The 92,083-nt window shown below is 61.5% G+C and carries 85 protein-coding genes, 1 tRNA gene and 1 pseudogene (1 of these 87 cut by a window edge); 29 read left to right on the top strand and 58 right to left on the bottom strand.

Annotated elements, in window-relative coordinates:
* From THALAR_RS09075 to THALAR_RS09085, 3 genes are all read right to left on the bottom strand, one after another.
* Positions 1-892: the 5' portion of an ABC transporter permease gene (locus THALAR_RS09075; RefSeq protein WP_021101237.1), read on the bottom strand. 374 nt of this gene lie to the left of the window's left edge; only the first 892 of its 1,266 coding nucleotides appear in the window; the start codon lies at positions 890-892; its stop codon lies off the left edge, out of view.
* Complete coding sequence (locus THALAR_RS09080; RefSeq protein ID WP_021101238.1) at positions 889-1,695, bottom strand: taurine ABC transporter ATP-binding protein; 807 nt, start codon at positions 1,693-1,695, stop codon at positions 889-891. Before THALAR_RS09080 ends, THALAR_RS09075 begins: the two co-directional genes overlap by 4 nt.
* Before the next feature lie 79 nt (positions 1,696-1,774).
* Positions 1,775-2,779, bottom strand: a complete 1,005-nt coding sequence (locus THALAR_RS09085; RefSeq protein ID WP_040818249.1) for a taurine ABC transporter substrate-binding protein — start codon at positions 2,777-2,779, stop codon at positions 1,775-1,777.
* Positions 2,780-3,280: 501 nt separating this feature from the next.
* Here THALAR_RS09085 and THALAR_RS09090 point away from each other — a divergent pair.
* Positions 3,281-4,696, top strand: coding sequence for an aminotransferase family protein (locus tag THALAR_RS09090; RefSeq protein WP_021101241.1), 1,416 nt, complete (start codon positions 3,281-3,283; stop codon positions 4,694-4,696).
* 198 nt (positions 4,697-4,894) lie between these two features.
* Here THALAR_RS09090 and THALAR_RS09095 read toward each other — a convergent pair whose 3' ends face one another.
* Positions 4,895-5,458, bottom strand: a complete 564-nt coding sequence (locus tag THALAR_RS09095; protein WP_021101242.1) for a hypothetical protein — start codon at positions 5,456-5,458, stop codon at positions 4,895-4,897.
* Positions 5,459-5,677, bottom strand: coding sequence for a hypothetical protein (locus THALAR_RS09100; protein WP_211264794.1), 219 nt, complete (start codon positions 5,675-5,677; stop codon positions 5,459-5,461).
* 641 nt (positions 5,678-6,318) lie between these two features.
* Between THALAR_RS09100 and pdxR the strand changes: the two genes are divergently transcribed.
* The 6 genes from pdxR to THALAR_RS09130 all read left to right on the top strand — a co-directional run bounded on the left by pdxR (position 6,319) and on the right by THALAR_RS09130 (position 15,307).
* Entirely contained in the window at positions 6,319-7,782 is a 1,464-nt protein-coding gene (gene pdxR, locus THALAR_RS09105; protein WP_021101244.1) for a MocR-like pyridoxine biosynthesis transcription factor PdxR, read from the top strand.
* A 195-nt stretch (positions 7,783-7,977) separates the two neighbouring features.
* Complete coding sequence (gene xsc, locus THALAR_RS09110) at positions 7,978-9,747, top strand: sulfoacetaldehyde acetyltransferase (RefSeq protein ID WP_021101245.1); 1,770 nt, start codon at positions 7,978-7,980, stop codon at positions 9,745-9,747.
* An 87-nt stretch (positions 9,748-9,834) separates the two neighbouring features.
* Positions 9,835-10,782 carry a phosphate acyltransferase gene (locus THALAR_RS09115; protein WP_021101246.1) on the top strand — a complete coding sequence of 316 codons (948 nt, stop codon included), beginning with the start codon at positions 9,835-9,837 and terminating at the stop codon, positions 10,780-10,782.
* Positions 10,783-10,795: 13 nt separating this feature from the next.
* Positions 10,796-13,606 (top strand): molybdopterin oxidoreductase family protein, encoded by a 2,811-nt coding sequence (locus THALAR_RS09120; RefSeq protein ID WP_021101247.1) that lies wholly within the window; start codon positions 10,796-10,798, stop codon positions 13,604-13,606.
* Positions 13,607-13,688: 82 nt separating this feature from the next.
* Positions 13,689-14,432 carry a 4Fe-4S dicluster domain-containing protein gene (locus THALAR_RS09125; protein WP_021101248.1) on the top strand — a complete coding sequence of 248 codons (744 nt, stop codon included), beginning with the start codon at positions 13,689-13,691 and terminating at the stop codon, positions 14,430-14,432.
* Positions 14,432-15,307 carry a dimethyl sulfoxide reductase anchor subunit family protein gene (locus THALAR_RS09130; protein WP_021101249.1) on the top strand — a complete coding sequence of 292 codons (876 nt, stop codon included), beginning with the start codon at positions 14,432-14,434 and terminating at the stop codon, positions 15,305-15,307. Before THALAR_RS09125 ends, THALAR_RS09130 begins: the two co-directional genes overlap by 1 nt.
* Positions 15,308-15,364: 57 nt before the next feature.
* Here THALAR_RS09130 and THALAR_RS09135 read toward each other — a convergent pair whose 3' ends face one another.
* From THALAR_RS09135 to THALAR_RS09170, 8 genes are all read right to left on the bottom strand, one after another.
* Positions 15,365-16,078: a phosphatidylserine decarboxylase gene (locus tag THALAR_RS09135; RefSeq protein WP_281177789.1), complete on the bottom strand. Its 714-nt coding sequence runs from the start codon at positions 16,076-16,078 to the stop codon at positions 15,365-15,367.
* Positions 16,079-16,125: 47 nt separating this feature from the next.
* Complete coding sequence (locus tag THALAR_RS09140; RefSeq protein WP_169788528.1) at positions 16,126-16,908, bottom strand: CDP-alcohol phosphatidyltransferase family protein; 783 nt, start codon at positions 16,906-16,908, stop codon at positions 16,126-16,128.
* A gap of 86 nt (positions 16,909-16,994) precedes the next feature.
* Positions 16,995-18,302: a histidinol dehydrogenase gene (gene hisD, locus THALAR_RS09145; protein ID WP_021101252.1), complete on the bottom strand. Its 1,308-nt coding sequence runs from the start codon at positions 18,300-18,302 to the stop codon at positions 16,995-16,997.
* Positions 18,303-18,419: 117 nt separating this feature from the next.
* A complete protein-coding gene (locus THALAR_RS09150) occupies positions 18,420-19,013 on the bottom strand; it encodes a hypothetical protein (protein ID WP_021101253.1) in 594 nt (197 codons plus the stop codon).
* Complete coding sequence (locus THALAR_RS09155) at positions 19,010-20,653, bottom strand: hypothetical protein (RefSeq protein ID WP_021101254.1); 1,644 nt, start codon at positions 20,651-20,653, stop codon at positions 19,010-19,012. Before THALAR_RS09155 ends, THALAR_RS09150 begins: the two co-directional genes overlap by 4 nt.
* A complete protein-coding gene (locus THALAR_RS09160) occupies positions 20,650-21,633 on the bottom strand; it encodes a membrane dipeptidase (RefSeq protein WP_021101255.1) in 984 nt (327 codons plus the stop codon). The genes THALAR_RS09155 and THALAR_RS09160 overlap by 4 nt, the downstream gene beginning before the upstream one ends.
* 124 nt (positions 21,634-21,757) lie before the next feature.
* The gene (locus THALAR_RS09165; protein ID WP_021101256.1) at positions 21,758-23,200 is read right to left on the bottom strand and encodes an NAD-dependent succinate-semialdehyde dehydrogenase; all 1,443 of its coding nucleotides are present in this window, start codon (positions 23,198-23,200) and stop codon (positions 21,758-21,760) included.
* A 6-nt stretch (positions 23,201-23,206) separates the two neighbouring features.
* Positions 23,207-24,193 carry an aldose epimerase family protein gene (locus THALAR_RS09170; RefSeq protein WP_021101257.1) on the bottom strand — a complete coding sequence of 329 codons (987 nt, stop codon included), beginning with the start codon at positions 24,191-24,193 and terminating at the stop codon, positions 23,207-23,209.
* A 122-nt stretch (positions 24,194-24,315) separates the two neighbouring features.
* Between THALAR_RS09170 and THALAR_RS09175 the strand changes: the two genes are divergently transcribed.
* The gene (locus tag THALAR_RS09175; protein ID WP_021101258.1) at positions 24,316-25,230 is read left to right on the top strand and encodes a 2-dehydro-3-deoxygalactonokinase; all 915 of its coding nucleotides are present in this window, start codon (positions 24,316-24,318) and stop codon (positions 25,228-25,230) included.
* A 46-nt stretch (positions 25,231-25,276) separates the two neighbouring features.
* Here THALAR_RS09175 and THALAR_RS09180 read toward each other — a convergent pair.
* Positions 25,277-25,353: transfer RNA gene (locus tag THALAR_RS09180), tRNA-Met, on the bottom strand.
* Positions 25,354-25,464: 111 nt separating this feature from the next.
* On the opposite strand from THALAR_RS09180, the gene THALAR_RS09185 reads away from it, so the two are divergent.
* Positions 25,465-26,880: an FAD-binding oxidoreductase gene (locus THALAR_RS09185; RefSeq protein ID WP_021101259.1), complete on the top strand. Its 1,416-nt coding sequence runs from the start codon at positions 25,465-25,467 to the stop codon at positions 26,878-26,880.
* On the opposite strand, the gene THALAR_RS09190 is transcribed toward THALAR_RS09185, so the two are convergent.
* Positions 26,877-27,578: an HAD family hydrolase gene (locus THALAR_RS09190; RefSeq protein WP_021101260.1), complete on the bottom strand. Its 702-nt coding sequence runs from the start codon at positions 27,576-27,578 to the stop codon at positions 26,877-26,879. The two genes, THALAR_RS09185 and THALAR_RS09190, sit on opposite strands and share 4 nt — an antisense overlap.
* An 82-nt stretch (positions 27,579-27,660) precedes the next feature.
* Between THALAR_RS09190 and clpS the strand changes: the two genes are divergently transcribed.
* From clpS to THALAR_RS09205, 3 genes are read left to right on the top strand one after another with little or no spacing between them, the layout of a single operon-like run.
* Positions 27,661-28,011, top strand: coding sequence for an ATP-dependent Clp protease adapter ClpS (gene clpS, locus THALAR_RS09195; protein WP_169788529.1), 351 nt, complete (start codon positions 27,661-27,663; stop codon positions 28,009-28,011).
* 21 nt (positions 28,012-28,032) lie between these two features.
* Entirely contained in the window at positions 28,033-29,043 is a 1,011-nt protein-coding gene (locus THALAR_RS09200) for a class I SAM-dependent methyltransferase (protein WP_021101262.1), read from the top strand.
* A 19-nt stretch (positions 29,044-29,062) separates the two neighbouring features.
* The gene (locus tag THALAR_RS09205) at positions 29,063-29,869 is read left to right on the top strand and encodes an SDR family NAD(P)-dependent oxidoreductase (RefSeq protein ID WP_021101263.1); all 807 of its coding nucleotides are present in this window, start codon (positions 29,063-29,065) and stop codon (positions 29,867-29,869) included.
* Positions 29,870-29,992: 123 nt separating this feature from the next.
* Here the strand turns inward: THALAR_RS09205 and THALAR_RS09210 are convergent, their stop codons facing one another.
* Positions 29,993-31,951 (bottom strand): bifunctional 2',3'-cyclic-nucleotide 2'-phosphodiesterase/3'-nucleotidase, encoded by a 1,959-nt coding sequence (locus tag THALAR_RS09210; protein WP_021101264.1) that lies wholly within the window; start codon positions 31,949-31,951, stop codon positions 29,993-29,995.
* 152 nt (positions 31,952-32,103) lie between these two features.
* Positions 32,104-32,856 (bottom strand): DUF1013 domain-containing protein, encoded by a 753-nt coding sequence (locus THALAR_RS09215; protein WP_021101265.1) that lies wholly within the window; start codon positions 32,854-32,856, stop codon positions 32,104-32,106.
* 139 nt (positions 32,857-32,995) lie between these two features.
* On the opposite strand from THALAR_RS09215, the gene THALAR_RS09220 reads away from it, so the two are divergent.
* A complete protein-coding gene (locus tag THALAR_RS09220) occupies positions 32,996-33,628 on the top strand; it encodes a ribonuclease T2 family protein (protein WP_021101266.1) in 633 nt (210 codons plus the stop codon).
* Between the two features lie 299 nt (positions 33,629-33,927).
* Here THALAR_RS09220 and THALAR_RS09225 read toward each other — a convergent pair whose 3' ends face one another.
* Positions 33,928-34,911: an NAD(P)H-quinone oxidoreductase gene (locus tag THALAR_RS09225; RefSeq protein WP_040818256.1), complete on the bottom strand. Its 984-nt coding sequence runs from the start codon at positions 34,909-34,911 to the stop codon at positions 33,928-33,930.
* A gap of 15 nt (positions 34,912-34,926) precedes the next feature.
* Positions 34,927-35,610 (bottom strand): COQ9 family protein, encoded by a 684-nt coding sequence (locus THALAR_RS09230; RefSeq protein WP_021101268.1) that lies wholly within the window; start codon positions 35,608-35,610, stop codon positions 34,927-34,929.
* 111 nt (positions 35,611-35,721) lie between these two features.
* On the opposite strand from THALAR_RS09230, the gene rpsU reads away from it, so the two are divergent.
* Positions 35,722-35,928, top strand: a complete 207-nt coding sequence (gene rpsU, locus THALAR_RS09235) for a 30S ribosomal protein S21 (protein ID WP_021101269.1) — start codon at positions 35,722-35,724, stop codon at positions 35,926-35,928.
* A 275-nt stretch (positions 35,929-36,203) separates the two neighbouring features.
* Here the strand turns inward: rpsU and THALAR_RS09240 are convergent, their stop codons facing one another.
* The 6 genes from THALAR_RS09240 to THALAR_RS09265 all read right to left on the bottom strand — a co-directional run bounded on the left by THALAR_RS09240 (position 36,204) and on the right by THALAR_RS09265 (position 41,995).
* Positions 36,204-37,889: a DM9 repeat-containing protein gene (locus tag THALAR_RS09240; RefSeq protein ID WP_021101270.1), complete on the bottom strand. Its 1,686-nt coding sequence runs from the start codon at positions 37,887-37,889 to the stop codon at positions 36,204-36,206.
* A gap of 97 nt (positions 37,890-37,986) precedes the next feature.
* Positions 37,987-38,580, bottom strand: coding sequence for a lipoprotein (locus tag THALAR_RS09245; protein WP_021101271.1), 594 nt, complete (start codon positions 38,578-38,580; stop codon positions 37,987-37,989).
* A 9-nt stretch (positions 38,581-38,589) separates the two neighbouring features.
* Complete coding sequence (locus THALAR_RS09250) at positions 38,590-38,724, bottom strand: aa3-type cytochrome c oxidase subunit IV (RefSeq protein ID WP_021101272.1); 135 nt, start codon at positions 38,722-38,724, stop codon at positions 38,590-38,592.
* A 77-nt stretch (positions 38,725-38,801) separates the two neighbouring features.
* Entirely contained in the window at positions 38,802-39,260 is a 459-nt protein-coding gene (locus tag THALAR_RS09255) for a DUF6173 family protein (RefSeq protein ID WP_021101273.1), read from the bottom strand.
* Positions 39,261-39,263: 3 nt separating this feature from the next.
* A complete protein-coding gene (locus THALAR_RS09260) occupies positions 39,264-40,292 on the bottom strand; it encodes an MBL fold metallo-hydrolase (RefSeq protein WP_021101274.1) in 1,029 nt (342 codons plus the stop codon).
* The gene (locus THALAR_RS09265) at positions 40,289-41,995 is read right to left on the bottom strand and encodes an acyl-CoA dehydrogenase (RefSeq protein ID WP_021101275.1); all 1,707 of its coding nucleotides are present in this window, start codon (positions 41,993-41,995) and stop codon (positions 40,289-40,291) included. The genes THALAR_RS09260 and THALAR_RS09265 overlap by 4 nt, the downstream gene beginning before the upstream one ends.
* A 140-nt stretch (positions 41,996-42,135) precedes the next feature.
* On the opposite strand from THALAR_RS09265, the gene THALAR_RS09270 reads away from it, so the two are divergent.
* Positions 42,136-43,101: an L-threonylcarbamoyladenylate synthase gene (locus THALAR_RS09270; protein WP_021101276.1), complete on the top strand. Its 966-nt coding sequence runs from the start codon at positions 42,136-42,138 to the stop codon at positions 43,099-43,101.
* On the opposite strand, the gene THALAR_RS09275 is transcribed toward THALAR_RS09270, so the two are convergent.
* On the bottom strand, positions 43,061-43,630 hold the full coding sequence (locus tag THALAR_RS09275) for a YqgE/AlgH family protein (protein WP_021101277.1): 570 nt from the start codon (positions 43,628-43,630) through the stop codon (positions 43,061-43,063). The two genes, THALAR_RS09270 and THALAR_RS09275, sit on opposite strands and share 41 nt — an antisense overlap.
* On the opposite strand from THALAR_RS09275, the gene THALAR_RS09280 reads away from it, so the two are divergent.
* A complete protein-coding gene (locus THALAR_RS09280; RefSeq protein WP_021101278.1) occupies positions 43,629-44,570 on the top strand; it encodes a protein-disulfide reductase DsbD domain-containing protein in 942 nt (313 codons plus the stop codon). The genes THALAR_RS09275 and THALAR_RS09280 overlap by 2 nt on opposite strands.
* On the opposite strand, the gene THALAR_RS09285 is transcribed toward THALAR_RS09280, so the two are convergent.
* The 4 genes from THALAR_RS09285 to THALAR_RS09300 form a co-directional block, all read right to left on the bottom strand.
* On the bottom strand, positions 44,567-47,938 hold the full coding sequence (locus THALAR_RS09285; protein ID WP_021101279.1) for an efflux RND transporter permease subunit: 3,372 nt from the start codon (positions 47,936-47,938) through the stop codon (positions 44,567-44,569). The genes THALAR_RS09280 and THALAR_RS09285 overlap by 4 nt on opposite strands.
* 3 nt (positions 47,939-47,941) lie before the next feature.
* Positions 47,942-49,396 (bottom strand): efflux RND transporter periplasmic adaptor subunit, encoded by a 1,455-nt coding sequence (locus THALAR_RS09290; RefSeq protein ID WP_040818155.1) that lies wholly within the window; start codon positions 49,394-49,396, stop codon positions 47,942-47,944.
* Positions 49,397-49,485: 89 nt separating this feature from the next.
* Positions 49,486-50,028 (bottom strand): molybdenum cofactor biosynthesis protein B, encoded by a 543-nt coding sequence (gene moaB / locus THALAR_RS09295; protein ID WP_021101281.1) that lies wholly within the window; start codon positions 50,026-50,028, stop codon positions 49,486-49,488.
* Positions 50,029-50,052: 24 nt separating this feature from the next.
* Positions 50,053-50,829: a uracil-DNA glycosylase gene (locus THALAR_RS09300; RefSeq protein WP_021101282.1), complete on the bottom strand. Its 777-nt coding sequence runs from the start codon at positions 50,827-50,829 to the stop codon at positions 50,053-50,055.
* A 111-nt stretch (positions 50,830-50,940) separates the two neighbouring features.
* Between THALAR_RS09300 and THALAR_RS09305 the strand changes: the two genes are divergently transcribed.
* The 4 genes from THALAR_RS09305 to plsY all read left to right on the top strand — a co-directional run bounded on the left by THALAR_RS09305 (position 50,941) and on the right by plsY (position 54,426).
* Positions 50,941-51,891, top strand: coding sequence for an aspartate carbamoyltransferase catalytic subunit (locus tag THALAR_RS09305; RefSeq protein WP_021101283.1), 951 nt, complete (start codon positions 50,941-50,943; stop codon positions 51,889-51,891).
* A gap of 102 nt (positions 51,892-51,993) precedes the next feature.
* Positions 51,994-52,527 carry a hypothetical protein gene (locus tag THALAR_RS09310; RefSeq protein ID WP_021101284.1) on the top strand — a complete coding sequence of 178 codons (534 nt, stop codon included), beginning with the start codon at positions 51,994-51,996 and terminating at the stop codon, positions 52,525-52,527.
* Positions 52,527-53,822 (top strand): dihydroorotase, encoded by a 1,296-nt coding sequence (pyrC, locus tag THALAR_RS09315; RefSeq protein ID WP_021101285.1) that lies wholly within the window; start codon positions 52,527-52,529, stop codon positions 53,820-53,822. The genes THALAR_RS09310 and pyrC overlap by 1 nt, the downstream gene beginning before the upstream one ends.
* Positions 53,815-54,426: a glycerol-3-phosphate 1-O-acyltransferase PlsY gene (gene plsY, locus THALAR_RS09320; RefSeq protein WP_021101286.1), complete on the top strand. Its 612-nt coding sequence runs from the start codon at positions 53,815-53,817 to the stop codon at positions 54,424-54,426. Before pyrC ends, plsY begins: the two co-directional genes overlap by 8 nt.
* Positions 54,427-54,458: 32 nt before the next feature.
* Here the strand turns inward: plsY and THALAR_RS09325 are convergent, their stop codons facing one another.
* The 4 genes from THALAR_RS09325 to THALAR_RS09340 all read right to left on the bottom strand — a co-directional run bounded on the left by THALAR_RS09325 (position 54,459) and on the right by THALAR_RS09340 (position 58,489).
* Positions 54,459-55,751 (bottom strand): tetratricopeptide repeat protein, encoded by a 1,293-nt coding sequence (locus THALAR_RS09325; protein ID WP_245622400.1) that lies wholly within the window; start codon positions 55,749-55,751, stop codon positions 54,459-54,461.
* 62 nt (positions 55,752-55,813) lie between these two features.
* A complete protein-coding gene (locus THALAR_RS09330; RefSeq protein ID WP_021101289.1) occupies positions 55,814-57,184 on the bottom strand; it encodes a glutamate--cysteine ligase in 1,371 nt (456 codons plus the stop codon).
* A 58-nt stretch (positions 57,185-57,242) separates the two neighbouring features.
* Positions 57,243-57,767, bottom strand: a complete 525-nt coding sequence (locus THALAR_RS09335; RefSeq protein WP_021101290.1) for a hypothetical protein — start codon at positions 57,765-57,767, stop codon at positions 57,243-57,245.
* A complete protein-coding gene (locus THALAR_RS09340; RefSeq protein ID WP_021101291.1) occupies positions 57,764-58,489 on the bottom strand; it encodes a 16S rRNA (uracil(1498)-N(3))-methyltransferase in 726 nt (241 codons plus the stop codon). Before THALAR_RS09340 ends, THALAR_RS09335 begins: the two co-directional genes overlap by 4 nt.
* 12 nt (positions 58,490-58,501) lie before the next feature.
* Between THALAR_RS09340 and ubiA the strand changes: the two genes are divergently transcribed.
* The 3 genes from ubiA (at position 58,502) to THALAR_RS09355 (ending at position 61,739) form a co-directional block, all read left to right on the top strand.
* The gene (gene ubiA, locus THALAR_RS09345) at positions 58,502-59,467 is read left to right on the top strand and encodes a 4-hydroxybenzoate octaprenyltransferase (protein WP_021101292.1); all 966 of its coding nucleotides are present in this window, start codon (positions 58,502-58,504) and stop codon (positions 59,465-59,467) included.
* A gap of 72 nt (positions 59,468-59,539) precedes the next feature.
* Positions 59,540-61,417, top strand: coding sequence for an OmpA family protein (locus tag THALAR_RS09350; RefSeq protein WP_021101293.1), 1,878 nt, complete (start codon positions 59,540-59,542; stop codon positions 61,415-61,417).
* Positions 61,410-61,739 carry a hypothetical protein gene (locus tag THALAR_RS09355; RefSeq protein ID WP_021101294.1) on the top strand — a complete coding sequence of 110 codons (330 nt, stop codon included), beginning with the start codon at positions 61,410-61,412 and terminating at the stop codon, positions 61,737-61,739. Before THALAR_RS09350 ends, THALAR_RS09355 begins: the two co-directional genes overlap by 8 nt.
* A 48-nt stretch (positions 61,740-61,787) precedes the next feature.
* On the opposite strand, the gene THALAR_RS09360 is transcribed toward THALAR_RS09355, so the two are convergent.
* The 18 genes from THALAR_RS09360 to THALAR_RS09445 all read right to left on the bottom strand — a co-directional run bounded on the left by THALAR_RS09360 (position 61,788) and on the right by THALAR_RS09445 (position 78,971).
* Positions 61,788-62,231, bottom strand: a complete 444-nt coding sequence (locus tag THALAR_RS09360; protein WP_021101295.1) for a molybdenum cofactor biosynthesis protein MoaE — start codon at positions 62,229-62,231, stop codon at positions 61,788-61,790.
* A 3-nt stretch (positions 62,232-62,234) separates the two neighbouring features.
* Positions 62,235-62,483: a molybdopterin converting factor subunit 1 gene (gene moaD / locus THALAR_RS09365; RefSeq protein ID WP_021101296.1), complete on the bottom strand. Its 249-nt coding sequence runs from the start codon at positions 62,481-62,483 to the stop codon at positions 62,235-62,237.
* The gene (pgsA, locus tag THALAR_RS09370) at positions 62,480-63,151 is read right to left on the bottom strand and encodes a CDP-diacylglycerol--glycerol-3-phosphate 3-phosphatidyltransferase (protein WP_021101297.1); all 672 of its coding nucleotides are present in this window, start codon (positions 63,149-63,151) and stop codon (positions 62,480-62,482) included. The genes moaD and pgsA overlap by 4 nt, the downstream gene beginning before the upstream one ends.
* Positions 63,152-63,187: 36 nt before the next feature.
* The gene (locus THALAR_RS09375) at positions 63,188-63,685 is read right to left on the bottom strand and encodes a gluconokinase (RefSeq protein WP_021101298.1); all 498 of its coding nucleotides are present in this window, start codon (positions 63,683-63,685) and stop codon (positions 63,188-63,190) included.
* Positions 63,686-64,447 (bottom strand): SDR family oxidoreductase, encoded by a 762-nt coding sequence (locus THALAR_RS09380; protein WP_021101299.1) that lies wholly within the window; start codon positions 64,445-64,447, stop codon positions 63,686-63,688.
* 69 nt (positions 64,448-64,516) lie between these two features.
* The gene (locus THALAR_RS09385; protein ID WP_040818161.1) at positions 64,517-65,485 is read right to left on the bottom strand and encodes a P1 family peptidase; all 969 of its coding nucleotides are present in this window, start codon (positions 65,483-65,485) and stop codon (positions 64,517-64,519) included.
* Complete coding sequence (locus tag THALAR_RS09390) at positions 65,485-66,225, bottom strand: SDR family oxidoreductase (RefSeq protein ID WP_021101301.1); 741 nt, start codon at positions 66,223-66,225, stop codon at positions 65,485-65,487. The genes THALAR_RS09385 and THALAR_RS09390 overlap by 1 nt, the downstream gene beginning before the upstream one ends.
* Positions 66,226-66,248: 23 nt before the next feature.
* Entirely contained in the window at positions 66,249-67,703 is a 1,455-nt protein-coding gene (locus tag THALAR_RS09395) for an aldehyde dehydrogenase family protein (RefSeq protein ID WP_021101302.1), read from the bottom strand.
* Between the two features lie 13 nt (positions 67,704-67,716).
* Positions 67,717-69,270, bottom strand: coding sequence for an ABC transporter ATP-binding protein (locus THALAR_RS09400; protein WP_021101303.1), 1,554 nt, complete (start codon positions 69,268-69,270; stop codon positions 67,717-67,719).
* Positions 69,267-70,076 carry an ABC transporter permease gene (locus tag THALAR_RS09405; protein ID WP_021101304.1) on the bottom strand — a complete coding sequence of 270 codons (810 nt, stop codon included), beginning with the start codon at positions 70,074-70,076 and terminating at the stop codon, positions 69,267-69,269. Before THALAR_RS09405 ends, THALAR_RS09400 begins: the two co-directional genes overlap by 4 nt.
* Positions 70,073-71,017 (bottom strand): ABC transporter permease, encoded by a 945-nt coding sequence (locus THALAR_RS09410; RefSeq protein ID WP_021101305.1) that lies wholly within the window; start codon positions 71,015-71,017, stop codon positions 70,073-70,075. The genes THALAR_RS09405 and THALAR_RS09410 overlap by 4 nt, the downstream gene beginning before the upstream one ends.
* A gap of 22 nt (positions 71,018-71,039) precedes the next feature.
* Positions 71,040-72,512: an ABC transporter substrate-binding protein gene (locus THALAR_RS09415; protein WP_021101306.1), complete on the bottom strand. Its 1,473-nt coding sequence runs from the start codon at positions 72,510-72,512 to the stop codon at positions 71,040-71,042.
* A gap of 117 nt (positions 72,513-72,629) precedes the next feature.
* Positions 72,630-73,928, bottom strand: a complete 1,299-nt coding sequence (locus tag THALAR_RS09420) for an acetylornithine deacetylase/succinyl-diaminopimelate desuccinylase family protein (protein ID WP_021101307.1) — start codon at positions 73,926-73,928, stop codon at positions 72,630-72,632.
* A gap of 129 nt (positions 73,929-74,057) precedes the next feature.
* Positions 74,058-75,947: an excinuclease ABC subunit UvrC gene (gene uvrC / locus THALAR_RS09425; protein ID WP_040818165.1), complete on the bottom strand. Its 1,890-nt coding sequence runs from the start codon at positions 75,945-75,947 to the stop codon at positions 74,058-74,060.
* Between the two features lie 306 nt (positions 75,948-76,253).
* Entirely contained in the window at positions 76,254-77,039 is a 786-nt protein-coding gene (locus tag THALAR_RS09430) for an SDR family oxidoreductase (RefSeq protein WP_021101309.1), read from the bottom strand.
* Positions 77,040-77,987, bottom strand: coding sequence for a calcium/sodium antiporter (locus THALAR_RS09435; RefSeq protein ID WP_021101310.1), 948 nt, complete (start codon positions 77,985-77,987; stop codon positions 77,040-77,042).
* 2 nt (positions 77,988-77,989) lie between these two features.
* On the bottom strand, positions 77,990-78,166 hold the full coding sequence (locus tag THALAR_RS18565) for a hypothetical protein (protein ID WP_021101311.1): 177 nt from the start codon (positions 78,164-78,166) through the stop codon (positions 77,990-77,992).
* 4 nt (positions 78,167-78,170) lie between these two features.
* Complete coding sequence (locus tag THALAR_RS09445) at positions 78,171-78,971, bottom strand: S49 family peptidase (RefSeq protein WP_040818168.1); 801 nt, start codon at positions 78,969-78,971, stop codon at positions 78,171-78,173.
* A 153-nt stretch (positions 78,972-79,124) separates the two neighbouring features.
* Here THALAR_RS09445 and THALAR_RS18120 point away from each other — a divergent pair.
* Positions 79,125-80,060: pseudogene (locus tag THALAR_RS18120) on the top strand (aminotransferase class III-fold pyridoxal phosphate-dependent enzyme).
* 31 nt (positions 80,061-80,091) lie between these two features.
* Here THALAR_RS18120 and THALAR_RS09460 read toward each other — a convergent pair.
* From THALAR_RS09460 to THALAR_RS09480, 5 genes are all read right to left on the bottom strand, one after another.
* Positions 80,092-81,138 (bottom strand): L-idonate 5-dehydrogenase, encoded by a 1,047-nt coding sequence (locus THALAR_RS09460; RefSeq protein WP_021101317.1) that lies wholly within the window; start codon positions 81,136-81,138, stop codon positions 80,092-80,094.
* 9 nt (positions 81,139-81,147) lie between these two features.
* Complete coding sequence (locus THALAR_RS09465) at positions 81,148-82,425, bottom strand: TRAP transporter large permease (RefSeq protein WP_021101318.1); 1,278 nt, start codon at positions 82,423-82,425, stop codon at positions 81,148-81,150.
* Positions 82,425-82,922, bottom strand: coding sequence for a TRAP transporter small permease (locus tag THALAR_RS09470; RefSeq protein ID WP_021101319.1), 498 nt, complete (start codon positions 82,920-82,922; stop codon positions 82,425-82,427). Before THALAR_RS09470 ends, THALAR_RS09465 begins: the two co-directional genes overlap by 1 nt.
* A gap of 79 nt (positions 82,923-83,001) precedes the next feature.
* Complete coding sequence (locus THALAR_RS09475) at positions 83,002-83,979, bottom strand: TRAP transporter substrate-binding protein (protein ID WP_021101320.1); 978 nt, start codon at positions 83,977-83,979, stop codon at positions 83,002-83,004.
* Positions 83,976-84,722: a GntR family transcriptional regulator gene (locus tag THALAR_RS09480; protein WP_021101321.1), complete on the bottom strand. Its 747-nt coding sequence runs from the start codon at positions 84,720-84,722 to the stop codon at positions 83,976-83,978. Before THALAR_RS09480 ends, THALAR_RS09475 begins: the two co-directional genes overlap by 4 nt.
* A 126-nt stretch (positions 84,723-84,848) precedes the next feature.
* Here THALAR_RS09480 and uxuA point away from each other — a divergent pair, with 126 nt between their 5' ends.
* From uxuA to THALAR_RS09505, 5 genes are all read left to right on the top strand, one after another.
* Positions 84,849-86,060 carry a mannonate dehydratase gene (uxuA, locus tag THALAR_RS09485; protein WP_040818170.1) on the top strand — a complete coding sequence of 404 codons (1,212 nt, stop codon included), beginning with the start codon at positions 84,849-84,851 and terminating at the stop codon, positions 86,058-86,060.
* Positions 86,057-87,514, top strand: a complete 1,458-nt coding sequence (locus THALAR_RS09490; protein ID WP_021101323.1) for a mannitol dehydrogenase family protein — start codon at positions 86,057-86,059, stop codon at positions 87,512-87,514. Before uxuA ends, THALAR_RS09490 begins: the two co-directional genes overlap by 4 nt.
* 279 nt (positions 87,515-87,793) lie before the next feature.
* Positions 87,794-88,792: an HlyD family secretion protein gene (locus tag THALAR_RS09495; RefSeq protein ID WP_021101324.1), complete on the top strand. Its 999-nt coding sequence runs from the start codon at positions 87,794-87,796 to the stop codon at positions 88,790-88,792.
* 4 nt (positions 88,793-88,796) lie between these two features.
* Positions 88,797-89,984, top strand: a complete 1,188-nt coding sequence (locus THALAR_RS09500; RefSeq protein WP_040818173.1) for an ABC transporter permease — start codon at positions 88,797-88,799, stop codon at positions 89,982-89,984.
* Positions 89,981-91,117, top strand: coding sequence for an ABC transporter permease (locus tag THALAR_RS09505; RefSeq protein ID WP_021101326.1), 1,137 nt, complete (start codon positions 89,981-89,983; stop codon positions 91,115-91,117). The genes THALAR_RS09500 and THALAR_RS09505 overlap by 4 nt, the downstream gene beginning before the upstream one ends.
* A gap of 183 nt (positions 91,118-91,300) precedes the next feature.
* Here the strand turns inward: THALAR_RS09505 and THALAR_RS09510 are convergent.
* Positions 91,301-92,083, bottom strand: a 783-nt coding sequence (locus THALAR_RS09510; protein ID WP_154666785.1) for a catalase, incomplete at its 5' end; no start/stop codon positions are given.

The following is a 92,083-nucleotide window of genomic DNA, read 5'->3' on the forward strand; positions in this document are numbered from 1 at the left end:
GGAACAGCAGCACGATCTTGCCGACCTCACCGATGCCTGCCCAGATAATCACCAGCGGGATCAGCGCCAAGGGTGGCACGGGCCGCATGAACTCGACCACCGGATCGAACCAGCCGCGGAACCAGTTGGACAGACCCATGACATAGCCCAGCGGGATGCCCACGGCGGCCCCGATCAGGAAGCCCACGATCACGCGGAACAGCGAGTACCCAAGGTGTTCCCAAAGCGTCGAGTTGCGGAACCCCGTGCTGGAAATCTCCGCCAACCGGCTCGCGACCTTTTCAGGTGGCGGCAAATACAATGGCTGCATCTGCCAGCCGGTCTTCGGCTCGATGTTCAACGTGCCCTTGGGCGTCATGGCCACGCGGGCGAAGTCGGTCATGACCTCGCCACCCAGCGCAATCGGCTTGCCGTTCACGGCCACGATCTGCGCGCCGTCGTCGCGGCCCACCTCGTCATTCGCGTCCACCCGCAACAGCTTGGAGCGGTATTTCACAATCGACACAGAGTCGTTCTTCGCAAACCCGTCCCCCGGCGCAACTTCGGGTACAGTCGCGTCCCCGTCGGTCTCGTGCACGTTGACCGTGACGGTCGCGTCGTCGGTCTGCCCGTTCGCGTCAACCGTGTAGGTAAACACACCTGTGCCGGTGAACGGCGCAGGCGCATGCAGAAACGACGGGATCAGGCTGGAGCCGGTGAACGACGCCCACAGCAAAAATATCGTCACGATGGAAATGATCGACGCAGCCCTGTTCGGCCGCACGGCACTTTCGTCCCCGAAGGTCACGGTTTTCAGCGAGGTATAGTCATTCGGCCGCGCCGATGCGGTGATATATTTCACCGCGAAGAAGCTACCCACGAAGATGGCGACATAGATTGCAAGAATGGTCATGCGCTTTCCTCCGTGCGGCCCATAATCTCCTCTTCCATGTCCCAGATCATGGCGAGGATTTCCTCACGGGTCTTCGCATAGTCCGGGTGCTTCTTGACCTCGCGCAGGTCCTGGTCGACCCCAAGATCGGCAAACGGCAAGCGGTATTCCTTGTGGATGCGGCCGGGACGCGGGGCCATGACCAGCAGACGCTCGCCCAGCAACAGCGCCTCCTCGACCGAGTGGGTGATCAGGATGATCGTCTTGCCCGTCTCTTTCCACAGCTTCAGCACAAGGCTTTGCATCTTCTCACGGGTCAGCGCGTCCAGCGCGCCAAGTGGTTCGTCCATCAAGATCACGTCGGGGTCATTGGCAAGGCAGCGGGCCAAAGCCACGCGCTGCTGCATCCCGCCGGACAATTCGTAAATCGCTTTTTCCTTGAAGTCCCGAAGGCCCACAACATCCAGCAAATGGTCCACATTGGCCCCGTATTGCGATTCCTTCTCGCCTTTCATGCGCGGCCCGAAGGCGACATTCTGGCGAACGTTCATCCACTCGAACAACGCGCCCTGCTGGAAAACCATCCCGCGTTCCGCATCCGGCCCCTGCACGGTATGCCCGTTCATCGTGATGCGACCCTCGGTCGGGGCCAGAAAACCCGCAACAATGTTGAGCAACGTGGTCTTGCCACAGCCCGACGGCCCCAGAACGCTCATCAACTCGCCCGGTTTCAGCGCCAGCGTGACGTCTTTCAGCGCCTGCACCGAGCTGCCGTTCGGCAGGTCGAAGCGCATGGAGATATTTTCAATGGTCAAGCCCGACATAGCTGCCCCACTCCTTGTTTAAGGTATTTTGGAAGTGAAAAGGGTGGCGCGGAATTCCCGCGCCACCCCTCAGTCGGTGCTACATCTCGGACGCGGCCTTCAGCGGGCCTGTGTTCACAGTCGCCTCATAGCTGTCCAGCGCCGCGTCGATGGAGTTCGCGTTCACGAAGATGTCCGCGACACCCTTCATGAAGGACTGCGCGCCGCCGCCCAGCCACTTCTCGCCCAGTTGCTCGGACACGCTCGGGAATGCAAAGGTTGCCAGCGTCGAAGCGGTCGCTTCTTCGTCCATGCCCGCGTCCTTGGCGATCACCGGCAGCATTTCCGCGTGGTTGGCCTCGTCAGCCCACATCGCGTTGGCGTCTGCGGTCACTTTCAGGAACTTGGCAACGGTCTCGCCGTTCTCGGCCACGAAACCGGCAGGCGCGGAGGTCACGTCAAACACCAGAATGCCCAACTCTTCCTTCTCGGCGCCGGTCAACAGGATGTTGCCGGATTCCTTCATCGTGCGCAGCGCGCCACCCCAGCCGCAAGCCATGTCGACAGAGCCTTGCGCCAGCGCCGCAGCCCCCTCGGCAGGGGCCATGTCCACGACGCTCATGCTGGAGATATCAACGCCGAAATGGTTCATCTGGCTCAGAAAGCCGTAATGCGCGGCGGTACCCAGCGGAACGGCAACCTTCTTGCCAGCCAATTCGGAGGCGGAATTCTTGTCGATCTCCAGACCGCTCGAGACGACGCAGTTGTCGTTCTCCGAATAGGACACGGCCACGTCAAGGATCTGGATGTCCTGACCGGCAGAGGTCGCAACCACGAAAGGTGGCACACCTTGCGACACGGAAATGTCTACGTCGCCGGATGCCATGGCAGCCGACATTGCGGTGCCGGTGTCGAAGGACACCCAGGTGACCGGCGCGCCCAGCGCTTCGTCATAGGTGCCGTTGACCTTGGCATACTGGAACGGCATCGGCCATTCGAGGAAGTAGCCGACCGTCAGCCCGTGCCCGTCCGCCATGGCGGCTTGCGCCCCCGACAGCAGGGCCACGCCAGCGACGGCGCTCATCATTTTGGTGGATAGTTTCATGTGTTCATCTCCCATGTTGAACATATTGGCACCTTGTCGGCGCTTTTGGTTCCCTCAGGTCGGCCTGTCCGGTGGTCCGGATCTCTAGCCGCCTGAAGGCGTTTGCAAAACAAAACACACGGCAGTTTAAATGCCAATGCACTTCGCATTTGCAGATCAAGTTTCAGGTATTCGCATCAACCCTTTCGGCTTATGTGAACGGCAAGTAGGCGAAGCGGGGTGGGTTCCGTCAATGAATTTCATCAGCCTTTGCAAGCCTGACCTCACCCGCCACGCCCACGGAATCGGCACCATAAACGACTGAAAACAAAACAATTCGGCCACGGGGACAACCCTTCCACACCCCGAAAGGCCGCGAAACTGGCCCTACGCACAGCCGAAATCTGGCCCTATTGCGCATCTGAATTACGTGCAGCCTGATGTAAGGCGCTATACTGGGCGCATCGCGTCAAGATTCGCCGGACTAACGCTCCGGCCCCCTTTAATCACTGGAGAAGCCCCATGGACGGCAATCTGCAAAGCAATGATCTCTCCGGCGTTGTCGAAGCCGACCGCGCCCATGTCTGGCACCACCTCAGCCAGCACGCAGGCTACATGGCCGAGGGCGACGCCCGCACCGACCCCAAGATCATCGTCGAGGGCAAGGGCATCAACGTCTGGGACCAGCACGGCCGCAAGCATATCGACGCGGTCTCCGGCGGCGTCTGGACCGTCAACGTGGGCTATGGCCGCGAAAGCATCGCCGATGCCGTGCGCGACCAGTTGGTGAAGATGAACTTCTTCGGCGGCACCGTCGGCTCCATCCCCGCCGCGCAATTCTCCGAGCGGCTGATCGCCAAGATGCCCGGCATGACCCGCGTCTACTACGCCAACTCGGGCTCCGAGGCGAACGAGAAGGGCTTCAAGATGGTCCGCCAGATCGCCCACAAGCGCTATGGCGGCAAGAAGCACAAGATCCTCTACCGCGACCGCGACTACCACGGCACCACCATCGCCTGCCTCTCCGGCGGCGGTCAGGAGGAGCGGAACGCCCAATACGGCCCCTACACCCCCGGCTTCGTCAAAGTCCCCCACTGCCTTGAATACCGCGCCATGGATCAGGGCTTGGGCGATCTGTCCGGCGAGGCCTATGGCATCGCAGCCGCCAACGCGATTGAAGACGTCATCCTGCGCGAAGGCCCCGACACCGTCGGCGCGCTGTGTCTGGAGCCCGTCACCGCAGGCGGCGGCGTCATCGTCCCGCCCGAAGGCTACTGGCCCCGCGTGCAGGAAATCTGCAAAAAATACGACATCTTGCTGCATATCGACGAGGTCGTCTGCGGCATGGGCCGCACCGGCACATGGTTCGGCTACCAGCATTACGGCATCCAGCCCGATATCGTGACCATGGCCAAAGGCGTCGCCTCCGGCTACGCCGCCATTTCGTGCTGCGTGACGACCGAGGCCGTGTTCGACATGTTCAAGGACGACACCTCCGACCACCTCAACTACTTCCGCGACATCTCCACCTTCGGCGGCTGCACCGCAGGCCCCGCCGCAGCGCTGGAAAACATGCGCATCCTCGAAGACGAGAACCTGCTCGACAACACCACCGCCATGGGCACCTACATGCTGGAGCAGCTAGAAGAGCTGAAAGGCAAACACGCCTGCATCGGCGACGTGCGCGGCAAGGGCCTGTTCCTCGGCGCAGAGCTTGTCGCAGATCGCGAAACCCGCGCACCCCTGCCCGAAAAGCTGGTCGCCCAAGTCACCGGCCACTGCATGAGCAAAGACGCGGTCATCATCGGCATGACCAACCGGTCGGTGCCGGGCTTCAACAACACCCTCTGCTTCTCCCCCGCATTGATCGCCACCAAGGACGACATCGACGCGATCTTGGCGTCGGTAGATGGTGCGTTGACGGCAGTGATGGGGTAGAGGCTCAACCTAAAAGATACGGAAAAGCCCGCGATCTCGGCTAGGTCGCGGGCTTTTTTGTTTGCTCTTCACTGGCTGCTACGCGGGACAAAGTGAGCCTTCGCTGCGGCAGCACCAATGGCTGCTTTAGGAGGCCCGATCAGCTTAAAGTGAGCTTTTTGCAGATTGCGCATGGCTCGTGCCGCGAGCCTGCCGTTTTTAGAGCGAGACTACAGATGCATCCTCGTGCTTGGCTCTCGGTGTCCGCTCAATCGTCGCTGAATCGATCTCCATCATAGTTAGCTGAGCGTTGATCCGACGCGCAGCCTCACCTGCCCGAAACCACTTCATGGCGGCCATCAAGTTGTAGCGCGGACGGCGACGCCCAGCTTGCGGCTCTACCGCTGCGGCCAGAACCTCCAATAATTCATCAATACGGTAAAGGCCGCCCGCAGTGGGCAGAGGCATCTTACGCTGTTGGAGCGATTGGCGTCTGACCTCGAGCTTTTCTGCAACGTCAGCCAAGCTCACGAGGTCTGGGCGGATCTCACGCAGGGTCGTGCCGACAGGTAGGGTCTTGATTAGGGCGCGAGCCGCGTTCAGGATGACGCTCTCCGCATCATCACCTTCGGTTTCCAGTTCGACACCGAGGAGACCAGCCACGCCCGTGCCCACCAAAGCATCCTCGAAGCCAGCTTCGAACACCGCATCAGACAGTGCGAACGCGTCGTGTTCCCCTTCAGGAAGGGCAAAGACCAGTTCGAATTCATATTCCTCAGCCATCTACTTTTCCTTCCGCTTCTTGAGTTTCACACAAGCGAGAGCCTTCTGTTTTACTTTCTTTGCGAACTGTTGCGGATTTTTCGGCGTCGACCAGACAGACATCTGGCAGAACTCGCCACACCGGCATTCCTTGCTGTTGTTAGGACAGCGCAACATTCCCCACGCGTGCCCCTTGCCTTCTATAACGGCCCATCCCAGCTCCTCGAGTTCTTGGATCATCGCCTCAATTTCCTTCGACGTGTGCCGCTTACGAGCCATAAGATACATTCACTTTCTAAATTGTCAACCGACAAGTTAAATTGTCAGGCATTACCGACGGTAGAACACAAAAGACAAAGAGCGTCACGGTGCCGAACCACGGCAGATCAACAATCCCTTGGCGAAGATTCAATACCCCTCTTTCTTGGAACATTGGCAAACCTCTTCAATTAAGACCGTCAAAAACCCAGTACAAATCCAAGCGGATGTTGAGGATTGTTGTACCTCTTGTAAAAGCAGCCCTTTGCGGCAGGAAAACAAGTTTGTGATTATGGCCTCCAAACGGCCACTCCCACACCCCCGCCCAGCCTCAACCCCTAATCGCCGGGCGATCGTCGTCACGCCCCGCGTTCACCAAATCTCAACAAACCTCACCGCCCGCAGTGTTAACCACGGCAAATCCCGCCCCCATGCCCGACACAATGCCGACGCTTTGCAGACGGTTCGCAGACCGCCCAAAACCCAAGTTTTGCAGCCGTTAACCCTCGATTCGCACCCCGAGCGTTGCACACCGCCAGACCACCGCCCCAACTGTTAACCCTTCCGCTGCGTCTCACTTTCCGATATATCCAAATTGAACCCGCTTTAAGGCCAGCCAACCTATGCCTATCGCCGTCGAAACCTTCTTTCTGGACCCCGCCTATGAGGGCACCCTCCAGCAGCAAATCCAGCAGATGGTCGCGGGCGGCATCCTGTCGGGCCGCTTCCGCCCCGGCGAGAAACTCCCCTCCTCCCGCAAGCTGGCACAGCATCTGGGCGTCAGCCGGATCACCGTCACGCTGGCCTATAACGAGCTGATGGCCGACGACTACCTGTCGTCGGCAGGCCGCTCCGGCTACTTCGTCTCCGAGAACGCGCCGGAGCCGCCGCAGATCAGCCCGCGCTCCTCCTCCGACACCGTCGACTGGAGCCGCGCCATCGGTCACCGCTTCTCCGGCAACCTGCAAATCGAGAAGCCGCTGGACTGGCGAACCTACAAATATCCCTTTCTTTACGGGCAGGTAGACCCTGCCCTGTTTGACCGGCAAAACTGGCGCCTGTGTGCAATCCGCGCTCTGGGCCAGCGGGATTTCGACAGCCTGACCGCCGATCAGGTCGACCGCGACGACCCGCAACTGCTGGAATTCGTCGCCCGCAACACCCTGCCCCGACGGGGAATTCTGGCCAATCCCGATGAAATCCTGATCACCGTCGGCGCACAAAACGCGCTGTGGCTGGCCGCGCAGGTCCTCCTGACCCAGCGCCGCACCGCCGCCCATGAGGACCCCTGCTACCCCGGCCTGCGCACCATCCTGCACCAGTCCCGCTGCCACCGGATCGAGGTGCCCGTAGACGCCGACGGCCTCCCGCCGCACCTGATCCCGCCCGAGACCGACGTGGTATTCTGCACGCCCAGTCACCAATGCCCGACCGCCTCCACCATGCCGATTTCGCGCCGCAAGGAGCTGCTCCGCCGCGCGTCCGAGGATGATTTCCTGATTGTCGAAGATGATTACGAGTTCGAGATGTCCTTCCTCAAACCCCCGTCCCCCGCCCTGAAATCGCTCGATGACGACGGAAGGGTCATCTATGTCGGCTCATTCTCCAAGTCGCTCTTCCCGGGCCTGCGTTTGGGCTATCTTGTTGGTCCCAAACCATTTATCCGCGAGGCCCGCGCCCTGCGCTCCGCGGTTTTGCGCCACCCGCCCGGCCATATGCAGCGCACGGCGGCCTATTTCCTGTCGCTCGGCCACTACGATGCCCTCGTCCGCCGCCTGCGCAACGCTTTCCACGACCGTCGCCGCATCATGGATAACGCCATGGCAGAACACGGTTTAACCGTCGCAGGCGCAGGGGCGTTCGGCGGGTCCAGCTACTGGATGCGCGCGCCGGACGGGGTCGATACGACCGAACTCGCTGATCGCTTAAGGGCGAAATCCGTGCTGATCGAGCCCGGCGCGGCCTTCTGCAAAGGCGGCTTCCGCGAATACAAACACTACCGGCTGGCCTATTCTTCCATCGGGGCGGGGCAAATTTCGCCCGGCGTTGCGCTCATCGCCGCTGAAATTGCTGCGATGCAGAACTGAATTAGCGCTATTTGGCAAACGCCTCGGGCGCTGGAATGCTTCACAGCAATGCCATAGGGTAGCCCACCTTCAAATTTTGGATATATAGTCCGAACAAACTGGTCATAACACGACTCTGGCCTGCGACCTAAGTTCCGCCCAGATACCTGCTCGGGACAAAGCCCCCTGCCCTTCACCTAACCGGGAGACCGCACCATGAAAATGACGACCGAAGAAGCCTTCGTCAAAACCCTGCAAATGCACGGCATCCGCCACGCCTTCGGGATCATCGGCTCGGCCATGATGCCGATCTCCGACCTGTTTCCGACCGCCGGCATCAAGTTCTGGGACTGCGCCCACGAGATGACCGCAGGCATGATGGCCGACGGTTATACTCGCGCCACCGGCGAGATGTCGATGATGGTCGCGCAAAACGGCCCCGGCATCACCAACTTCGTGACCTCGGTCAAGACCGCCTACTGGAACCACACCCCGCTGCTGCTGGTCACCCCACAGGCTGCCAACAAGACCATCGGTCAGGGCGGCTTCCAGGAAATGGAGCAGATGAACCTGTTTGCCGACTGCGTCGCCTATCAGGAAGAGGTCCGCGACCCGTCCCGCATCGCAGAGACGCTGAACCGCGTCATCATGCAAGCCTACCGCGCCTCTGCCCCCGCGCAGATCAACATCCCGCGCGACTTCTGGACGCAAGTGATCGACATCGAGCTGCCCGTCGCCGTGGAATTCGAGCGCCCCGCTGGTGGTGAAGAAGCCGTGGCGAAAGCTGCCGACCTGCTGTCGTCCGCCAAGTTCCCGGTGATCCTGAACGGCGCTGGCGTTGTTCTGGCAGGCGGTATCGACGCCTCCATGAAGCTGGCCGAATCCCTCGACGCGCCTGTTTGCGTTGGCTATCAGCACAACGACGCCTTCCCCGGTAACCACCCGTTGTTCGCTGGTCCGCTGGGCTATAACGGCTCGAAAGCAGGGATGGAGTTGATCTCCAAGGCCGACGTCGTGCTGGCCCTTGGCTCCCGCCTCAACCCGTTCTCGACCCTGCCGGGCTACGGCATCGACTACTGGCCCACGGATGCAAAGATCATTCAGGTTGACCTGAACCCCGACCGCATCGGCCTGACCAAGAAAGTCACCGTCGGCATCGTCGGAGACGCCAGGAAGGTTGCCGAAGGCATCCTGTCGCAACTGAAAGACGGTGCAGGCGACGCAGGCCGCGAAGAGCGCAAGGCCCTGATCGCACAAACCAAATCGGCTTGGGCGCAGGAACTGACCTCGCTGGATCACGAGGACGACGATCCAGGCACCACCTGGAACGAGCGCGCCCGCACCCGCGAGCCGAACAAGATGTCGCCCCGTCAGGCATGGCGCGCGATCCAGTCCGCATTGCCCAAAGACGCGATCATCTCGTCGGACATCGGCAACAACTGCGCCATCGGCAACGCCTACCCGTCCTTCGAGCAAAGCCGCAAATATCTGGCGCCCGGCCTGTTCGGCCCCTGCGGCTATGGCTTCCCGGCCATCACTGGTGCGAAAATCGGCTGCCCTGACGTGCCGGTCGTGGGCTTCGCAGGTGACGGCGCGTTCGGCATTTCGATGAACGAAATGGTCTCCGTGGGCCGCGGCGACTGGCCCGCCATCACCATGGTCATTTTCCGCAACTACCAGTGGGGCGCCGAAAAGCGCAACACGACCCTGTGGTTTGACGACAACTTCGTCGGCACGGAACTGGACACCAACGTCTCCTACGCCAAGATCGCCGATGCTTGTGGCCTGAAAGGTGTGCAGGTCGACAGCATGGACTCTTTGACCGAAGCGTTGAACACTGCGGTGAAAGAGCAGATGGAAAACAACGTGACCACCTTCATCGAAATCCTGCTAAATCAGGAATTGGGCGAGCCCTTCCGCCGCGACGCCATGAAGAAGCCCGTCGCCGTGGCAGGTGTCAGCGCATCGGACATGGCCGCCGAATAGTTGCGGCCCCATAAAAAGACCCACACCCGCCCCGAGACATCGGGGCGGGTTTCGTGGTGAAAAGTAGAGTTTTGGGAGGGACCGCTTATGACCGCCGACAATCCGTTTCTGTCTCAGCAAGAGGCCGTGTGCCCCGACTGGCTGCTCGACATGGCGCAGAAGGCGGCAACGCCCCGCGTCGCCATCGCCCGCGCAGGCGCACCCCTGCCCATGGAAGCCGCCCGCGACGCGACCGAGGCCAACATCATGGAGCCGGTCTTCACCGGCGAGCGGCACCTGATCGAGGCCGAGGCAGACAAGCTCGGTTGGGACATCTCGCAATTCACCATCATCGAGGCCGAGGGCGAGCAGGACAGCGGCAACGCCGCCGCCATGGCTTGCGGCGAAGGCCGCGCGGACGTCATGATGAAGGGCCAGCTTCACTCCGACACCTTCATGCGCGCCGCCCTCGCCCGTGACGCGGGCCTGCGCACCGGCAACCGGCTGGTGCATATCTTCCACATCTCCCATCCAGACGGGACGCGCGCGATCACCATCTCCGACGCCGCCGTCAACGTCGACCCCAACATCGAGACCCGCAAGGACGCCACCCGCGAGGTGGTCAAGCTGCTGCACATGCTGGGCACCGGGCGCCCCAAAGTGGCGTTCCTCTCCGCCACCGAAAGCATCCTTCCCGCCGTGCCGTCCTCGGTCGAGGCGGACGAGCTTGCCACATGGGCGAAGGGGGAAATCAAAAACGCCGACTTCTCCGGCCCGCTGGCGCTGGACCTGATCCTGTCCCCCAAGGCAGTGGCCACCAAGAAGCTGACCGCCGACCCCGTCGCGGGCAAGGCGGACGCGATCATCGTGCCGGACATCGTGTCTGGCAACACCCTGTTCAAATCGCTGGTCTACCTCACAGGCGGGTGCGCCGCGGGCATCGTCATGGGGGCCAAGGTTCCCGTGCTGCTGACCTCGCGGGCCGATCCCCCTGCCGCGCGGATGGCGTCGTGCTGCCTCGCAGCCATCGTGAACGCCGCCAACCGCCAAAGCTGATCGGAGCCTCGCCATGAACCAACCCGTGATCAATCTGTCACCCAAGGTCAGCGACGAGGTCCGCAAAACCACCTGTTATATGTGCGCCTGCCGCTGCGGCATCAACGTGCACATGAAGGCGGGCAAGGTCGCCTATATCGAGGGCAACCGCGACCACCCCGTGAACCAAGGCGTGCTGTGTGCCAAGGGCAGCGCTGGCATCATGCAGCACAACGCGCCGTCGCGCCTGAAAGCTCCGCTGAAACGCACCGGCCCGCGCGGCTCCGGCAAGTTCGAGGAGATCACTTGGGACGAAGCCTACGACATCGCCGTCGGCATCCTGAAACCGATCCGCGAGACCGCGCCTGAAAAGCTGGCCTTCTTCACCGGTCGCGACCAGTCGCAGAGCTTCACCTCGCTCTGGGCGCAGGGCTTCGGAACGCCGAACTACGCGGCCCATGGCGGCTTCTGCTCCGTCAACATGGCCGCCGCCGGCATCTACACCATGGGCGGCGCGTTCTGGGAATTCGGCCAGCCCGACTGGGACCGCACCAAGATGCTGATGATCTTCGGTGTGGCCGAGGATCACGACAGCAACCCGATCAAGATGGGCCTGGGCAAGATGAAAGGCCGTGGCGCGAAGGTCGTCGGCGTCAACCCCGTGCGCTCCGGCTACAACGCGATTGCCGACGAATGGGTCGGCATCACACCGGGCACCGACGGGCTGTTCATCCTCGCCATGGTTCACGAGCTGTTCAAGGCGGGCAAGCTGGATCTGGACTATCTGGCCCAGTTCACCAACGCTCCCGTGCTGGTCAATGGCGACGAGAAATCCGAGGATTTCGGCCTGCTGATGCGTGACAAAGACAACAAGCTGATGGTGATTGACCGCGCCACCGGCAAGCCTGCCGCCTATGACGCAAAGGGCGTGAAGCCCGACCTCGCAGGCAGTCTGCGCGAGGCGGGCGTCTCCCACCGCTCCGTCTTCCAGCACATGGCCGAGAAATATCTCGACCCGCAATACGCCCCCGAGGCCGTGGCGGAGCGCACGGGGATCAGCGCCGACCGCATCAAACGCCTTGCCGCCGAGCTCGCGGATGTGGCGTTCAACCAAGCTATCGAGATCGAACAGGACTGGACCGACTTCCGCGGCAACAAGCACACCAAGTTTATCGGCCGCCCCGTGTCCTTCCACGCCATGCGCGGGATCTCCGCCCATGCCAACGGCTTCCAGACCTGCCGCGCGTTGCACCTGTTGCAAATCATCCTTGGCAGCGTGGAGACCCCCGGCGGCATGCGCTTCAAGCCGCCCTACCCCAAGCCGCCGGAAGCGCACCCAAAACCGCATTGCGGCGTGAAACCCGGCCAGCCCCTCGACGGCCCGCATCTGGGTTTCACCCACGGGCCGGATGATCTGGCGCTCAGGGAGGACGGCTCTCCCGCCCGCATCGACAAGGCGTTCACTTGGGAAAACCCCATGTCGAGCCACGGCATGATGCATATGGTGATCTCCAACGCCCATGCGGGCGACCCCTACAAGATCGACACGCTGTTCATGTATATGGCCAACATGTCGTGGAATTCGTCGATGAACACGCGCGGCGTGATCGAGATGCTGACCGACCAAGACACGGACGGCAATTATGTGATCCCCAACATCATCTATTCCGACGCCTACAGCTCGGAAATGGTGGCCTATGCAGACCTGATCCTGCCCGACACCACCTATCTGGAACGCCACGACTGCATCTCGCTTCTGGACCGCCCGATCTGCGAGGCCGACGCCGTGGCCGATGCAATCCGCTGGCCTGTGGTGGAGCCTGACCGCGACGTCAAAGGCTTCCAGTCCGCGCTGTGTGATCTGGGCGGACGTCTTGGCTTGCCGGGTTTCGTCAACGAAGACGGCAGCCAGAAATACAAAGACTACGCCGACTATATCACCAACCACATCCGCCGCCCCGGCGTCGGTCCGCTGGCGGGCTTCCGGGGCAATGGCGACGACCATGGTCGCGGGGAGCCGAACCCGAACCAGCTTGACCGCTACATCGAAAACGGCGGTTTCTGGATGGAACACGTCCCCGAGGACGCGGCCTTCTTCAAGCCGTGGAACATGAACTATCAGGACTGGGCCGTTAAGAAGTCCTTCTTCGACGCGCCGCAGCCCTACTTGTTCAACCTCTATGTAGAGCCGATGCGCAAATTCCAGCTTGCCGCCGAAGGCCACGGCACCCGCCAACCGCCGGAGTATCTACGCGAGCGGATCAAGCAGACCATGGACCCGCTGCCGATCTGGTACTCCAACGAGGACGACAACCGCGCCGCCGAATACCCCATCACCGCGCTCACCCAACGCCCGATGGCGATGTATCACTCATGGGGGTCGCAAAACGCATGGCTGCGGCAAATTCACGGACACAACCCGCTCTATGTGTCGCAGAAAATCTGGGACGACAACGGCTTTGCCGAGGGCGACTGGGCACGCGTCACCTCCCCCCATGGCGAGATCGTGGTTCCGGTGGCGCTGCAAAAAGCGCTGAACGCGAACACCATCTGGACATGGAACGCCATCGGCAAACGCAAAGGCGCATGGGCCCTGGAAGAGGACGCGCCGGAGGCCACCAAAGGCTTCCTGCTCAACCACCTGATCCACGAGTTGCTGCCCCCCAAAGGCGACGGCCTCCGCTGGGCCAACTCCGACCCGATCACCGGCCAAGCCGCGTGGTTCGACCTGAAGGTCCGCGTCGAGAAGACCAAGGCACCGGCGGAAAGCCAGCCGGGGATCCCCGCGCAGGCCTCCCCGGTCGGCAAGGGCCCGTCGGAACTGGAATGGAAGGTGGGGAAATGAAGATCACCGCATATGCCGAAACTTGCCATACACATGGCAGACACTTTGCCGACGCATTGCAGACAGCCGGAAAGGGCCTGAAATGACCCAACTCCCGACCCACACCGAAAAGAAGCTGGGCCTTGTGATCGACCTCGACACCTGCGTCGGATGCCATGCTTGCGTGGTGTCGTGCAAAGGCTGGAACACGGAGAATTACGGCGCGCCTTTGTCGGACCAGAACCCCTACGGCGCGGACCCGTCCGGCACCTTCCTCAACCGCGTCCACAGCTATGAGGTGACACCCGACGAGGGGGCCGCGATGACGGTCCACTTCCCCAAATCCTGCCTGCATTGCGAGGACGCCCCCTGCGTCACCGTCTGCCCCACAGGGGCAAGCTACAAGCGCGTGGAAGACGGTATCGTACTGGTCAACGAGTCCGACTGCATCGGCTGCGGCCTGTGCGCATGGGCCTGCCCCTACGGCGCGCGGGAGATGGATCAGGCCGAAGGCGTGATGAAGAAATGCACGCTCTGCGTCGACCGCATCTACAACGAGAACCTGCCCGAAGAGGACCGTGAACCCGCCTGCGTGCGCACCTGCCCCGCCGGCGCACGGCACTTCGGTGACTTGGGCGATGCGGAGTCCGACGTCTCCAAGCTGGTGGCTGAACGTGGCGGCATGGACCTGATGCCGGAGCAAGGCACCAAGCCCGTCAACAAATACCTGCCGCCCCGCCCCAAGGACGAGCAGGTCGACATCCTCGCCCCGTTCCTTGAGCCCGTGGCACAAGAGGCCAAAGGCTTCCTAGGCTGGCTCGACAAAACGCTAGAAAGGATCGGCTGATGCATCCGGCCCCTTCCATTATCTTCTTCACCGTGTTCTCCGGGATCGGCTTTGGCCTGCTGGCCTTTCTGGGCCTTGGCATGCCGGACTACACAGGTTTCACCGCATTCATTTTCTTCCTGATCGCCTATGTGTTTGCCGTGGGCGGCTTGATTTCCTCGACGTTCCACCTCGGCAATCCGCAAAGGGCGCTCAAGGCGTTTACCCAGTGGAAAACCAGCTGGCTTTCGCGGGAAGGCTGCCTGTCCGTCGCAGCGCTCTCCGTCATGGGGCTCTATGCGATAGGCGTCGTGTTTCTCGACACACATTGGAAGCTGCTGGGCCTGCTGGGCGCGGCGCTGAGCCTTGCCACGGTGTTCGGCACCTCGATGATCTACACCCAGATCAAAACCGTCCCACGGTGGAGCCATTGGACCACGCCGGTGCTGTTCCTCCTCTACGCCATCGCAGGCGGTGCCTTCGTGGCGGGGCAGACCTCCATCGCCGCTCCGCTTTTGCTGGCTCTGGGCGCATTTCAATGCGTCACATGGTTCATCGGCGACAAACAGTTCGCGGCCTCTGACTCAACAATCGAAACCGCTACGGGGCTGGGCCATATGGGCAAGGTCCGCATGTTCGAAGCGCCACATAGCTCCAAGAACTATCTGATGGAGGAAATGGTCTATGTGGTCGGCCGCAAACACGTCCGCACATTGCGCATCACTGGCATCTTGTGCCTGTCGCTGCTGCCCTATGTGCTGCTGGTCGTACCACCGTTTCACCACCTGATCTCGTTCGTTGCGTTACTACTGCATATCGCCGGAGCGCTCATGACCCGCTGGCTGTTCTTCGCAGAGGCGGAGCATACCGTAGGCCTCTACTACGACCAGCGCTGAAAGAAGAAAGCCCCACCGAAAGGCGGGGCTTTTTCTTTCTGAGCGGATCGACTGGCGTCAGATATCGGCGCTGCGCACAGGTTTCTGGTCACCGCGTAAGTCCGCTAGGATCGTTTCCCCCGCAACGGCGGTCGTACCGACCGAAATCGCTGGCTGGATGCCTTCGGGCAGGTAGATGTCCAGCCGGCTGCCAAAGCGGATCAAACCGAAACGCTCGCCCGCGCCCAGCATGTCGCCAACGCTGACGAAACACACGATGCGCCGCGCGACCAAACCGGCAATTTGCACCACACCGATGCGGTGGCCTTCCTCGGATTCAATGGTCAGCCCATTGCGCTCGTTATGCTCACTCGCCTTGTCCAGCGAGGCGTTCACGAACTTGCCCTTATGGTATGCGATCTCCGTGACTTTGCCTTCAATGGGCGAACGATTCACGTGACAGTTGAACACGTTCATGAAGACCGACACGCGGAACACGGTGGTGGTGCCAAGCCCCAACTCCGGCGGCGGGGCGACTTCGGAGATCAAGGAAACCACGCCATCGGCGGGCGATAGCACCAATCCGTCGCGTTGCGGCACCGTGCGCACCGGGTCGCGGAAGAAGTAGTAGCACCAAACCGTGGCACCGGCGCCCAGCCAGAAAAGCGGCTCCCAGATGAGGCCAAGCAGCACAGTGATGCCCGCAAAAATGGCCACAAACTTGCGGCCCTCGGGGTGCATCGGCACCGCCACGATTTTCAGCATATTCATTTTCGGCTTCCTGTTCGTCACAAGTTTGGTGCGGTCAGTGACACCAAACCCGCCTCAGGGCAAGGGCGCTAGCCTAAGCGTTCCTTGCGCTCTCGCAGATAGGGCAGCGGCAATGTCACGAGATATAGCAGGTTGGCGAAGATGAACGTGTGCCATGGATAGACCATCAGGCAGATCACCAGGATGGCGCAGCCGACCGCGATCATCGGCAACAGGCTGCGGCTGACCGAGGCGTGCTTGATCGAGAAGGTCGGAATGGTGCTGATCGCCAAAAGTGCAATCCCGATCTCGTAGATTGCGATGATATGCGAGTGGACGCCGATATCGGTCCAGCCGACGAGGCTCAGGAATACCGGCATCAGGGCAAGTGACGCCAGCGCGGGCGCGGGAACGCCGACGAAATAGTCGCGCTGTCCGGCTTTGTGCGGCTCGGACAGGCCCACGTTGAAGCGCGCCAGCCGCAAAGCGCAGCAGATCGCCAGCACAAGGCAGCTAAGCCATCCCAAATTCTGGTATTCCGAGGCATGGTAGAACGCGTTGTAGATCAGCAGCCCGGGCGCGATGCCGAAGTTGAAGAAGTCGGCCAGCGTGTCCAGTTCAGCCCCGAACGGGCTGGTGGTGTCGAGGTAGCGCGCGATCTTGCCGTCGGCGGCGTCCAGAAAAACCGCCAGCATAATCAGGTAGAGTGCGGCGGAAATATTGCCCTCAATGCTCATCCGCAGCGAGGTCAGGCCCGCGCAAAGCGCAAAAACCGTGACGAGACTCGGCACGATATGGCGCAGCTTTATCCGCCGCTCCGGCGCGATGGCCGTGCTGCCTTTTTCGTCCTGTTCCACCTTGGAGTCTGCCAAATCCACCATCCTCAACGACCGTTGCTTACCGCAAGCCACCATAGTGTTTAGCATTGCGGAGCAACTTCGCCCAGAGCGGTTTTAGCTTACTCGAACCGTTCCTGATGCGCGACCTCGAAGCCCCAATCGTCCTTTTTGCCAAACTTCTGCAAGCGCCAGTCACACGCGCGGGCGTGGGCGTCCATGCCTTCGGTTCGTGACAGGCGTGAGGCGACAGACGACATCATAGGGTCGGCGTCGGTCGCGATTTCCTGCCATGTCAGGATTTTCAGGAACTTCATCACATTCAACCCGCCCGTATAACGCGCCGCCTGACGGGTCGGCAGGATGTGGTTGGTGCCGGAACATTTGTCGCCATGGGTCACTGTGGAGCCTTCACCGAGAAACAGAGAGCCGTAGTTGCGCAGCCGGTTTTTCCACCATTCGAGGTCTTCGGCCTGCACCTGCAAATGCTCGCAGGCGTAGCGGTCGGACACTTCGGCCATCTGTTCGCGGTCGTCGCAGATCACGATCTCGCCGTGGTTGGCCCACGCCTCTATCGCCACGCCGCCCGTCGGCCAGCCCTCGGCGATTTGGGGCAGAATGCGGTTCACCGTCTCAGCCAGCTCGGACGAGGTGGTGAACAGCCAAACGGGCGAGGTCGTGCCGTGCTCGGCCTGAGACAGCAGGTCGATGGCGACGGTCATCGGGTCGGCGGTGTGGTCCGCGATCACCGCGCTTTCGGTGGGGCCTGCGAACAGGTCGATACCCACGCCGCCAAAGAGTTGCAGCTTGGCTTCCGCCACAAAGGCGTTGCCGGGGCCGACCAGAATATCGGCAGGCTTCGCCCCGAACAGCCCCATCGCCATGGAGGCAACCGCCTGCACGCCGCCCATTTCCAAGATGAGGTCCGCGCCCGCAAGGCCCATCGCATAGGCCACGGCAGGGTCAATCGCATCGCCACGCGGCGGCGACGCGGCGACTACGAACGGAACGCCCGCAGCACGCGCCGTTGCGACGCTCATCAGAGCCGAGGCCACGTGGGCATAGCGCCCGCCCGGCACATAGCAGCCCGCGCAATCGACGGGAACGCAGCGCTGGCCAAGGGTCACCCCCGGCTCGGTGTCGATCTGGAAATCCGTCAGGCTCTCGCGCTGCGCCTTGGCAAATCGCTTGATCTGGGTGTGGGCGAACTGAATGTCCTCCTTCGCCTGATCGGACACCTGGGCGATCAGCTTCGCCTTCTTCTCGTCCGATAGCGCGAAATCCTGCGTCCAGCCATCCAGATCCTTGGCATAGCCGCGCACGGCATCTTCGCCATTCTCGCGGATATTGGCGAGCATATCTTCCACAATCGCACGTGTCTTGCGATCTGCGTCCAGTTTGTCGACTTGCGGTGACTTGAGGTGTTTCATTGGTACGGCCCCCTTATGCTTGGCATTCGGACTAGCCATGTTGCACCAATGCGGGCGGCGCAAACCATATTCGGAGACTCCGCGTCACTTTCAGGAATCCCGAAAACACGGTTCCATCTAATCGTTGTCTTGCAGCCCCGCACCCGCGCCGGAGCGGCGCGAGGCCTCTGTGGAAGGCACAAAGGTCTTGGCCGCCAAGTCTTGCAGTCGCGCCAATGGCACCAACGGCACAGGCTGGGGATCGCCCAGAGGCTTGAGACCTCGCACGGCTTTGGACACCATGACCGTCTTCGCGTCTGGTCGGTGGAACTCCGTCGTTATCCCGTAGACCCGCTCCGCCCGCAGCAACACCGGCCAGAGCAATTGCGGCCAGTCCAGATCGTGCAAGACAACCCGCGCAGCCCCGCACACCAGAGCGTCCACAAGCGCAGGCGCAGCCATCGCGATGCGCGCCTTGTCGATGACCATGTGCTCCGCCGTGCCCTCTGACAGCACAGGGACATGATCGGCTTCCAGCGCCGCAGTTCCGACGGCGAACAGCGTCGGGTCGCTCATCAGCAGGTCTGCCATGCCCGCGAAATCCTGCGCGTGGCCCAGAGGCAGCTTTGCGCCCAAACCCGCTTTCAATAACAACGCCTGCATTTCCGCGACCGAGCGGCGCTCGGCTGCGTAGTCCGGCCCGTCGTCAAGGAAGTCTTCGATCCAGCTCACGCGTTGAAAACCGGCATCCACCAGTCATCCGCATTGTCCAGTTCGTCATGCAACGGCGCGCCTTGGGCCAGCGTGATGCGGGTCCAGCGGTCGGATTTGGGGTCAAACTTTGCGGCCCCGAAAAAGGACAGCTTGCAGCGCAGCATATCAATCGGCTTGCAGCGTTCGCAGATCAGGTTGCTCCTGATTTCCGCGTAAGGGTGGGTTGCCAGAAGCTGCACCCGCCTCACGGCGCTGCGATGCTTGGGGGTGGCGCGCAGAAATTCGCCAAGCGGCCCCGTGGCCCCCTCAAGGTCAGCCGCCAGCGCCTGAATCTGCCGCGCAATATCCAGCGGGCTTTCCAACTCTCCCCCCTGCTCCTCGTATCTCAGGCCCAAACGGGGCTCCTGCTTTTCCTCGCTGACATACCAGAATTGGGCATCCTCGCGCGGGTCGTCAAAATCATAGCGCAACGCCCATCCGCACTCGCGCTGCATGGCGTCGCGCAAGTCGGCGACATCCATGCGCGGGTCCAGCGGAGCCAGAGGTCCGGCGCCCATGCAGTCCGTCAGTCCGTCGATCAAATGGCCGAAGGGCTCCAACACCAGCGAGACGACCAATTCCTGACATTCCACCGATAGAACCTGCGACACGCGGACCAGCTGGTCCAGCGGCTTGGGCTGGTCGAGCAGGTCGTTCAGTTGCGACGTCAGGTCTGCCCAATCCTGCCGCAAGCAGTCGATCCGTGCCTGCTGACGCTCGTCCGGCACGTTCCACTGACTCAGGTGTTTCGCGGCGCGGTCGGCCAAAGCCACCAGCCGCGCACGTTGCATTTCGTCCAACACCGGAACCGCCCGCACCCGCGCCAACGCGGTTTCACGGACCATCATCCAGTTGTTGAGCAATTCCGGATGCGACACCAAGAACGGTGCCATGCCCAAGCCGGTGGAGTTACCGATGCCCAGATGTCGCTTCAAAGCCCGGTCCAGTTCGCCCCCGCCGACATGCTCCGCCAGATCATGCGTGAAGCCGCGGATTAGCCAGACCGTCAGCATTTCAGCGGCGAACGGGCCTTCCAGACCGGGGCGTTCTGCTATCACATTGCGGTCCGCGATGCCGAACTTGCCGTTGCCATATACCGCCGTCGTGCGCATCAGGTAGCCGATATCACCAACCATTTCAGCGTCCGGCTGCCGTCCTTCGCGCAAGGCTCTGGTCACCTCATCGAACAGCCGCACGGACTTGTTGGCACGGCTCAGGACCAGATCACGCTCGCAAAAACGACCCGCTTCCTGCTTGGGCGCGTTGTCGCGCAAACGGTCGATTTCAGCCGCGTCAGGCACTCCGTCATAGAGCACGAAGGCCGAGTCCCACGCTTGCGCGATGACGCGATCCGTTCGGTCTGCGGGGTCCAGGCGGTTGGAAAACGCCACCAGCGAATAGACATGCCCGCCCAAAGTGAGCGAATAGACGGCGTGGCCGAAGCCGTCTGCGTCCATCTGCCAAACGGGTCGGGTCACGACCGCCTTGTCGGCACTCAGGCGGCGGGTGAGCGAGCGCAGGAAGCTGAGCCGGGACGGGAACATGGAGCCCATCCGCTCCAGCCGCATCACCTCGTCGGGACTGCGCAGTGGCTCCTGAGGGGGCAAAGCGATTGTCATGTCTCACCTCCGAAAGAGCTGTCGTAGAACCGGAGCCAGTTGCCGCCCATGATGCCGTCAACCTCCGGCTGGGAAAAGCCCGCCTTCAACAACCCTGTGCCGATATTCGGCATGTCGCGGTTGTCGGTGAACCAGTCCGGCTGCGTCGGGAACCCCGCCTGCGCGGCGGAACCTTCCCCGTAGTCCATTTGCTTGGACCACCGCCCGTTGCGCATCCATGTGACCACGCTGTCGGGCTGGTCCTGACACAGGTCCGAGCCGATCCCGAGATTGTCCGCCCCGTAACGCGACGCAGCTTCCGCGATCATGTCGCAAAAGCTGTCCAAGGTGCAGTCCGAGCCGTCTTTCAGGTGATGCGGGTACATCGAAAATCCCAGCATGCCGCCCGCGTCGGTCAGCGCGCAGAGCACCTCGTCGCTCTTGTTGCGCAGTGCGCTGTGCCACCATTTGGGGTTGGCATGGGTGATTGCGATGGGCCGACTGGAATGCTCGATCGCCTCAAGGGTGGAGCGGTCGCCGGAATGGCTCATGTCCACCACCATGCCCACACGGTTCATCTCATCTACCGCCTGCCGACCGAAGCGGGTCAATCCGGTGTCGTCGTCTTCGTAGCAGCCCGTCGCAAGCAGCGACTGGTTGTTGTAGGTCAGTTGCATGAAGCGGACGCCAAGCTGGTGCCAGACCTCGATCAGCCCGATATCATCCTCAATGGGCGAGGGGTTTTGGAAGCCGAAAAACACCGCCGTGCGGTTCGTCTCGATGGCCTTGCGCACGCAATCGCCGGATACTCCGCGCATGATCAGATCAGGATATTGCTCGAACCAGCGGTTCCATTGCGACACGTTCAGCACGGCCCCGCGAAAGCTCTCGTGATAGGCGATGGTGACGTGGATGGCGTCGACCCCGCCCTGCCGAAGCTGGCGAAAGGCGATTTCCGACCAGTTGACGTATTGCAGGTTGTCAATGACAGGGGATCTCATGGAGTCACCCTGCCACAAACCGGCACAAACGCAAGAAAAAGGGGCGCATGTGCGCCCCTTCCTGTATCGCGCCAGAGTTTCATCGAAACTCTGGACCCAAATTTCCCTCGGAAATTTGCCCCGCCTAGAAATCCACAGCCGTGTATTTGACGTCCAGATAGTCGGCGAGCCCTTGGCTGCCGCCTTCCTTGCCGAGACCACTTTCCTTCACGCCACCGAACGGTGCCTCGACCGTCGTGATCAGGCCGGAGTTGATGCCGATCATGCCGTATTGCAGCTTTTCGTTGAGCTTGAAGATGCGCCCCACATCGCGCGTATAGGCATAGGAGGCCAGCCCGAAATCGGTGTCGTTGGCCCAGGCTATCGCGTCATCCTCGTCCTTGAACCGGAAGACAGGGGCCAGCGGGCCGAATATCTCTTCCTTGGCGAACTTCATGTCCTGCGTCGCCTCGGTCACGATGGTCGGCTCGAAGAAACTTTGACCATTACCGTGTCGTCCGCCGCCAGTGACTACGTTGCCGCCTTTGGACTTGGCGTCGGAGATGAACTCCTCGACCTTTTCCACGGCATCCATGTCGATCAGTGGGCCTTGCTCGACCCCGTCCTCGCGGCCGTCGCCTACTTTCAGGTTCTCGACCGCCGTTTTCAGTTTGGCCACGAAGTCGTCATAGACGCCGTCCTGCACGTATATGCGGTTGGCGCAGACGCAGGTTTGCCCCGAATTTCGGAATTTCGAAACCATGCAGCCCTGCACCGCCGCGTCGATATCGGCGTCGTCGAACACCAGAAACGGCGCGTTGCCGCCCAGCTCCATCGAGACCTTCTTGACCGTGTCCGCCGACTGCCGGATCAGCTCCTTGCCGACCTCGGTGGAGCCGGTGAAGGTCACCTTGCGCACCCTTGGATCGTCCATGATCGCACCGCCGATCTTGCGGGCGGAGCCGGTGACAATGTTGACCGCGCCTTTCGGGTAGCCGACCTCTTCGGCCAACGCGCCCCATGCGAGGCCACTATAGGGCGTCGCGGTGGCAGGTTTGGCGACGACTGTGCAGCCGACAGCCAATGCGGGCGCGATCTTGCGGGCCAGCATGGAGGACGGGAAGTTCCAGGGCGTGATCATCCCCACCACCCCGACCGGATGGTTGGTCACAAGGAACCGGCGGCCATTCGTCGGCGCAGGCACGATTTCGCCTTTGGCGCGGCGGACCTCCTCGGCGAACCAGCGCACATATTGCGCGCCAATGCCGATCTCCCCCATCGATTCCGCCATGGGCTTGCCCATCTCGACCGTCAAAAGCTCGGCCAGCGTTTTCTGGTTGTCCATCAGGGCGTCGTGCAGCTTCCACAGCAGGCCCACGCGCTCCATCAGGCCCATACCCGCCAGCCCGTCAAATGCGGCAGAAGCCGCGTCGATGGCCCGGCGGGTCTCCGCATCGCCGCAGGCGGGAACTGTGCCGATCACCTCGCCCGTGGCGGGGTTGGTGACGTCGATGGTGTCACCACTATCCGCGCCGACCCATTCGCCGCCGATGAAGTTGGCTTCTTTCAGGTATTTCGTATAGCTCATATCGGGTTATTCCTTGTTGAACGAGAATTGTGTTTGTTGTCGGTAGGTCTCTCCCGGGCGCAGGACCGCGCTTGGGAAGCTGTCGTTGTTGATGGCGTCGGGCCAGACCTGAGGCTCCAGCGCCACGCCCGCACTTGCGCCGTAGCTACGGCCGCCAAGCCCCCTTGGCCCGACAGCCAGTTTGTAGCCATCATAGACCTGAAGCCCCGGCTCGGTCGAGCGCATCTGCATCTCCACACCCGACTTCAGCGACCGCAAATGGCCGATGCGGCGCAAGGGCTGGCGGGTGTCGGACAGGCAGAGGTTGTGGTCGATGAACACCTCGTCGCGGATCGGGCGCTCCGTGCGGAAATCGTAGCGGGTGCCGGTGACGTCCCGAGCCTCTCCGGTCGGAATGAAATCGGCATCCACCACCGTCATACGGTCGGCATCTACCTGCATCACATGATCTTCCGTCGTCGCGCCGCCGTCCAGGTTCCAGTAGCTGTGATGGGCAAAGTTGCAGAGGGTCGGTGCGTCCGTTTCGGCCTCCAGCCGGATATCGAACACGCCGCCTTCCAGACAGCTATAGGTGCAGCGGGCCGTCGTGTTGCCGGGATAGCCCATTTCGCCGTCGGCAAGGTCAATGCGTAACGTAAGGCTGTTGGCGGCGACGCTTTCCACGATCCAGTTTCGCTTGCCGACACCCTTGGAGCCACCGTGTGAATGATGCCGACCATTCAGGTTGAGGTCGAGTTGATGGGCCACCCCGTCAAGCTCGAACCGCCCCCCGCCGATGCGGTTCGCACACCGTCCAACGACCGCGCCGAAATAGGGGCTGTCGGTGAGGTAGGGCGCGAACTCCTCGAACCCCAAGACCAACGGCCCATCATGGCCCTCCAGCCGCAAATCCTGAACCACCGCGCCGTAGGACAGCACATGGGCCACCAGCCCCCCGCCTTCGATGCGGTGGCGCTGAACAGGGGAGCCGTCAGGCATTTCGCCAAATCGCACAGGTGTCGTCCTCTCATGTCTTGGGCCGGATGCCTCGCCAACAAACCCCACCCCGCGCCGACCCGCAAGATGCGATCACTCGCCCCCTTGGACATCGCCAGCAATATGCTAGTAACTGCCTGATGACCAACGATGTTACATATCCCGACTGGATCGCGGTCGACTGGGGCACCTCCAACCTGCGGGTCTGGGCCATGACCGACGCGGGCGAGGTTCTGGCAGAAAACGGCTCCGACCAAGGCATGTCAGGGCTTGAGCCGGACGAGTTCGAGGTTACGCTGCTCTCGCATATCGCGCTTTGGCTGAACGACACACCGACGCCCGTGGTCGCCTGCGGCATGGTCGGATCGCGTCAGGGATGGGCCGAGGCGCCGTATCGCGCAGTGCCATGTGCCCCGCTCGGCGCGGCGCAAGCGGTGCCGTGCCGCGACGCGCGTATTTCGCTGCACATCGTGCCGGGGCTGAAACAGGAACGCTCCGCCGATGTGATGCGCGGCGAGGAAACGCAGATCGCAGGCTTTCTTGTCGATCAACCCGATTTTGACGGCATCCTGTGCCTGCCCGGCACGCATACGAAATGGGCGCATATCAGCGCGGGCGAGGTCGTGTCCTTCCAGACCTTCATGACCGGCGAGCTTTTCGACCTGCTCAGCCGCGAATCCGTGCTGCGCCATTCCATTGGGGATGGCGGCGGGCTGGATCAGGAAGCGTTCCAAGGCGCGATTGCCGACACGATCAGCCGTCCCGAGGCCGTCGCCACGCAACTTTTCAAAATTCGCGCTGTGGATTTATTGCACGGGGCCGATCCCGCCGTTTCCCGCGCCCGGTTGTCCGGCATCCTGCTGGGGCTGGAACTGGCGGCAGCGCGCCCCTACTGGCTGGGCCAACCTGTGGCGCTGGTCGGCTTGCCCGCCGTGAATGTGCTTTATGCCAAAGCAATGGCCGCCCAAGGGTTCGAGCCTGCGCAGCATGACGCGAAGAAGGCGACGCTCAACGGGCTGACTGCTGCCTACAAGGCGTTCATCGCGCAGGTCTGAGCACAAAAAAAACCCGCGGAGGCATCTCTGCATCCACGGGCTTATCTGGTGGCGTTACCTGGACTTGAACCAGGGACCTAACGATTATGAGTCGTTCGCTCTAACCAACTGAGCTATAACGCCGCTGGGCGGGGGATATGAAAACGCGAGGGCGGGGTCAAGCGCGAATCTGAGGTTTGGGGCTTGCCATTGTGGCCTTTGCAGAGGAACTTCGCCGCAAAGATGGAGACCCCCATGACCCTGCTGACCCAATTGCGCGACATCGTGGGTGATGCCCACGTGCTCACAGATGCCGACACCGCCAAATATGACCATGACTGGACGGGCAACTACAAAGCCACACCTATTGCTGTGGTCCGGCCCGCCTCGACCGACGAGGTCAGCGCCGTGGTGAAAGCCTGTGCCGCCAGTAAAACCGCGATTGTACCGGTCTCCGGCAACACCTCGCTTGCGGGTGGCACCTACGGCAAGGACGCGGTGATGATCTCGATGGAGCGGATGAACGATATCCGCGAGATCCGTCCCGACGCGCGGATAGCCATTGTCGGGGCTGGCGCCGTGCTGTCGTCAATCCACGAGGCCGCCGACGCGCATGATCTGGTGTTTCCGCTCACCTTCGGGGCGAAAGGCTCGGCCATGATCGGCGGGGCGCTCAGCACCAATGCGGGCGGCTCCAACGTGGTGCGCTACGGCTCTACCCGTGGCTTGTGCCTGGGACTGGAGGTCGTGTTGCCGGACGGCCAGATCATGAACCTGATGAGCGAGTTGCATAAAGACAATTCCGGCTACGACCTGAAAGACCTGATGATCGGGGCGGAAGGGACGCTGGGGCTTATTACCTCTGCCGTTGTGAAGCTTTTCCCGAAGCCCCGCGCCTATGCGACTGCCATGGTCGCGGTGCCGTCCTTGCCGGACGCGCTGACATTGTTGAACGATTTGCAGGCAGCGACTGGCGGCTTGGTGGAAGCCTTCGAATACATGGACGCGGTCTATATCGAGGACCACCTGACCATGTTCCCGAAAGCCCGCGCGCCCTTCGAGAAGCGCCATGACATCAACATCATGGTCGAGGTCGGCGCGACAGCGCCAGTCCTGACGGACCCACTCTCCGATGGCACGGTCCCGCTCGTGACGTTGCTGGAAAACACGCTGGCAGAGATGATGGAGGACGGGCGTGTCGTTGACGCGGTCGTGGCACAAAACGACTCCCAACGCCGCGAGATGTGGGAGCGGCGGGAAGCGGCGGGCGAGGTCATGCTGATCCGCCAGCCGATGATCAACAACGACATCTGCGTGCCGGTGGACAAGGTCGCGACCTTTTTCGAACTTATCGACGCGCGGCTGGCGAAACTCGATCCCAAAGCGATCCATACCTCCGTCAGCCACCTTGGCGACGGAAATATCCACTTTCTGCTGTTCCCCACGAAAGGCGACGCTGCGCATATTGATATTCTGACCGAGGCGGTCGAGGATGTGGTGCTATCCTTGGGCGGCAGCTTTTCCGCCGAGCACGGTATCGGCCTGACCAAGAAGCCGTCGATGGCGCGGCGCAAGGACAAGGTGGCGCTGGCGGTGATGCGTGCGGTGAAAGCGGCGATTGATCCAGATAACATCATGAACCCCGGCAAGGTGTTGCCGCAGACGAATTAGGCGAGGTCCGAGACCAAGCCCTGTAATCCACCCAGATCTTCCAGCACCCGAAACCTGGGGTGATCCACGGGGGCGTCGGCCTTCTCGACCTCCCACTCGAATGTGGACGGCACATGCACGCCCCAGCCGCCTGCCTCGATGGCGGGCACCACGTCGGACTTCATCGAATTGCCCACCATTATCGCGCGGTCCGGCCCGTGGCCATGGCGCATGAAGGCGCGGATGTAGGTTTCAGGCGTCTTGTCAGCGACGATTTCCACCGCGTCGAACATCTCGCCCAAGCCGGACTGCGCCAGCTTGCGCTCCTGATCCAGCAGGTCGCCCTTGGTAATCAACACCAGTCGGAAATTGCGGCCCAAGGCTTCCACAGCGTCTTGCGCATGGGGAAGCAGGTGGATCGGATGGCGCAACATCTCTTGTCCCGCCTCGATGATCTGCTGGATCACGTCCACCGGCACTTGTCTATCCGTGACCTCAATCGCGGTTTCGATCATCGACAACATGAAGCCTTTGATGCCGAAACCGTATTGGCCAAGGTTCTTACGCTCCGACTGCAACAGGCGCTCTGCCAGATGGTCGGTATCGGCGTAATCCTTCAGCAGATCGTAAAACAGGTCTTGGGTCAGGCGGAAAAACTGTTCATTCTGCCACAGCGTATCATCGGCATCGAAACCGATTGTCGTGATCTTTTGACTCATGTGACGTGATGCCCCCCTTTTCTGGACTCGTAGCACGCTTATATAGTAGGCCTCGCCAACCGAAAGCCTGCTGCCGCAAGGAATGCCGACTGTGACCCCGTTCGAGATCATCATGTCCGACAATAATGACGACCCGGAGGGCGACACCTCCGTCGTGACAAAAACCAAGTCAAAGACCAAGCGCCCGCCTCTTTATAAGGTGCTTCTGCTCAATGACGACTACACGCCAATGGAATTCGTCGTGCTGGTGCTGGAGCGGTTCTTCGGCCTCAACCATGCCCAATCGGTCGAGATCATGCTGACGGTGCACAAGAAAGGCCTCGCTGTCGTCGGCGTGTTCGCGTTCGAGATTGCGGAGACCAAGGTCGCGCAAGTGATGGACTTCGCCCGCCGCAACCAGCATCCGCTGCAATGCACCATGGAGAAAGAGTAGGCCCCGCGCCTACCCCCCGCTATGACAGACACCCGTTTTTCCCTGGCGCTGGAGCAAGGCCTGCTTGCCCTGCCCGACGGAGACATTGCCGTGCTCAACGCCGCTGGCGACATGGACCTGAGCTTTGCCGCGCCGGAACGTATGCACCTGAGCCAGAGCTTCTATCCCGACCACACAGCCCTGACCTCGCGCGGGTTTTCGGTGTCGGTGAAGCCTGCGCAACCCGCTGCTGCCAGCCTCGTGCTGTGCCACCGATCCAAACCGGCGACATTCGATCTGATCGCCCGCGCGGCCGAATTGACCGCGGCGGGTGGCATCGTCGCCGTTGAAGGCGCGAAAACCGATGGCGTGGAATCGGTGCTGAAAGCTGTGCGTGCGCGGTTTGACGGCGTGGAGGTCTACTCCAAAGCCCATGGCAAGCTGTTCTGGTTCCCCCGACCCGACACCCTGCCCGACCTGTTCGACTGGCAGGCCAAGCCCATCACCATCGATGGCGGTTTCACCACCTATCCCGGCGTGTTCTCGTCCGATGGCATCGACAAAGGCTCCGCCCTGCTGGCGCAGCACCTGCCGGATTTCAAGGGCCCCGTAGCCGATCTTGGCGCGGGCTGGGGGTATCTGGCACGCAAGATTCTAAGCTCCGAAGGCGTCACCACCCTCGATCTGATCGAGGCAGACCACCACGCGCTGGAAGCCGCCAAGCTGAACATCTCGGACGCACGCGCAGCATTCCATTGGGGCGACGTGACTTATCACACCGGTAAGAACTACGCCGCGGTGGTGTCGAACCCGCCCTTCCATCTGGGCCGCAAACCCGCGCCGGAGCTTGGCCAGATGTTTATCCGCCGCGCCGCGGACATGCTGATGCCAAAAGGTCAATTCTGGATGGTTGCAAACCGCAACCTGCCCTACGAGCAGACTCTGAACGAGCGGTTCGGACAGGTCGACACCATTGCTCAGACCGCAGGTTTCAAGGTGATCTGCGCCCGTCGCCCTCTCAGCCTGTCACAAGCCGCACGCACCAAACGCTAACCCAACCGGAGGCATTTTCATGTCGTTTTCCATTGCAGGCAAAACCGCCATTATCACCGGCGCCGCAAACGGGGTGGGCCTTGCCATCGCCCGCAAGTTCATCGACGAAGGCGCCAACGTCATGCTGGCCGACCGTGACGAGGAGCATCTGCGCGCCGAAATGGGCGATGCCGCAACCGACGACGGCCCCGTGCGCATCTTTTCCTGCGACCTGCGTGAAAAGCTCAGTCAGGCCAACCTGCTATCCGCCACCATCGACGCGTTTGACCGCGTGGACATCCTGATAAACGCCTCGCGTCAGGTCATGCCGACAGACCCTATGGATGATGAGGATGACTCGGTCGAGCAGCTGTTGCAGCAAAACCTGATGTCCGGTCTGCGCCTGAGCCAGCTGATCGCCAAACGCATGATCAAGCAATCCGAAGGCGCCGAGGAGGGCGAGGTCGCGGGCTCCATCGTCAACCTGTCGTCAATCGCCGCACGCCGCTCGCGGCCCGGGCTCATGGGCTATTCGATCTCCTGCGCAGCGCTTGACCAAATGACCCGCACCATGGCCATCGCACTGGCCCCTCACCGAATCCGCGTGAACGCGGTCGCCTTCGGCTCGGTGATGAGCGCCAGTCTGAAGACGTCACTCAAGGAGACGGAAGACCTGCGCGACGACATTATCGAACACACACCCCTAGGACGCATCGCCCCCGCCACAGAGGTGGCAGACGCAGTGCAATTCCTCTGCTCCCCCGGTGCCAGCTTCATCACCGGCGAGATCATGACCGTCGACGGCGGCCGCGCCCTGCTCGACCCCGTCGGTACCACTGCGCACTGACCCACGACTTCTTTTTTCCGAAAATACCTCGGGGGTCGCTCTTGTCGCGCCATTGGTCCGAGTGACAATGGCGACGGCAGAGCCCCAACAAAACATCGCGTGCGCCGTAGGCGCTCAATCAGGTCAAAGCGTGATACGGAAGCGCGCAAACCCGTCTGGTCCATCCCCCGCAGGCTCGATCTCCACGCTGGTCACGTCACCGAGATACTTGCTCGCCGCAGGCCCGGTATCGAACAGCACCGACGCACCGTCCAAGGGCGCAAATGTCCAGTTGGCATCCGCGCGGGGGCTGACGGTCCCTTGCTCCACGATATAGCGCACGATCACGTCGCGGTTGGTGTCCGGCCCCTCGAACACAATCGTGTCGCCCGTGCCGGGGAAGTCGCCGCCGCCGGACGCGCGGTAGTTGTTCGTGGCAATGATGAACTCTTGTTCGGGATCAATCGGCGCGCCCTCATATGTCAGGTTCACGATGCGGTTCGCGTCGGGGTTCAGCGGCTCCCCCTTCGCTGTGAACTTCGACGGCTGCGACAGGTCGATTTGGTATTCTACCCCGTCGATCACATCGAAATTGTAGCTTGGGAACTCCGGGTTCAGCAGCACCTGATCCGGCTGCCCCGGCTCCACCTGATTGAACATCCCCGCAGAGCGTTCCAGCCAGTCCTTTACCTGAGCGCCAGTCACCCGCACAGCGCGGATCGTGTTGGGATACAGATACAGATCCGCCACGTTCTTGATCGCCACATCCCCCACCGGCACGTCGGTGAAATACTCAGGCCCGCCACGACCACCTGCCTTGAACGGTGCCGCTGCCGACAGGATCGGCAGGCCCTCGTGCTCGGTCCCTGTCAGCTGATCTTCAATATACCAAACCTGCGCGTTCGATACGATCTGCACCGACGGGTCATCCGCGACCAAGGCAAAGTAGCTGTGCAACGCGGCGTCGGTCTTGCCCACCGCACGGCGCACATAGGCCAGCGTTTCCTCGTGCTCCTTTGCGACGGAGGCCAGCACCGCCTCGTCGCTTTCGACCAGCGCGGTAACTGATCGGTCCTCGTTGCGCTGCGAGATAGGCCGCGCCTCGGACATGTGAGAGACGATCTTCCACTCGTTGCCCGACCGCTCCAGCATCAGGTCGATCACCCCAAGGTGCGACCCCCAGAAGCCGCCCATCGTGGCGGGTTTGCCGTGTAGCGTGCCTTTCTCGGCATCAACGCCTGCAAACTCCTCGTATTTCGGCCCCGGGAAAACCAGGTGGCTATGCCCCGTCATGATCGCGTCGATCCCGTCGACCATCGCCAGCGGCACGGATGCGTTCTCCATCCCGTCCGAATGATCCGCCGATCCGATACCGGAGTGGCTGAGTGCGATGATAATATCGGCTCCCTGCTCCTTCATCATCGGCACATAGGCCTTGGCGGTATCGACAATGTCGCGCGCCTGCACGTTGCCTTCCAGATGTTTGCGGTCCCAGTTCATCACCTGCGGCGGCACGAAACCGATGAAGCCGACCTTGATCGGGTGACTGTTGCCCTCACCATCCGTCACAGTCCTGTCCAGAATGACAAAAGGCGGCAGCAGGGTTTTGTCCTTGGTCGGGTCCGCCCCCATTTCCTTGACGATGTTCGCCGACACCACGGGGAAGTCTGCGCCTGCCAGCGCTTTCGTCAGGAACTCCAGCCCGTAGTTGAATTCATGGTTGCCCAAGGTCGACGCGTCGAACCCGACCGTGTTCATCGCCTGAATGACCGGGTGCATGTCGCCGTCCTTCATCCCGCGCTCATAGGCGATGTAGTCGCCCATGGGGTTGCCCTGGAGGAAGTCGCCATTGTCGATCAGCATGGAATTCGTCGCCTCCGCTCGGATATCCCCGATGATCGAGGCGGTGCGGGCCAGACCCACTGTGTCGATAGGTTTGTCGGCGTAGTAGTCGTAGGGATAGACATGTACATGCAGGTCGGTCGTCTCCATGATCCGCAAATGCGCCTGATTGGCAGCAGCACGGGCCGAGAACGGATGCACGGCGATCAGCGCGGCGGTCCCCATCAGAAAATGGCGGCGGTCGAGTGTCAGCTTGGTCATGTGAATTCCCCCTATGTGATGGCTTGATTTGGCAACGGATTGCCTGAGTCTCACAACAGTTTTATCACATCGCCCTCTGAATCGCCCTCATTCAAAGAAAACGCCGCCACCCAGAAGGGCAGCGGCGCGTGTATCAGCAACTGTAAACCGGCTTAATCGTCGTCTTCATCCGCGCTCGGCGCGTCGGGCAGGTTGAACAGGTTGTCGGCATCGACCAACAGGTTGTCATCCTCTTCCTCGTCGTCGTCATTGCCTGACAGGGTAAAAGTCTCCAGTCCCGAAATCGCAGTCGGCAACGCGGGCTCTTCTTCGGCACCCAGAGACTGCTCGGTCGATACCAGTTTGCGGCGCTCTTCATCCGTCAAAGCGGTGCCCTCTTTCAAGCGTTTGGCGTTGGCCTTCTGAACCGCCGCATCCAGTTCGGATTGCTTACACAGGCCCAAGGCGACCGGGTCAATTGGCTGGATGTTCTGGATGTTCCAGTGGGTGCGCTCGCGGATTGCGTTGATCGTTGGCTTGGTGGTGCCGACCAGTTTGGAGATCTGGCCGTCCGACAGCTCAGGGTGGAACTTCACCAGCCACAGGATCGACGCGGGGCGGTCCTGACGCTTCGACAGCGGCGTGTAGCGCGGGCCACGACGGACTTCCTCGCCCTCGGCGGCGGCGTTGTATTTCAGTTTCAGGCGGTACTTGCGGTCGTTCTCGGCTTTGTCGATCTCGTCCTGCGTCAGCTGGTTGTTGGCAATCGGGTCGAACCCTTTCACGCCAGCGGCGACGTCGCCGTCGGCGATGCCTTGAACTTCCAATTCGTGCAGGCCGCAGAACTCGGCGATCTGCGGGAAGGTCAGTGTCGTGTTGTCCACCAGCCAGACAGCGGTGGCCTTTGCCATAATGGGTAGCGCCATATTCTCTCTCCTACTTGCCGCATCAGCGGACACAACTTTCCCGTCACCCGGCTCAGGGGCTGTCCCGATTGGAACAAGTTCGTGGTGTTGGGGAACTTGGGGGTTATATAGGGGCGGTTTTGTCATAGGGGAAGAGAAAATGCGCATTCTGTTGATCGGTCTGCTGATCTGGGCTGCCCCCCTGTGGGCCGAGGGCGAACGCGCCGGTGACTTTGACTACTACGTGCTGTCGCTCAGTTGGTCGCCCAACTGGTGCGCACTGGAAGGCGATGCCCGCGATGCGGATCAATGCGACGACCGGCATGACTACGGCTGGACCCTGCACGGATTGTGGCCGCAAAACGATCACGGATGGCCGTCCTATTGCAGAACTCCGCACCGTGATCCGTCCCGCAGCCAAACCAACGCGATGGCTGATATAATGGGCTCTGGCGGGCTGGCGTGGCACCAATGGAAAAAGCACGGGCGTTGTTCGGGGCTGTCGGCAGAGCAGTATTTTGCGGCGTCGCGAAGGGCCTACAGCGCAATAAATCGGCCGGACGTTTTCCGAAAACTCACGGCGCCAGTCAAACTTCCGGCATCCGTTGTCGAAGAGGCCTTCTTGCAGGAAAACTCGAATCTGTCGGGGAATATGATTACGGTGACATGCAAAAAACGCCGTATCCAAGAGATTCGCGTGTGCCTATCCAAGGACCTGACCCCTCGAATCTGTGGAAATGGCGCGTTTAGCGACTGTGCGCTCACTGACGCCTTGTTCGATCCAGTCCGCTGAAATGACTGATTATTTCGCCATTGCGTCAGATTCTGAAAGAAAAAGTTACGCTACGTCATCGACTTTCTCTTGAAACGACTCACCAAAGGTATGGTATTCCTTACTCGTTCGGTATCTCCTTCGGGGAAGGAGCGTTTGGTACGGTAAACTAAGGGTCGAGCGGAAATAGCGCTGAAATCGGCGCAACGCTGTGGCCCGACGCTTGGCGCCGCGGGCCAGCGTTGAAGACGAGTTGCGCAGCCTCTTTAAGCTGCCAGAGGGGTAAATGGTTCAGGTCGGGTCTCCCCGAGACCCGACTTTTATTTTACTCGAAGCACGATTTTCCCGATATGAGTTGAACTCTCCATCAGAGCATGCGCCTTCGCTGCATCTTCGAGATCAAATTCGCTATCCATCACCGGGGCCATGCGTCCAGCCTCAAGCAGAGGCCATACATGCTGCTTCAGCTCTGCCGCGATTCTCGCTTTCGCAAGGTCGCTTTGCGGACGTAGCGTAGAGCCGGTGATCGTCAGTCGCCGCACCATCACATGCACGAAATTCAGCTCCACCTTCGAGCTTTGCAAAAACGCGATCTGCACTAAACGCCCGTCATCGGCCAGGGCGCGCACGTTGCGCGGCAGATAGTCCCCGCCAACCATGTCCAAAATCAGATCCGCCCCGCCTTCGGCTTTGACGGTCTCCACGAAATCCGCCTCTTTGTAGTTTATCGCCTGCTCTGCGCCCAAACTCTTGCACACGTCGCATTTCTCGTCGGTTCCAGCGGTCGTGAACACCCGTGCGCCCATGAGGCTCGCCAGCTGGATCGCCGTTGTGCCGATCCCGCTGGAGCCGCCATGTACAAGGAAGCGCTCCCCGGCCTTCAACCCGCCGCGCATCACCACGTTGGAATACACGGTGAAATAGGTCTCCGGCAGGGCCGCCGCTTGCGCCATGCTCAGACCTTTGGGCACAGGCAGGCAGTGGGCCGCCGGGGTGCGCACATATTCGGCGTACCCTCCGCCCGGAAGCAGGGCGCAAACCTCGTCGCCCACCTTCAGACCCGCGACCCCATCGCCAATGGCTGCGACTGTACCGGCCCCTTCAAGGCCCGGCAGCGGTGACGCGCTCGCAGGTGGATTGTATTTGCCCGCCCGCTGCAACGCGTCAGGCCGGTTCACACCGGCATAGTCCAGCGCGATCAACACCTCGCCATGGCGAGGTTCCGGTACCGGCGCGGACGCGGGTTCCAAGACATCAGGTCCGCCCGCTTCGATGATTTCCACGACACGCATCGTTTCTGGCAGCGTCATATCAGGTCCTTACTTTGATTTCGTATGTCCGGGCAGGTCCGCGTCGAACCCCGACCCGGGCGCTTTGATTTGCGACAGCAGCCAGTTCGGCCCCGCCATCAGTTTGGAGGCAACAGGGTTGGCGTTCACCTGCGCCTTCACCTTTTCGAACTGCATCACGTTGTCGATGCGCCGGTCCAGAAACTCCCACGTCGCTGCATGATCCTCGCTCTCGTCGCCCAGCCAGAACAACACGGTCGAGCCGTAAACGGCCGACAAAGTCGCACGTTTGGTGTACCAGTTGTGGTCCTTGGACTGATCGCCCAAGGCGGTCCAGATGGCGTCCGCAGTGCCCCAAACCAGTTTCGCCCCGTCGCCCGCGTTCATTGGAAGGGCAAACAGGGCCGTACCACGGCGCACGGCTTCCTTGTGCTCAGCGACCGCCTCGAGACGAAAACGCACGCCCGCCGCGATTCGGTCGCGAAACCGCATCAACAACAGGTTCTCGGCTTTCAGCCGCGCCACCATCTGCGCATCGCCGCGCTTGTGGAAGGCAATCGCAAGATCCAACGCCCCACGTGGGAAAAGCGAACGGGCCAGCGCAGGATCGACGCCACTGTCCTCGATTGCGCCTTCAAAAGTCGCTTGCGACCAGCCGTCGAAGGTCACATGCGGCAGGCTTGCATCCAGAATCCTAGTCTTGGCGTCGTCCATGGCGGGCTCCTTTCAAGGGCTTGTTTCCTTGGTAGACAAGTTAGGGCGGCTTTGCTATATCGCCACTTCCTGCAATCTTGCAAATCTAACCTAGGAAGGTGGTGACACCACATGCAGGTAAGCGTTCGCGACAACAACGTCGATCAAGCTCTCCGCGCTCTGAAGAAGAAACTTCAGCGTGAGGGCGTTTTTCGTGAGATGAAGCTCAAGCAACATTACGAAAAGCCGTCTGTCAAGAAAGCACGCGAGAAGGCCGAGGCCATCCGCCGCTCCCGCAAGCTGGCTCGTAAAAAAGCACAGCGCGAAGGCGGTTTATAAGCGTCAGTCTTTAAGCACGAAATAAGTAACCCCCGTAGCTTGCGCCACGGGGGTTTTTTGTATTTTCCCGGTCAAAGCCGGTAAAATGACTTTTTCGACAATCGAGGGTGTCCGCAGGCCAGAGGCAAAAACACACCACACGGCCTGCCAGACATATAAATAGGACACCAATCACTAAGCTACTTTTTAACCATTCCCCCCGGAACTCTTTACGCGTCGTAAGGATAAGTTAACGCAAGGTTAACAATCATGCGCGTGAAAAAGTCGTGAAACCGTCACAATCCCAACGCATTTTGCGATTGAGGCCCGAACACCCCGTCCACGGACAGGCCTTGCGCCCGCTGGAATTCACGCAAAGCGCGGGCTGTCTTGGCGCCGAAATAGCCGTCCACCTGCAAAGCCGCCCCGGCATCGTTCAACGCTTGCTGCACAGCCACGACGTCAGCCCCGAACATATCCGCGCGAAGGTCGCGCAGGATGCGGGAGACCAGCGTGGCACGGGCTTCGCCGTTTTCCCCGTAGGAAATCTTCGCAAGAACCGTGCCGTTGATCGCGGGCTCCCCCTGTGCCTTCGGCTCCTTCGGCTGCTCACGGCTATCGTTATACGCGGCCGGAATTGCCACGGAATCACCGGAGTATGTAACAGGCTCGGACGTTCGCACTTCGACATCCCGGATCGAGGTATCGTTTTGCGGCGGCACATATCCCGGGCAGACAGTACGGTTAACCGGGCGGGAGGTACCGAACACGGTAGTGGCGCCGAAGGATCTCGCGTCTTCGAACACGCCCTCCACGACGAAGGTGCGCTCTGCCGCGTCCGGCAGGTGATCTTGCAAGTCCACAGGCGTGACATCGCCAACTTCCTTGCCGCGCATCAGGACTTCGTATCTTCCCTTCTGCAATTCCTTTCCACCGTAACCGATCATGCAATCGTTGGTCACCACCTTGCCAGGGTGGAAGTCCCCTTTGTGCTTGGCGCGGCAAACGAATGTCCATCCTTTATATCGCTTCGTCGGGCGGCTCTCCTGCCCGCCATAGAAAACCTCCGCCTTTCCTTCCGCGACGATGTCCTCATCATAATCATCACCACTTTCGAACTGGGACTTACCGACCCAGTTCGTCTCCAGCCCTGCCACAACAAGGACGTCGAAATTGGTGGTCGTCTTCTCCTGGCCGCCATATCCGTAGTTACATCTGCGGCCGATCACCTTGCCGATATGCGGGCTTCCGGCCGCGCGACATACCCACAGATCGCGCCGTTTTGTTCCGGCGGCGTTCCATTCTTTCCCGGCACTGACGGCTTTTGCGGGCACTGACCCTCTGTAGCGCACCCAGTTCCCCTGCGGTGGATGAGTGATTTCGACCTTGCCCAGAAGCTCCATTTCGATGCTGAACGGGGTGCCTTCGATCACCTGCTCGGTGATCTGAAACTGCACATCCAGCTCGCGGCCCGGCTTAACCGGTATGGAGTAGCCCGCGTCATGCGATTTGGTGGACTTCGTCTCTCCGCCCTTCGAGCCTTCGAACTTCAGGGTTACCGCCGTTCCCGCCGTCGTTTCTACAACGCCCGGCAGGGACGCCGTCACCTCGACAGAGTTGGTCAGCTCCGTGCCTACAGTCACTTCCCAAGATTGTGTTTGCTCATAGCTGGCCTTGAACGTGTCGCTGATAACGCCGACCGTGTCATTCGAGCAATTTCGCGCCACATGGGTCACCAGTCCAATGGGCTTTATCCCTATCTCGGTCGGCGACTCTCCCCATTCCAGTGGACCCGGCACAGCCCTGCCCTTAAACACCAGTTCCCGCATCTCGCGCCCCGCTGGCATCGCACGCATGAAACTGGGTTTGGATTTCAACAGCAGGAAAAGCCGCTCTTCGGTCGGGTTCATGTCCGCCGCTGCGGGAATCGATCCCAGAAAGGTTAAGAAAGCACCGCCCAACGCGGCCTGATAATGAGCCATGCCAAAGTCCAACATCTGTTAACACAAGCGCACAAAATAACGTCACGCATTGTCAGATATCGCACATTTTCGTCGAAAATTATAGTTTTACGGTAAATCAAGCGCCGCCCGGCAGTTTGGACGCATTGTCGTCCGGATCGTCGTCATAAACCTTGCGAGTTTTGACGCCGGGAAAACTGGCAAAGGACTTCATGGTTTTGATGGGGGAAAACGACGGCTTGATGCTCTCAAACCCCGGAAGGCGGCGCAGAATCGCGGTGGTGGACTGGGAACAGGACGCTTTCGGAACCGCGCCGTATGACGCCGCCTCGCGGATCGCCTGCTCCGCCACTTCGGGCGAGACCTGAAGCTCTTGCAGGACCGTGTGGTAGGTTTGACGGGTGTGATAATCGACATAGACGTCGACCATGTGATCGGTCATGCCATAGTGAAGGTCGTTGCGTTCGGGCGCATTCGGGTTCCACCACGTTCCGGCAGGGTCCCAGACAACACGCTGCGACCCGTTTATAAGCAGCCCCGTATGCCCGCCCGCGCCAGAGCGGTTGTTAATCACAGTAATCAGGGTGATCGTAGCGGGCCCGTTGTCACGATACGCCTTGGCACGGACGTCCTCATCAGGCGCCCAGACAGGCTCCGCCCCGCAGGCCGCCAGCAGGCTGACCAGCCCGAGTACAAATAACAACCGTTTCATCGAAAGTGTTTAGCCGTTCACCATCGCAAGCAGCACCAGAAAGATCAGGATGCCGATGACAGCGTAAGTGGTGAATTTCACGAAGCCCGCAAAGGTCTTCTCGTGATCGCTGATGTCCATGGAGCCGTGTTCGTGCTCAGCCATTGGTCTTCTCCGTAATTGGCGTTTTTCGTGAGTTAGCGGATTCTTGCGCCGCTGTCACGCGTCAGGGGGACGCGGGCTCATGCTTTTGCCAGATCCTGCGCCAGCCGGAAACCGATGCGGTTGGGCTCCGGCTGGTCGACGTGTTTCGGCAAGGCGCGCAAAAGCACGTTCAGCTGGCTGACATGCTGGATTTGCTGCGTCCGCGCCCCGCCGGGGTCGGAGCCGTAGAAAGTGATGATATCCGGTGCATAGAATCCGATGCCCTCGATCCGCATCACGCCCGCGTCGCCACCGACGAAGCCCATGGCGACCTCGTGGTCGTTGTCGAGCTTCTCCTCGAAGTTCTTGATATACAGGATCAACCGCTCATAGGCCCATTCCGCCGGTGATTTCTGCTCGATCGGTGTCTTGGACATCGACTCCGGCAGCGGCTCTTCCTCGGGGGTCGGGCTGCAAGGGCGCACGTGCACCACACCCGCGCGACGCAACGCCGAGGCCTCGACAAGCTCTGCGGTTGTTTCGATTTCGTCACCCATACCTCAAGCCCCTTTGCGTTGGTACACATATGCCCCATCATCGCGCAAACTGCGGGTGGCTTGTCCAGCCAAATATAAGTGAGCGCAATGGGCCACGCTCTCCACTAGTGCCAGCCCGTACTCACCGCCGCGAATTTCGCGTTTGAACAGCGGCAGGAAACATTCATGCGCGGTCTTAGGCATGTCGAGATGCTCCAGCAGCCGCGCTAGTGCACCATGGTGGTTGTCGATCAACTGCCGCATCCGCAGCGGCAGGCCGGTAAAGGGCAGCTTGTGGCCGGGCAGCACCAACTGTTCCGGCGTGGCATAGACCCCCAGCCGCTCGCATGCCTCAAGCCAGTCCGAGACGGGGTCGGCATCCGGCTCGGTCGGGTAGACGCCAAGGTTGGGGCTGATTGACGGCAGCAACTGATCGCCCCCCAGCACAACATCATCCGCCCACAACGTCGCGTGTTCCGGCGCGTGGCCGTTACCCATGCGGACCGTCCAATCCCGGCCCCCTGCGTGCAGCGTGTCACCTTCACGGATACGGCGGTAGCCCAGCGGCAAAGGCACCACGCAGTCGGCGAAGTTGAATGGGCGTTCCGACGCCCGTTCCGCCAGTATCTCGGGGTCCATGCCCGCGCGGGTCCAGAATTGCAGCGTTTCCGGCGTGGGTCTGTCCTGCTCGTCCAGCACCAGCATCCGCGCCATCAGCCAAGCGGTGCGCGTCGTCACCAACTCCGCGCCGGGCTCCTGAAACCAGCCTGCCATACCGATATGGTCGGGGTGATGATGCGTGACAATCACACGGCCAACGGGTTTGCCTTTCAGTGGCCCCGCCAGCAGCTTTTCCCAGATCGCCACGCCGCGTTTGGAGTGGAACCCTGTGTCCACAATCGTCCACGCGTCGCCGTCGTCCAGCGCGTAAATGTTGACGTGGTCCAGCTTCATCGGCAACGGCAGGCGCATCCACAAGATGCCCTCCGCGACCTCTATCGCCTCGCCCTCTGCGGGAATATCCGGGAACGGGTAGCGGAGCGTTTCGCTCAAGCCACCAGATCCTCTTCACTCAGCGCATAGAGGTCATCCGCCCCTTGACGCACATGGTCCGCCAGCCCGCCATGTTCCGGCAACAAGCGCTGCACATAGACCGTCGCCAACCGACCACGGGCCGAGTCCAGCCCCGCCGCGTTCGCCGCACACAGGTGGTAATAACCGCCCAGCACCCGCGCGAACAGGCGCAGGTAGGGAACGGCACCGGCGAAGCGGTCGTTCATGTCCTGCTCGACCAGCCATTCGGTGGTTTCGCGCAGCGTCTCGGCCGCGGTGAACACGGGACCGGCCAATGCTGGCACCTTCTCCTTGCAGCGTTCCGCGTAGGCTTCGATCTCATCGATCAACGCATAGGCCGCCTCGCCGCCATCCATCATCTTGCGGGCTACAAGGTCCATCGCCTGAATGCCGTTGGTGCCTTCATAGATCGCCGTTACCCGCACGTCGCGCAGGAATTGCGCCGCGCCGGTTTCCTCGATGAAGCCCATACCGCCATGCACCTGAATCCCCTGTTGGGAGACCTCGATGCCCGTATCCGTGCCAAACGCCTTGGCAATCGGCGTCAGCAGCGCGGCGCGTGCAGCCCACTCGTCCTTGCCGGTGGCGGTCTGCATGTCGATCGCCGCCGCGCAGGCAGCCGCTATGGCCCGCGCCGCGAACACATCCGCTTTCATCTGCGCCAGCATCCGGCGCACATCGGCATGGCCCAGAATGGTCTCGCCCTCTGCCGCCTTGCCCTGCTTGCGCTCCTGCGCGTAGGCCAATGCGTGTTGATACGCAGCCTCCGCTACCGCAATGCCCTGCCCGCCGACGCCAACGCGCGCGTTGTTCATCATGGTGAACATTGCCGCCATGCCGCCATGGGGCTTGCCCACCAGCCAGCCGGTCGCGCCGTCATACTGCATCACGGCGGTCGGGGACCCGTGCAGACCCATCTTGTGTTCCAGCGACACCACTTTCAGCGAGTTCGCCACGCCGGGCTTGCCGTTCTCGTCGGGGATCAGCTTGGGCACCATGAACAGCGAAATGCCCTTGGTCCCGGGCACCCCGTCAGGCAGACGCGCCAACACCAGATGGCACACGTTTTCGCTGAAGTCGTTGTCGCCCCAGCTGATGTAGATTTTCTGCCCCGAAATCGCATAGGTGCCGTCGCCATTGTCCACGGCCTTCGAATTCAACGCCCCCACGTCGGAACCGGCCTGCGGCTCTGTCAGGTTCATCGTGCCGCACCATTCGCCGGAGATCAGCTTGGGCAGATACAACTCCTTCAACGCGTCCGACGCGTGATGCTCCAGCGCCTCGATCTGGCCTTGGGTCATCAGCGGGTTCAGTTGCAGCGACAGGCATGCGCCGCCCATCATTTCGTTCACGGCATTCTGGAGCGAGAACGGCAACCCCATGCCGCCATATTCGGGACTGGCAGCCATACCGATCCAACCGCCGTCCGCGATGGCCTTGTAGCCGTCCGCGAAACCCGGTGACGTCCGCACCACACCGTTTTCCAGCTTGGCGGGATGCAAGTCGCCCTGACGGTTCAGCGGTGCCAGCACCTCGTTCGACATCTTCGCCGCCTCGTCCAGAATGGCCGAGACCATGTCCGGCGTGGCCTCCGAAAACCGCTCCGTCGCGGTGACGTCGACAAAATCAACGATGTGGTTAAGCAGAAACTGGTAGTCGGCGTTGGGGGCGCGATAGGGCATGTGATGTCCTCAAATTAGCACCTCGCGGCTTTGCATGGGGCCGCAGGATCGGATAAAGGGGCAATAAATAACCCGATCACTGTGTCGCCCCCGCGCTCCGGCATCAAGCAAAACGCAACGTCAAAAACAGGCAACCCCCTATGACCGGCATCAATACGCTTACGCTGGGCCGCGCCGATTTGCCCAAGGCTGCCAAGCTGTTGCAGGACGGACGCCTTGTCGCTTTCCCGACCGAGACGGTCTACGGGCTGGGTGCCGATGCCCGCAACGGGCAAGCCGTCGCCGCCATTTACGCAGCCAAGGGCCGCCCCAGTTTCAACCCGCTGATCGTCCATGTCGCCACCATGGCGCAAGCCGAAACGCTGGCGCATTTCGACGACGACGCCCGCGCTATGGCGCAGGCGTTCTGGCCCGGCCCGCTGTCTTTGGTACTGTCCTTGAGGGACGACCACGGGCTCTCCTCGCTGGTCACGGCAGGTCTGAACACCGTCGCCATCCGGATGCCCGCGCAGCCTCTGGCGCGTGACTTGCTGACACTGGCCGATTGCCCCGTCGCGGCGCCTTCCGCCAATCCGTCCGGTCAGATCAGCCCGACCACCGCCGCGCATGTGCTGGCGGGGTTGTCGGGCCGTATCGACGCGGTGCTGGACGACGGGCCGTGCGAGGTCGGCGTGGAAAGCACAATCGTCGCCACAAACCCAGTGCGCCTGCTGCGTCCCGGCGGGTTGCCGGTCGAGGCGCTGGAGGCCGCCATCGGCCAGCCGCTCAGCCGCGAGTTGAACCCCGACACGCCCACCGCGCCGGGGCAGTTGACGTCACACTACGCGCCAGACGCGCCCGTTTTGCTGAACCAGACCGAAGGTGCGCCGATGCTGGGGTTTGGTCCGGTCAACGGCGCGCTTAACCTGTCCCCCGCAGGCGACCTGCACGAAGCCGCCGCCAATCTGTTCGCGATGTTGCGGGAAATGGACGAGATAGCACAAGGCGACACGATCCACGTCGCCCCCATTCCCATGACGGGCCTTGGCCTCGCCATCAACGACCGCCTGAGCCGCGCTGCGGCCCCTAGGCCGAGCCGCCCCCCGGCGACAGCATCAACGGATTGATCCCCATCAGATCCAACGCGCCCGTCCATTTGGCGCTGTTCTCACCTGCGAACACCAGATCACTGTCGGCGTCGCAGATCAGCCAGCCGTTGTGCTGGATTTCGGCCTCCAGCTGCCCCGGCCCCCAGCCCGCATAGCCCATGGCCAGCAGACAGCGTTCCGGCCCGTCCCCTTGCGAGATGTCTTCGAGGATATCTAACGTCGCAGTCAACCCGTAGCCGCCCTCGACCTCCATGGTGCTGTCCTGGCTGTGGTAATCCGGCGAATGCAGCACAAAGCCGCGCCCGTAATCTACGGGGCCCCCGACATGCACGTTGATCTGGCGGGACTTCGGGGCAATCGGGATATCCAGCTGTTTCAACAGGTCATTGAACTTCAGGTCCTGCGCAGGCTTGTTGACAATCAGCCCCATCGCCCGCTCGTCCGAGTGGGAACACATGAAGATCACCGAGCGGTCAAAGCGCGGGTCTCCCATGTCGGGCATCGCGATCAGCAGCTTGCCTGCAAGGTTGGTCGAATCAAAACTCATGGCGCCAAACTGGCCGCTTGGCGGGGGGCATTCAAGCGGCAGTGAAGCCGCAGGCGGAAACTGTGTCAGCGTCTCGCTCAAACGTGAGTTTATTGTCACCTGCGAAGCCGCTATCGACGTTGGAATGATCCGCAATCACCTCGCCTTGTTCTTTGCAGCATACCTGTCCCTGCCCGGCCCCGCCGCCGCGCAGGTGGTGGCCAATGATGCCTCTGATGTGGTGCAGGTCACCGTGATGCCCGGCTGGCGCGAGGCGGATGGCACGCATATTGCAGCGCTCAAATTCGATTTGGCACCGGGGTGGAAGACTTTCTGGCGCACACCGGGCGATGCTGGCGTGCCGACGCGGATGAGCTGGGCCGGTTCAAAAAACCTTGGTGAGGCTCGCATATTGTGGCCGACGCCCAAGGTGTTCCGGCAGAACGGCCTGCGGTCTATCGGATATCGCGATCAGGTGGTCGTGCCGCTGGCCTTCCACGCGGCGACGAACGGGCCAATCGTCATTGACGGACATTTGGACTTCGGCGTCTGCGCCGAAATCTGCCTGCCGGTCAGCCTTGATCTGGACCTACTCCTGCCACCTGACCAGAAGGACAATGTCGAAGAAATTTCCGCCGCGATGCACGCCCGCCCCATGACCGCCCCAGAGGCGCAGGTGCGCCGCATTGCCTGCAAGGTGTTTCACAACGGCGACCGTGCACGGATCGAGGTGGAGATCGAAATGCCCCCGCTCGACGGCTTAAGCGAGGCGCTGGTGATTGAGGCCGCCAACCCCGCCCTGTGGATCGGTGAGCCTATGCTGTCACGCAAGGGCGACACGTTGCGCGGCGTGGCGGAAATTGCACACCGCGATGAGACGCCGTTCAGGCTCGATATGGATCAAATTCGCATGATGGTTTTGACGACGCAGGCCGCAGTCGACATCCAAGGCTGCCGCTAGGCCGCCCGCGCATGGGCAAGTGCCGCGATGAGCCAGCTCAGCACCAGTAGCGCGGCCGTGCCGCCCAGAAACAGCGCAAAGCCGGCCATCACGGCCGAGCCGCCTGCCAGTGACGCCAGCGGTGCGGGCAAGGCCCCCGTGACAATCGCGCTGCCCAAGGTCGCCGCAAACAGCGCGGCCACTGCCACCGCAAGCCCCGCGACGGCCCAACGCAAGCCGCCGCCCACACTCAGCGCACGACGCACCGCGCGCACTTGCCGTGAAACGTCCGCCTGCATCGCCATCAGCGACGGGACGACCAGCAGCACCAGCACAAGCCCGAAGCCCAGCCCGTAGCAAAGCGTCACGACCGTGGGCTTGAGGAACTGCGCCTGCGAAGACGTCTCGAACAGCAGCGGGGCCAAGCCCAGAACCGTCGTCAATGTGGTCAGCAAGACCGGCCGCAACCGGTCGGCGGTGCCGTCGATGATCGCCGGGATCAGCCCGCGTTCTTCGGCGTATTCGTCCACCGTGGACACCAGCACAATCGAGTCGTTGATGATGATCCCCGTCATCCCGATCAGCCCCACAACGGTGAACATCGACAGCGGAATGTCCCACGCATGGTGGCCGTAAATCGTGCCGACCAAACCGAACGGGATGATCAGCATGATCACAATCGGCCGCGTCCAGCTGGAGAACACCCAAGCCAGTGCCAGAAATATCCCGATCAGGCAGAACGCGAAGCCCAGAGCGGCATCCGTCAGGAACTCCGCCTCTTGCTCGGCCAGTCCCGACAGCGTGGTTGCCACGCCGTAATCCTGCTCGATCATCGGCAGGATGTCGTCCTTCAGGCTGGTCATGATCTCTTCGGCGCGCACCGGATCATCCTCGGAAATGTCGCCAGTGACGGACACCAGCCGCACGCCATTCTCCCGCCGCACCGTGGAAAAGCCCGACTGCCGCGTCACGGCGACAATGTCGCTGAGCGGCACATAGGCCCCAGACTGCGCCCGCAGGAACGTGCGCTCCAGAAAGTCCGCCGTCAGTTCGCCCCTCGGCAACTCCACCCGGATTGTGGCGGAGCGCGGGCCGTCGGGATAGGTCGCCGCCTCGATCCCGTTCAGCCGGTTCCGCAACACACGGCCCAACCCGTCAATGGTGAACCCCAGCGCCTGCCCCTGCGCGGTCAGGTCAAGGATCAGCTCTTCCTTGTCATAGGCCAGCGTGTCCTCCAAAGCGGATACTTCGGAGAACTTCGCCAAAGCAGTCTTCAAACCCTCCGCCGCAGCCTTCAGGGTCTCCGCATCCGCGCCGTAGATCTGGACGTCCAGCGCATCGCCGCCGGGGCCGGAGCGCCAGCCACGGAAGCTCACCGTCTCCAGCATTGGGAGACGCCGCACGGCGTCCTGCAACTCGGCCACGAACTGAAAGCTGGAATAGCTGCGCAAGTCCGCGTCAATCAGCTCGATAGCGATGGAGCCCAGCTGGTCCTGATCCTTCGTCTCGGCCCCAGCCAGCCCGCGCCCCGTCGTTCCGCCAACCTCGGCCAGCACATAGTCGATGGGGTTGCGCCCATGCTCGGCCTCGTATTTCGCGGCCAGCTCTGCGGTGGCCCGCTGCATTTCGCGCATCATTTCCATTGTGTCTGCACGGGTCGCGCCGGGAAGCATCGCGAAGTTGCCGGAAATCGAGCCTTGTTCCGGCGAGTTGAAGAACCGCCATGTCACGTCGCCGCGGATGAACAGCGCGGCCTGCGACATGAGCAGCAGGATTGCGCCCGCCATCACCGGATACCGCGCCCAGATCACCCCTGCGATGAAAGGCCGGAATGCCTTTTCACGCACCCAGTTGAAGCCCCGCGTCACCGTGCGGGACGGCCAGTCATACCACCGCTCTTTCGCCTGCGCGGCCAGCGCGTGGGTCATGTGGTTGGGCAGGATCAGGAAGCATTCTATCAGCGACGCGATCAGCACCACGATCACCGTGAACGGAATATCCGCGATCAGATTGCCGAAGCGCCCGCCCACCGCAACAAGCCCGAAGAACGCAATCACAGTCGTCAGCGTTGCGGCAAATACCGGCTGTGCCATGCGCCGCGCAGCGTTCTCGGCGGCTGTGGCGGGGTCTTCCCCCAGTTTCGTGGCGCGGAAATCGGCGTGTTCGCCCACCACGATAGCGTCATCAACCACGATGCCCAGCGTGATAATCAAAGCAAACAGCGAGATCATGTTGAGCGTGATTCCCGCCACGTACATCAGCCCCAGTGCGCCCAGCATTGCCACCGGAATACCTGCCGCAACCCAGAACGCCGTGCGCGCATTGAGGAACAGGAACAGCAGCAAAACCACCAGCCCAAGCCCTACCAATCCGTTATCCAGAAGGATGTTCAACCGCCCGGAAATCGCTTCCGAACGGGTGCGGATCAGCTCCACCTTGGTGCCTTCGGGCAGGGTCAGTTCCAGCGTGTCCGCCACGTCCTGCACCGTGGCCTGAATGTCGATGGCGTCGCCTCTATTCGAGCGGTCAACACGGATTGAAATCGCGGGGTTTGGCCCCACGAAATAGGCCCGCTCGCGGTCGGTGCCTTCGACCACAATCCGCGCCACATCGCCAATCACCAGCTTGGAGCCGTCGTCATTGGACCGCAGCACGATCCCCGCAATCTGGTCCGCGCTGCGTTTCGCAACCCCTGTGCGCACACGCGCATTGGCCCCGTCCACGTCGCCCGCAGGGTCCGCCGAAGCCTCGCCGCGGATGGCTTCCGCGATTTCGGCCATGGTCACGTCGTTGCGGATCAGCGACAGCGACGACACCTCAACAATCGTTTCCGGTGCAGCCACGCCGCGAATGGTGGCGCGCGTGACGCCAGCGGTAAACAGGCGGGTGACGAATTCATCGGCAAAGCGGCCTAATTGATCGACCGAGACCGGCCCTGTAATCACCACATCCGTCACACGGTCCCGCCACGCGCCGCGCCGCACGGTCGGCTCCTCGGCGTCTTCGGGCAGGTTGGTTACGCTATCGACCGCGACCTGCACATCGTCAGCCGCACGCGACATATCCCAGTCCGGCTCGAACTCCAGACTGATATTGGCGCTGCCTTCACGCGACTGCGAGCTGGAACTTTCCACTCCCTCAACTGCCAACAACGCGGGCTCCAACAGCTGCACAATCGCGCTGTCCACATCGTCCGCGCCCGCCCCGTCCCACTGGACGCCGACCGAGACGCTGTCGACTACCACGTCGGGGAAAAACTGCGTATTCATGCGCGGGACAGCCGCAGCACCGATGGCAACCATCAAGACCAGAAGCAGGTTCGCCGCCGTCCGGTGACGGGTGAAATAGGACAGTATCCCGCCCGTTTTCGCCCCGATCACGCCGCGCACAGACTAGCTCCCCATGCGGCTTTCCAGCCGCTCCACCATGTCGGCAGGCACCTGAGGCTCTGCTAGTTGCGCCAACATGCGGGTTTTGACCTCTTCGGGGATGCGCGCGCTGGCCTCGACGAAGGCCACCAGCTTGGCGCGGCGCTCGTCATCAAGTTCCAGCATCTGCGGCTCTTCCGGCATCGCGCCGTTGCCGCGAAGCGGTTTAACCTTGATCCCCGCGCCCAAAAGCTGCGAGCGTTCCGCCACGATCTCGCGTCCCTGCAAACCCTGCGCGCGCACGATCACGCTGTCGTCCTGACGGCGCAGCACCACCACCTCGCCGTTTTCCAGCCGGTCATCCTCGCCCAGCACCAGCACACCGCCAGAGGCGTCCACAGCCGTCGACGGCACCAGAGCGACACGCTCCAAGGCAGGCTCCTCGATGGCAACGGTCACAAAGTCACCGGGGCGCAATCCGGCGCTGTCGGACAGTTCCGCAAACAGCAGGCGCCCCGTGGTGCCAGCGGTCACCGCCGCGCTTTCGCGGCTCAGACGCCCCTCAAAAGTCAGGTTTGTTCCCAGCACAGCCAGCGTCACGGTCACCGGCGCAGAGGTCAGTTTCCCGCCCTCATCCAAAAGCCGCGTATATTGCGCAGTCGACACGCGAAACGACACTTCCAGCGCGTCGGGGTCGATCAGTTCCGCCAGTTGTTCGTTATTGGCGACCAAGCCGCCTTGGGTCGCCGTCACACCCGACAAGCGCCCGTCAAAGGCTGCGAACACCTCGGTATCCGCCAGCAAACGCTCCGCATTGGTCAGGTTAATCCGCCGCCGCTCGATCAGGGTCTGGCTCTGGTTCACCTGCGCCTCGGCCTGCTGGATCGCCTGCCGCCGCGACAGTACCGCCTGCTTGGCGGCGGCTTCCGCCAACTCCGCTGTCTCGACCGTGGCTTCGGTGCCCACGCCGCGTTCTTTCAAATCCTGCTGCCGCTGGAGCGCCCTCGTGCGCAAATCAAGTTGCGCCTGCGCGGCATCCAGATCGTCCTTCGCCAGCGCCAAAGCGTTGCGCGCCTCGCGCAAATCCGCTTCGGCCTCGACCAGATCGGTGCGGGCCACGTCAACGGCAGTTTGCGCATCCGCAGGGTCGATCCGCGCCAGAAGCTGGCCCTTGCGCACGGTGCCGCCCTCTTGGAAGTCCGGCGACAGCTCCACAACCGTGCCACCGACCGGCGCCCGCAGATCCAGCGTCCGCCGCGCGCGCACCTCGCCAAAACTGGTCAGAACCGGCGTCACGGTCGTTGGCTCCAGCGCCACCACATTCACCGAGAACACCCGCTCCCGCGCCGGGCGCACCACGCTTTCACGCGACCACCGCTCTTGCAGGGCGCTGTAAACCGTGTTCGCCCCCACGGCGAGCAAACCCACGGTCAGCGCCATCAAAAACAGGCCTACAAGGCTACGGCGGAAAAAACGCATATGCTGTCAGGCTCCGGAAACACTACCCCTAACATCTAGAGCGCGCGGGCCCGCGCGTCCAATGCCAGTGACTTAAACGTGTCGAATGTTCATTTCCGTCGCTTATGTTCGTCCAAACGCGGAAAAATTTCCACAAAATTGCAGGGACGGTGACGATAATCGAGTTGAGCCGCCAGAATCTCGTCCCACCCGTCCTTGCACGCACCGGGGCTTCCGGGCAGCGCGAACAGGTATGTGCCGTTCGAGACACCCCCCGTCGCACGGCTTTGCACCGCCGAAGTCCCGATCTTGTTCAGCGACACCATGGTGAACACCGTGCCGAACGCCTCAATCTCTTTCTCATAGACGTCACGGTGCGCCTCGACGGTCACGTCGCGCCCTGTCAGGCCGGTGCCGCCGGTCGTCAGGATCACGTCAATCTCGGGGTCGGCACACCATAGGCGCAGCTGCTCCGCTATTTCGTCACGCTCGTCCTTCAGGATCATCCGCGCGGCCAGTTGATGCCCCGCCCCCTTCAGCCGGTCCACCAGAGTGTTGCCGGATTTGTCATCCGCCACGGTGCGCGAGTCCGACACGGTCATCACCGCGATACGCACCGGCACGAAGTCCATTGTCTCGTCAATACGGCCCATCTTCAGTCCTTCGTCAGTGTAATCTCACCCGCGCAGCTTCGCCTGAAGGCTCAGCAAGTCGGCCCATGCGTCACGTTTGGCCTGCGGCATACGCAGCAAATAAGCAGGGTGAAGCATCGGCAAGGCGGGCTTGCCAAACGCCTCGTCCCAGTGGCCGCGCATCTTGGTGATGCCTTTGCGGCCCAGCAGCGCCTGACAGGAATGGTTGCCCATCAGCACCAGCACGTCGGGGTTCGCCAGCGCGATATGGCGCTCCAGAAACGGCATCATCATCGCGACCTCATCGGGCTTCGGGTCGCGGTTTTGCGGCGGTCGCCAGGGCAGCACGTTGGTGATGTAGATGGGGCTCGCCTCATCCGCACGCCCATGCCCGATTGCCGCGAACATCGCGTCGAGCAACTGCCCCGCCGGTCCCACAAACGGCTTGCCCTGCTGGTCCTCTTCACGGCCCGGTGCCTCGCCGATCACCATGACCCGCGCGCCTGCGATGCCGTCGCTGAACACCAGATTGCGCGCGCCGTTTTTCAGGTCGCAATGCGGAAACGCCGCTATCGCGGCCTTGAGCGCATCCAGATCACCCGCCCCCTGTGCCAGTTCCGCGGCCGCCACAACGGGGTCCGGCCCCTGTGTCGCCACCACGGGTGCGGCCCGCTGTTCCGGCGCGGGTTTGGCCATTTTGGGGGCCTCTTTCGGCACCTCGTAGCGGTTCACTGGCGCGTCCCCGATCGCCTCGTCAGCGCCAAGGTCGACATGCCAGTCCAAGAGCGCCTTGGCCGTGTGAAAGTCGAGAGTCGATTCCATGCCCGCAAGCCTAATCGCGTGGCGCATCGCTCACAATGACATAACGCCCTCGCCGCTTGCCCGTCCGGTCCCCCCCGCATATAACCCCGTAAAATATACGAGAGGCCTTCCATGACATTCCGCGCGAAGCATCTGCTGGGGATCGAACATCTTGGCCCCGACGAGATCACCACGCTGCTTGATCTGGCAGATCAATATGTCGATCTGAACCGCCGCGACGTGAAGCACACTGACACGCTGGCGGGACTGACGCAGATCAACATGTTCTTCGAGAACTCCACCCGCACGCAGGCCAGCTTCGAGATCGCCGGAAAACGGCTTGGCGCAGACGTGATGAACATGGCGATGCAGGCAAGCTCGGTCAAAAAGGGCGAGACCCTGATCGACACCGCCCTGACGCTGAACGCCATGCACCCCGACCTGCTGGTCGTGCGCCACCCGCATTCCGGCGCGGTGGATTTGCTGGCCCAAAAGGTCAACTGCGCCGTGCTGAACGCAGGCGACGGGCGGCACGAACACCCCACGCAGGCGCTGCTGGACGCGTTGACGATCCGCCGCGCCAAGGGGCGGCTGCACCGCCTCAGCGTCGCGATTTGCGGCGATATCGCCCATAGCCGCGTGGCGCGGTCGAACATCATGCTGCTGGGCAAGATGGAAAACCGCATCCGCCTGATCGGCCCGCCGACCCTGATGCCGTCGGGCATCGCCGAGTTCGGCGTGGAAGTCTTCGAGGACATGCGCGAAGGCTTGAGGGACGTCGACGTGGTGATGATGCTGCGCCTCCAGAAAGAACGCATGGATGGCGGCTTCATCCCGTCCGAGCGGGAATATTACCACCGCTACGGGCTGGACCCCGAAAAGCTGTCCCACGCCAAGCCCGACGCCATCGTCATGCATCCCGGCCCGATGAACCGCGGAGTTGAGATCGACGGCGTGCTGGCCGACGACATCAACCGTTCAGTTATCCAAGAGCAGGTGGAGATGGGCGTCGCCGTCCGCATGGCCGCGATGGAGCTGCTGGTCCGCACCCGCCGCGCCCAACCGCGCGAGGTTATGGTGTGAACGAACCCAAAGACCCCCGCATGTCCGGCAAGGTGGCGATGTACGCCCTGCTGGGCATCTTCGCCTTCACCGTTTTCATGATCTGGCTAGGGAGCTAACGCAATGTCCGACCTTTCGATCAGCGCCACCGAGCATGGCAAATTACGGGTGTTTGAACTGGACGACCAACTCGTGACCGAAATCGGCCATTCCGGCAGTCTGGACCGGTTGCAACGCGCCTTGGGCGTCGACAGCCTGAACGCCGAGGATGTGCAGATCGCGCGCGTAGAGACGCTGGGTGATCTTGGTCTCAGCGGTTTACTGCGTGAAGGCTATGACGTGACCCCGACGGCAGAGGAGGCTGCAAAGCTGGACGCGCTGGAGGGGTCCGTCGCACTGATCCGCACTGCGGCGTTTCAGGCCCCGGTAACCCTGCGCGGCGCGGGTGAGGCCAAGCTGGTCGCCACCTTCACCGAAGGCCGCGCCCCCGCGCCGAAATTCACCCCGCTGGAAAGCGACGCCGCCAAGGGCGTGCTGGAAGGTCCCTCCGCCTCGGCAAAGCCCACCAGCAGCTTCGTCAATCGGTTGCTGTTGATCGTGATGGCGGCGATGGCCGTGGCCTTCCTTTGGGTCTTCTTTTACTACATAGGGTTCTGATGGCTGACCTGCTTCTCACCAATGCGCGATTGATCGACCCCGAGGCCGGAACGGAGACGCTTGGCTCCATCCTCATCAAGGACGGGCGCATTAACGAGGTGTTAACGCAAAATACTGATATAAATGAGAAAAAGTTGACAGCTGTTAACTCGGTCGACTGCGGCGGCAAGTGCCTTGCCCCCGGCATCGTCGATATCGGCGTGAAGGTCTGCGAACCGGGAGAGCGGCACAAGGAAAGCTTCCGCACCGCCGGTCTCGCGGCGGCGGCAGGCGGCGTCACCACCATGGTCACCCGCCCCGACACGATCCCCACCATCGACACACCCGAAACGCTCGAATTCAGCAAACGCCGCGGGTCCGAGATTGCCCCCGTCCGCATCGCGCCCATGGCCTCGCTGACCAAGGGCCGTGCTGGCCGCGAGATGGTCGAGATGGGCTTCCTGATGGACGCCGGCGCGGTGGCGTTTTCCGATGGCGACAACGTGGTGTCCGACAACAAGGTGTTGAGCCGCGCGATGACCTATGCCCGCTCGCTGGGCGCGTTGGTGATGGGCCACCCGCAAGACCCCGTTCTGTCGAAGGGCGGCGCGGTGACGTCCGGCAAGTTCGCCACCCTGCGCGGCCTTCCAGCGGTCTCCCCCATGGCGGAGCGTATGGGGTTGGAGCGCGACTTGGCCTTGGTCGAGATGACAGGTGTGCGCTACCACGCGGACCAGATCTCCACCGCCGTGGCCCTGCCCGTTCTGGAACGTGCCAAGGCGGCGGGCTTCGACGTGACGGCGGGCGTGTCGATCCACCACCTGACGCTGAACGATCTGGACGTGGGCGACTACCGCACCTTCTTCAAGGTCAAACCGCCCCTGCGGTCCGAGGATGACCGCATGGCGATGGTCGAAGCCGTGGCCAGCGGTTTGATCGACGTGATCTGTTCCATGCACACACCGCAGGACGAGGAAAGCAAACGCCTGCCCTATGAGGAGGCCGCCTCCGGTGCCGTTGCCTTGGAAACCCTGCTGCCCGCCGCGATGCGGCTGCTGCACGCGGGGGCGGTAGACTTGCCGACCCTGTGGCGCGCCTTGTCGCTGAACCCTGCCAAACGGTTAGGGCTGGAAGGTGGCCAGCTCAGTGTCGGCGCCCCCGCCGATCTGGTGCTGTTCGACCCCGACGCGCCGTTCGTGATGGACCGCGAGACGCTGCGCTCCAAGTCCAAAAACACCCCGTTTGACGGCCAACGGATGCAAGGCCGCGTGCTGCGCACCTTCGTAGGCGGCAAGGAGGTCTACACCCGTGCCTGAGATCGTCACCGCCCCGTACCTGCTGGTTTTCGTCGCCGTCGCGTCCTACCTGCTCGGCTCCATCCCCTTCGGGTTGGTGATCGCCAAAGCCATGGGCTTGGGCGACCTGCGCCAGATCGGTTCGGGCAATATAGGGGCCACGAACGTGCTGCGCACCGGCTCCAAAAGCGCCGCCTTGGCGACGTTGTTGCTGGACGCGGGCAAGGGCGGCATCGCGGTGCTGTTGGCGCGGTTCCTTGTAGGCGAGGACGCCGCGCAACTGGCGGGGCTGGCGGCGTTCATCGGCCACATCTTCCCCGTCTGGCTGAACTTCAACGGCGGTAAGGGCGTGGCAACCTATCTTGGCACCCTGTTGGCCCTGTCGTTCTTCGCGGGGCTGGCGGCTTGCCTGACATGGCTGGCCTTCGCGCTGGCGTTCCGCATCTCGTCGCTGGCCGCCTTGGCTGCGGCGGCGCTGATGCCACTTTGGCTGCACTTCATGGGGCTGCCCGATTACGTGCTTCTGGCCGCGTTGCTGGGCGCGCTGATTTGGATGCGCCACGCGGCCAATATCCGCCGCATCCTGAGTGGCACCGAGAAGAAAATACAGTTGAAGAAAAGCTGACTTCGGTCGCGCCGACCGCCCGAGTTTTCCGGTCAGTGCAACCCGAGAACCGGTGTGCTGTCGCTCAGGACGGGACGCCGCAATTTCAAGGTCCGGCGTGCCTCCTGATCCAGACCGAGTCTCATCAGCACATTGACATATGCCAACTCGATCAAATCGCGCTGTGCCCGGCTCCCGCCAAGACGTTCTGTCGTCGCCATCACCTCCGCCAGGTACTCCAGTGCCGCGGCCCATCTTTCCCGGGCGATCTCACCCCACGCCTTCGCGACAGGGCGAACGAGGTCACCGGCAAAACCGTTCGCCGTCTCGGCAATATACGCAAGGCGCTCTCCGTCACCTGCCATGGCATGACAAAGTGCGGCGTGGATGTCTGCAAAGCTCTGACCTGTTTCGGGAAAGTACTGCGCCGCGTATTCACTCAGCTCGCGCCAGCGTTCGGGCGGCACCTGCACACCAGCGATTTCGGCGCGATAAAGAATGGCCGCCGTATCGGTCAGCACATTGATAGGCAGGCTCTCCGACGTTCCGGGCCGCACGCCGTTGTCGACAGTCCTCCACATGGCCTCCTCGTCCCCGTCATGCAGCGCCCAAAGTGCAACGTGCCAACTGAGGTGCCCATGCAAAACCGCCCTGTTGTCATACGTCTCCATCCAGTTGCCCAGATAGCGGCGTCCTGCGGCTATATCGCCCGCCTCATACTGCGCATGCGCCCGAAAATGCGCACCGTTGGCGTTTCTGGGGTTAAGCGCCAGCGACTTCTCCATCAGGGACTGAGACGCCGCGATCTGTCCGGTTTCACACAGCGAAAGCGCATGCATGGACATCATCCACCAGTCGTTTTCGTAATGGGGCAGCAGCGCTTCGGTGTAGGCGAGCAATTCCGCTTCGCGACCGACCTCACCCGAAAATCCTATCAATCCGAACACATTGGTGCAGAGCTGCGCGGCCATCGCGTCGCGCGGGTGGTCCCGGACATGGTCCTTGACGATGGTTTGGGCCAAACGCGGATCACCTTGAAGCAACGCCGAGAACGCCGCGATATGCGTCTGTTCGCGGTCATCCGACCGATTGGTCAAAGCTTGGGCGTGCGCGATTGCTTCCCTGGCCTCGCGCATGCGCGCCTCGTTCATGAGTGCACGTGCCAACCCCGCGCGAGCCAAGGCGAAATCAGGATCCGCAGCTATCGCTGCCTCGAAAGCGGCGACGGCACCATACTCGGCACCCAGATACAGCTGAACCCCGTGGGCGTAGTAATCCCGGGCATCAGTGTTCTTCGTGGAAACCAGGTTTCCATAACCGTCGCGCAGCGTCATCAGTGTATCCATATACCGGTGTGAGGCTAACCTACACGGTAACTGCGACGGGACCAAATGCGAGCTGAGCGCGATCAGTAGCTGTACTCGTCATAGATGCGGCTCAGGTCGCCATTCCATTCGCCGTGATACTTGGCAAGCAACTCGTCGGCGGGGGTTTGGCCCGTCTCGATGCTTTCCTTCAGCGCGTTGAGGAAATGCGTCTCGTCGGGGACCAAGCCGCCAGCGCCGGGTTTGGCGCGGGCTTTCAGGCCGGAGTCGGAGATGTTCACCACCTCGCGGGCGAGGTCGATCATCTTCATGCCGTTCACTTCGGCCGCCAAACCATCGACGGACGCCGCGACGCGCCATGCCTCGCGGGTTTCGGCATCCCAGCCTTTGGCCACGTCCCACGCGGCGTCGAGCGCGGTTTGATCATAGCACAAGCCAGTCCAGAAGGCGGGCAAGGCGCATAGACGCCGCCACGGGCCACCATCCGCGCCGCGCATCTCGATGAACTGCTTGACGCGGGCCTCGGGGAACACCGTGGTCAGGTGGTCGGCCCAGTCGGACAAGAGCGGCTTTTCGCCGGGCAAGGCGGGCAATTCGCCTTTGAGGAAGTCGCGGAACGACATACCTAAGGCATTGATATATTTGCCATCGCGGTAGACGAAATACATGGGCACATCGAGCACCCACTGCACCCATGCCTCGAACCCCATGCCTTCGTCGAAGACGAAAGGCAACATGCCGGTGCGGTCGGGGTCGAGCGAGCGCCAGATGCGGGAGCGCCATGATTTGTGGCCGTTCACCTTGCCCTCGAAGAACGGCGAGTTGGCAAACAGCGCGGTGGCTACGGGTTGCAAGGCCAGCGCTACGCGCATTTTCTGCACCATGTCGGCCTCCGACCCGAAGTCGAGGTTCACCTGCACGGTGCAGGTGCGGCGCATCATGGCGGTGCCCATGGTGCCGACCTTTTCCATGTAGTCGTTCATCAGCTTGTAGCGGCCCTTGGGCATCAGGGGCATTTCGTCATGCGTCCATTCGGGGGCGGCCCCCAGCCCGATGAACTTGACGCCAATCTCGTCAGCGACGGAGCGGACCTCGGCCAGATGGCTGTTCACCTCATCGCAGGTCTGGTGGACGGTTTCCAACGGGGCACCCGACAGCTCCAACGCGCCGCCGGGTTCCAGCGAGACATTCGCGCCCTCTTTCGTTAGCCCGATCAGGTGGCCACCCTCTTCAACCGGTGCCCAGCCGAAGCGGTCGCGCAGGCCGGACAGGACAGCGTTGATGGAGCGCTCGCCTTCGTAGGGCAATGGTTTGTGGGTGTCCTGGCAGTAGCCGAATTTCTCGTGCTCGGTGCCGATGCGCCAGTCCTGCTTGGGCTTGCAGCCGTCTTCCAGAAGCTGCGCCAGTTGGGAATGGTCGGTGATCAGGCCGCCGCCGGATTGAGGAATAGACATATCGGAGGCTCCGCCTGAGTTCGATTTCACCTAGGGGTGCGGGGAATTGCGGGGGATGTCAATGCAGGCGAGCCGGCTCTTTCGCCCAGATCACAAAGCTGTCAGGCTCCGTTGTCCCCATGGCACGGATGGCGGCCTCGTAGTCGACCCCCGTGAGCGCGGACAGCGCGTCGAACAGCTGCGCCGCCCCTTCGGCGGAGTTCGGGATCAACAGGCGGGAGCCGCCGTTTTCCTCCAGCAGCCAGTGGACGTCTTCGGAAAAGGGGCCTTGATCGTTGGTCAGGATCGTCACGCGGGCCAGATCGTTGATCGACACCGCCCCGCCGCCAAGGGGGGCGAAATAGGTGATCTGGCGCTCGTCCACCTCGACGACGCCGGGGCCATCATGGCGTTTGGGGGCAAGGCGCGCACGTCGCCAAGCCGTCCAAGAAAACGCCAGCCCTGCGATAAAGAATACGCCGCCGATCCCCTGCCAAAACAAGCCACGGATGTTGAAGATCATCACGCCGATCACGACGATCGCAATGCCGATCAGCAGCTCGAAATAGCGCCAGAACAGGTCGACGATTTCGGGACGGATCATGCCCAGTCGCCCAACGCGGATTGCCACAGCGCCAGCGCCGCGACGGCGGCGGTATCGGCGCGCAGGATGCGGGGGCCGAGGCTAATGGGGTGACTATTCGGATGGCTGCGCAGCGCGTCACGCTCGCGGTCGGAGAAGCCGCCTTCGGGGCCGATGACGATGGCCCACGGGCCTTGGGGCAGGTCTTGGAGGCGCGACGGCTCCCCCACCATGGATTCGTCGCAGAACAGCAGGTGGCGGTCTTCGGGCCAAGCGTCGAGCATGGCGGAGAGCTTCTTGATATTCGCCACCTCCGGCACGTAGGTGCCGCCGCATTGCTCTGCGGCCTCAATGGCGTGGGCTTGCAGCTTGTCCTGCCGGATGCGGTCGGAATTGGTGTAGTCGGTCTGCACGGGGAACACCTTGGCCGCACCCATCTCGGCGGCCTTTTCTACGATAAAGTCGGTGCGGGCCTTCTTGATCGGCGCGAAGAGCAGCCACAGGTCGGGGGGCGTTTGCAGGGGCAGCGTTTGCTGCTCGCAGACCACCATGCCGCGCCGTTTGGCGGCGTCGACGACGCGGGCGGTCCATTCGCCGTCCTGCCCGTTGAACAGGGCCACCACGTCACCGACGCCAAGGCGCATGACGTTAAAGAGATAATTCGCCTGCGGCTGCGTCATAGGGACCGAATTGCCCTGCCCCAATGGCTGCTCTACAAACAACCTGATTTTCGCGCGTTCCATGGGGCCGACCTTATGACCGAGACCAGCCAAACGCCAGAGGGGCAAGTGATCGACGCGGTGGATCGCAATTGGGTCGACACTTGGGCCCCTAAGGCTGCGCGGCCCTACCTGCGGCTCAGCCGTGCGGACCGGCCTATCGGGACGTGGTTGCTGTTATTGCCGTGCTGGTGGGGCGTGCTTCTGGCGGCTGCCGGAGACCCTGCGGGGTTGCGCTGGTTTGATCTGTGGATAATCACCGGCTGCGCCTTGGGCGCGTTTCTGATGCGCGGGGCGGGGTGTACGTGGAACGACATAACCGACCGCAAGATCGACGCGCAGGTGGCACGCACCAAGTCGCGCCCGATCCCCTCGGGGCAGGTCAGCGTCAAGGGTGCCGTGGCCTGGATGGTAGTGCAGATGCTGGTGTCGCTGGGCATCCTGCTGACGTTCAACTGGGCCGCCATCGCCTTGGGCGTGTTGGCCCTGCTGCCCGTCGCCATCTACCCGTTCGCCAAGCGGTTTACGTGGTGGCCGCAGGTGTTCCTTGGCCTTGCCTTCAACTGGGGCGCGTTGCTGGCATGGACGGCACATACCGGCTCGCTGGGCCTCGCGCCCGTGATCCTGTATCTGGCGGGCATCGCGTGGACGCTGTTCTACGACACAATCTACGCCCATCAGGACAAGGAAGACGACGCGCTGATCGGCGTGAAATCGACCGCGCGGCTGTTCGGCGAGGACTCCGGTTGGTGGTTGCGGCTGTTTATGGCACTCTCGGTTCTGTTGATGGCGGCGGCCATCATCGTGGCGCTGGTGCCTCACGCCAATGTTATGGCGCTGTCCCTTGCGCTTGTGGGTGCTTGGGGGTTTGGCTGGCACATGGTCTGGCAGCTGCGCCAACTGGACACCGAGGACTGGGAGGTGTGCATGCGCCTGTTCCGGTCCAATCGTGATGCGGGGCTGATACCTGCGCTGTTTCTTGCCGCTGCCGCGTTGCTTTGATTGAACAACCCACCCGCGCCCGCTACGAGTGAACCGGGGCGCTCTCCGCACCTGCAATGGTAGACGAACCGTATGAGACTAAAGACAATTGCCGCTTTCAGCATTGCTGCCGTCCTGTCTATCGGGGGGGCATGGATTTCTGCGGGACTGATCGAGGACCGGTCGTCGGAGGTCGTGACCTCCAAACTGATTGACGGGCAGCACGACTGGACCACCGTGACCACCGACGGGCTTCTTGTGGCGTTGGGCGGCGAGGCCCCCGACGAGGCCACGCGCTTTCGCGTGGTGTCTGCCGTGGGCACCGTGGTCGACCCCGACCGCATCGTGGACAACATGGACGTCAAAGCCCGCGAGAAGATCGAGGCACCGCGCTTCTCGGTCGAAATGCTGCGCAACGGCGAGGGCATTTCGCTGATCGGCCTGATCCCCCCCTTCGAGGAGGGCGACGGCATCGCCGACCAATTGAAAGACGTCGCCGAAGGCACTGGCATCACCGACCTGCTGGAGACCGCCAACTACCCCGTGCCGGAAAACTGGGACAACGCCCTGAGCTACGCCATTCAGGCGCTACGCGATCTGGAGCGGTCCAAGATTTCCGTCATGGCTGACCTGATAGAGATCACCGCCATTTCCGACAGCCCCGAAAGCAAGCGCCGGATCGAGTCGCAGCTTGCCCGCAGCGCCCCTGACGGGGTGCGGTTGCTGCTGAACATTTCCGCCCCGCGACCGGTGATCACGCCATTTACGCTGCGCTTCACCTTGGACGCGGAGGGCAATGCCGCGTTCGACGCCTGCTCGGCCGACACCGAGGCCTCCAAGGCGCGGATCATCCGCGCGGCAAGCGATGCGGGCAAGATCGAGAAACCGGAATGCGCAATCGGGCTGGGTGTGCCATCCCCGAACTGGACCAAGGCGGTCGAGGTCGCCATTGCAGGGCTGAAGGACATGGGCGGCGGGTCGCTGACCTTCTCGGACGCCGACGTCACCATGGTGGCACTGGACAGCACCAGCCAAGGCACATTTGACCGCGTGGTCGGCGAAGTCGACGCCGCCCTGCCGGAGGTCTTTTCGCTGCATGCAGTGCTGCCGGAAAAGGTTGTCGTAGACGGCACGGGCAACGACGCAGTGGTCGAATTCGTCGCCACCCGCAGCCCCGAAGGGTTGGTGCAATTGCGGGGCCGCCTGCCCGATGACGGAATCAAGAAGATCGTAGGCTCCTTCGCGCGGGCGCAGTTCGGTAGCGACAAGGTGTATCTGGCGACCCGCGACGACGAGGACCTGCCGGAAAGCTGGCCGGTGCGCGTGCTGGCCGCGCTGGAGGCATTGGGCACGCTGGAAAGCGGCAGCGCCATCGTGCAGGAAGACTACGTTGAAATCCGCGGATTGACGGGGGACAAGTCGGCCTCCGACACCATTTCGCGAACACTGGCCGACAAGCTCGGGGATGCGGAGAATTTCGAGGTCAACGTGCGGTATGACGAGTTACTGGACAAGACGCTGAATATCCCCACGCCAGAGGAATGCGTGTCGCGGATCAACACAATTCTGGCCACGTCAAAGATCGTGTTCGAGCCGTCGTCGTCAGACATTACAGAAGAGGCTGGCCGCACCATCGACAAGATCGCGGAGATTGCGAAGCAATGCGAGCGCGTGAAGATGGAAATCGGCGGCTACACCGACAGCCAGGGCCGTGAAGAGATGAACGCAGCACTGAGCCAGCAGCGCGCAGACTCGGTTCGGGCGGCGCTCATGGCGCGGCGGGTGTTGACGAGCAACATGACCTCCAAGGGCTATGGCGAAGAAGATCCGATTGCCGACAACGACACCGCCGAGGGCCGCGAGGCCAACCGCCGGATCGAGTTCAAGCTGTTGACAGACGCCCGCGCTGCGGCCACAGACGAGGACGAGACCGACGCTCCGGAAGTAGAAACCGAGACATCCAGTGAATAGAACCGAATTCGTTATCGCCACCGCCTTCATCCTGTTTCTGGCATTCTGCGTCGGCTGGTTTACCTGCTGGTTGGTACAACGGTTCAGCCGCGTGACGACGGCGGATGTGGCGGAACTGGACGAGATGGCCAAGGCCTTGCACGACGCGGAAGAGACCCGCGACCAAGCGATCACCTACCTGCAACAGCGCGAGGCGGAGCTGAGCAACCAGCTGTCACAGACCGAGGCGGAGTTGCGGGCAGCAATGGACGGGTTGCGCGACGCCCGCCATGAGGCTGAAGAGCTGCGCGGCTATATCGAGCGGACGAACCAAGGCGCCTGACGGGGCCTCCGGCGGGAATATTTTTGCCAAGATGAAGCGGAAAGCGTATTACGACCAGCGGTCGAGCGCATCCTCGTCGCTGTCTTTTGCCGCGACCCATTCCGACCCGTCTGCGGTGATCTCTTTCTTCCAGAACGGCGCGCGGGATTTCAGGTAGTCCATCAGGAACTCCGCCGCTGCGAAGGCGTCAGCGCGGTGCCGCGACGCGGTGGCGACCATCATGATGTTGTCACCCGGCTCCATGGTGCCGAACCGGTGGATCACGAGCACATCTGCAAGGCTCCAGCGTGTCTGCGCCTCTTCGCAGATTTGCGTGAGGGCGCGTTCGGTCATACCGGGGTAGTGTTCTATCAGCATGCGGGATAGCCCGCCGGAGACATCGCGGGTCACACCTGTAAAGCTGACCACCGCACCGATATCGGTGTCGCCCTTGGCGAAGGCATTGAGTTCCGCCCCCGCGTCGAACAGGGCTTCCTGAACCAGCACGCGCATGGCTTAGCCGCCTGTCATGGGCGGGAAGAACGCCACTTCACGGGCACCGCTCAGGGGCGCGTCGAAATCGGACAGGTCCTGATCCACCGCGACGCGCAGGGCGGACAGGTCGGAGAACGCCAGCGCGTAGCGCTCCTCGCGCGCGCGCAGTTCCTCGACCAGATCCATCACCGTCGTGGCGGTGGTCTCCAGCTTTTCTTTCGGGATGCCGATGCGTTCGCGCACCCACGCGAAATAGAGAACGTCGATCATGATTTTGCCTCCTCTCGCAGGAATGGCATTGCCTTGCGCAGGTAATCCCATCCGGTAATCAAAGTAAGAAGCGCCGCAGCCCAGAGCAGGACGGCGCCTATGTTGAAAGTGATCTCTGCGGCACCTGCGAACCATGTCAGGCCAAGCGGGTCGTCGGCTGCGCCCGACATGATCGCGTCCAGCGTCTCGTTATCCATGCCGGAGGTGCGATCCAGAAATTCATGCTCGAACAGGCCGGTGGCGAACAGCACCGCAATGGCGGTCATTTGCGCGGTGGTTTTCCACTTCGCCAGGTTGGTCACTTTCAGCAAGCCAGCCGTGTCGCCAAGGAATTCACGCAGCCCGGAGACGAACACCTCGCGAAACAGGATCAGGGTGGACGGCAGCAGCACCCAGGGGTTCATGCCGGAAAAGCCGGTGATCACCAGCAGCGCGATAATCACCATGGCCTTATCTGCAATCGGGTCCAGCATCGCGCCGAACTTGCTTTCCTGCTTCCACGCACGCGCGAGGTAGCCGTCGATCCAGTCGGTCAGTGCAGCGGAAACGAACAGGATCAGCGCAAACCAGTCGGCCCATGGCCGTTGGAAATACAGGAACATGACGGCCACGCCCGGGGCCGCCAACAAACGCAGAAGCGTAAGGATATTAGGAAGGTTCCACGTCATGCGACCTGTGTAGCGGAGGGTCGCGCCGGGGGGAAGTCACGAGTTCGGTCGGCTCAGGCGGGTGACCATTTGCTGCACCACTGCGTGGAAATCCTGCGCGATGTCGACTGCAAACCCTGCCTCGTCGGGCTGCAAGGGCTCCAGCGTGGCGAACTGGCTGTCGAGCAGGCTGACGGGCATGAAATGGCCGGTGCGGGCGGACATGCGAACCTCAATCACGCCGCGGTCGCCGATGAGGTGGGCAAATTTCGCCTGCGGGCACGCTGCGCGGATGCGGTCTCGGTAGGCGCGTTTTAGGGCAGAGCAGCCGATCAATGTCGGGCTGTCCGCGTGCATCAGTGCCGCACCCACCTTGTCGAGCCATGGAGCGCGGTCGGTGTCGTCGAGCGGAGAACCTGCGGCCATCTTTTCGATATTGCTTTGCGGGTGGAGGTCGTCACCGTCGAAATAGACCGCCCCCAAGTGATCCGCCACGGCATGTCCGACCGAGGATTTTCCCGATCCCGCAACGCCCATGACGATGGCTTTCAGCATCTAGAGCGACGCCGTGATGCCGCCGTCGACATAAAGGATATGCCCGTTCACGAAGCTGGACGCGGGCGAGGACAGGAACACTGCCGCACCAACAAGTTCGTCCACATTCCCCCAGCGGCCTGCGGGGGTGCGTTTTTCCAGCCACGCGGAGAAGTCGGCGTCGGCGACCAGCGCCGCGTTCAGCGGGGTGTCGAAATAGCCCGGCGCGATGGCGTTGCATTGCAGTCCGTGCTTGGCCCAATCGGTCGCCATGCCCTTGGTCAGGTTGCCCACCGCGCCCTTGGTGGCAGTGTAGGGCGCGATGCCGGGGCGGGCCAGTGCGGTTTGAACCGAGGCGATGTTGATGATCTTGCCTGCGCCGCGCCCGATCATGTGGCGCGCGACGGCTTGGCCGACATGAAAGACGGAGGCGATGTTGGTTTGCAGCAACTTCTCGAACGCGTCGGCGGGGAAGTTTTCCAGCTCGGTGCGGTGCTGCATACCTGCGTTGTTGATCAGGATGTCGATGGGGCCGGTGTTGGCCTCGAAAGTGTCCACCGCCTTGCGAACGGCCTCGTGATCAGTCGCGTCGAATGCCAGCGTATGCGGCGTGTCGAGCGCCTTGGCGGCGGCGCCGAGTTTGGCCTCGTCGCGGCCGTTCAGAATGATCTCGGCGCCTGCATCCTTCAACCCTTGGGCCAAGGCGTAGCCGATGCCCTGAGAGGAACCGGTGACAAGTGCGCGCTTGCCTGTGAGGTCGAAAAGAGCGGCGCCCTTGGTCATGGTGTCATCCTTGAAATGTTAGCGCTGGCATAGTGGCACGAAAAACGGCACATCGAAAAGCGCTTATGTTTATGGGTTGAAGCAGGGCTGCGGGTCGTTCTCGGCGGGGGTCGCCTCAAAGATCGCGCGGGCGATGGCGCGGGCAAGGCAGGTCGCGGCGGCGTGACCAATCATCAGCGGGTCGCCTTGCTTGTCACCAGCGGAGACAGCGAAAACCAGATCGCCGTCCATCGGCGTGTGCGACGGCACAATGGCCCGCGCCATGCCGTCATGAGCGGCGACGGCCATGCGTTTGGCTTGCGGTTTCGTTAATTTTGCGTCGGTGGCGACGATGGCGATGGTGGTGTTCGCACCCTCGCCCGCGTCGGTTTTCAGGGACAGCCTGACCGCGCCGTAAGAAGCGGGGTCACCGCCAAGACCGCCGAATTCGGCGTCGATTTCGGACTGTGCGGCCCAGAATTTTCCCTCGGGCGTGACGACCGAGCCGATGGGATTGGCGGTAACGATGGCGGCAACGGTGACGCCATCGTCGAGGATGATGGAGGCGGAACCCAGCCCCCCCTTGTAGGTGGCGGAGGTGGCACCTGTGCCAGCGCCGACCGACCCCAAAGCGAAGTCTTGTGCTGCGTTGTCGAGTGCTGTGCGGCCCAGTTTGGCGTAGGGGTTCTCGCCCCAGTCCTTGCGCCCGCCGTTGAGCAAATCGAAGATGATCGCAGCGGGGACGATCGGCACGCGTACGTCGCCGACCGCGAAGCCGCGCCCCTGCGCGCGCAGGCCAGCTGTTACGCCAGAGGCGGCGTCCAGCCCGAAGGCGGAGCCGCCGGAGAGGACAAGCGCGTCGACGGCTTCGACGGATTTATCGGGGTCGAGCAGGTCCGTTTCCTGCGTGCCGGGTGCGCCGCCCATGACATGGACCGACGCCATGAAAGGCGCGTCCGCAGTCAGGACGGTGACGCCGGATTTCAGGGCGTCGTCCTGCGCATGGCCGACCTTCAGGCCCGCCACATCGGTGATCAGGTTGCGCGGACCGACCTTCATCAGATGCAACGCCCACCATCGACTTCCATGCAGACGCCGGTGATCATCGACGCCTCGTCGGAGCAGAGGAAGCAGGCGGCGTTGGCCATGTCCTCGGGCGTCGAAAAGCGGCCCAAGGGGATGGTGGACAGGAACTTGGCGCGGATTTCCGGCGTGTCTTCGCCCATGAAGCTCTTGAGCAAGGGCGTCTCGCCCGCCACGGGGTTGATCGCGTTGACGCGGATGCCTTCGGGGGCAAGCTCCACCGCCATGGCCTTCGTCGCGGTGTTCATCCAGCCTTTGGAGGCGTTGTACCAGTTCAGGCGCGGGCGCGGGCTGACGCCTGCGGTGGAAGCGACGTTGAGGATGGCCCCGCTGCCCTGCTTCTTAAGCAGGGGAACGATGTGTTTGGCGGTCAGGTAGACGGATTTGCAGTTCACCGCGAAGACCTTGTCGAAGTCGTCTTCGGAGACGTCTTCCATCGGGGTCGGAAGGTGCGTGGTGCCTGCGTTGTTGATCAGGATGTCTATGCTGCCGAAAGCATCGAGCGTGGCTTGCACCATGGCTTGAACGCTGGCGTCTTGGGCGACGTTGGTCTCCACCGCGCGGGCGTTTTGGCCAAGCTCTGCCACCAAGTCATCTGCCATGTTCAGATCTGCGATCATGACATTGGCGCCCTCGGCCACGAATTTGCGTGCGATGCCTGCGCCGAAGCCCGACGCGCCGCCGGTGACGATTGCTGTTTTTCCTTCAAGACGCATGTGATGTCTCCCTTATGTTCAGTTCAGCCGTGCAAGGCGGCCACGGTTTTGAGGGTGGAGAAGCCGTAGAGCGCCTCGAACCCTTTTTCGCGGCCATGGCCGGACAGGCCGGTGCCGCCGAAGGGCAATTCCACTCCGCCGCCCGCGCCGTAGTTGTTGAGGAATACCTGCCCCGAGCGCAGGGCTTTCGCCAGCCGCATCTGCCGCGCGCCGTCGCGGGACCAGACGGAGGCGACAAGCCCGAACTGGGTGCCGTTGGCGATGGACAGCGCCTCGGCCTCGTCGTCGAATGGGATCACCACCTGGACGGGGCCGAAGATTTCTTCCTGCGCGAGGATGTGGCCGGGGCTGACGCCTGCGAACAATGTCGGGGCGACGTAGTGGCCATCTGCAGGCGCATTGTCCACGATCTGGCCTTGGGCGGCTTTTTCCAGTGATGCGCCATGGGCAAGGAAGCCCTCGACCACCTCTTTCTGGCGGGCGGAGATCAGGGGACCGACGTCCAGATCGGCCATGGCGGGACCGACTTGCAACTCGCCATAGCGGGCGGCCATGCGGTCCAGCACCTCGTCAAACACGCCGCGTTGCACAAGGATCCGAGACGAGGCGGAGCAGGTCTGGCCCGCGTTCTGCACCCCTGCGTTCACCAAGAACGGCAGCGCCGCGTCGATGTCGGCGTCGTCGAATACCAGTTGCGGGGATTTGCCGCCAAGCTCCAGCGTGACGGGGACGATATGCTCTGACGCCAGGCGCTGGATCAGCTTGCCGACGCCGACGGAGCCGGTGAAGGAGATATGGTTGACCCCGGAATGCCCCGACAACGCGGCCCCGGCCTCGATGCCCAGACCCGGCACGACGTTCAACGCACCTTCGGGCAGGCCCGCTTGGCGGGCGAGGTCGGCGAAAGCCAAGGCGGTCAGGCAAGCCTCCTCCGCCGGTTTCAGCACGGCGGCGTTGCCCATGGCCAGCGCCGCACCGACAGACCGCCCGATGATCTGCATGGGGTAGTTCCACGGGATGATGTGGCCGGTGACGCCATGCGGCTCGCGCAGGGTGTAGACAGTGTAGCCGTCGAGATAGGGGATCGTGTGGCCGTGCAACTTGTCGGCCGCGCCACCGTAGAATTCCATGTAGCGAGCCAGCGCGAGAGCGTCGGCTTTGGCCTGCTTCAGGGGCTTGCCGACATCCATGGCCTCCAGCCGCGCGAGCCTGTCAGCGTTCTCCAGAACCAACTGGCCGATGCGGGCAAGGATGCGCCCGCGTTCGGGGGCGGTCATGCGGGCCCATGGACCTTGCAGGGCCTCCTGCGCGGCGGTCACCGCGCGGTCAATATCGTCTTGCTGGCCACGGGCGATCAGGCAGATCACGTCGCCCGTAGACGGGTTCTCAAGTTCAAGTGTCTGCCCCTCCGCCGGGTCAACCCATGCACCGCCGATGAAACACAGGGCGGTATCGAACCAGATGTCTTGGATGCTCATTAGATTGGCCTTTCTATGACTCAGGAAGCGTCGGGGCGGCGGCTATCAGGGTTTGAGTGTAGGGGTGCGCGGGCGCGGTGAACAGGCGTTCTGTCGGCCCTTCTTCGACGATTTTGCCCGATTGCATGACGAGGCAGCGGTCGGTGATGGCGCGAACCACGGACAAATCGTGGGAAATGAAAAGGTATGTCAGGCCGAACCGGTCCGACAGATCGGCCAGCAAATCGAGGATTTGCGCCCTGATCGACACGTCGAGGGCCGATACGGCCTCGTCCAGTACGATGAGTTCGGGCTTGATGATAAGGGCGCGTGCGATGGCGATGCGTTGGCGCTGGCCGCCGGAGAACTCGTGGATGTATTTCGTCTTGTCGGCGGGAGTGAGGCCGACAGACATGAGCGCCTCGTCGATCTCGGCGTCGGTGGCTTTGCGGCCCAACAGATGGAACGGCTCGGACACCAGACGGGCGACCTTGTGCCGCGGATTGAAGCTGCCATAGGGGTCTTGGAACACGACCTGCATCTTGCGGCGCACCTGCGGTCCAACGGGTTGGCCGTCGAGCAGGATGGTGCCGCCTTGCAATGGTTCCAGCCCGAGGATTGCCCGCGTCAAGGTCGATTTTCCGCAGCCGCTTTCGCCCACAAGGCCAAGGCTTTCACCGCGCTTGATCTGGAAACTCACATCGTTCACGGCGCGGAAAGTATCCGCCGAACCGAAGAGGCTTTTGCGTGGCAGCGTGTAGTCGCGGATAGCGTCGTTGACCTCCAGCAGCGGTGTATCTTCTGGGCTGGCGTTGCGTTCGGGCTGGTGGCTGGACGCCGCGAACAGCGCCTTGGTGTAGGGGTGGGTCATGGTGCGGTGCAGATCCGCGCCGCCTTCCTCCACCACCTCACCGTTTCTCATGATCGCGATGCGGTGAGCCATGTCGCTGACCACGGCAAGATCGTGAGAAATGAGCATCAGCCCCATGTCATCCTCGCGCACCAGCCGCGCCAGCAGGTCGAGGATTTCGGCCTGCGTGGTCACGTCGAGCGCCGTCGTCGGCTCGTCCGCGATCAGCAGTTTCGGCTGCAAGGCAATCGCCATGGCGATCACCACGCGCTGGCGCTGGCCGCCGGACATCTCGTGCGGGTAGCGGCCGAGGGGGAACCTGTCTTGGGGCAACCCGCAGCGGGTCAGGGCATGGGCGGCACGCTCCATGGCGTCCACCTTGGAGGTTTGGGGCTCGTGGATCAGGATGGTTTCTGCCACCTGTGCGCCGATGGTTTGCACGGGGTTCAGCGCGGTCATCGGCTCTTGAAACACCATGCCCACGTCGCGGCCCCGCATCGCGCAGAGGGCCTTTTCAGACTTGGTCAGCACGTCTTCGCCAAGCAAGTTTATGCGCCCCTCACAGGTCGTGCCACGCGGCAAAAGTTGCAGGACCGAGAACGCCGTCAGCGACTTGCCGGAGCCGCTTTCGCCGATGACACCTAGGATTTCGCCATGGTTCAACGACAGCGACACGTCGCGAAGGATCGGAATACCTCGGATCGACAAAGACAGGTTTTCGATGGACAGGAGGGTCATCGCAGCACCCTCAGTTTCGGGTCCAGCACGTCGCGCAAGCCGTCACCGGCAAGGTTCAGCCCCAACACGGTGAGCAGAATGGCGAAGCCGGGGAACAGGGCGACATGGGGGGCGAGCGCGATCAGGGTTTGCGCGTCTGCCAGCATCCGGCCCCAGCTTGGCGTGGGGGGCTGCGCACCTAGGCCAACATAGGACAAGGCGGCCTCGGCCAGAATGCCCAACGAGAACTGGATCGTCCCTTGCACGATCAGCAGGTTGGCGACATTGGGCAGGATATGCTCGACTGAAATGCGGGTCGCGCCCTTGCCTGCGACCCTCGCCGCCAGCACGTAGTCACGCGTCCAAAGAGACAGCGCCGCGCCGCGTGTCAGGCGGGCGAAAACGGGAATGTTGAATATGCCGATGGCGATGATGGCGTTGACGGCAGAGGGGCCGAAAATGGCGGTGATCAGGATGGCGATCAGCAGCGAGGGAAAAGCGAAGATCAAGTCGTTGCCGCGCATGATGACCTCGTCCAGAAGCGAGCCTTTGCGGGCGGCGGCGGCAAGGCCAAGGGGCACACCTAGCCCCATGCCGATCACCACGGCGACGATAGCCACGGCGATGGAAGTGCGTGCGCCGACCATGATCATCGAGAAGATGTCGCGCCCGAAATGGTCGGTGCCGAACCAATGGGCGGCGGTCGGGGGCTTCAGCTTGTTGGCAATTTCCAGAACGGTGACGTCATAGGGCGTCCAGGCGAAGGAGACCAAAGCGCCGATTGCGAAAATTGTGGTGAGGATGAGGCCGAAGGTGAGGTTCCTCATGACCGCCCCCTGAGGCGCGGATCGACCCACGCATAGGCCAGATCGACAGCGAAATTGACCATGATGACGGCGAAGACCAGCAAGAAGACCACGCTTTCCACCATGATCAGATCGCGCTGCGAAATGGCTTGGAACACGAGCCTCCCGAGGCCCGGCAGATAGAACACGTTTTCGATGATGATCGCGCCCGCCAACAGGAACGAGAATTGCAGGCCGATGATCGTCAACACGGGGATCATGGCGTTGCGCAGGGCGTGCCGCCAGAGCGCTTGGCGCTGCGTTAGACCCTTGGCGCGGCAGGTGCGGATGTAGTCCTCCGACAAGGTATCCAGCAGCGCGGAGCGCATGACGCGGGCAAGGATCGAGGCTTGCGGCAAAGCCAGCGCGATGGCGGGGAGGGTCAGGGCTTTGAGGGCCGCCAGCGGGTTTTCCCAGCCCGGAAAGCCACCTGCGGAGAACCAGCGCAGGTTGATCGAAAAAAGTAACACCATGAGCATGGCGAACCAGAAATTGGGGATGGCGATGCCCAACTGCGTAGCGCCCATGACCGACATATCCGCCCAAGAGCCGCGTTTGGTGGCGGCGAGGATGCCGACCGGAAAGGCAATGAGGACCGTGAGGCCAAGCGCAATCAACGCAAGAGGAAGAGATATCCAGAGGCGGTCCCCGATGATCTCGGCCACTGGTGAGCGATACGTGTAAGAGGTGCCGAAATCGCCCGACAGCATTCCGGTGACCCATGACAGGTAGCGCGTTGCAAGCGAGGCGTTCAGCCCCAGTTCCTCGCGCAAGGCGGCAACAGTGTCGGGCTGTGCGTTGATGCCCAGCATGAAGGAGGCAGGGTCTCCCGGGATCACCTCGATACAGGCAAAAATGACAAGGCTCGCCACGATCAGCGAGATCGCAAGCGAGCCTAACCTTTTGAGAGCATAGCGTAGCATTGTTGTCCGCTATGCCCCGCGTTTACTCGGCCCAGCTAACGGCGGTCAGATCAATCGCCTGCGTCGGTGCGTCGGGCCAGATGCCTTGCAGCTTGGCATTGACCACCGTGGTCAGGGCCAACTGGAACAGATAGACGTTGACGTAATCCTCGGAAATGATCGTCTGCGCCTGTTGCAGCATCTCGGTCCGCTTGTCGCCGTCGGCTTCCACATCGAAATCGGCCATCAGCTTTTGCAAATCGGGGTTGTCATACTGAAAGTAGTAGTCCGGCCGCGCGTAGATGCCGATATCCATCGGTTCCGTATGCGACACGATGGTCAGGCCAAAATCCTTGCCACGGAAAGCCTGTTCCAGCCATTGCGCCCATTCAAGGTTGCTGATTTCCGTCTCAATCCCCACGGCGCGCAATTGCGCCGCAATGATCTCGCCGCCGCGACGCGCGTAGGAGGGGGGCGGCAGTTTCAGCGTGGTTTTGAACCCGTCAGCCATGCCAGCCTCTGCCAGCAAGGCTTTGGCTTTCTCGGGGTCGTATTCGGAATTTCCGGTCAGGTCGATGTAAGCCGGATTATGCGGCGCAAAGTGCGAGCCGATAGGTGTGCCGTAGCCGAACATCGCGCCGTCAATGATCGCCTGGCGGTCAATGGCGTGGCTCACAGCCTGACGCACCAGCTTATTGTCGAAAGGGGCTTGCTTGTTGTTCATGGCGAGGATCGTCTCGCCCTCGGTATTCCCGGCCAGCACGGTGAACCGCGGGTCGGCCTCGAACTGCGCGAGGTTTTCAGGCGCGGGGTAGCTGTAGAACGCATCCACGTCCTCGGCCATCATCGCGCCAAAAGCGGCTGTCGGCTCGGAGATGAATTTGAACGTGGCCTTGTCCAGCTTGGCCGGCTCCCCCCAGTAGTCCGAATTCTTCACCAGAGTGATGCTGTCACCCTGCTTCCAGTCGTCAAACTTGAAAGCACCTGTGCCGATCGGTTTGACCTTGATGTCGTCGATGCTCTCGGGCGCCACAATCACCGCGTCGCCCCACGCCATGTTGAACAGGAAGTTGCCCTGTGGCGCGGTCAGAGTGACCTTGACGGTCAGCGGGTCCACAGCCTCGACGTCTGCGATATTCTCGAACAGCGCTTTCTGCGCGTTCACAGAATCCTCGGCCCGCGCACGGTCGAGCGAGAATTTCACATCGGCGGAATCGAGGTCGGTTCCGTCGTGAAACTTGACACCTTCATGCAGCTTGAAGGTGTAGGTCTTGCCGTCCTCGGAAATGTCCCATTCCTCGGCCAGTCCATTAATGACCGAGCCGTCAGAGGCGAAACGCATCAATCCTTCGAACACGTTGGAGTAAAGCACCTGATCAATCGCCCCTGCCGCTGCAGATGTGGGATCGAGGTGAGGCGGCTCCAATTGCAGACCGACGGTCACGTCCGTTTTGGCCATGGCCGCCCCGGTCAAGAGCGCGGTTGCCGCCACGGTTCCAAAAATCCAGCGGGTCATAGGGGGTATCCTCCGTTCAAGCTGACGCGAGTCCCCGCGCCTTTGCGGCGAAGTTTGTAGCGGATTGGCACGGTACGCAAGCGCAAGCACGGCGCATATCCCAAGTCGGGCGAAATTTTATTGCGCAGGCGTGACTTGCTCGGGGTCCAGCAGCAAATCTACCAGCACCAGCGCCATTACTTTGGCGCTGTCCAGCATGTCATCCACGCCCACATATTCGTCCGGTTTGTGGGCCAGTTCCAGAAGCCCCGGCCCGTAGGCGATGCAGTTTTTCAACTTGCCGATGCGGTCGATGTGCTTCTGGTCATATGTGCCCGGCGAGACGACATACTCAGCCTCCTTCCCCAGCACATCCCCTATGGCCTTGGCGACGGAGGTCACGACAGGCGCGTCCTTGCTGGCCATAGTCGGCTCGACCGACCAGATTTCGTTCAGTTCATAGCGAAAGTTCTCGCGCGCGCCTGCGACCTTCTCCAGCACCGCGCGTATCTCGTCCTCGACCTCTGCCTTGTTTTCTTCCATCAGGTAGCGTCGGTCGATGATCATCTTGGCATAATCCGGCACACAGGCCGAGGGCAGCCCGGTAAAGTCCGCCTCCGGCTCCGACTGCCCGCCATGCAGGGAATTGATATTCATCGTAGACGACCGCGCACCCAGCGGCACGACCGGCATTGACGTTGTTTTCTGCGCCAGCGCCGGAAACAGGCTCTCCTCCATCTCGTGGAGCACGGCACCCATGTGGCGCACGGCACAATCGCCAAGGAACGGCATGGAGCCGTGGGCAATCTCGCCATGTGTCTCGATTTCGGCCCACCAGACGCCGCGATGGCCCAGACATATCCGGTCCTTCTGCAAAGGCTCGGGGATAATTACGTGCTGAACGTTTTTGTAAAGCCCCTGCTCCGCCAGATAGGCGACGCCACCATACCCGCCGGTTTCCTCGTCGGCGGTGCCACTGATCTCGATCGCACCTGCGAAGTCGGGGTGCTGCTCGATAAACGCCTCCACCGCGATGATCGACGCCGCAAGGCCGCCTTTCATATCGCAGGTGCCACGCCCGTAAATCTTGCCGTCCTTCAATTCACCGCCAAACGGGTCCGTGGTCCAGCCTGCGCCGACCTCAACCACATCCGTGTGGCTGTTGAAATGCACGCAGTCCCCTGCCCGCTTGCCTTCATATCGCGCCACGATATTCCAACGTGGATATTTCTCGCTGTCGCCGGGGGTGCCGTGGGCACGGATCAACTCGCAACTGAACCCACGCGCCTCAAGCCGGGCACGTAGATATTCGCAAACCTCGCGGTAATTATCGCCCGGCGGATTTAGCGTCGGGATGCGCACTAACTCTTGTGTCAATGCGATCAGGTCGTCTCGCTTGCCGTCAATGCGGCCGGTGAGGGAGAGGTGCTCGGTCATACCCCCACGCTATGGAGAACCGCTCCCCCTGCCAAGCCCGACTTCAACTTCTTTTTTCCAAAAATACCTCGGGGGGTTCGGGGGGCTGGCCCCCCGACCTGTCGACGCGCGCAAGCGCGGCGAAATCCCTCAGCCCTTGTCGTGGAAATGGTCGTAAATAGTCCGCGCCATGGCCTCGGACACACCCTCTACGGCGGTCAGGTCTGACACATTCGCCCGCGCCACCGCCTTGGCCGAGCCAAAATGCAACAGCAGCGCCTTCTTGCGTTTCGGCCCCACGCCTTCGATCTCGTCCAGCGGGTTCTTCATCTGCGACTTGGCTCGTTTGGCGCGGTGGGTGCCGATGGCAAATCGGTGCGCCTCGTCGCGCAGGCGCTGGATGAAATACAGCACCGGATCATTGTGCCGCAAAGCGAAGGGGCGCTTGCCGGTGCGGTGGAATTCCTCCTTACCCGCATCACGGTCTACGCCCTTGGCGACACCCACCATGGCGATGTCGTCCACGTCCATCTCCCGCATGATCTCACGCACGGCCGATACCTGTCCCGCGCCGCCGTCAATCAGCAACAGGTCGGGCCACATATCGGTCTTCCGCTCGGGGTCTTCTTTTTGAAGCCGCTTGAAGCGGCGCTGAAGCACCTCTTTCATCATGCCGAAATCATCGCCGGGAACGAGGTCTTCTCCCTTGATGTTGAACTTGCGGTATTGGTTGCGCAGGAAGCCTTCCTCCCCCGCGACGATCATGCCTCCAACTGCGTTGGTCCCTTGGATATGGGAGTTGTCGTAAACCTCGATCCGCTTCGGCGGATCCGGCAACTCGAACGCCTCCGCCACACCTTTCAGCAGCTTGGCCTGCGTGGCGCTTTCGGACATCTTGCGCGCCAGACTTTCGCGGGCGTTGCGCAGCGCGCTTGTCACCAGCTCGTGCTTTTCGCCGCGTTGAGGCACCAGTATCTCGACCTTGCGGTTGATCTTTTCTCCCAAGGCTTCGGCCATCAGGTCAGGATCTTCAATTCCGTGGGACAGGATGATCTGGCGCGGCGGCTCCTTGTCGGAATAGAACTGCCCCATGAAGGCCTGCAAAATCTCCGGCTCTGCGGCGTTTGCTGTTTTCGGGTAGAAGTCCCGGTTACCCCAGTTCTGGTTTGCGCGGATGAAGAAGACCTGCACACAGGCCTGCCCGTGCTCCAGATGCAGCGCAATAATGTCGGCCTCGGAAACGCCTTGCGGGTTGATGCCTTGGGTCGTCTGCACCTGCGTCAGCGCGCGGATGCGGTCGCGCAGGGCGGCGGCGCGTTCGAACTCCATGTCCTCGGACGCGCGCTGCATCTCCCCCGCCAGCTTTTCCTGCATATCGGTCGAGCGGCCCGCTAGGAACCGCTGCGCGTCGCGCACCAGTTTGCCGTATTGCGCCGCACTGACCTTGCCCACACAGGGCGCAGAGCAGCGCTTGATCTGGTATTGCAGGCAAGGCCGCGACCGCGTCTCGAAATCACTGTCTGAACAGTTACGCAGCAAGAACGCGCGTTGCAACTGGTTCAGCGTCCGATTGACCGCGCCGGCGCTGGCAAACGGGCCGTAATAGTCACCCTTCTCGCGTTTGGCGCCGCGATGTTTCTTGATCTGCGGAAACTTGTGACCTGTCGTCACCAGAATGTTGGGAAAGCTCTTGTCGTCGCGCAAGAGCACGTTGAACTTTGGTTTGAGCTGCTTGATCAGGTTCTGCTCCAGCAGCAGCGCCTCGGTCTCGGTCTTGGTGGTCAGGAACATCATCGACGATGTTTCCGAAATCATCCGCGAAATGCGGGGGCTGTGCCCGCTTGGGTTGGCGTAGTTCGAGACCCGCTTTTTCAGCGACCGCGCCTTGCCGACATAAAGCACGCGCTGCTGCGCATCCAGCATCCGGTAGACTCCGGGCGAGTTGTCAAGCGTGCTCAGATAGGATTGCACACAGGCGTGACCGGTTGCCCCTACGGCATCTTTTTGCTCATCATCAGAGGGTGACCTAGGGTCCGTCATGGTCGCTACGTGATTCCTTACTTTCGCTGCAATGCCGCTTAGATGGTTTCAAGACTAAAGGTTTCCACTGTTCCTGTGGATAAGCCTGTGGGGGAATGGAAGGGAGCGGGAAATTATCCTTAGTTTTTGGGCCTCAACCTGAACTGCACAAAAAATAGGCAGTATTTCAAGGCATTGTTTTCAAACGATAACTTTTTCCACCTCAGCCAAATCCCTGATAACATTAAGCTTTTGGTAACAGATTCGCGACGCTTTTGTACAAAGGGGACAAGTCAATGCGTCACTAGGGCAAATTGCAGTATTTTCCTACTCCACGCCCACGACATCGGGCGTGCGCCAAGCCAGATGCTGGCCCCCGTCAACGCAGAGCAACTGCCCCGTCAGCGCCGGTGATCTGAGGAGGTATTCCATGGCCGCCGTGATGTCTGCCGGGTTCGCACCCCGCCCCAAAACCGTAGCTGCCCGTTGCTTCGCGAAATGGTCATCCGACTGCCGTGCGCCCTGCATGGTGGGACCGGGCCCGATAGCATTGACGCGGATCGCAGGTGCGAGCGCTTGGGCGCTTGTCTGCGTCAGCGCCCACAGACCCATTTTCGCCAAGGTGTAAGTCATGAACTCGGGCGTAAGCTTACGGACCCGCTGGTCAATCATGTTGATGATGGCAGCCCGCGCGATCGGCTCACCATTGTCATCTGCGCCTGCCTTCGGTGCCTGTTTAGCGAACGCCTGGGTCAAGACAAACGGAGCTTGGAAGTTGGACCCCATATGTCGATCCCAGCTTTCGAGCGTGGCCGTGGCGAGCGTATCGTATTCAAAGATTGAAGCGTTGTTCACCAGCACGCTCAACGGGCCGCCCAAGGTATCTGCCGCCTCTGGCACCAGTTCGGCGGCGGCGGTCATGTCCAGCAGATCAGCTTGGAGAGCGACCGAATTCCGGCCTTTGGCTTTTATCTGCGCTACCGTTTCCTGCGCAGCCTCGCCGGACGAGGCATAGTGGACCGCCACATCGAAGCCCAGATCGGCAAGACGCAGCGCCATCGCCGCGCCCAAGCGGTCTGCAGCTCCTGTTACCAATGCACGTCCTTCGATCATTCAAGCCTCCGCGCCAAGCACAACGACAATGTAGGCGACATAGAGCAGACAAAGCACCACGCCCCAGCGCTTGCCCAGATTCTTGTGCCAAAAGACAACCGGAATCAGGATCAAGGAAGACGCCAGCATCACCCAAAGATCAAACCGCAAGAACGATGATGGCACCGGTATTGGGCCGACAAGTGCCGCGATGCCGATGATCGCCAACAGGTTGAACACATTGGACCCGATTACGTTGCCCAATGCCACGTCCGCATGTTTGCGCATCGCGGCAACGACAGTGGTGGCCAGTTCGGGCAACGAGGTCCCCACAGCAACGAGCGTAAGCCCGATCACGGTATCCGACACGCCCATGCGCGTCGCGATGGCGCTGGCGTTTTCGACCAGGAGACTTGCCCCTATGGGCAAACCGACAAGCCCGAGAATAATAAAAACCGCAATTTTCCAGCCGGGCATCGTCGGGTCTGCGCCCTCCGGCTCGTCTTCTATCAGCGCAGCGCGACCGTTTTGGGCATCGCGGAACTGATCCATTAGAATGAACGCAATCGCAGCCAGCAAAACCAGGGCGTGCGTCCATGTAATCGGCCCGAAGAAGCTGACCGCGATGAACAGCAGCGACGCTGCGATCATCTGGATAAAACTCTTCTGCGTTCTGGACTCGCTCGTCGGCAAACCAAAAAGCAGCGCGGGTATGCCGAGTACCAACAGGACGTTGGCCGTGTTCGAGCCGACCACATTCCCCAAAGCCAAACCCGGCACGCCGTCAATGATTGCCTGAATGGAGATCAGCAGTTCCGGAGCGGACGTGCCGAAGGCTACAACGGTCAAGCTGATGATCAGCGCGGGGATACCAAGCCGCAGTGACAGGTTCACGGCACCTCGCACTAAGGCGTCGCCCGCCAGCAGCAGGATTATCAGCCCGCCCGTCGCACCCAATACTTCGAGCATCCCTAACCCTTTTTCTGGCAAGGACACGGACCCTTGCCAATTTTGTAGCTACCGCACTTGTCGCATTTATAGGCGTTCTTCGCCCCGAGCTTCGGCCCCGATTTCGGAAACTTCAGCTTCCCGAACATCGCAAGCACGGCCATGCCGACCAGAAACAGGGTGATAATCTTGAAAATCATGCGCTCACAGCCCGAACCGCGCCCAGAGCGCTTTTTCGTCAAGTTGGTCAATGGCGCTGGTCAAAACACGTACGCCGAAGCGCTGAAACAGTGACCGCTTTGGGCCGAAGGTGTTGAAGCGAACCTTATCGCCGAACCGTTCTTTCATCACCGGCACCAGATGGCCGATCGCATCTGCCAGCCCTACGTCGATCGCTTTTTGACCGACCCATATTTCGCCAGTGAACAGATCACCGTCCTCCGAGAGCCGCGCGCCCCGTCGGGACTTCACATGGTCGATGAAGGTGTCGTGGATTTGCGCCTGTAGCGCTTTCAGCCTTTTGACGTCGGCGGGCCGCTCGGGCCGGAACGGGTCCAGCATGGACTTGTCTTTGCCAGCCGTATGCACGCGGCGCTCGATGCCCTGACGCTGCATCAGCTCGTTGAAACCGAAGCTGGCAGAAATCACGCCGATTGATCCCACGATTGACGTGGCATCCACGAATATCTCGTCGGCACTTGCGGCCAGCCAGTAACCGCCGGATGCGGCGACATCTTCCACAAATGCGAAGACAGGCACGTCGTTCTCTTCGGCCAACCGCCGGATACGCGCGCCAATGAGCGAACTTTGCGCCGGAGAGCCACCGGGCGAATTGAGCTGAAGCGCGACTGCCGCCGGCTTGCCCTTTTTGAAGGCTTTGGTCAGCGTAGATGCCAGACCGGCGTCGTTGAGGGTACCAATGCGACCGCCGGACGCAATCGCCCCGCTTAACGCCACGACGTTCACCGTAGGAGGCGACTTCAAAAAGGGAATAAATCGTTTCATCCCCTGCCATGTAGAGTTCTGATCGCGCCCAAACAAGGGCGATGTCGGAAACAGCCTTGCAGGCGTTGCCATTTAGCGCGACCTAGCGGCAGGCACTGTGGGAAACGAGCGATGAAAGACTGAAACTTTCTCAACGAGAACAATGCGCGGCATATGCGGCATCCGACGGGGCATCTGGGTGCAATGCAGCAAAACCCGCCGCGCGCGATCTCGTCCGCGAAGGGCTCGACGATCACCGACATGAGCGGCCACACGGTCGTAGACGGCGTGGGCGGGCTGTGGTGCGTGAATGTCGGCTACTCTTGCGATCCGATCAAACAGGCGATTGCCGACTAGCTACAGGTCCTGCCCTATTATTCCGCGTTTGCAGGCACCTCCAACGAGCCTGCCATCGAGCTAAGCTACGAGTTGCGGGAGATGTTCGCGCCCGACGGCATGGCGCGCGCATTCTTCACATCTGGCGGCTCTGACGCGGTGGAAACTGCGCTGCGACTGGCGCGGCAATTCCACAAAGTCCGTGGGGGAACCCACACGCACCAAATTCCTGTCTTTGAAGAAAGGATATCACGGCACTAACTTTGGCGGCGCTTCGATCAATGGCAACGACCACTTCCGAATAACCCCGAGCCGTTGGTGCCGGGCTATTTCCACATCCCCTCGCCCTACCCTTATCGCAACCCGTTCAACGAAAGCGACCCAGCGAAACTGGCGCAGCTTTGTGCCGCCGCGATGGTGGACGAGATTGAGTTTCAAGGCACGAACACCATTGCCGCCTTTATCATGGAGCCCATTCAGGACGCGGGTGGTGTCATCCGCCAGCTTCATGGGCCTGCCTGCGCGAAAGCCAGCGGCTGAAAATCAACGAGAACACCGGACCTCGGGGCGACCAGCTTTACAAAGGGCTCGTCGCGCTGAAAGACAAGCACGAGATGGTCGGGGATGTTCAACACGGCTTATGAGGCTGGGGCCATGGTGCGTGTCGGGGGGAACAATTTGATGATGTCACCGCCGCTCATCATCTCGGAGGCGGAGATCGACACCATCCTGCAAGCGTTGGACGCTGGCCTGACGAAGGCGGCGGGCGGCTAGAGGGCGCAGCAACGCGCCCTCCGCAACTTGGTCACACGCTGTCCAGTTGCAACTGCACCTTCACCGCTTTCTCGCGGTTCGCCGCCGTTGTGAAGGCTTCGACCGCATCTGACAGCGGATAGGTTTGCGTGACAAGCGGCGCTACGTCGATCACTCCGCTATCAATGATTTTAACGGCTTGTTCGAACTCGGGGTGAAAACGGTGTGTTCCCCTGAAGGTAATCTCCTTGCCGACGATTGCGTTGATCGGCAGGCTCAGGCTGCCAGCCACGCCGACTTGCACGATCGTCCCTCTGGGCCGCACGGCCTCGATCGCCGACAGGATAGCGGGCTCCGCTGCGGAGCATTCGAAGACGACGTCGAACGGTCCGTGCTCCGCAATATGGGCTGACACACCGTCCGGGTTCGCGCCGATATTGACGGTGTCTGTCGCGCCCATCTTTTTGGCCACGCCCAAGGTGAAATCAAACAGGTCGGTCACGACGACGCTGCGCGCGCCGTTCATCTTCGCGACCGCGACGCAAAGTGCGCCGATGGGGCCTGCGCCGGTCACCAGAACGGACTTGCCCTCCAGCGGCCCGGCTTGCGCCGCCGCGTGCAGGCAGACCGCCAAGGGTTCAGAGCAGGCAGCACTGGCCAGCGATGTGTCTTTTCCAACTTTGAAGCACTGCGCCTCCCCCGTCACCATTTTGGAACGAAACCCGCCCTGGACGTGAGGCATCGTGCGGGCGGACCCCATGAAGCGCATGTTGACGCAATGCTGGTAGTTCTCTTCGTTGCAGTACTTACAATCGTAGCAAGGTCGGCTTGGGCTGACGGCAACGCGGTCCCCGACCTTTACACGGGTCACATCCGGCCCGATCGCCTCGACTATGCCCGCAACTTCGTGGCCCAGAATAATCGGCTCTTTCACGCGAACCGGACCGAAACCACCATGCAGATAGTAATGCAGGTCAGAGCCGCAAATGCCACCGTGGGTCATCTGAACCAGTACGTCGCCAGACTGAAGGTCCGGAACCGTGATGTCGTCAATGCGCAGATCGTCTTGTTTGTGCAGAACGCAGGCTTTGGTGGACATGGAGGACTCCTATGGCATGAGGACGGATGGCAGCCATGTAGAAATGGCCGGCACGTATGAGACGAGCAACAACACCAAGATGTTGGTGAACAGGAACGGCAGGATCGCGATCACAACCGGCGTCAGTGGCAAGCGAGCAATCCCGGCACAGACGAACAGGCAGACGCCGAGCGGCGGCGTGGTCAGCCCGATCATCAAATTGAGAACCGCGAATGTTGCAAAGTGGAGGGGTTCGATGTCGACGGCGACTGCCAAGGCCAGCAACGGGACGAACAGGATGATAAGTGCCGCAATCGTTTCCATGAACATGCCAACCAGCAAGAGGAGGATGTTGATGATCAGAATAACGAGAAACTTGTTTTCCGTGAACGACAACACCGCCGACGCGATAGCCTGCGGAATGCGCTCCGACACCAATATCCAGCCAAAGACGTTGGCAAAGCCGACAAGCAGCAGGATGCCGGTCGCCGACACGGCACTGTCTATGACGATTGTAGGAATTTCGCGTATCGGCAACTCGCGGTAGATCAGCAGCCCGACGATCATGGCGTACACACTGGCGACGACTGCGGTTTCCGTGGGGGTAGCGATGCCGCTCAGCAGGCCGTAGAGGATGATACCTGTCATCGCCAGCGCCCAGAACGCACCGGCAAAGGCTTTGGCGATTTCGCTTACTCCTTGCCACTCTTGCCGTGGGAAGTCCTTTTTGCGGGCGATCAGGTAGGTCGTGACCATCATGGCGACACCCATGACGACACCGGGGATGGCTCCGGCGAGGAACATCTTGCCGACTGAGATGCCGGACAAAGCGCCGACGATAATCATCGGAACGCTGGGCGGGATGATGGGGCCGACGGTCGACGATGCCGCAGTGACAGCCGCCGAAAAATCAGCCGGATACCCAGCCTTTTTCATACCGGGGATCATGACGCCACCGATAGAGGCCGCATCGGCAACAGCCGTGCCTGTGATCCCGCCGAAGAGCATGGACGCGCCCACATTGGTCAGGCCGAGCCCACCCCTGATCCAGCCGACGAGCGAGTTTGCAAACCGGATGATGCGCTCGGTAATACCGCCACGGTTCATCAGGTTTCCGGCAAGGATGAACCCTGGGATACTGAGAAGCACGAAGACGTCCATCCCCGCATACATCTTCTGCGGCATGACCACCGGCGGGATGCCCATGACCAAAAGGTAGCAAAGGGAGCTAACGCCCAACGTGATGGCGACCGGCAGGCCGATGACCAGCCCGATGACAAAGACTGCAATTAGAATAGTAAGGCCCATTATTCCAGCTCCTCACGAACATCGGCTTTGCCGTCTTCACCAAGAACGACCATTCGGTAAATCCTGAAAACAGAGAAAACAAGAAGCGTCACGAGAAGCCCGAACACGGTAAAATGCACTATGTCCATTCTGAGCGTCATCGCCGGGGATGTTTGCATCGCACCGATGGAGACGTATTTCCATGCGGCTGGAATCAGGTAAGCGCACAGCGCCACCGTGATCGCTGCCGATAGCAGGCGCAGTCGCCATGGCCACTCGCCCGGCACCTGCTCGCAAACGACATCGACGTTCACGAGATCACCTGAGCGCAATGACAAGCCTGCCCCGAAGGCCACAACATAAAGCATCGCAAAGCGGGTAAGTTCCTCGGTCCAGATTGGCGACGAGCTGAATGTGCGGCCGAGCACTTGCGTGAGAACCGTCAGGATCAACACGAGGAACGAAACACCGACACCAATGCGGCAGATAGTGTAGAAAATGCTCTCTAAGCGTAACATTGGGCTTCTTCCCCCTTGGCGCGAGAGAAGCTGCCAGCCCGTGACCCGGCAGCCTCCCGAGGTTGGGTGATCTGGTCGCCTAGTTCGCGAACAGGTCCTCGACGACTGGTTTGATCTCGTCGCTGACATTGGCCAGAACGGCGTCGCGGGCGGCGGCTTGGAAAGCTGCTCCGTCAACTTCGACGAATGTCATGCCGTTCTCTTCCAGATAGGCTTTGTCCGCGGCAAGGCTGTCCAGCAGCAGGCCACGCTCGTATTCCTGTGCGGCGGCGGCGGCCTTCATGACGGCGGCCTGATCCTCTTCGGACAATTTCGCCCAAGTGGATTCAGCGATTGTCAGGTAGATCCACGAGCGCACATGCTCGGTCTGGTTCACATGGCTCTGAACTTCGTTGAAGTTGGCCGAGCGGATAAGGGCAAGCGGGTTTTCCTGTCCGTCGATCACGCCGCTTTGCAGGGATGTAAACACTTCGGAGAAGGCCATGGGGGTGGGGGATGCCCCAAGCGCGCTCCAGACGTCAACGAAGAGCGGCACGTTCGGAACGCGCATTTTCATTCCGTTCAAATCCGCTGGAGTAGTGATAGGGCGCTGCGACGTAAGATTACGCGGTCCCCGTGCGAAATAGGCGATCGGGCGGATCTGCGCGCGCTCGATGATCTGCGCTTCGATCTGGTCACCGATCTCACCGCCAGCCACTTCGTCCATATGCTCAAGCGAGCGATAGGCATAAGGGACAGCGAGAAGGGCCGCCATCGGCGCCCAGTTTTGCAGGCTTTCGCCGGTGATCGTCATATCGACCGTGCCAAGCTGCATGCCATTAATCAGGTCGATTTCCTTGCCAAGCGACTCGTTCGGGAACACCTCGACCGCGATGCGGCCATCCGTCAACGCGCTGAGTTCTTCGCCGAACCGAACGGCGGCCTGATGCCAAGAGTTGTCCTCGTTGGCCAAATGCCCCAGCTTCAGCGTGGTTTCCTGACCGAACGCGGCAGTCCCTGCCATGATCGTCATGCAGCTTGCGGCTGCCAGTGTCGTGATTTTTGAAAAGAGCCTCATGATATTCTCCTCCTAGAGTTTTGGGCTGATTTTCCGGGGATTGCGCCCCGAGAATCTTCGAAATGGTCGGGGTAAAGCTTCTGAACGCGTGGCAGGCTGGACAGGATCTCGCGGAGATGGGTCCGCATCGCGTCTTCGACACGCGATGCACTTTTCTGCTCAATCGCGTCGGCAACCTGTTCGTGTTGGTCGATCAGCTTTGATATGTGAAATTCTTCAAACGTCAGAAACCGCACACGATCCATTTGGGACTTGATCTGAGCCAAAAAATCCCATGAACGTCCGACCCCGGCGGCACGCGCGAGTGTTCTGTGGAAATGTTCGTCAAGCTCCATGAAGTGCTCAGGCGTGTCGTCCGCCACGGCCCTTTGATGCGAAATCTGGCCGCGCAAATCCTTCACAAGCGCAGCGCTGCCTTCGGCGGCAAGCTTGCAAACGATGTCCGCTTCAACGGCTTCGCGGACAAATCTGGCGTTCAGAACGGCCTCATAGTCGATCCGTTTGACATAGGTTCCCCGCTGGGGCCGCACTTCCAGCAAGCCCTCCTCCACAAGTGTGATGAAGGCTTCACGCACCGGCTGGCGGCTGACGCCATATTCTTTTGCAAGCTCGGGTTCCGACAAGCGGCTCATGGGGCGCAGGTCATTTCTGATGATACGGGTTCTCAGGACATTTCTGAGCTGCGGGCTGACAGCCTTGCTGTGATCCAGCTTCCACTCTTCGATATCCGAGACTGCCATCATGCTTCACTCCCCCTGTCTTTTGATACTTCCCCACTTCCATACAAGTCAACACAATGTTAACCTTCCTGATAAGGATTACCTGAAATATAAATATTTCAATTCGTTAGGCGAAAACTGGAGGATGACATGCGGCGAACTTGGCGTTGGTTTGGACCAAAAGACACGGTTTCGATTCCCGATATGAGGCAGGCAGGGGTCTGCGGAGTCGTGTCCGCCCTGCACCATATTCCCAACGGGGTCGTCTGGTCGGTCGAGGAAATCGAGCGGCGCAAAAACCAGATCGAACTGCTCCCCGATGGCAGGCCAACGGAACTCACATGGGATGTGGTCGAAAGCCTCCCTGTCTCTGAAAATATCAAGCAGCAGACAGGTGAGTGGCGAGAGCACATCGAGAACTATAAGCAAAGTATCCGCAACCTCGCCGAAGTCGGCATCCATACGATTTGCTACAACTTCATGCCGGTTCTGGACTGGACGCGGACAGACTTGGCCCATGAATTGCCCAACGGCGCCACTTGCATGCGATTTGATGTGGTTGATTTTGCTGTCTTCGACATCTTTGCGCTGGCACGAAAGGGTGCCGAAAATGACTTCCCATCCGACGTCGTGGACCGCGCGAAGGAGCGACACAGCGCAATGTCGAGCGAGGATGTAGCGGCGCTGGTCACCAACGTAATATGCGGCCTCCCCGGTGCGGAGGAAGGCTACACGCTGGATGATCTGCGCGCCCATCTGGACGCATACAGCGCCATTGATGCCGACACGCTGCGCAAGCACCAGATCGCGTTTCTGCAAGAGGTCGTGCCCGTCGCGGAAGAGGTCGGTGCGCGGTTGTGTTGTCACCCCGATGACCCGCCGTTTCCGCTTCTGGGGCTGCCAAGGATCATGTCGACCGAAGAGGATTACACGCGCCTGATGGCCGCCGTGGACTCGCCCGCGAACGGGATCACCCTGTGCAGCGGATCGCTTGGCGTGCGTCAAAGCAACGACCTCCCGGGGATGATGCGGCGTCTGGGGTCAAGGGTGCATTTCCTGCATCTGCGCAACGTCGCGCGGGAAACCGATACCCTGCCAAACTCTTTCCACGAGGCTGCCCATCTGGAAGGGGTGACGGATATGGTGGCATTGATCGCCGCCGCTCTGGACGAGGAAAAGCGCCGAGCAGAAGAAGGTCGCGCGGATTGCAACATTCCGTTCCGCCCCGACCACGGGCAGGACATTCTGAGCGACCTCGGGCAGAACAGCCAGCCCGGCTATCCCGCTGTCGGACGGCTCAAAGGGCTCGCCGAGTTGCGCGGTATCATCGAGGCCCTGTCCCACAAAGGATCGGTCGCATGAGACGTTTGAATAAATCCAGCCTCGCCGCTGTTCCTGACGGCGTGGCGACACCTGAATACGACCGCGATGCCTGCGGCACGGGGATCGTCCATCTTGGCTTGGGGGCGTTTCACAAAGCGCATCAGGCATTCTACACCGACGCCGCGCTGGCGGCAGGCGGGGGTGACTGGAAGATCATCGGCGTCAGTATGCGCAACGAGCAAACCGCGCAGGATTTCAACGAGCAGGACGGGCTTTACACCATCCTCGTCAAAGCGCCGGAGCGCACAGAGGCGCAAATCATCGGCAGCATCGCCTCAGCGCTTTGCGCGCGCACCCAGCCTGACGACGTGCTGAACGCACTTAGCGATCCTGCCACCCGCATCGTTACAATCACGGTCACCGAAAAAGGATACGGCATTAATCGCGCCACGGGCGGCGTTGATCCGTCTCATCCTGTCATTGCGCAGGACCTAAAACGTGACCAAGCACCTGTCGGAGCCGTCGGGCTGATCGTCGCCGCCCTGGAGAAGCGCCGCGCCGACGGCACCGCGCCCTTTACGGTTCTTTGCTGCGACAACCTGCCAGAAAACGGCAAGTTCGTTCATGCCGGTCTGATTGATTTCGCTAACCGATTTGACACCGGGCTGGGCGACTGGATTGCACGAAACGTCGCCTGTCCGTCATCTATGGTGGACCGCATCACCCCTGCACAAACCGCCGCGACCCGCGAGATTGCAGCTGATTTGACGGAAACCCAGGACCTTCTCGCCGTTGAGACCGAGAGCTTCCATCAATGGGTGATCGAAGACCACTTCCCGTCGGGGCGTCCGTCATGGGAGGCCGCAGGGGCAATCTTCACCCGAGACGTCGCACCTTTCGAGAAAATGAAACTCCGGCTCCTGAATGGCAGTCATTCGCTGATCGCCTACATGGGTCTGCTGCTCGGCAAGCAATACGTCAGGGATGTCCTAAGCGATGCCGGTCTGGAAGCCCTGATACGCAAGCATCTCGACGCCGCATCCGCCACGCTGCCGCCGATGCACGATATTGACCTACCTGCATATTGCGCCGATCTCGTCGAGCGTTTTCGCAACCCGAACATTGCGCATGAAACATCCCAGATTGGCACCGACGGCTCGGAGAAGTTGCCGCAACGTATATTGGCACCAGCGGTTGATGCTCTTGGGGCAAACCAGTCTGTGCGTCCCTTTGCATTCGCAACAGCGCTCTGGATATGGTTCTGCCGCACCGGTGACCTCAACGATCCGCGTGCCGAGCAGCTGGAAAGCGCCGCTCAGAAGACCAGTCCGGAGGAAATACTGGCCGACTTGGAAACCATTTCCGGCCTCATTCCTGCGGAGCTTGCAACTTCGGTCGTCTGGCGACGCGATATCCTGTCGATTTTGTCTGATCTGATGGAGCATTCGCCCGAGTTCGTTATTAGCTCCGAGATCGGCGAAAGGGCAAACTGATCTCGCTTCGGCGATGCCACTCTTGAAAGGATCACCAGCACCTATCTGGCCCGATTTCAGGGGGGCTGGGGCATTGTCAGTTATGCCGGAATATGTCGCAACATATCACGACGCAAATCGCATCCGCTTAAACACCATCCACAGGCTTGAAACGATGCGAACACATTCCGCCATCTTGCGGACCGCATGGGTGAGGTGTAGCGTGACCGTTCCTTAAGACCCTGCATTTCAGACATATTCGCTTTCGCAATTATCCCCTACCAAGCTTGAGGTTGGACCATGAAAAATACCAGAAATGCACTTCTGGCCGTGCTCGCCGTTTTGGCCGTTGCGGCCCTGCTCGTCTGGACTGTGCGCCAACCCGCCACCTATCTGGTGCAAGGCGAGGTGGAGGCCACGCGGATTGATCTTTCGGCGTTGATCACTGCACGGGTGTCGGAGACTCCTGTCGGCTTTGGCAGCCGCGTTAGCGCCGGCGACATTGTCGTGCAGTTGGAAAGCCCGCAATTGCGTGCGCAGCTTGAGACTGCAAAGGCAGGGATCGCTGTGGCGCGGGCCAATCGGGACCTGACCTTTTCCACCCGCCCCGAAACAATCGCCGCCGCCGAGGCGCAGTTGGCCAAGGCGGTCGCTGACGTGGAACTGGCCCAAAGTAGCTATGATCGGGTGAACCAGCTGCGTGACAGCTCGGTTGTGTCGCAGGCAAACCTTGATCAGGCCAGCAACGCATTGAACGCCGCTATTCAGGCCCAGGCCGCCGCGCAAGCCAACCTGGATCAGGCGCGCAACGGGGCCAGCGAAGAGCAAAGGGCCGTCGCCACAGCGCAGGTCACCCAAGCTGAGGCCAATCTGACCCAGCTTCAGGCCAATGTCGAAGAACTGACCGTCACATCCCCGATTGACGGCGAGGTCACGACCCGCACCGCCGAAGTCGGCAAGTTGTTCAGCGCCGGCGCGCCGTTGATTTCGATCGTGGATGTGGACCACGCCTGGTTCACGTTCAACCTGCGCGAAGACCTTCTGGAGGGCCTCGAAGTTGGCCAGCCGCTTGAGGTGCGCGTGCCCGCGTTGGGGCAAGACCACGCGCCCGTTCCTGCCGAGATCACGGCGATCAACGTCGAAGGCAGCTATGCGAACTGGCGTGCAACCAAGGCCACAGGTGATTTCGACTTGCGGACATTCTCGGTGCGGGCCGAGCCGACGGAGCCAGTCGACGGCCTGCGACCCGGAATGAGCGCACTGGTAGACTGGCCCGCGACCGCGCGCAGCGCCGAATAGCCCGGTGTCAGGCGACACACATCCTTCAGGTTTCCGGCGCATTCTGCGGCGTGAGAGGCGTCATATCGCGTCCCGCCCCTCGCTGGCGTTCATGCTGGCCCCAATGCCGCTGTTGATCTTTCTGACCCTCGCCGCGGTCTTTGCGCCGGGTTTGCCGCGCGACCTGCCGGTTGCGGTGGTGGACCTTGATGGATCAACCCTGTCGCGCCAGCTGGTGCGCATGGTCGACGGCGCATCAGACGTGGCGGTGACCCAGCAGGTACCGTCCTTGAGCGAAGCACGTCAGGCGCTTATCGCCCGGGACGTCTATGCGATCTTGATGATCCCGCCAGAGATGGAGCGAAATCTGTTTCTGGAACAAAGCCCTGAAATCGTGATCTTCTCCAACAGCCAGTTCCTTGCATCAGGAGGGGCAGCGGCGCGCAGTATGGGCACCTCGGTTCTGACTCTCGCGGCGGGCGTATCGCTGCGTTTGCTGGAATCCAACGGCGTCGGACCGGACCGCGCCATGGACCTGATAACGCCGATCCCGGTGCAGCAAAGCCCGCTGTTCAATCCCTCACTCGACTACATCCAGTTCCTGCTGTCGGCGATTATCCCGACCGTCATGCAGATCTTCATCTGCGCCGCCGCCGTGTTGTCGTTTTCGCGTGAGCGACATTCACCGGGCGGCCTGTCGAACTTCTTGCAGCAATCCGGCTCGGCGGCTCAGGGGATAGCTGGCAAATTGCTGCCCTATACGGTGCTGGGAACCCTTGTTCTCCTGCTTGGGGATGTGTTGCTTTTCACCTTCTTCGGGGCTGATTTTCGCGGAAATGTCCTGGTGTTCTTCCTCAACGGGCTGTTGTTCATTCTGGCCTGTCAGATGCTGGGCGCTTTGATCGCGATGTTTGCCACAAGCGCAACCGGAGCCTTGGGCATGATGGCCGTCATCGTCGCACCGGCATTTGGGTTCGCGGGGGTCAGCTTCCCACGCTTTGGAATGTCAGGTTTCGCCCAAGCCTGGGGGTCGATCATCCCGCTGACGCCATACCTTGAATTGCGCACGGACCAGACCCTTCGCGGGGCGCCGTTGCAGTATTCGGCGCCGACGATGCTATGGCTGTTCGCCCTTCTGATCGTGTTCACGACACTGTTGTGGATCATGCTACACATGCGGGCGCGGGCTGTGACCGCAGGGGGTGAAACGTGAGTGCGCTGCGCCGTTTCATGACCGAGATCATCGGCGTCTTGCGCAATCTGTTCGCAGATTCCAGCGCCCGCATGACGATGATCGCGGGCATTTTGGTTTATAGCGCGTTGTATCCGCAGCCCTTCGTCGGAGAGGTTTTGCGCGATGTGCCCATCGCGGTTATCGATCAGGACAATTCTACCGAAAGCCGGAAACTGCTGCGCCTTATCGACGCCAACGACCATGTCGCCATCATGGCCGCTGTCCCCAATATGGAGGCCGCCCGCGATGCATTCTTCAAGCGCGACGTCTATGGCATCGTCATCATTCCGGCTGGCTTTGAACGCAATCTTCTGACCGGAGCCCCCGCGCCGATCGCCGCCTTCGGCGATGGCAGCTATCTGCTGGTCTATTCCAACATCATGGGCGCGGTTACCAGTGTCGCCCGCGCCATGGGTGTCGAAGTCAACCTTGCGCGCCTGACCGACACCGGCATGGATGAGGATCAGGCACGAACGGCTTTGGCCCCAGTGACCGTCACAAATATCGCGGTATTCAATCCACAGGGCGGCTATGCCAGCTATGTGGTTCCGGCGTCCTTCGTTTTGATCCTTCAGCAGACGCTGCTTATGGGTATCGGCTTGCTCCACGCCGGGCGCAGGTTTCCCACCGGGCTTGGGATGTGGGCGGCACCTGTTGCCTATATCGGATTATATCTGGGCTGGATCGCATTCACTCAACTGCTGTTACCGGCTTTCTACGGCATCCCGAGGGTGGGAAACATCGGCACGCTGATGCTGATCGGCCTGCCGTTCCTGAGCGCCTGTACCGCGTTGGGATTTGCCCTCGCTCTCTTGATCCCGCGGCGTGAAGGCGTGGTGTTCTTTCTGGTGGTCATGGGGCTGCCGCTTTTCTTTCTGTCGGGCATCGCATGGCCGATTGAATCCATCCCCGAATATCTGCACATGCTGTCGCTGCTTGTGCCGTCTTCCAGCGCGATTTCAGCCTTTGTCGCGGTCAATCAAATGGGAGCGACACCGAAGGACATTGCGGACGCGGTGCAAATTCAGATCATCCTCGCCTTCGGGTATACGTTGTTGGCCATCTTGATCTACCGGATCAAGGGAGCACAGCATCAGGTTACCGGCTCCTGATGGATGTCCGGTGGGAACTTTTCGATGCGGGTGGGTAGCTGAGATTACGGGTGCTGACATGCGGAGCGCCCAACCTTGGCCACTGCAACTGAAACAGCCGTTGCCTTCTTAATGCCGAGTTTGGTCGGCGGCAGGCCGATACCGGATCGTGTGACTTACCGATATCGGCCAATTATCTTACGCTTAACCTTCGCGCACGCCTTTTTCGACTCGTTCGCCCAGCGTCTTGTCAACGTTGCGCCAGTATTCAAAGGCGCGCTTCAAGATCGGCTCGGACACGCCGCCTTTGAGGTGGCCGACGATATTGCTAACCAGCCGATCACGGGCGGCATCATCCAGCACGTCGCGCACCAGCGTTCCGGCCTGACCCCAATCGTCATCGTCTTCACGCAGCGTATAGGCGCTGCGCACCATATCGCCATCGGCGTGCCACTTTCCGGCATCATCGGTAAGCGACGGATCGGCATGTGGCCCACCATAAGAGTTTGGCGCGTAAACCGGATCGCTGACGTTATCGACCCGCATCGCACCATCCTTGCTGTAGCTGTGGACAGGTGATTTCGGGCGGTTGACCGGGATCTGTGCAAAATTTGCCCCCAGTCGCGCCCGATGGGCGTCGGAGTAGGAGAAACTGCGACCGAGCAGCATCTTGTCGGGGCTGAGACCGATGCCACGCACCAAACTGTCAGGCGCAAATGCGGCCTGTTCGATTTGGGTGTGGAAATCGGTGGGGTTTTTGTTCAGCGTCAGCTTGCCCACCTCGATCAGCGGGTAATCTGCGTGCGGCCAAACCTTGGTGAGATCGAACGGGTTGAAGCGGTAGGTCTTGGCCTCCTCAAACGGCATGATCTGCATATGCAGCGTCCAGGTGGGGAAATCGCCGTCCTTGATCGCATTGAACAGATCACGGCGGTGGTAATCGCCATCTTGTCCGTCTTCAGAGATAATGGTCTTCAGAGCGGCCTG

Source organism: Litoreibacter arenae DSM 19593, assembly GCF_000442275.2.
Taxonomy (GTDB): domain Bacteria; phylum Pseudomonadota; class Alphaproteobacteria; order Rhodobacterales; family Rhodobacteraceae; genus Litoreibacter; species Litoreibacter arenae.

What these genes read in the sequence shown, in the direction of transcription:
- uxuA (WP_040818170.1), top strand. Translation starts at nt 84,849, where the DNA reads ATGCGGCGAACTTGGCGTTGGTTTGGACCAAAAGACACGGTTTCGATT.
- THALAR_RS09405 (WP_021101304.1), bottom strand. Translation starts at nt 70,076, where the DNA reads ATGAGGAACCTCACCTTCGGCCTCATCCTCACCACAATTTTCGCAATC.
- THALAR_RS09420 (WP_021101307.1), bottom strand. Translation starts at nt 73,928, where the DNA reads ATGACCGAGCACCTCTCCCTCACCGGCCGCATTGACGGCAAGCGAGAC.
- moaD (WP_021101296.1), bottom strand. Translation starts at nt 62,483, where the DNA reads ATGATCGACGTTCTCTATTTCGCGTGGGTGCGCGAACGCATCGGCATC.
- THALAR_RS09085 (WP_040818249.1), bottom strand. Translation starts at nt 2,779, where the DNA reads ATGAAACTATCCACCAAAATGATGAGCGCCGTCGCTGGCGTGGCCCTG.
- THALAR_RS09095 (WP_021101242.1), bottom strand. Translation starts at nt 5,458, where the DNA reads ATGGCTGAGGAATATGAATTCGAACTGGTCTTTGCCCTTCCTGAAGGG.
- THALAR_RS09090 (WP_021101241.1), top strand. Translation starts at nt 3,281, where the DNA reads ATGGACGGCAATCTGCAAAGCAATGATCTCTCCGGCGTTGTCGAAGCC.
- THALAR_RS09125 (WP_021101248.1), top strand. Translation starts at nt 13,689, where the DNA reads ATGACCCAACTCCCGACCCACACCGAAAAGAAGCTGGGCCTTGTGATC.
- THALAR_RS09245 (WP_021101271.1), bottom strand. Translation starts at nt 38,580, where the DNA reads ATGAAACGGTTGTTATTTGTACTCGGGCTGGTCAGCCTGCTGGCGGCC.
- rpsU (WP_021101269.1), top strand. Translation starts at nt 35,722, where the DNA reads ATGCAGGTAAGCGTTCGCGACAACAACGTCGATCAAGCTCTCCGCGCT.
- THALAR_RS09465 (WP_021101318.1), bottom strand. Translation starts at nt 82,425, where the DNA reads ATGGGCCTTACTATTCTAATTGCAGTCTTTGTCATCGGGCTGGTCATC.
- THALAR_RS09205 (WP_021101263.1), top strand. Translation starts at nt 29,063, where the DNA reads ATGTCGTTTTCCATTGCAGGCAAAACCGCCATTATCACCGGCGCCGCA.
- uvrC (WP_040818165.1), bottom strand. Translation starts at nt 75,947, where the DNA reads ATGACGGACCCTAGGTCACCCTCTGATGATGAGCAAAAAGATGCCGTA.
- THALAR_RS09335 (WP_021101290.1), bottom strand. Translation starts at nt 57,767, where the DNA reads ATGATCCGTCCCGAAATCGTCGACCTGTTCTGGCGCTATTTCGAGCTG.
- THALAR_RS09230 (WP_021101268.1), bottom strand. Translation starts at nt 35,610, where the DNA reads ATGGACGACGCCAAGACTAGGATTCTGGATGCAAGCCTGCCGCATGTG.
- THALAR_RS09120 (WP_021101247.1), top strand. Translation starts at nt 10,796, where the DNA reads ATGAACCAACCCGTGATCAATCTGTCACCCAAGGTCAGCGACGAGGTC.
- THALAR_RS09275 (WP_021101277.1), bottom strand. Translation starts at nt 43,630, where the DNA reads ATGAGTTTTGATTCGACCAACCTTGCAGGCAAGCTGCTGATCGCGATG.
- hisD (WP_021101252.1), bottom strand. Translation starts at nt 18,302, where the DNA reads ATGAAACACCTCAAGTCACCGCAAGTCGACAAACTGGACGCAGATCGC.
- THALAR_RS09215 (WP_021101265.1), bottom strand. Translation starts at nt 32,856, where the DNA reads ATGGCGCTACCCATTATGGCAAAGGCCACCGCTGTCTGGCTGGTGGAC.
- THALAR_RS09200 (WP_021101262.1), top strand. Translation starts at nt 28,033, where the DNA reads ATGACAGACACCCGTTTTTCCCTGGCGCTGGAGCAAGGCCTGCTTGCC.
- moaB (WP_021101281.1), bottom strand. Translation starts at nt 50,028, where the DNA reads ATGGGCCGTATTGACGAGACAATGGACTTCGTGCCGGTGCGTATCGCG.
- THALAR_RS09165 (WP_021101256.1), bottom strand. Translation starts at nt 23,200, where the DNA reads ATGAGCTATACGAAATACCTGAAAGAAGCCAACTTCATCGGCGGCGAA.
- THALAR_RS09475 (WP_021101320.1), bottom strand. Translation starts at nt 83,979, where the DNA reads ATGAGGCTCTTTTCAAAAATCACGACACTGGCAGCCGCAAGCTGCATG.
- THALAR_RS09400 (WP_021101303.1), bottom strand. Translation starts at nt 69,270, where the DNA reads ATGACCCTCCTGTCCATCGAAAACCTGTCTTTGTCGATCCGAGGTATT.
- THALAR_RS09435 (WP_021101310.1), bottom strand. Translation starts at nt 77,987, where the DNA reads ATGCTCGAAGTATTGGGTGCGACGGGCGGGCTGATAATCCTGCTGCTG.
- xsc (WP_021101245.1), top strand. Translation starts at nt 7,978, where the DNA reads ATGAAAATGACGACCGAAGAAGCCTTCGTCAAAACCCTGCAAATGCAC.
- THALAR_RS09445 (WP_040818168.1), bottom strand. Translation starts at nt 78,971, where the DNA reads ATGAAACGATTTATTCCCTTTTTGAAGTCGCCTCCTACGGTGAACGTC.
- THALAR_RS09255 (WP_021101273.1), bottom strand. Translation starts at nt 39,260, where the DNA reads ATGGGTGACGAAATCGAAACAACCGCAGAGCTTGTCGAGGCCTCGGCG.
- THALAR_RS18565 (WP_021101311.1), bottom strand. Translation starts at nt 78,166, where the DNA reads ATGATTTTCAAGATTATCACCCTGTTTCTGGTCGGCATGGCCGTGCTT.
- THALAR_RS09250 (WP_021101272.1), bottom strand. Translation starts at nt 38,724, where the DNA reads ATGGCTGAGCACGAACACGGCTCCATGGACATCAGCGATCACGAGAAG.
- THALAR_RS09280 (WP_021101278.1), top strand. Translation starts at nt 43,629, where the DNA reads ATGGCGCCAAACTGGCCGCTTGGCGGGGGGCATTCAAGCGGCAGTGAA.
- THALAR_RS09385 (WP_040818161.1), bottom strand. Translation starts at nt 65,485, where the DNA reads ATGAAGGTCGGTCCGCGCAACCTGATCACCGATGTGGCGGGCCTGAAG.
- THALAR_RS09380 (WP_021101299.1), bottom strand. Translation starts at nt 64,447, where the DNA reads ATGACCAAGGGCGCCGCTCTTTTCGACCTCACAGGCAAGCGCGCACTT.
- clpS (WP_169788529.1), top strand. Translation starts at nt 27,661, where the DNA reads ATGCCGACTGTGACCCCGTTCGAGATCATCATGTCCGACAATAATGAC.
- THALAR_RS09160 (WP_021101255.1), bottom strand. Translation starts at nt 21,633, where the DNA reads ATGAGATCCCCTGTCATTGACAACCTGCAATACGTCAACTGGTCGGAA.
- THALAR_RS09325 (WP_245622400.1), bottom strand. Translation starts at nt 55,751, where the DNA reads ATGGATACACTGATGACGCTGCGCGACGGTTATGGAAACCTGGTTTCC.
- THALAR_RS09310 (WP_021101284.1), top strand. Translation starts at nt 51,994, where the DNA reads ATGTCCGACCTTTCGATCAGCGCCACCGAGCATGGCAAATTACGGGTG.
- THALAR_RS09300 (WP_021101282.1), bottom strand. Translation starts at nt 50,829, where the DNA reads ATGGAATCGACTCTCGACTTTCACACGGCCAAGGCGCTCTTGGACTGG.
- pgsA (WP_021101297.1), bottom strand. Translation starts at nt 63,151, where the DNA reads ATGACGTGGAACCTTCCTAATATCCTTACGCTTCTGCGTTTGTTGGCG.
- ubiA (WP_021101292.1), top strand. Translation starts at nt 58,502, where the DNA reads ATGACCGAGACCAGCCAAACGCCAGAGGGGCAAGTGATCGACGCGGTG.
- THALAR_RS09390 (WP_021101301.1), bottom strand. Translation starts at nt 66,225, where the DNA reads ATGCGTCTTGAAGGAAAAACAGCAATCGTCACCGGCGGCGCGTCGGGC.
- THALAR_RS09340 (WP_021101291.1), bottom strand. Translation starts at nt 58,489, where the DNA reads ATGGAACGCGCGAAAATCAGGTTGTTTGTAGAGCAGCCATTGGGGCAG.
- pdxR (WP_021101244.1), top strand. Translation starts at nt 6,319, where the DNA reads ATGCCTATCGCCGTCGAAACCTTCTTTCTGGACCCCGCCTATGAGGGC.
- THALAR_RS09480 (WP_021101321.1), bottom strand. Translation starts at nt 84,722, where the DNA reads ATGATGGCAGTCTCGGATATCGAAGAGTGGAAGCTGGATCACAGCAAG.
- THALAR_RS09490 (WP_021101323.1), top strand. Translation starts at nt 86,057, where the DNA reads ATGAGACGTTTGAATAAATCCAGCCTCGCCGCTGTTCCTGACGGCGTG.
- THALAR_RS09395 (WP_021101302.1), bottom strand. Translation starts at nt 67,703, where the DNA reads ATGAGCATCCAAGACATCTGGTTCGATACCGCCCTGTGTTTCATCGGC.
- THALAR_RS09290 (WP_040818155.1), bottom strand. Translation starts at nt 49,396, where the DNA reads ATGCGTTTTTTCCGCCGTAGCCTTGTAGGCCTGTTTTTGATGGCGCTG.
- THALAR_RS09155 (WP_021101254.1), bottom strand. Translation starts at nt 20,653, where the DNA reads ATGACAATCGCTTTGCCCCCTCAGGAGCCACTGCGCAGTCCCGACGAG.
- THALAR_RS09220 (WP_021101266.1), top strand. Translation starts at nt 32,996, where the DNA reads ATGCGCATTCTGTTGATCGGTCTGCTGATCTGGGCTGCCCCCCTGTGG.
- THALAR_RS09430 (WP_021101309.1), bottom strand. Translation starts at nt 77,039, where the DNA reads ATGATCGAAGGACGTGCATTGGTAACAGGAGCTGCAGACCGCTTGGGC.
- pyrC (WP_021101285.1), top strand. Translation starts at nt 52,527, where the DNA reads ATGGCTGACCTGCTTCTCACCAATGCGCGATTGATCGACCCCGAGGCC.
- THALAR_RS09360 (WP_021101295.1), bottom strand. Translation starts at nt 62,231, where the DNA reads ATGCGCGTGCTGGTTCAGGAAGCCCTGTTCGACGCGGGGGCGGAACTC.
- THALAR_RS09415 (WP_021101306.1), bottom strand. Translation starts at nt 72,512, where the DNA reads ATGACCCGCTGGATTTTTGGAACCGTGGCGGCAACCGCGCTCTTGACC.
- THALAR_RS09265 (WP_021101275.1), bottom strand. Translation starts at nt 41,995, where the DNA reads ATGCCCTATCGCGCCCCCAACGCCGACTACCAGTTTCTGCTTAACCAC.
- THALAR_RS09350 (WP_021101293.1), top strand. Translation starts at nt 59,540, where the DNA reads ATGAGACTAAAGACAATTGCCGCTTTCAGCATTGCTGCCGTCCTGTCT.
- THALAR_RS09185 (WP_021101259.1), top strand. Translation starts at nt 25,465, where the DNA reads ATGACCCTGCTGACCCAATTGCGCGACATCGTGGGTGATGCCCACGTG.
- THALAR_RS09410 (WP_021101305.1), bottom strand. Translation starts at nt 71,017, where the DNA reads ATGCTACGCTATGCTCTCAAAAGGTTAGGCTCGCTTGCGATCTCGCTG.
- THALAR_RS09080 (WP_021101238.1), bottom strand. Translation starts at nt 1,695, where the DNA reads ATGTCGGGCTTGACCATTGAAAATATCTCCATGCGCTTCGACCTGCCG.
- THALAR_RS09100 (WP_211264794.1), bottom strand. Translation starts at nt 5,677, where the DNA reads ATGATCCAAGAACTCGAGGAGCTGGGATGGGCCGTTATAGAAGGCAAG.
- THALAR_RS09175 (WP_021101258.1), top strand. Translation starts at nt 24,316, where the DNA reads ATGACCAACGATGTTACATATCCCGACTGGATCGCGGTCGACTGGGGC.
- THALAR_RS09190 (WP_021101260.1), bottom strand. Translation starts at nt 27,578, where the DNA reads ATGAGTCAAAAGATCACGACAATCGGTTTCGATGCCGATGATACGCTG.
- THALAR_RS09210 (WP_021101264.1), bottom strand. Translation starts at nt 31,951, where the DNA reads ATGACCAAGCTGACACTCGACCGCCGCCATTTTCTGATGGGGACCGCC.
- THALAR_RS09305 (WP_021101283.1), top strand. Translation starts at nt 50,941, where the DNA reads ATGACATTCCGCGCGAAGCATCTGCTGGGGATCGAACATCTTGGCCCC.
- THALAR_RS09270 (WP_021101276.1), top strand. Translation starts at nt 42,136, where the DNA reads ATGACCGGCATCAATACGCTTACGCTGGGCCGCGCCGATTTGCCCAAG.
- THALAR_RS09495 (WP_021101324.1), top strand. Translation starts at nt 87,794, where the DNA reads ATGAAAAATACCAGAAATGCACTTCTGGCCGTGCTCGCCGTTTTGGCC.
- THALAR_RS09240 (WP_021101270.1), bottom strand. Translation starts at nt 37,889, where the DNA reads ATGGCTCATTATCAGGCCGCGTTGGGCGGTGCTTTCTTAACCTTTCTG.
- THALAR_RS09115 (WP_021101246.1), top strand. Translation starts at nt 9,835, where the DNA reads ATGACCGCCGACAATCCGTTTCTGTCTCAGCAAGAGGCCGTGTGCCCC.
- THALAR_RS09460 (WP_021101317.1), bottom strand. Translation starts at nt 81,138, where the DNA reads ATGTCCACCAAAGCCTGCGTTCTGCACAAACAAGACGATCTGCGCATT.
- THALAR_RS09130 (WP_021101249.1), top strand. Translation starts at nt 14,432, where the DNA reads ATGCATCCGGCCCCTTCCATTATCTTCTTCACCGTGTTCTCCGGGATC.
- THALAR_RS09375 (WP_021101298.1), bottom strand. Translation starts at nt 63,685, where the DNA reads ATGCTGAAAGCCATCGTCATGGGCGTTGCGGGATCGGGAAAATCCTCG.
- THALAR_RS09470 (WP_021101319.1), bottom strand. Translation starts at nt 82,922, where the DNA reads ATGTTACGCTTAGAGAGCATTTTCTACACTATCTGCCGCATTGGTGTC.
- THALAR_RS09330 (WP_021101289.1), bottom strand. Translation starts at nt 57,184, where the DNA reads ATGTCTATTCCTCAATCCGGCGGCGGCCTGATCACCGACCATTCCCAA.